General features: G+C 59.5%; 98 protein-coding genes, 1 tRNA gene, 3 rRNA genes and 1 pseudogene (2 of these 103 only partly in view). 83 read left to right on the plus strand and 20 right to left on the minus strand.

Annotated elements, in window-relative coordinates:
- The 5 genes and pseudogenes from ACI512_RS03705 to ACI512_RS03725 form a co-directional block, all read left to right on the plus strand.
- A 23S ribosomal RNA gene (locus tag ACI512_RS03705) occupies nt 1-546 on the plus strand (it extends 2,346 nt beyond the left edge of the window).
- Nucleotides 547-703: 157 nt separating this feature from the next.
- Nucleotides 704-819: ribosomal RNA gene (gene rrf, locus ACI512_RS03710) — 5S ribosomal RNA — on the plus strand.
- Nucleotides 820-928: 109 nt separating this feature from the next.
- Nucleotides 929-1,044: ribosomal RNA gene (rrf, locus tag ACI512_RS03715) — 5S ribosomal RNA — on the plus strand.
- A gap of 465 nt (nt 1,045-1,509) precedes the next feature.
- A pseudogene (locus tag ACI512_RS03720) lies at nt 1,510-2,487 on the plus strand (cache domain-containing protein); the annotation flags it as partial.
- A gap of 117 nt (nt 2,488-2,604) precedes the next feature.
- Nucleotides 2,605-3,390, plus strand: a complete 786-nt coding sequence (locus ACI512_RS03725) for a methyl-accepting chemotaxis protein (RefSeq protein WP_370636097.1) — start codon at nt 2,605-2,607, stop codon at nt 3,388-3,390.
- A 39-nt stretch (nt 3,391-3,429) separates the two neighbouring features.
- Here ACI512_RS03725 and ACI512_RS03730 read toward each other — a convergent pair whose 3' ends face one another.
- The 5 genes from ACI512_RS03730 to ACI512_RS03750 all read right to left on the minus strand — a co-directional run bounded on the left by ACI512_RS03730 (nt 3,430) and on the right by ACI512_RS03750 (nt 10,048).
- Nucleotides 3,430-3,888 carry an SRPBCC family protein gene (locus tag ACI512_RS03730; RefSeq protein WP_102059865.1) on the minus strand — a complete coding sequence of 153 codons (459 nt, stop codon included), beginning with the start codon at nt 3,886-3,888 and terminating at the stop codon, nt 3,430-3,432.
- A 19-nt stretch (nt 3,889-3,907) separates the two neighbouring features.
- Complete coding sequence (locus tag ACI512_RS03735) at nt 3,908-7,279, minus strand: amino acid adenylation domain-containing protein (protein ID WP_405121614.1); 3,372 nt, start codon at nt 7,277-7,279, stop codon at nt 3,908-3,910.
- A complete protein-coding gene (locus ACI512_RS03740; protein ID WP_405121615.1) occupies nt 7,276-8,223 on the minus strand; it encodes a diiron oxygenase in 948 nt (315 codons plus the stop codon). The genes ACI512_RS03735 and ACI512_RS03740 overlap by 4 nt, the downstream gene beginning before the upstream one ends.
- Nucleotides 8,210-8,977, minus strand: coding sequence for a DUF3050 domain-containing protein (locus ACI512_RS03745; RefSeq protein ID WP_236379456.1), 768 nt, complete (start codon nt 8,975-8,977; stop codon nt 8,210-8,212). The genes ACI512_RS03740 and ACI512_RS03745 overlap by 14 nt, the downstream gene beginning before the upstream one ends.
- A gap of 372 nt (nt 8,978-9,349) precedes the next feature.
- Nucleotides 9,350-10,048 carry a GntR family transcriptional regulator gene (locus ACI512_RS03750; protein ID WP_012721561.1) on the minus strand — a complete coding sequence of 233 codons (699 nt, stop codon included), beginning with the start codon at nt 10,046-10,048 and terminating at the stop codon, nt 9,350-9,352.
- Nucleotides 10,049-10,359: 311 nt separating this feature from the next.
- Between ACI512_RS03750 and ACI512_RS03755 the strand changes: the two genes are divergently transcribed.
- The 9 genes from ACI512_RS03755 (at nt 10,360) to ACI512_RS03795 (ending at nt 19,981) form a co-directional block, all read left to right on the plus strand.
- Nucleotides 10,360-11,253, plus strand: a complete 894-nt coding sequence (locus ACI512_RS03755; RefSeq protein ID WP_236379458.1) for a TauD/TfdA family dioxygenase — start codon at nt 10,360-10,362, stop codon at nt 11,251-11,253.
- 14 nt (nt 11,254-11,267) lie between these two features.
- On the plus strand, nt 11,268-12,293 hold the full coding sequence (locus ACI512_RS03760) for an ABC transporter substrate-binding protein (protein WP_043204612.1): 1,026 nt from the start codon (nt 11,268-11,270) through the stop codon (nt 12,291-12,293).
- A 1-nt stretch (nt 12,294) separates the two neighbouring features.
- Entirely contained in the window at nt 12,295-13,146 is an 852-nt protein-coding gene (locus tag ACI512_RS03765; protein ID WP_236379460.1) for an ABC transporter ATP-binding protein, read from the plus strand.
- A gap of 11 nt (nt 13,147-13,157) precedes the next feature.
- Complete coding sequence (locus ACI512_RS03770; protein WP_012721565.1) at nt 13,158-14,006, plus strand: ABC transporter permease; 849 nt, start codon at nt 13,158-13,160, stop codon at nt 14,004-14,006.
- 99 nt (nt 14,007-14,105) lie between these two features.
- The gene (locus ACI512_RS03775; RefSeq protein WP_405121616.1) at nt 14,106-14,732 is read left to right on the plus strand and encodes a TonB family protein; all 627 of its coding nucleotides are present in this window, start codon (nt 14,106-14,108) and stop codon (nt 14,730-14,732) included.
- Nucleotides 14,733-14,784: 52 nt separating this feature from the next.
- Nucleotides 14,785-15,705, plus strand: coding sequence for a LysR family transcriptional regulator (locus ACI512_RS03780; RefSeq protein ID WP_012721567.1), 921 nt, complete (start codon nt 14,785-14,787; stop codon nt 15,703-15,705).
- Nucleotides 15,706-15,929: 224 nt separating this feature from the next.
- Nucleotides 15,930-17,465, plus strand: coding sequence for an MFS transporter (locus ACI512_RS03785; protein WP_236379466.1), 1,536 nt, complete (start codon nt 15,930-15,932; stop codon nt 17,463-17,465).
- A 15-nt stretch (nt 17,466-17,480) separates the two neighbouring features.
- On the plus strand, nt 17,481-18,539 hold the full coding sequence (locus ACI512_RS03790; RefSeq protein WP_250949183.1) for an HlyD family secretion protein: 1,059 nt from the start codon (nt 17,481-17,483) through the stop codon (nt 18,537-18,539).
- Nucleotides 18,536-19,981: an efflux transporter outer membrane subunit gene (locus ACI512_RS03795; RefSeq protein WP_405121617.1), complete on the plus strand. Its 1,446-nt coding sequence runs from the start codon at nt 18,536-18,538 to the stop codon at nt 19,979-19,981. Before ACI512_RS03790 ends, ACI512_RS03795 begins: the two co-directional genes overlap by 4 nt.
- Before the next feature lie 25 nt (nt 19,982-20,006).
- Here the strand turns inward: ACI512_RS03795 and ACI512_RS03800 are convergent, their stop codons facing one another.
- Complete coding sequence (locus ACI512_RS03800; RefSeq protein ID WP_236379468.1) at nt 20,007-20,711, minus strand: DUF3142 domain-containing protein; 705 nt, start codon at nt 20,709-20,711, stop codon at nt 20,007-20,009.
- On the minus strand, nt 20,708-22,876 hold the full coding sequence (locus tag ACI512_RS03805) for an outer membrane assembly lipoprotein YfiO (RefSeq protein WP_236379477.1): 2,169 nt from the start codon (nt 22,874-22,876) through the stop codon (nt 20,708-20,710). Before ACI512_RS03805 ends, ACI512_RS03800 begins: the two co-directional genes overlap by 4 nt.
- A gap of 179 nt (nt 22,877-23,055) precedes the next feature.
- On the opposite strand from ACI512_RS03805, the gene ACI512_RS03810 reads away from it, so the two are divergent.
- The 34 genes from ACI512_RS03810 (at nt 23,056) to ACI512_RS03975 (ending at nt 61,965) form a co-directional block, all read left to right on the plus strand.
- On the plus strand, nt 23,056-24,660 hold the full coding sequence (locus ACI512_RS03810) for a glycosyltransferase family 39 protein (RefSeq protein WP_236379479.1): 1,605 nt from the start codon (nt 23,056-23,058) through the stop codon (nt 24,658-24,660).
- 33 nt (nt 24,661-24,693) lie between these two features.
- Nucleotides 24,694-24,948, plus strand: a complete 255-nt coding sequence (locus tag ACI512_RS03815; protein WP_236379481.1) for a DUF2789 domain-containing protein — start codon at nt 24,694-24,696, stop codon at nt 24,946-24,948.
- Nucleotides 24,949-25,325: 377 nt separating this feature from the next.
- Nucleotides 25,326-25,736, plus strand: coding sequence for a MarR family winged helix-turn-helix transcriptional regulator (locus ACI512_RS03820; protein WP_043204616.1), 411 nt, complete (start codon nt 25,326-25,328; stop codon nt 25,734-25,736).
- Complete coding sequence (locus ACI512_RS03825; protein WP_046034556.1) at nt 25,733-27,811, plus strand: FUSC family protein; 2,079 nt, start codon at nt 25,733-25,735, stop codon at nt 27,809-27,811. Before ACI512_RS03820 ends, ACI512_RS03825 begins: the two co-directional genes overlap by 4 nt.
- Nucleotides 27,808-28,017, plus strand: a complete 210-nt coding sequence (locus ACI512_RS03830; RefSeq protein ID WP_012721577.1) for a DUF1656 domain-containing protein — start codon at nt 27,808-27,810, stop codon at nt 28,015-28,017. Before ACI512_RS03825 ends, ACI512_RS03830 begins: the two co-directional genes overlap by 4 nt.
- The gene (locus ACI512_RS03835) at nt 28,014-28,904 is read left to right on the plus strand and encodes an efflux RND transporter periplasmic adaptor subunit (protein WP_012721578.1); all 891 of its coding nucleotides are present in this window, start codon (nt 28,014-28,016) and stop codon (nt 28,902-28,904) included. The genes ACI512_RS03830 and ACI512_RS03835 overlap by 4 nt, the downstream gene beginning before the upstream one ends.
- Nucleotides 28,901-30,343 (plus strand): efflux transporter outer membrane subunit, encoded by a 1,443-nt coding sequence (locus ACI512_RS03840; protein ID WP_012721579.1) that lies wholly within the window; start codon nt 28,901-28,903, stop codon nt 30,341-30,343. Before ACI512_RS03835 ends, ACI512_RS03840 begins: the two co-directional genes overlap by 4 nt.
- Nucleotides 30,344-30,424: 81 nt before the next feature.
- On the plus strand, nt 30,425-31,057 hold the full coding sequence (locus ACI512_RS03845; RefSeq protein ID WP_064052477.1) for a hypothetical protein: 633 nt from the start codon (nt 30,425-30,427) through the stop codon (nt 31,055-31,057).
- Nucleotides 31,058-31,203: 146 nt separating this feature from the next.
- On the plus strand, nt 31,204-32,700 hold the full coding sequence (locus ACI512_RS03850) for a YdgA family protein (RefSeq protein WP_102059878.1): 1,497 nt from the start codon (nt 31,204-31,206) through the stop codon (nt 32,698-32,700).
- Nucleotides 32,701-33,000: 300 nt separating this feature from the next.
- Nucleotides 33,001-35,481 carry a poly-beta-1,6 N-acetyl-D-glucosamine export porin PgaA gene (gene pgaA / locus ACI512_RS03855; RefSeq protein WP_236379482.1) on the plus strand — a complete coding sequence of 827 codons (2,481 nt, stop codon included), beginning with the start codon at nt 33,001-33,003 and terminating at the stop codon, nt 35,479-35,481.
- 12 nt (nt 35,482-35,493) lie between these two features.
- Entirely contained in the window at nt 35,494-37,491 is a 1,998-nt protein-coding gene (gene pgaB / locus ACI512_RS03860; protein WP_236379483.1) for a poly-beta-1,6-N-acetyl-D-glucosamine N-deacetylase PgaB, read from the plus strand.
- Between the two features lie 2 nt (nt 37,492-37,493).
- A complete protein-coding gene (pgaC, locus tag ACI512_RS03865; protein WP_012721584.1) occupies nt 37,494-38,834 on the plus strand; it encodes a poly-beta-1,6-N-acetyl-D-glucosamine synthase in 1,341 nt (446 codons plus the stop codon).
- 2 nt (nt 38,835-38,836) lie between these two features.
- Nucleotides 38,837-39,319: a poly-beta-1,6-N-acetyl-D-glucosamine biosynthesis protein PgaD gene (gene pgaD, locus ACI512_RS03870; RefSeq protein ID WP_236379484.1), complete on the plus strand. Its 483-nt coding sequence runs from the start codon at nt 38,837-38,839 to the stop codon at nt 39,317-39,319.
- A 376-nt stretch (nt 39,320-39,695) separates the two neighbouring features.
- Nucleotides 39,696-41,420 (plus strand): ShlB/FhaC/HecB family hemolysin secretion/activation protein, encoded by a 1,725-nt coding sequence (locus ACI512_RS03875; protein ID WP_231808979.1) that lies wholly within the window; start codon nt 39,696-39,698, stop codon nt 41,418-41,420.
- Nucleotides 41,421-41,450: 30 nt separating this feature from the next.
- Nucleotides 41,451-50,027: a hemagglutinin repeat-containing protein gene (locus ACI512_RS03880; protein ID WP_405121618.1), complete on the plus strand. Its 8,577-nt coding sequence runs from the start codon at nt 41,451-41,453 to the stop codon at nt 50,025-50,027.
- Nucleotides 50,028-50,035: 8 nt separating this feature from the next.
- Entirely contained in the window at nt 50,036-50,494 is a 459-nt protein-coding gene (locus ACI512_RS03885; protein WP_064054208.1) for an SMI1/KNR4 family protein, read from the plus strand.
- 56 nt (nt 50,495-50,550) lie between these two features.
- Nucleotides 50,551-50,805, plus strand: a complete 255-nt coding sequence (locus tag ACI512_RS03890; RefSeq protein ID WP_231808977.1) for a hypothetical protein — start codon at nt 50,551-50,553, stop codon at nt 50,803-50,805.
- Between the two features lie 235 nt (nt 50,806-51,040).
- Nucleotides 51,041-51,730, plus strand: coding sequence for a transposase (locus tag ACI512_RS03895; protein ID WP_405121619.1), 690 nt, complete (start codon nt 51,041-51,043; stop codon nt 51,728-51,730).
- A 50-nt stretch (nt 51,731-51,780) separates the two neighbouring features.
- On the plus strand, nt 51,781-52,014 hold the full coding sequence (locus ACI512_RS03900; protein WP_405121620.1) for a hypothetical protein: 234 nt from the start codon (nt 51,781-51,783) through the stop codon (nt 52,012-52,014).
- Nucleotides 52,014-52,682 (plus strand): hypothetical protein, encoded by a 669-nt coding sequence (locus ACI512_RS03905; RefSeq protein WP_405121621.1) that lies wholly within the window; start codon nt 52,014-52,016, stop codon nt 52,680-52,682. Before ACI512_RS03900 ends, ACI512_RS03905 begins: the two co-directional genes overlap by 1 nt.
- Nucleotides 52,683-53,172: 490 nt before the next feature.
- Nucleotides 53,173-53,862 (plus strand): transposase, encoded by a 690-nt coding sequence (locus tag ACI512_RS03910; RefSeq protein ID WP_231810325.1) that lies wholly within the window; start codon nt 53,173-53,175, stop codon nt 53,860-53,862.
- A 136-nt stretch (nt 53,863-53,998) separates the two neighbouring features.
- Nucleotides 53,999-54,172: a hypothetical protein gene (locus ACI512_RS03915; protein ID WP_405121622.1), complete on the plus strand. Its 174-nt coding sequence runs from the start codon at nt 53,999-54,001 to the stop codon at nt 54,170-54,172.
- Nucleotides 54,169-54,429, plus strand: a complete 261-nt coding sequence (locus ACI512_RS03920; protein ID WP_405121623.1) for a hypothetical protein — start codon at nt 54,169-54,171, stop codon at nt 54,427-54,429. Before ACI512_RS03915 ends, ACI512_RS03920 begins: the two co-directional genes overlap by 4 nt.
- Nucleotides 54,430-54,929: 500 nt before the next feature.
- Nucleotides 54,930-55,604: a hypothetical protein gene (locus ACI512_RS03925; protein ID WP_329617147.1), complete on the plus strand. Its 675-nt coding sequence runs from the start codon at nt 54,930-54,932 to the stop codon at nt 55,602-55,604.
- A gap of 130 nt (nt 55,605-55,734) precedes the next feature.
- Complete coding sequence (locus ACI512_RS03930) at nt 55,735-56,205, plus strand: DUF4265 domain-containing protein (protein WP_231807929.1); 471 nt, start codon at nt 55,735-55,737, stop codon at nt 56,203-56,205.
- Between the two features lie 210 nt (nt 56,206-56,415).
- Nucleotides 56,416-57,066: a transposase gene (locus ACI512_RS03935; protein ID WP_405121625.1), complete on the plus strand. Its 651-nt coding sequence runs from the start codon at nt 56,416-56,418 to the stop codon at nt 57,064-57,066.
- Between the two features lie 129 nt (nt 57,067-57,195).
- Nucleotides 57,196-57,945 carry a hypothetical protein gene (locus tag ACI512_RS03940; protein ID WP_236381646.1) on the plus strand — a complete coding sequence of 250 codons (750 nt, stop codon included), beginning with the start codon at nt 57,196-57,198 and terminating at the stop codon, nt 57,943-57,945.
- Between the two features lie 2 nt (nt 57,946-57,947).
- Nucleotides 57,948-58,346, plus strand: coding sequence for a hypothetical protein (locus ACI512_RS03945; RefSeq protein ID WP_236381645.1), 399 nt, complete (start codon nt 57,948-57,950; stop codon nt 58,344-58,346).
- Between the two features lie 213 nt (nt 58,347-58,559).
- On the plus strand, nt 58,560-59,378 hold the full coding sequence (locus tag ACI512_RS03950; protein WP_236381644.1) for a hypothetical protein: 819 nt from the start codon (nt 58,560-58,562) through the stop codon (nt 59,376-59,378).
- A 101-nt stretch (nt 59,379-59,479) separates the two neighbouring features.
- Entirely contained in the window at nt 59,480-59,920 is a 441-nt protein-coding gene (locus ACI512_RS03955) for an SMI1/KNR4 family protein (protein WP_224265920.1), read from the plus strand.
- A 39-nt stretch (nt 59,921-59,959) separates the two neighbouring features.
- Complete coding sequence (gene lepB, locus ACI512_RS03960; protein ID WP_064054205.1) at nt 59,960-60,748, plus strand: signal peptidase I; 789 nt, start codon at nt 59,960-59,962, stop codon at nt 60,746-60,748.
- Nucleotides 60,745-61,161, plus strand: a complete 417-nt coding sequence (locus ACI512_RS03965; protein ID WP_236381642.1) for a hypothetical protein — start codon at nt 60,745-60,747, stop codon at nt 61,159-61,161. Before lepB ends, ACI512_RS03965 begins: the two co-directional genes overlap by 4 nt.
- Before the next feature lie 32 nt (nt 61,162-61,193).
- On the plus strand, nt 61,194-61,667 hold the full coding sequence (locus ACI512_RS03970) for an RDD family protein (protein ID WP_236381641.1): 474 nt from the start codon (nt 61,194-61,196) through the stop codon (nt 61,665-61,667).
- A 7-nt stretch (nt 61,668-61,674) separates the two neighbouring features.
- Nucleotides 61,675-61,965, plus strand: coding sequence for an RDD family protein (locus ACI512_RS03975; RefSeq protein ID WP_236381638.1), 291 nt, complete (start codon nt 61,675-61,677; stop codon nt 61,963-61,965).
- Nucleotides 61,966-62,210: 245 nt separating this feature from the next.
- On the opposite strand, the gene ACI512_RS03980 is transcribed toward ACI512_RS03975, so the two are convergent.
- Both ACI512_RS03980 and ACI512_RS03985 read right to left on the minus strand, forming a co-directional pair.
- Entirely contained in the window at nt 62,211-62,798 is a 588-nt protein-coding gene (locus tag ACI512_RS03980) for a hypothetical protein (RefSeq protein WP_236381636.1), read from the minus strand.
- Between the two features lie 16 nt (nt 62,799-62,814).
- Nucleotides 62,815-63,426, minus strand: coding sequence for a hypothetical protein (locus ACI512_RS03985; protein ID WP_231809088.1), 612 nt, complete (start codon nt 63,424-63,426; stop codon nt 62,815-62,817).
- A gap of 271 nt (nt 63,427-63,697) precedes the next feature.
- Between ACI512_RS03985 and ACI512_RS03990 the strand changes: the two genes are divergently transcribed.
- From ACI512_RS03990 to ACI512_RS04020, 7 genes are all read left to right on the plus strand, one after another.
- On the plus strand, nt 63,698-64,279 hold the full coding sequence (locus tag ACI512_RS03990; RefSeq protein ID WP_236381628.1) for a hypothetical protein: 582 nt from the start codon (nt 63,698-63,700) through the stop codon (nt 64,277-64,279).
- A gap of 40 nt (nt 64,280-64,319) precedes the next feature.
- Entirely contained in the window at nt 64,320-65,000 is a 681-nt protein-coding gene (locus tag ACI512_RS03995; protein WP_236381626.1) for a CsgG/HfaB family protein, read from the plus strand.
- 29 nt (nt 65,001-65,029) lie between these two features.
- Entirely contained in the window at nt 65,030-65,392 is a 363-nt protein-coding gene (locus tag ACI512_RS04000) for a DUF4810 domain-containing protein (RefSeq protein ID WP_012721603.1), read from the plus strand.
- Nucleotides 65,389-66,039, plus strand: coding sequence for a DUF799 domain-containing protein (locus ACI512_RS04005; RefSeq protein WP_012721604.1), 651 nt, complete (start codon nt 65,389-65,391; stop codon nt 66,037-66,039). The genes ACI512_RS04000 and ACI512_RS04005 overlap by 4 nt, the downstream gene beginning before the upstream one ends.
- Before the next feature lie 121 nt (nt 66,040-66,160).
- On the plus strand, nt 66,161-67,783 hold the full coding sequence (locus ACI512_RS04010; protein WP_236381624.1) for a VWA domain-containing protein: 1,623 nt from the start codon (nt 66,161-66,163) through the stop codon (nt 67,781-67,783).
- 138 nt (nt 67,784-67,921) lie between these two features.
- Complete coding sequence (locus tag ACI512_RS04015) at nt 67,922-68,494, plus strand: RNA polymerase sigma factor (protein ID WP_012721606.1); 573 nt, start codon at nt 67,922-67,924, stop codon at nt 68,492-68,494.
- Complete coding sequence (locus ACI512_RS04020) at nt 68,491-69,084, plus strand: hypothetical protein (protein ID WP_236381619.1); 594 nt, start codon at nt 68,491-68,493, stop codon at nt 69,082-69,084. The genes ACI512_RS04015 and ACI512_RS04020 overlap by 4 nt, the downstream gene beginning before the upstream one ends.
- 55 nt (nt 69,085-69,139) lie before the next feature.
- Here ACI512_RS04020 and ACI512_RS04025 read toward each other — a convergent pair.
- Nucleotides 69,140-69,216 (minus strand) — tRNA-Arg (locus tag ACI512_RS04025).
- A 370-nt stretch (nt 69,217-69,586) separates the two neighbouring features.
- Here ACI512_RS04025 and gabD point away from each other — a divergent pair.
- From gabD to ACI512_RS04040, 3 genes are all read left to right on the plus strand, one after another.
- Nucleotides 69,587-71,029 carry an NADP-dependent succinate-semialdehyde dehydrogenase gene (gabD, locus tag ACI512_RS04030; RefSeq protein WP_012721618.1) on the plus strand — a complete coding sequence of 481 codons (1,443 nt, stop codon included), beginning with the start codon at nt 69,587-69,589 and terminating at the stop codon, nt 71,027-71,029.
- 185 nt (nt 71,030-71,214) lie between these two features.
- Nucleotides 71,215-72,492, plus strand: a complete 1,278-nt coding sequence (gabT, locus tag ACI512_RS04035) for a 4-aminobutyrate--2-oxoglutarate transaminase (RefSeq protein ID WP_236381617.1) — start codon at nt 71,215-71,217, stop codon at nt 72,490-72,492.
- Nucleotides 72,493-72,631: 139 nt separating this feature from the next.
- Nucleotides 72,632-73,840: an HDOD domain-containing protein gene (locus ACI512_RS04040; protein WP_236381615.1), complete on the plus strand. Its 1,209-nt coding sequence runs from the start codon at nt 72,632-72,634 to the stop codon at nt 73,838-73,840.
- A gap of 58 nt (nt 73,841-73,898) precedes the next feature.
- On the opposite strand, the gene ACI512_RS04045 is transcribed toward ACI512_RS04040, so the two are convergent.
- The gene (locus ACI512_RS04045) at nt 73,899-74,900 is read right to left on the minus strand and encodes a diguanylate cyclase (RefSeq protein WP_405121626.1); all 1,002 of its coding nucleotides are present in this window, start codon (nt 74,898-74,900) and stop codon (nt 73,899-73,901) included.
- Between the two features lie 188 nt (nt 74,901-75,088).
- Nucleotides 75,089-76,273, minus strand: a complete 1,185-nt coding sequence (gene desA / locus ACI512_RS04050; RefSeq protein WP_012721622.1) for a delta-9 fatty acid desaturase DesA — start codon at nt 76,271-76,273, stop codon at nt 75,089-75,091.
- A 166-nt stretch (nt 76,274-76,439) separates the two neighbouring features.
- Here desA and dibA point away from each other — a divergent pair, with 166 nt between their 5' ends.
- The 6 genes from dibA (at nt 76,440) to ACI512_RS04080 (ending at nt 82,853) form a co-directional block, all read left to right on the plus strand.
- Nucleotides 76,440-78,353, plus strand: coding sequence for a phosphodiesterase DibA (gene dibA / locus ACI512_RS04055; RefSeq protein ID WP_405121627.1), 1,914 nt, complete (start codon nt 76,440-76,442; stop codon nt 78,351-78,353).
- A gap of 300 nt (nt 78,354-78,653) precedes the next feature.
- Complete coding sequence (oscA, locus tag ACI512_RS04060) at nt 78,654-78,836, plus strand: sulfur starvation response protein OscA (protein ID WP_003170956.1); 183 nt, start codon at nt 78,654-78,656, stop codon at nt 78,834-78,836.
- A gap of 74 nt (nt 78,837-78,910) precedes the next feature.
- Nucleotides 78,911-79,921 carry a sulfate ABC transporter substrate-binding protein gene (locus tag ACI512_RS04065; RefSeq protein ID WP_012721624.1) on the plus strand — a complete coding sequence of 337 codons (1,011 nt, stop codon included), beginning with the start codon at nt 78,911-78,913 and terminating at the stop codon, nt 79,919-79,921.
- 243 nt (nt 79,922-80,164) lie between these two features.
- Complete coding sequence (gene cysT, locus ACI512_RS04070; protein WP_012721625.1) at nt 80,165-80,983, plus strand: sulfate ABC transporter permease subunit CysT; 819 nt, start codon at nt 80,165-80,167, stop codon at nt 80,981-80,983.
- A gap of 13 nt (nt 80,984-80,996) precedes the next feature.
- Nucleotides 80,997-81,869, plus strand: a complete 873-nt coding sequence (cysW, locus tag ACI512_RS04075; protein WP_236381049.1) for a sulfate ABC transporter permease subunit CysW — start codon at nt 80,997-80,999, stop codon at nt 81,867-81,869.
- Between the two features lie 3 nt (nt 81,870-81,872).
- Nucleotides 81,873-82,853 carry a sulfate/molybdate ABC transporter ATP-binding protein gene (locus ACI512_RS04080; protein ID WP_046034569.1) on the plus strand — a complete coding sequence of 327 codons (981 nt, stop codon included), beginning with the start codon at nt 81,873-81,875 and terminating at the stop codon, nt 82,851-82,853.
- A gap of 62 nt (nt 82,854-82,915) precedes the next feature.
- Here the strand turns inward: ACI512_RS04080 and ACI512_RS04085 are convergent, their stop codons facing one another.
- Nucleotides 82,916-83,443, minus strand: coding sequence for a DUF962 domain-containing protein (locus tag ACI512_RS04085; RefSeq protein ID WP_236381051.1), 528 nt, complete (start codon nt 83,441-83,443; stop codon nt 82,916-82,918).
- Between the two features lie 83 nt (nt 83,444-83,526).
- On the opposite strand from ACI512_RS04085, the gene ACI512_RS04090 reads away from it, so the two are divergent.
- A complete protein-coding gene (locus tag ACI512_RS04090) occupies nt 83,527-84,213 on the plus strand; it encodes a Crp/Fnr family transcriptional regulator (RefSeq protein ID WP_064054179.1) in 687 nt (228 codons plus the stop codon).
- On the opposite strand, the gene uraH is transcribed toward ACI512_RS04090, so the two are convergent.
- Nucleotides 84,208-84,618 carry a hydroxyisourate hydrolase gene (gene uraH, locus ACI512_RS04095; RefSeq protein WP_012721630.1) on the minus strand — a complete coding sequence of 137 codons (411 nt, stop codon included), beginning with the start codon at nt 84,616-84,618 and terminating at the stop codon, nt 84,208-84,210. The two genes, ACI512_RS04090 and uraH, sit on opposite strands and share 6 nt — an antisense overlap.
- A gap of 26 nt (nt 84,619-84,644) precedes the next feature.
- A complete protein-coding gene (locus ACI512_RS04100; protein ID WP_236381052.1) occupies nt 84,645-85,118 on the minus strand; it encodes a heme-binding protein in 474 nt (157 codons plus the stop codon).
- A 100-nt stretch (nt 85,119-85,218) separates the two neighbouring features.
- On the opposite strand from ACI512_RS04100, the gene ACI512_RS04105 reads away from it, so the two are divergent.
- Complete coding sequence (locus tag ACI512_RS04105; RefSeq protein ID WP_043204631.1) at nt 85,219-85,584, plus strand: response regulator; 366 nt, start codon at nt 85,219-85,221, stop codon at nt 85,582-85,584.
- Nucleotides 85,585-85,710: 126 nt separating this feature from the next.
- Here ACI512_RS04105 and ACI512_RS04110 read toward each other — a convergent pair whose 3' ends face one another.
- Nucleotides 85,711-86,715: an AraC family transcriptional regulator gene (locus ACI512_RS04110; protein ID WP_012721632.1), complete on the minus strand. Its 1,005-nt coding sequence runs from the start codon at nt 86,713-86,715 to the stop codon at nt 85,711-85,713.
- A gap of 101 nt (nt 86,716-86,816) precedes the next feature.
- On the opposite strand from ACI512_RS04110, the gene ACI512_RS04115 reads away from it, so the two are divergent.
- On the plus strand, nt 86,817-87,911 hold the full coding sequence (locus ACI512_RS04115) for a fatty acid desaturase (RefSeq protein ID WP_236381053.1): 1,095 nt from the start codon (nt 86,817-86,819) through the stop codon (nt 87,909-87,911).
- On the opposite strand, the gene ACI512_RS04120 is transcribed toward ACI512_RS04115, so the two are convergent.
- Complete coding sequence (locus ACI512_RS04120) at nt 87,802-88,737, minus strand: LysR family transcriptional regulator (protein ID WP_236381054.1); 936 nt, start codon at nt 88,735-88,737, stop codon at nt 87,802-87,804. The genes ACI512_RS04115 and ACI512_RS04120 overlap by 110 nt on opposite strands.
- Nucleotides 88,738-89,937: 1,200 nt before the next feature.
- Between ACI512_RS04120 and ACI512_RS04125 the strand changes: the two genes are divergently transcribed.
- The gene (locus tag ACI512_RS04125) at nt 89,938-94,881 is read left to right on the plus strand and encodes an RHS repeat domain-containing protein (RefSeq protein WP_236381055.1); all 4,944 of its coding nucleotides are present in this window, start codon (nt 89,938-89,940) and stop codon (nt 94,879-94,881) included.
- 293 nt (nt 94,882-95,174) lie between these two features.
- On the opposite strand, the gene ACI512_RS04130 is transcribed toward ACI512_RS04125, so the two are convergent.
- Together ACI512_RS04130 and ACI512_RS04135 are read right to left on the minus strand one after the other, a co-directional pair.
- Nucleotides 95,175-96,362 carry a CynX/NimT family MFS transporter gene (locus ACI512_RS04130; protein ID WP_236381057.1) on the minus strand — a complete coding sequence of 396 codons (1,188 nt, stop codon included), beginning with the start codon at nt 96,360-96,362 and terminating at the stop codon, nt 95,175-95,177.
- Entirely contained in the window at nt 96,349-96,810 is a 462-nt protein-coding gene (locus ACI512_RS04135; RefSeq protein ID WP_231807792.1) for a nucleoside deaminase, read from the minus strand. The genes ACI512_RS04130 and ACI512_RS04135 overlap by 14 nt, the downstream gene beginning before the upstream one ends.
- A 106-nt stretch (nt 96,811-96,916) precedes the next feature.
- Between ACI512_RS04135 and ACI512_RS04140 the strand changes: the two genes are divergently transcribed.
- From ACI512_RS04140 to ACI512_RS04190, 11 genes are all read left to right on the plus strand, one after another.
- A complete protein-coding gene (locus tag ACI512_RS04140) occupies nt 96,917-97,768 on the plus strand; it encodes a LysR family transcriptional regulator (RefSeq protein ID WP_236381059.1) in 852 nt (283 codons plus the stop codon).
- A 240-nt stretch (nt 97,769-98,008) separates the two neighbouring features.
- Complete coding sequence (locus ACI512_RS04145; RefSeq protein WP_405121628.1) at nt 98,009-98,824, plus strand: energy transducer TonB; 816 nt, start codon at nt 98,009-98,011, stop codon at nt 98,822-98,824.
- Between the two features lie 54 nt (nt 98,825-98,878).
- Nucleotides 98,879-99,598 carry a MotA/TolQ/ExbB proton channel family protein gene (locus ACI512_RS04150; RefSeq protein WP_012721646.1) on the plus strand — a complete coding sequence of 240 codons (720 nt, stop codon included), beginning with the start codon at nt 98,879-98,881 and terminating at the stop codon, nt 99,596-99,598.
- Nucleotide 99,599: 1 nt separating this feature from the next.
- Entirely contained in the window at nt 99,600-100,001 is a 402-nt protein-coding gene (locus ACI512_RS04155) for a biopolymer transporter ExbD (RefSeq protein WP_010565408.1), read from the plus strand.
- Nucleotides 100,002-100,329: 328 nt separating this feature from the next.
- On the plus strand, nt 100,330-100,911 hold the full coding sequence (locus ACI512_RS04160; RefSeq protein WP_012721647.1) for an alpha/beta hydrolase: 582 nt from the start codon (nt 100,330-100,332) through the stop codon (nt 100,909-100,911).
- 49 nt (nt 100,912-100,960) lie between these two features.
- Nucleotides 100,961-101,881 carry a sigma 54-interacting transcriptional regulator gene (locus tag ACI512_RS04165; protein ID WP_405121629.1) on the plus strand — a complete coding sequence of 307 codons (921 nt, stop codon included), beginning with the start codon at nt 100,961-100,963 and terminating at the stop codon, nt 101,879-101,881.
- A gap of 149 nt (nt 101,882-102,030) precedes the next feature.
- Nucleotides 102,031-102,813: a MetQ/NlpA family ABC transporter substrate-binding protein gene (locus ACI512_RS04170; RefSeq protein ID WP_012721649.1), complete on the plus strand. Its 783-nt coding sequence runs from the start codon at nt 102,031-102,033 to the stop codon at nt 102,811-102,813.
- A 511-nt stretch (nt 102,814-103,324) separates the two neighbouring features.
- A complete protein-coding gene (locus ACI512_RS04175) occupies nt 103,325-103,990 on the plus strand; it encodes an amino acid ABC transporter permease (protein WP_003187615.1) in 666 nt (221 codons plus the stop codon).
- Nucleotides 103,971-104,630: an amino acid ABC transporter permease gene (locus ACI512_RS04180; protein ID WP_012721653.1), complete on the plus strand. Its 660-nt coding sequence runs from the start codon at nt 103,971-103,973 to the stop codon at nt 104,628-104,630. Before ACI512_RS04175 ends, ACI512_RS04180 begins: the two co-directional genes overlap by 20 nt.
- Nucleotides 104,627-105,403 carry an amino acid ABC transporter ATP-binding protein gene (locus tag ACI512_RS04185; RefSeq protein ID WP_405121630.1) on the plus strand — a complete coding sequence of 259 codons (777 nt, stop codon included), beginning with the start codon at nt 104,627-104,629 and terminating at the stop codon, nt 105,401-105,403. The genes ACI512_RS04180 and ACI512_RS04185 overlap by 4 nt, the downstream gene beginning before the upstream one ends.
- A complete protein-coding gene (locus ACI512_RS04190) occupies nt 105,400-106,254 on the plus strand; it encodes a transporter substrate-binding domain-containing protein (protein WP_064054167.1) in 855 nt (284 codons plus the stop codon). The genes ACI512_RS04185 and ACI512_RS04190 overlap by 4 nt, the downstream gene beginning before the upstream one ends.
- A gap of 99 nt (nt 106,255-106,353) precedes the next feature.
- On the opposite strand, the gene ACI512_RS04195 is transcribed toward ACI512_RS04190, so the two are convergent.
- The gene (locus ACI512_RS04195; protein ID WP_046034576.1) at nt 106,354-107,514 is read right to left on the minus strand and encodes an AAA family ATPase; all 1,161 of its coding nucleotides are present in this window, start codon (nt 107,512-107,514) and stop codon (nt 106,354-106,356) included.
- A 233-nt stretch (nt 107,515-107,747) separates the two neighbouring features.
- Here ACI512_RS04195 and ACI512_RS04200 point away from each other — a divergent pair, with 233 nt between their 5' ends.
- The 4 genes from ACI512_RS04200 to ACI512_RS04215 all read left to right on the plus strand — a co-directional run.
- Nucleotides 107,748-108,830, plus strand: a complete 1,083-nt coding sequence (locus ACI512_RS04200; RefSeq protein WP_064054165.1) for an efflux RND transporter periplasmic adaptor subunit — start codon at nt 107,748-107,750, stop codon at nt 108,828-108,830.
- A complete protein-coding gene (locus ACI512_RS04205; protein WP_064054164.1) occupies nt 108,827-109,897 on the plus strand; it encodes an efflux RND transporter periplasmic adaptor subunit in 1,071 nt (356 codons plus the stop codon). The genes ACI512_RS04200 and ACI512_RS04205 overlap by 4 nt, the downstream gene beginning before the upstream one ends.
- Nucleotides 109,894-112,959, plus strand: a complete 3,066-nt coding sequence (locus ACI512_RS04210; protein ID WP_236380379.1) for an efflux RND transporter permease subunit — start codon at nt 109,894-109,896, stop codon at nt 112,957-112,959. The genes ACI512_RS04205 and ACI512_RS04210 overlap by 4 nt, the downstream gene beginning before the upstream one ends.
- A 245-nt stretch (nt 112,960-113,204) precedes the next feature.
- Nucleotides 113,205-115,343, plus strand: partial view of a glycoside hydrolase gene (locus ACI512_RS04215; protein ID WP_236380380.1) — the 5' portion only. 39 nt of this gene lie beyond the right edge of the window; the window shows 2,139 of its 2,178 coding nt (coding positions 1-2,139); it begins with the start codon at nt 113,205-113,207; its stop codon lies beyond the right edge, outside the window.

The following is a 115,343-nucleotide window of genomic DNA, read 5'->3' on the forward strand; positions in this document are numbered from 1 at the left end:
CACGTCGAGCAGGTACGAAAGTAGGTCTTAGTGATCCGGTGGTTCTGTATGGAAGGGCCATCGCTCAACGGATAAAAGGTACTCCGGGGATAACAGGCTGATACCGCCCAAGAGTTCATATCGACGGCGGTGTTTGGCACCTCGATGTCGGCTCATCACATCCTGGGGCTGAAGCCGGTCCCAAGGGTATGGCTGTTCGCCATTTAAAGTGGTACGCGAGCTGGGTTTAGAACGTCGTGAGACAGTTCGGTCCCTATCTGCCGTGGACGTTTGAGATTTGAGAGGGGCTGCTCCTAGTACGAGAGGACCGGAGTGGACGAACCTCTGGTGTTCCGGTTGTCACGCCAGTGGCATTGCCGGGTAGCTATGTTCGGAATAGATAACCGCTGAAAGCATCTAAGCGGGAAACTAGCCTCAAGATGAGATCTCACTGGAACCTTGAGTTCCCTGAAGGGCCGTCGAAGACTACGACGTTGATAGGTTGGGTGTGTAAGCGCTGTGAGGCGTTGAGCTAACCAATACTAATTGCCCGTGAGGCTTGACCATATAACACCCAAGCAATTTGACTACTCTAACGAGCATCAGATTGCGGTGTGTGAAGACGAAATGAACCGAAAGTTCGACGCTCACAAAACACCGAAAGCTGTCACATACCCAATTTGCTGAAGCGAGGCCAGCTGGCCGCGACTCAGTACCCGAATTTCTTGACGACCATAGAGCATTGGAACCACCTGATCCCATCCCGAACTCAGTAGTGAAACGATGCATCGCCGATGGTAGTGTGGGGTTTCCCCATGTGAGAGTAGGTCATCGTCAAGATTAAATTCCAGAACCCCTGTTTGCTAATGCAAACAGGGGTTTTGTTTATGTAGAAGTCCATGAATTTAACCGGCACGTTGCTAACACGACGGACCGGTGCACAGAATTTCTTGACGACCATAGAGCATTGGAACCACCTGATCCCATCCCGAACTCAGCAGTGAAACGATGCATCGCCGATGGTAGTGTGGGGTTTCCCCATGTGAGAGTAGGTCATCGTCAAGATTGAATTCCGAAACCCCTGTCTGCTAGCGCAGACAGGGGTTTTGTCGTTTAAGAGAGGCGGCAGTTGATAGATCCTCGGTAAGCATGTTCGATTTATTCACGTCGTCAGTGATCGATTACCAGGCCATTGCATGACATGCAAAAACCTACGAGGCATCTTGATTCCAGAGCTCCTGCTCTGTTGCAGCAAGTTCACAAAGGCGCCTTGCGCGCACGTATCTGCGGCACGACCCTGGCGACTGAAAGGCTCCGCATCACCGATCCGTTATCGCCTACCACCGGTCGGTTTCCCTCGCGAAAACAGGATATACCTCACAATCCCCTAAGATTTGCCCTGCTTTGGCCGAAAGCCTGATGAGCCATGCGTGCACCGAAATAGAGCGGTCAGAGAGTCCGCCTATACCGTTACATGGAATGTTCCACTCGGCACGCTCACACCCCCATTTGGCAAAAGAAGTCGGTGAAATGAATCTTAAGTTCAGTCATAAAATTCTGTTGGCCGCGTCAGGCGTTGTGGTTCTAGCCTTCGCGTTATTCACGCTTTACAACGACTACCTGCAGCGCAGCACCATCAAGCAAAACCTGGATTCCTCCATCCAGCAATCCGGCGAGCTTACCGCCAGTAGTGTGCAGAACTGGCTCAGTGGGCGAATTCTAGTACTCGAAAGCCTGGCGCAAAATATTGCCCACCAGGGCACTGGCGCAGACCTTCCGGGCTTGGTCGATCAACCTGCTTTTACAGCAAATTTCCAGTTCACCTATGTCGGCCAAACCAACGGTGTGTTCACCCAGCGTCCAGATGCGAAGATGCCTGATGGCTACGACCCCCGTCAGCGTCCTTGGTACAAGCAAGCTGTAGCCACTGATAAAACCATGCTCACCCCGCCTTACATGGCCGCAGTGGGTGGGCAGATCGTGACCATCGCGATGCCGGTGAAAAAGAACGGTGAACTGCTGGGTGTCGTCGGTGGTGACCTGAGCCTGCAAACCCTGGTGAAGATCATCAACTCTGTGGATTTCGGCGGCATCGGCCATGCGTTTCTGGTCAGCGGCGATGGCCAGGTCATCGTCAGTCCTGACCAGGACCAGGTGATGAAGAACCTTAAGGACATCTATCCAGGCTCCCCTGTGCGTATCGAGAAGGTCAGTCAGGATGTCGTCCTCAATGGCCAGGATCGTATTTTGTCGTTCACCCCGATCAGCGGCCTGCCAGACGCGGATTGGTACATTGGTCTGTCGATCGATAAAGACAAGGCCTACGCACCGCTGGGTAAATTCCGTACATCAGCGTTGATTGCCATGTTGATTGCGGTGGTGGCGATCGCAGTGCTCTTGAGCCTGCTGATCCAAGTACTGCTGCGGCCTCTGACCACTATGGGCGTTGCCATGCAGGACATCGCTCAGGGTGAGGGCGACCTGACCCGTCGCCTGGACGTCACCAGCAAGGACGAGTTTGGCGAGGTAGGCAGTGCATTCAATCAATTCGTGGAGCGTATCCACGCCTCCATCTCCGAAGTGTCTTCAGCAACACGCCAGGTGCATGACTTGTCCCAGCGCGTAATGGCATCGTCCAACGCCTCGATCATCGGTTCCGACGAGCAGAGCGCGCGCACTAACAGCGTGGCTGCCGCGATCAACGAGCTGGGTGCAGCCACTCAGGAAATCGCGCGTAATGCTGCCGACGCCTCGCAGCACGCGAGCGGTGCCAGTGAACAGGCTGACGATGGGCGCAAAGTGGTGGAGCAAACCATTTTGGCGATGTCGGAACTGTCGCAAAAGATCAGCCTGTCCTGCACCCAGATTGAAACCCTGAATGCCAGCACCGACAACATCGGTCACATTCTTGATGTCATCAAAGGCATCTCCCAGCAGACCAACCTGCTTGCGCTCAACGCCGCGATCGAGGCTGCCCGTGCCGGGGAGGCTGGCCGCGGGTTTGCCGTGGTCGCTGATGAAGTGCGTAACCTGGCCCACCGTACGCAGGAGTCGGCTGAAGAAATCCACAAAATGATCACCTCGTTGCAAGTGGGTTCGCGTGAAGCGGTGAGCACGATGAACGCCAGCCAGACCTCCAGCGAAGAAAGTGTTCAGGTGGCCAACCAGGCGGGTGAGCGGCTGATCAGCGTGACGAAGAGGATCGTTGAAATCGATGGCATGAACCAATCGGTCGCTGCCGCCACCGAAGAGCAGACTGCAGTAGTGGAAACACTCAATGTCGACATCAATCAGATCAACCTGCTGAACCAGCAAGGCGTGACCAATCTCAACGAAACGTTGAAGGACTGCGACGCGTTGTCCCAGCAGGCCAGCCGCTTGAAACAGCTGGTCGACAGTTTCAAGATCTGACGGTGATTGAACAGGAGCGAGCCCTCTCGCTCCTGCTCCTCAACCCAGCATATGGCGCACATTTCCCAAAGCGTTGTCGGCGAATGTTTGTACAAACTGTTCAAACTCCGCCTGCGCCATTTCTGCCGGCTCGCCGATCAGCGTCCAGGTCGCCCTTGAACCGCTTGAGCCGAGTGCTTCCACGCGCATCGCCGCCCACAATCGAGCTACGCCCAGCGTGTTATAGATCGTTGTCCAGGTCATGCTCATGGCATCTTCGTCCCGGCTATTGAGTTGCTCCACGACGCGATGACCATCGTGGAAAAACTTGGTGCGCAAAGCGCCCACGCCTTCCCCCGTCATTTCGATGTGCGACAGGGCCGGAATAAAGGCATCAAAGCCTGCAAAGTGACCCACCACCCCCCACAGTCGCATGGCCTCGCAGTTGACCACGACAGAGGCCACCACCGGCATGCCAGTTGGGTTGTGAATCAATGTATCGGGTTGCAGCGGTTTCATGAGGTTGTCCTTAATCCGTTCAAAGAAAGCCGATAGCCTTGAGATAGTCGCAGCCCCTTTGCAGCAGCGATGCGCTCTTTTCGGGGTAGCGGGTGCCCATTGCTTCCACTGCCCGACGTGCGTTCTTGCAGTGGATCATTGAGGTGTCGCCAATGTCGTCACCCAGCCCATCCAGATAAAAACCCAGTACGCCAAACAGCGCGTTTTCGCGGCTTACCGTGCGCAGCTCCCTTTGCCAGTGCGCCACACTGACGCGCTCGAATTCGTAGCCCGCCCGGCTGAATGCATCCAAATATTGATCCCAGCTCAAAGGCTGTGGGTTATGCAGGTTGAAGACGTTTCGCCTCGCTTCAAAATGGCCGCAGTGGAACGCGAGAAACCGAGCAAAAAAGTCCACAGGCATCAGGTCGAAGTTCACTTCCAAACGGGGCACCAAGCCCAATTGCAGCGAGCCTTTTAGCATCAGCATCAGGCGATTTTTCTGCGGCTGACACACACCGCTCCGGCTGTTGAAACTGATGTTCCCCGGGCGGTGAATGTTTACCCAGGAACCTCGCTTGACCGCGCGCCCCAGCCAGCGCTCGGCGACCCATTTGGACAAGTTGTAGCCATTTTTGATGTAGATCGGCAGGGTCTGCGCGGCAGGGGTTTCGAGGACGTGGCCATGTGCGTCGGTGTCGCTGCAGGCCGACAAGGTCGATATGAAATTGAGCACTTTCTTGCAGTGGGTCTCACACAGGCGCAGGCACTCCAGCAGGGGGGCGACGTTGTCCTTTACCAACGAGGCGTAGTCCATCACGTGATTGACCCGCGCGGCGTTGTGCACAAGCACACCGTAGTCCCGTGCAAGGTGCTCATACGTATCGCAAGCCAAGCCCAGGCGTGGTTGGCTGATATCCGCGGCATAGACCTGCACCCGGCTCAAGTCCAAGTGTTCAAGACGGTGTTCGCGCAACGCCTGAGCGAATCGCGTGGTTGCGGCTTGTCCCGGCAGCTCCCGCACCAGGCACGCCACGTGGGTTGCACCATTGGCCAACAGCGCCTCGACGATATGCACACCGATAAAACTGTTTGCGCCTGTCACGATCACTTTGTTGCGATCACCGACGCGCTCTACAGGCAGTACCTGAACAACGTCTTCCCTCTGTGCATCCTGAAGCGCCTGGCCGGAAGCTGCTTCAGGCAGCGCCCCATCCTCGATCAGCAGCGCAAGCGTGCGAATCGTTGGTGCTTCAAAGAAGCGGTTCAACGGCAGGCTGCGGCCAAACTGCTCGCGGATACGCAGCAACAACATCGACAGCAACATGGAGTGGCCGCCGAGATTGAAGAAGCTGTCATCAATTGACAGCTCGCCCACTGGCAACCGCAACAACTCACGCCATAACGCCACCAGTTGCATGTGAAGGGCCGTTTGCGCAGCCTGCCCGGCGCTATTCAACGTGGGGTGGGCCGGCAACGCCAGCAAGGCCTGGCGGTCGACCTTGCCGTTACTGGAGCAAGGTAGGCTGGGTAGCTCGGCCCACAAGTCGGGCTGCAGGTAATCAGGCAGCCACTGCCGTGCATGCTGTTTCAAGCCGGCTAGCGTCGCGCCAGGCTCCGGTTGGGCGACGACACCACGAATCTTGCGTTCACTATCAATGACCACCGCCACCTGGCGATACAGTCGACTGTCGCGCAGGCACTGTTCGATTTCCTCAGGCGCGACCCGGATTCCGCGAATCTTCACCTGCGCATCGCGCCTGCCGCCCAGCTCGATACCCTCGGCAGTCCACTTCGCAAGGTCGCCACTGCGATAGGCTCGCAGGGACTTGCCACCCGGCAGGGCCAGCGTCATGAAAGGGTCGTCGGGCAACTGCGCTGCATTTAAATACCCCAGGCCTACCCCAGGGCCGACGATGTACAGCTCGCCCATCACCTGTTCGTCCACCGGTTGCAGGTTATCGTCGAGGATCAGCACTTGGCTGTTGGCGATGGGGCGGCCCAGGTTGCGATTACCATCCCCGGCTTGCAGGATGCGATGGGTGACCAGTACCGTCGCTTCGGTGGGACCGTAGAGGTTGTGCAGGTGGCATTGGCCTGCCAAACGTTCGATCACATAAGGCTCGCAGGCATCGCCGCCGGTTAACAGATGCGTCAGGCCCAGGGAGTTATCGAGCGGTAGGAGGCTGAGCAGCGCCGGCGGCAAGAACGCATGGGTGATGCGCTGTTGCCGAATCAGCTCGACCAATTGCTGCGGATCGCGCCGTTGCATCTCGCTGGGGATGATCAACTCCGCGCCGGCGATCAGGCTGGGGAAAATGTCCATCAGCGATGCATCGAAATTCACCGAGGCGAACTGCAGCACACGACTCTGTTCACTCAGCGCCATTTGGCTGGCAAACCAAGCGCTGAAATGGGCGAGATTGTCCTGGCCGAGCAGTACACCCTTGGGCCGTCCCGTGGTGCCCGAGGTGAAGAGCGACATGCAAGGTGCTTCAAGGTCGATGCAAGGAGGCCGCAATGGTCGTGCAGTGTCTGGCGCGCCGAGATTGCCGACGTCCAGCGAAACGAAGTGCTCACGCAATGGATGGCTGCCGTCATCCAGCAATACGCGGGCGCCTGCACTTTCCAGCATGGCCTGCTGGCGTTGTGATGGGTGGTCGGGCGCCAGCGGCAGGTACACCGCGCCGCAGCCGAGCACTGCGAGAATACTGGCGTACAACGCGATGGATTTTTCCAGGCAAACACCGACTACGGCGGGTGCCTCAATGCCCTCCAGTAGCCGTTCCAGCCGCTGCTGGATGGCGAGCACCTGAGTCTGCAGTTGCCGGTAAGTCGTCACATTGCCCGCAATGTTCAGGGCAGGTCGCTCGGCGAAGGTGAGAAGGCTGGCCTGCAATCGCTCGATCACCGGCACCTGGGCTGCCTGCCACACGGCCGGGTCCGCCGTGCGATTAAACCGATGCAGAAACGCCACCGCTTCCAGCCCCTGCATGCCTTGCTCAGGCCAGGCATTGGCGCAGGCCTCTGGGGGCAAATACTCAGGGTCACGTGCAAAACGACTGATGTGCAAGGCAACCCATTCCGCCAGCACCCGGGTTGCGTGCAAACGCAGTCGCTGGCCGTTTCCACTGGGCTCTTCGGCAAGGTCCAGCGCGGCAAGGAGGCGCCTGTTGCGGTCATAGCTGCGCAACTGCACGGCGGGCAGCCCGTATTCAGTCAGAGCGCCGATGCCCACGCGCAGGCTGATGCGGGAGGCTTCGGACAAGCGCCGTGGTACTGGCTGGCTCCCGTCTTCGATCACCCAGTCGGCGGCCTCATCACCAGACCGATGGCCGTACTGCTCCAGCACGTGCTTCACGCTTTCCAGGGCTTGGCTGACACCGACCCATCCAATGGTCAGGCATCTCATGCCGCTCTCCCGGCCAGGGGCAAATAGTCACTCAATGCCTGTGTCACGCTGGGTGTCTGCAGCAAGCCGCTACGCTGCAGAAAACCTGTGATGTTACCGATCAGTGGGTGTTGTCGGGTGATGGGGAAATCCAGCGCGTTTACTTCTCGCGTCAGCGCCTGACGGATGTCGGGGTCCACGTCCAGACGTTCGATCAGTTGCAGGTCGAAGGACTTCTGCAGGTCGTTGGTCAGGTAGTGGCTCAAGAATGTTGGCAGCACGTCGGCGATGCTGTCGCGATCCTCCGGGCTCGCCGCTTGCCAGTAGAGGCGTACCAGGCGTGTCCAGAATTGCGCATGACGCCCTTCGTCAGAGAGATGATCGGCCATCATGCCGCGGACCGACGACTTGACGCTGTGGTCCTTGGCGAAGGCGGCGACGTCATGGGTCACCGTGTTTTCGGCGATGGCCACGCCAATCAACTCAACCGCGTCACGCAGGTGTGCCGGGGCCTGCGCCTGTGCTGCCGGCAGGGCGCGACTGAGCTCGATTTGTGCCGGCAGTTCGAGCGGTTCTATACCGGTCATGGCCACGGTCTGTTGCAGGAAATCCAGCGCGACCAGGGCATGGTAATCCTCGTCCACCACGATGGTCATTGCGTCGTAGCGACAGGCGAGGGGGAAGGTGATGGCGAAGCGGTTCTTGGCAATGTGGCGGGCGGTCTTGTCGACGATCTCGGTTTCGAAAATCACTACGTCATTGATGAATTTATAGAAGCTTTGCACCAGCACAAAATCGCGCCATTGCGAGCAGTGCTCGAGAAACGTCGCGCCCACTACCAGTGGCTGGCGACACAATGGATAGATCAGATTGCCGTCGTTTTCCAGCACGCGGCGAGGACGTGTACGAATGGTTGCACGGCACTCCCAATCCTCAGCGATGGAGCGGTAGTCAGCGGTATTCATGGATGCCCCCTTGCAACGAGGCACGCACCGAGTCCCAGAAGGTGATGCGGTTTTCCACCGCGTTGAGTGCAGCGCCAGCAGCTTCTTCTTTGCGGCGCGCGTCGGCGCCAATCAGGCGTTGCAGTAACTGTTGCGCCGCTGGCTCATGGCCCTGGGTATCCAATTCGATGTGACGGTTCAGGTAGTAGCCCAGGATAGGCGCCTGTTGATTGATGATCCCGCTACCTTGCAACAGACGTTCGAACATGGCCGGGATTACACTCTCACGGCCGTGCAGGAACGCTGCGGCGACACAATGGGTCGGGGCATTTAACGCGATAAGCAACGTGTCCTCTACGAAGCGGGACACGCCCCGCGGTACATCGATCTGTTGCAAGGCTGCCTGGGCCTCGATGCCTCGGCGTTGCAGCGTAACAAAGGCATCGATGGCGGCGGTGCTGGCGCCCACTTCGACCATCGCTTCACGGTACAGCTCGAAGTGGCTGCTATAGCCTCGCTCAGGATGCTCGTCGGACTCCTCACCCAGCACGATCTCGTTGATCAATCGGGCGGCGTGTGGATCGGTCGGGGGAAGCCAGGGTAGCCGCGTGCACGTCAGGTCCTGTTGCAGGCGTTTGGTGAGGGTCATGAAGTCCCATACCGCAAACACATGGCTCTCCATGAAAAGTTGTAACTTACCCAGTGAAGTTATTTCATCAAATAACAGATGGTTGCATAACTGCTGTTTTTTTTGCTTAAGCAAAGTTTGATACATGGTTGATGCCTATAAGTTGTCGCGACTGCTCGTGAAGCAGTGATGGCTTTTGCAGCCGGAAGTAGACAAGTAGTGTTCAGTCAGGCCACGCGCAAGGCGCGCCATAGGCCTGGTTGGGTACGGACAGTTGAAAAGTTTAATGTTCAGCGGAAGATAATAAGCTGATTAAACGTTTGGGTGAGCTTATAAGTGCACTGGATGTTTTTTCGAGAAGTTACATGTGGTGTGTAAAGTGCGTTTTAAAGGTGGGAAGTTTCCTGGGTAGAAGCAGGTTTAGTTTAATCAAGTTGTTTTAATCACGTCATCTTGACGCGGCGCTCTCCTTGAGGGGGAGCCCCGCAACGCAGGGGGGTCGAGCGTTGCGGTGGAAACCTATCTATCGGCTTCTTCAAGGCCATTGAGATAGTTCGCGATGACTTCCATGCCGCGCGTCAGGTGATTGCGCAGTGCCAGGATGCTTTCGTCGAGCTTCTTCTGCGCCACCAGGTTCAGCAGTTCACGGTGATCTTCCTGGGATGTCTCGCCCAGCCCCATCGCTTCAAGGTTGAAGCGCAAAAAACGCTCCTCTTCATTCAAACCGTGTTCGACCAGCTTGAGCAGCCGCTGGTTAGGAGCCTTGCCATACAGGACCATGTGAAACAGTCGATTCAGGCGGCCAATCTCGGTGTAGTCTTTCTCCCGTTCCAAGGCATCGATGTAGGTATTCGCCTCGGCAATATCGGCGGCGGTCAGCAACGGGGTCGACAAGCGCAGCGCTTCCGACTCCAGAAGAATGCGCAAGGCATAGGTCTCAGCCGAGTTGTCCTCAATCAGCGGCGCAACCACTGCGCCCTTGTGCGTCACCACATGCAGCAATGACTGTGCCTCCAACTGGCGCAAGGCTTCGCGGACTGGCATGCGGCTGACCCCGAACAGGCTGGCCAGCTCTTGCTGGCGCATGGCGGTACCACACGGCAACCGCCCATCGAGAATGGCGTTACGCAAGGTTTCTTCAATTACGGAGCGGGCAAGGTGGGCGGGAATCGGCCCGCTGATCTTGATGCTGTTCAAGGGGTTCGGCTTCTGCGTCACGGCTACGCTATCCTCCTTATTAGAATGAGTGTGGCTAATTGGATCCAATGCACACTAGAGACTGCCTGCCGGGTTGTCAAACGGGCAAGGTTTTCGGCTTGTAAGCGGCTAAACACGCGGTTCTTGGCGCCCACACAGCGTTTCTACGACGTCTTACAGTTGAACGTTTCGCTTCGCTGATTTATGCCATCCCGGCCGCCGAAAGCGCCTTTTCGCCGGAACATTCCTGTCTATAGATATTCATTAACGGTATTTAAAATGCCGCTCTTATATCTATAAAGTCACTCTCCTGTCTGACCGGGAGTGAACTCATGTCCGCCGCCTCTACTGTTCCAACAGCGATCCCTACCCACCAAACCTTCGAGATTCGCCCACTTCCCGGCAGTATCGGTGCCGAGATCATTGGCCTGGACTTGACCCGTGCGATCAACGACAAAGATTTCGCGCGCATCCACCGCGCACATCTGGACCATCATGTCGTGGTCTTCCGTGACCAACGCATCACCCCCGAGCAACAGATCGCCTTCAGCCGTCGCTTTGGCGTGCTGCAGATCCATGTGCTCAAACAGTTCCTGTTGGCCAACCATCCGGAAATCCTGATCGTCTCCAACATCATCGAAAACGGCCAGTCCATCGGCCTGGGGGACGCGGGCAAATTCTGGCATTCGGACCTGTCCTATAAAGAACTGCCGAGCCTGGGCTCGATGCTGCACGCTCAGGAGCTGCCCTCTGAAGGCGGCGACACCTTGTTCGCCGATATGCACAAAGCCTGGGACCAATTGCCCGAGCACTTGCGCAACGCCGTCGAAGGTCGCAGTGCCGCCCACTCCTACACCGCGCGCTACAGCGAAACCAAATTCGAAGGCAACTGGCGCCCCACGTTGACCCCTGAGCAGCTTGCCCAGGTGGCGGAAGTGGTGCACCCCATCGTGCGCACTCACCCGGAAAACGGCCGCAAAGCGCTGTTTGTCAGTGAAGGTTTCACCACCCGCATCGTCGGCCTGCCGGAGGACGAAAGCCGCGACCTGCTGGCCCAACTCTATGCGCACAGCGTGTTGCCGCAAAACATCTACCGCCACCAGTGGCAGCCCCACGATCTGGTGTTCTGGGACAACCGTTCGCTGATCCACCTGGCCGCCGGTTGCCCGAGCCATCTGCGCCGCAAGCTGTTTCGTACCACCATCCAGGGCGACGCGCCTTTCTGACTCGGAGCATGACCATGTCCAGGAACATTCCATTTGCACGGCTGGCCGCGACCGTCGGCCTGGGTATCAGCCTGCTGGCTGGCAGCCTGGTCGCGCCAGCGGCCGCGCAGGCCGAAGGCGAGATTCGCATTGCTGAGCAGTTCGGCATCGTCTACCTGTTACTCAACGTGGTACGCGACCAGAACCTGATCGAGAAATACGGCAAGCAGGAAGGCATCGACATCAAGGTGGACTGGACTCAGCTGTCTGGCGGTGCGGCAGTCAACGACGCACTGCTCTCCGGTTCCATCGATATTGCCGGTGCCGGTGTCGGCCCGCTGCTGACCATCTGGGATCGCACTCACGGCAAGCAGAACGTCAAGGCCGTCGCTTCCCTGGGCAACTTCCCGTACTACCTGGTCAGCAACAACCCCAAGGTCAAGACCATCGCCGATTTCACCGAGAAAGATCGCATTGCCGTACCGGCGGTGGGCGTGTCGGTGCAGTCGCGCTTCCTGCAATACGCGGCGGCCAAGCAATGGGGTGACAAGGAATTCAACCGCCTCGACAAGTACACCGTTGCCGTCCCGCACCCGGATGCCACCGCCGCGCTGATCGCTGGCGGAACCGAGCTCACCGGGCACTTTTCCAACCCCCCGTTCCAGGACCAGGCCCTGGCCAACCCGAACGTGCACGTGGTGCTGAACACCTATGACCTGCTCGGCCCGAATTCGCCGACGGTGCTGTTCGCCACCGAGAAATTCCGCAACGACAACCCGAAAACCTACAAGGCGTTCGTCGAGGCATTGACCGAAGCCGCGCAGTTCGCCCAGAACGACAAAGGCGCTGCGGCCGACACTTACATCCGTGTCACCAACGCCAAGATCGACCGCGCCGAGTTGCTGAAAATCATCGACAACCCGCAGTTCGAATTCAGCGTCACGCCGAAAAACACCTACCCACTGGCGGAATTCCTCTACCGCGTTGGCGCCATCAAGAACAAGCCTGAATCGTGGAAGGACTATTTCTTCCAGGACGCCAAGCCCCTGCAAGGAAGTTGAGATGAACGCGCCCTTGCAAGGCCACGCGGCCAGCAACCTGCACACCACCACCCCGCTGCTGGCGGTGGATAACGTCAGCTTGGAATACCGCACCCCCGAGCGCGTGGTGCGGGCCACCCACCAGGTGAGTTTCGAGATCGATCCAGCCGATCGCTACGTGCTGCTCGGCCCTTCGGGCTGCGGTAAGTCCACCTTGCTCAAATCCATCGCCGGGTTTATCAAACCCTGCGAAGGCGAGATCCGCTTGCTGGGCCAGAAGGTCGAGCAACCAGGCCCGGACCGTATCGTGGTGTTCCAGGAATTCGACCAACTGCCGCCGTGGAAAACCGTCAAACAGAACGTGATGTTTCCGCTGCTGGCCTCGAAAACCCTGAAGCGCGCCGAAGCCGAAGAACGTGCATTGCACTACCTCGACAAAGTCGGCCTCACGGCCTTTGCCGATGCCTACCCACACACCCTTTCCGGCGGTATGAAAGCCCGCGTCGCCATCGCCCGTGCCCTTGCCATGCAGCCGAAAATCCTGTTGATGGACGAACCCTTCGCCGCCCTCGACGCGCTGACCCGGCGCAAGATGCAGCAAGAGTTGCTGCTGCTCTGGGAAGAAGTGCGTTTCACCCTGCTGTTCGTCACCCACTCCATTGAGGAAGCGCTGGTGGTGGGTAATCGCATCCTGTTGCTGTCGCCCCACCCGGGACGCGTGCGCGCGGAAATCCACAGCCATCAATACGACCTGCACAGCCTCGGCGGTGTGGACTTCCAGGCGTCGGCGCGGCGCATTCATCGCCTGCTGTTCGATGAAGCGCCCGAGGCCGAACGTGAGTTGGGTTTCGCCGATATCCGCATCGCTTACTGAAGGGACAACCCATGCGCCAGGAATACGAAATCACCCTCGAACCGTTGCTCAGTGTCCCCGTGGAACGCGAGCTGCCGCTGCGTCAACGTTTGTGGCAACAAGGCTGGCTGCGCAAGGGCCTGATCCTGATCGTGCTCGCTATCCTCTGGGAAGCCGTTGCGCGTTATCAGAACAACGACCTGCTGTTGCCGAGCTTCTTGCAGACCTTTCACGCACTGTACGACGGCCTGCTCAGCGGTGAATTGCTCAGCAAAGTCAGCATCTCGCTGGTGGTGCTGATCAAGGGTTACCTGATCGGCATCGTACTGGCGTTCGCCCTGACCACCTTGGCGGTATCGACCCAACTGGGCCGTGATCTGCTGAGCACCCTGACCTCGATGTTCAACCCGCTGCCGGCGATTGCCTTGCTGCCGCTGGCGCTGCTGTGGTTCGGCCTGGGGCAGAACAGCCTGATTTTCGTGCTGGTGCATTCGGTGTTGTGGGCGCTGGCGCTCAACACCTATTCTGGGTTCCTCGGCGTGTCCGAAACCCTGCGCATGGCTGGCCGCAATTACGGCCTCAAGGGCATGCGTTTTGTGCTGTTCATCCTCATCCCGGCGGCGCTGCCGTCGATCCTCGCGGGCCTCAAGATTGGCTGGGCCTTTGCCTGGCGCACATTGATCGCCGCCGAACTGGTGTTCGGTGCTACCAGCGGCAAGGGTGGCCTGGGGTGGTACATTTTCCAGAACCGCAACGAGCTGTACACCGACAAGGTGTTTGCCGGGCTGGCGGTGGTGATCCTGATCGGCCTGCTTGTGGAAAATCTGGTGTTTGACACGTTCGAGCGCCTGACCGTGAAGCGCTGGGGCATGCAGCGCTAAACAGGAATGATTGCTCTTTGTCCGCCGTGAACCCGATAATGCCGGCCAAATCTGACGTCGCCCTGGCGTCAGGTGTGCCCGGTAAAAGGATTTACGACGATGCGATTTTTTGTGTTGGCGGCGGCTTTGTGTTTGTCGACTTCGGTTCTGGCGGAATTCGTGCCTGAAGTGGTCACCATGCCCAAGCCGCTGTACCCCAGCCACCTGATAGCCACCCAGGGGCACGCACGCATCAGCCTGAACATTCATAACGATGGTACGGTCAGCGACGTCAAAGCGCTCAGCGCCACCAAGCCGGCGTTTGGTGAAGCCGCCGTGGCGGCGGCCACGCTATGGCGTTTCAAGCCCTGGACGGTAGAGGCTGATCGGCCCGCAGTGCTCCAGGCGCAAAACGATATGGTGTTCACACCCGAACCGGTGAGAAAGGAAACCACTCAACTGACCTTTACCCAGACCACCTACCAATCCTGCAGCGCGCTGACCGAAGAAGTCAGCCAGTTCCGTCGCGAACATCCCACGCGCCCCTTGATCGCAATGAAGAGCTTTGCCATTACCCGAGTCGCGGTGATGTTCCCGGCGCTGAGCGGTAAGAGCGACTACAACGAAGGCCTGACTCGCGCCGACGAACTGGAAAATGCACTGCCGGACATCGTGCGCAAATGCCAGGCCCATCCCAAAGCCGCCTTTGCGGACTACCTGCCCCGCAACCTGAAGCCTTACCTGTAAAGCCTGCTACGATTGCGCTCAATTCACGCCCCGTTGATCACGAGTGCTTGGCATGCAACTACCGGACATGAACCTGCTGGTCGCACTCGACGCGTTGCTCGACGAGGGCAGTGTGGTTGGCGCCGCGCGCCGCATGAACCTCAGCCCGGCGGCCATGAGCCGCACCCTGACGCGTATTCGCGAAGCGGTGGGCGACCCGATCCTGGTGCGCGCCGGTCGCGGCCTGGTGCCCACGCCTAAGGCGCTGCAGCTGCAAGGCCAGGTGCGCAACGTCGTCGAGCAGGCGGCGCTGCTGTTCCGCTCGGCGGACCAAGTGGATCTGAGCACCTTGCGCCGCCGCTTCAGCGTGCGCGCCAATGACTTCTTTATCGGCGTATACGGCGGGCGGCTGTTCGACACCATGGAGCGCCTGGCGCCCCTGTGCGAGCTGTGCTTCGTGCCCGAAGGCGACACCGATGACGAGGCCCTGCGCGAAGGGCGCCTGGATTTACGCGTGAGCAACACCATGCCGGCCAGCCCCGAGGTGAAGGTGCAGAACCTGTTCTCCACCACCTTCGTCGGCCTGGCGCGGGAAGACCACCCGTTGTTCGACGAAGAAATCACCGCCGCACGTTTCGCCAGTTATTCCCATATCAGCATCTCGCGGCGCGGCATCGCGCGGGGGCCGATCGATACCGCGCTGAATGCCCAGGGCCTGGAGCGCCGCGTGGCGATGATCGCCCCAGGCTTTCACGGTGCGATGTTCATGCTGCCCGACTCCGACCTGATCCTGCCGGTGCCTAAGGAGGCGCTGTTGAGTGCCAATCGCCTGAAGCTGCCACTGCGCGCGTTCGCCCTGCCTATCTCGCTGCCGACGCTGGTATTGGCCCAATCCTGGCACCCGCGATTCGACAAAGACCCCGCCCACAAATGGCTGCGCGAAACCCTGCGCGAGAGCTGCCACGCCACGTGGCTCGAAGCCCAGCCGGCCTGAAGTGAACTCGGTGAATGTGGGAGCTGGCTTGCCTGCGATTGCGGTCTGACTGTTCCAAATGGATCACTGACCCACCGCTATCGCCGGCAAGCCAGCTCCCACAGAGGTTGGTGTTTATCGTGATTGTTGCGTCTGGTGCAGTTACACACTGCCAACAAGTACCTTTTTGTCATGTTTGTGCCTGATTAAACTGCTCGGGTATCTATCATTCGAGCTACTTGTTCATGACGTCCCTCGCTGCACCCACCCTTGCGGCCGCAGCCAAGCCCACTGCCATGACCCCGCCCGTGTTCGGCCCGCGCATCATCATCGGGCTGGTCGGCGTGTTGCTGGCGGTGCTGGTCTCCGGTCTCAACGAGATGGTCACCAAAGTGGCCCTCGCCGATATTCGCGGGGCGCTGTACATCGGGTTTGACGAAGGCACCTGGCTGGTCGCGGCCTACACCGCCACCTCGGTATCAGCCATGGCCTTTGCACCCTGGTGTTCGGTGACTTTTTCCCTGCGCCGCTTCACCCTCTGGGCGATCGGAGTATTTACGGTGCTGGGGATCCTGTGCCCGTTCGCGCCGAACTACGAAAGCCTGCTGCTGCTACGCACCGTGCAAGGCCTGGCCGGTGGTGCGCTGCCGCCGATGCTGATGACCGTGGCGCTGCGCTTCCTGCCGGCCAACGTCAAGCTGTACGGCCTGGCCGGCTATGCCCTCACCGCCACCTTCGGCCCGAGCCTGGGCACGCCGCTGGCGGCGCTGTGGACCGAGTACGTCGGCTGGCAGTGGGCGTTCTGGCAGATCGTTGCGCCGTGTCTGCTGGCGATGGCCGCCGTGGCCTACGGGCTGCCGCAGGACTCGCTGCGCCTGGAGCGCTTCAAGCAGTTCAACTGGCGCGGCCTGCTGCTGGGCTTCCCGGCGATCTGCATGCTGGTGATTGGCATCCTGCAAGGCAATCGCCTGGACTGGTTCGAGTCGGGCCTGATCACCTTCCTGCTGTCGGGTGGCAGCGTGTTGTTGGTGCTGTTCATGGTGAACGAGTGGTCGCACCCGATGCCGTTTTTCAAATTGCAGATGCTCGGGCTGCGCAACCTGTCGTTCGCCCTGATTGTGTTGGCGGGCGTGCTGATGGTGCTGACCTCGGTGATCATCATCCCGTCGAGTTTTCTCGCCCAGGTCCAGGGGTACCGTCCGCTGCAAACCGCGCCGGTGATGCTGTTGATGGCGATCCCGCAATTGATCGCGCTGCCGCTGGTGGCGGCGCTGTGCAACCTGCGCTGGGTCGATTGCCGCTGGGTGCTCGGGATCGGCCTGGGGATGCTGGTGCTGTGCTGCGTGGGCAGTGCGCACCTGACCTCGGCCTGGATTCGCGATGACTTCTACGGCCTGTACCTGCTGCAAATTTTCGGACAACCGATGGCCGTGTTGCCGCTGCTGATGCTCTCCACCGGCAGCATCCAGCCAACGGACGGCCCGTTCGCCTCGGCCTGGTTCAACACCATCAAAGGCCTGGCCGCCGTGATTGCCACCGGCGTGCTCGACACTTTGACCACCCAGCGCCTGCACTTCCACTCGACCCTGCTGGTGGACCGCCTGGGCAACTCACCCCTGGCCGACGGCGACGCGCCGGGCTTGGCGCACCGTCTGCACGAGCAGGCCGTGGTGCTGACCTCTTCGGATCTCTATTACGTCATGGCCGCAGTCGCGGCGGCGTTGATCCTGCTGATTTTCTGGATGCCCACGCGGATTTTCCCGCCTCGTGCACCGACTTGATTGAAAGGACTGCTCATGAAACGCAAAGACAAAATTGCCGTCTCCGTTATCGCGGTATTCGCCGTCGGCGTGCTGGTGTACCTGGTCGCGCCGGGCGTGCTCGGCAGCAAGCGCCAGACCACCTACGACGCCTTCGTCGCCGCTGACTTCACCCTGGTGGCGCCGCGCGTGGCGGGCTTCATCAAAGAGGTGCTGGTGGAGGACAACCAGCGCGTCAAGGCCGGGCAACTGTTGGCGCTGATCGACGACCGCGATTTCCGCGCCGCCGCCCAGGCTGCCGACGCTGATACGTTGGTCGCCCAGGCCCAACTGAAAAATGCCACCGCCACCCTCGAGCGCCAAAGCTCGGTGATCGCCCAGGCCCAGGCCACCGTCGCAGCGGACCGCGCCGAAGTGGCTTTTGCCGAACACGAACTCAATCGCTACAACCACCTCGCCGGTGTCGGCGCCGGCACCGTGCAGAACGCCCAGCAAGCCAAGACCCGCATCGACCAGGCCACCGCGCGCCTGGCGAACGCGACGGCGGTGCTGGCGGCCGAACGCAAGCAAGTGGAGATCCTCACCGCCCAGCGCGATGCCGCCGAAGGTGGGCTCAAGCGTGCCCAGGCCGCGCTGGAATTGGCCAGTTATCAACTGTCCTACACGCGCATCGTCGCGCCGGTGGATGGCATGGTCGGCGAACGTGCGGTGCGCGTTGGCGCGTATGTGACGCCGGGCAGCAAGATCCTCGCGGTGGTGCCGCTGGAAGAGGCGTACGTGGTGGCCAACTTCCAGGAAACCCAGCTTTCCCATATGCACGCCGGCCAGGCCGTGCAGGTGCGCGTCGACAGCCTCGACGGTGAGTTGCTCAACGGCCATCTGGAAAGCCTCGCGCCTGCGACGGGCGTGACGTTCGCCTCGATCAAACCCGACAACGCCACCGGCAACTTCACCAAGGTCGTGCAGCGGATTCCGGTGAAGATCGTCCTCGAACCCAACCAGGCACTCACCGAACGCCTGCGGGTCGGCATGTCGGTGGAAGCCAGCGTCGACACCCAGCCCGTTGCGCAGCAGCGTGAGGTGGCCCAGCAATGAAGCGAATTGCCTGGCTCACCTTGAGCCTTATCAGCCTGAGTGCCTGCACGGTCGGCCCGGACTTCCACAAGCCCCAGAGCCTGCCAGTGTCGCAATGGAACGAGCCCCAGGGTCGTCAGGCGACCAGCCGTGCCGTCAGCGATCCCTTGCAGGAGCGCTGGTGGGATGTGTTTCACGACGCGCAACTCTCGGCCCTCACCCGTCGCGCGCTCACCGATAACCTTGACCTGAAACTGGCCAGCAGTCGCCTGCAACAAAGCCGTGCCGTACGCCAGGTGACCACAGCCGATCGTTATCCCAACCTCAGCGCCAACGCTGATTACCTGCGCCAACGCAACAGCGGCAAAGGCCTAAGCGACCCGTCCGGCAATAACGGTCGTTCGGCGTTCAACCAGTGGGACATGGGCTTTTCTGCCTCTTGGGAGTTGGACTTCTGGGGCCGTGTGAAACGCGAAACCGAAGCCGCTGACGCCACCCTGCAAGTCGCCGAAGACGACCGCCGCGCTGTGCTGTTGTCGGTACTCGCCGAGACCGCCCAGGACTACATCCAGCTGCGCGGCGTACAGAACACCCGCGCCGTCACCAAGCAGAACCTCGACGTCGCCCGTCACAGCCTCAAGCTGTCACAGTTGCGCCTGGCCGACGGCGTGGCGACCGACCTGGACGTCGCCGAAGCCGCCGCCCAGGTCGCGGCCATCGAAGCGCGTCTGCCGGATCTGCAACAGCGTCAGGACCAACTGATCAATGCCCTCAGCCTGTTGATGGGCGAGCCGCCGCAGGCCCTTCACGCGCAGTTGTCCAAGGACGCCGCCGTGCCGCAAACCCAGCGCCAGGTTGCGATTGGCCTGCCGTCGGAACTGGCCGAGCGCCGCCCGGACATCAGCCAGGCCGAAGCCCGTCTGCACGCCGCCACCGCCAGCATCGGCGTTGCCAAAGGCGACTTCTACCCGCGCATCACCTTGTCCGGCAGCCTCGGCTCCCAGGCCATGCAACTCTCGGATCTCGGTTCCTGGGGCTCCCGCGCTTTTGCCTTCGGGCCGCAGTTCAGCTTGCCGCTGTTCAACGGCGGGCGCCTGCAAGGTATGGTGAACCTGCGCGAAGCCCAACAACAGGAAGCGGCGCTCGCGTACCAGCAAACCGTGCTGCGGGCCTGGCATGAGATCGACGACCAGTTGACCCGCTACAACGCCAGCCAACTGCGCCGCGACAGCCTCGCCGAAGCCGTGCGGCAGAACCAGATTGCCCTGAGCACCGCGCAGCAGCAGTACGTGGAAGGCGTGGTGGATTTCGTCAACGTGCTCACTGTGCAGAGCGCGCTGCTGGCGACGCAGGAGCAGTGGGTGGAAAGCTCGACCGGCGTGTCCCTGGCCATGGTTGGCCTGTACAAAGCGTTGGGCGGCGGCTGGGAATCGGTGTATCCGCTGCAAACCGCTGGGCGCTGAACGGCAAAGCTACAGATTGAACGCATCAAGGGTTTTGCAAAAACACCACGTAGCCTCGAAACCATTCGCTGTCCTTCAGATACCCCGGCGCTTGCCACTCTCCGCGCTGAATCAAGCCAATCTTGAACGGCAGCCCCAGCCGATCCATGCGTGGCAAGTACGCCGCGTAATCCGGGATGCTGTGGCGGCCTTGGTACGTCTGCACCACCACTTCATCCACCACGCCCTTGAGCTGGGCGATGGCCGCCGGGTCGGCGTTGCTGCTCCAGTCCATCAAGCCGGTGATGCTCAGGCGCAACTCGGCAGGCAAACGCTGGCGCAGGTCGCGCAGGAACTCGGCGTATTCGTGCAGGTATTGGGTACGCGCATCGAAGTCGATCTGTATACCGACCACCGGGTTGCCCGCATCGCGCCAGCGTTGCACTTGCCCGAGCAGTTGTGTGTAGACCGGTTCCGGCCAGCGCAGGGTGTGGGCGCGGTAGACGATCCAGATGTCGCCCTGGGTGAGGCGTGGCACGCTGATGCCTTGGGCGATCATCTGCACGCCACGGCCCGGCGCGCGGCGGGTGGCGTTGATCTGGCCCTGGAGGATATACAGGGTCTTGGCCTGCTTGAGCACCGGTTGAGGGGTGACGCCACTCCACAGCCAGAAGGCGTCATAGTCACGGGCGTCAACAGCGCCGAAGGCCGGGTTTGCCAGTAACAGCAAGCCTAGCCACAGGTGCTTCACCAGTAGTACTGCAGGGACTTGCCCCACTGGGTGTCGGCGAAGCCGGTTTTCAACTGACGGAACCACGCCTTGCGCACGGCCGGCTCCACATCAACGCCGCCGCAACTGTTGTAGCCCGACGGCCCATAGCAGTTGATGGCGCGAAACAGCGCATAGGCGCGATCATTCTTAGGCGCCTTGGCGTTGCCGATCACCTGTTTGTAGCCGTCCAGGCGCGAGAAGGTTTCTCCCTTGAAGTCCGACGCAGTGCTGCCCAGGCTGCCGGCGGCGCGTGCCTGTTCCAGTGGCATGCCGTCCAGGCCGTTGCGCAGGATGAACTCACCCAGACAGTTCAGGCCCTGTGGGTTTTTAGCATCGCCCTGCAAGGTTGCGGCGGTTTGCGCAATGCTCGGGCAGGCGTAGCCGGATTCGGCTTTGTCGCCATTCCACTGAAACAGCTTCAAGGTCTGGCCGGCGCTGTAGACGTAGCCCAGGCTGGTGCCCAGTTTGTCTTCCGAAGGCTGGGCGGGCAGTTGCTTGAGGTCCTCGGCAAAGGTCGCGAACTGGCCGCGCAGCAGGTCTTTGTAGAGCAGCACGAATTGTGCGGTCTGGCGTTCCAGCGGGTCGCTGGCCTGGGCGATCTGCTGGCGCAGCAACTCAGGACCTGCAACGTTGCGCAGCAGGATGTAGCGCACCGGCTTGGCGCTGATCGGCGAGTCGGCGGCGAATACCTTGGCCAACTGGCCGCTGCGCTCGTAGTTCATGGCCAGTGCCAATTCCAACTGGTCGCGTTGCAGCGGCAGTTTCGCCAGCGGCAGCAGTTGCAGCCAGAGCGCTTCGGCACCTTTCCAGTCTTGCTTGGCTTCCAGGGCGAGGGCGCGCAGGGTTTGCTGGCTGAAGGCGAAGTAATTCAGGCTCGACGGTACGGTTTGGGGCAATAGCTTCAAGGCGGCGTCCGGTTGATGCTCGCTGTACAGCGCATTGACCGCCAGCAGGTAGTCATGCAGTTCCGGCGCATTGGCGAATGCGGCTTTTTGCTTCTCCAGGTCGGCGCGGGAGAGGGCCGGCTGGTTGCCGCCGCGCATCACCATCAGGTCACTGACAAACTGGATCATCGGTGTGGTGACGGTCTCGCTGTTGACCATCAACAGCTTGAGGTCAGCTTCCTCCACCAATTCATCCACCGACACATTGCGCTGCGCGTCAGTGGCCTGGGTCATCGCCCAGGCGTAGGCCTCGGCGAGTTTGGTGTTGTCACCCGCCAACCAATAGACCCGGCGCAACAGGCCTCGGGCGGAAGCGACGTAGTCGCCCTGTGGATAAGTTTTCAGGTAGTTGAGGAAACCTTCCTCAGCCTCGCTCAGGGCTGACTTATCCACATGATCGAGGCGCGGCATGCCGTATTCGTCGAAGGCTTCGGCCTGGGCCTGGTTCAGTGAGGTACGCGCGGTCATGTACAGCGCGGTTTCCGTCAGCCACGGCACGTTGCTGCTGCTGGCGGCGGCAAACCCCCGTTCGGCGTCACTGAAGCGACCACTGTAGAAGTCGGCCGCGGCTTGCAGGTAAGTGCGCAACAGTTGGCCTTCGCTGGACTGGATCTGCTGGGCGTCCACCACCTGGCCCTCCCACGAACAGGCCGTCAGCAGCTGCAAGCGCGCCTTTACCAACAGCTCGCGTTCGGCCGCCGGCATGTCGGCCTTGATCACCTGGCGGATAAACGCGGTGGCGCTGTCATCGTCGTTGCTGCGGCAGCGGCTGCCTTCGCCATTGAGGAATGCTTCGCCAGCGGTTTTGTACTCGTCGCGCTTGATGCCCAAGGGCTGCAGCAGTGTGTCGAGTTCGGCGGTACGTGAGTCGTCCGGGGCGTTGTCGGGTTCTTCGTTTGTGCTGGGAATCGGCGCCAGGCGATAGACCGGGAAGGGCACCGGGCCAAAGCCCTGGGACAGGTCATCTTCGCTCAAGGCGTTGGGCGCTAACGGCGCTGCCTTTTTGTCGGCCAGCAACAGGCGCAGATTGACGCGGCTGTCGTTGCCCGGGCTGAGGAAGGGCAGGTTGCTGCACGCGTCGAGGCTGTCACGTGCCACCCGCCAGTCGGGGTAGCACGAGTCGTCGGAGCTGGCCTGGGCGTGTTGGGAAAGGCCTGCGAGCAGTGCCAGTGCCAGGGGTGACAGAAAACCGATGCGCATGACGTGTCCTTGATCCTGAGTCCGTGGAGGGGGGCAATAATAGCGTGTTCCTACGGTTGCTTCGGAGACGCCCTGCACAATTTGCTGATTTGTCCGATTCCAGCAGCCAGCCTGGATCTTTTGTCCTAGAGTGGCGGTGTTTACGCGTGGGCAATCAAGGCAGTGGTAGGGGAATCGAGGTGCGTCGGTCTGTGGTAGAACAAAACGAAAAGGTCGGGACGTTACCCGTACTCAACCGCCTGACGTGGGAAGGCGCCGGTTGGATCAGCCGACTCTGGTGGGTGCCGATCCTGGCGCTGGCTATGATTCTGCGTTTTTACAACCTGACGGCGGCGGCGATCTGGGGCGACGAAGGCTCGAGCCTGCTGCTCAGCGAATACGCCTTGGCCGACCTGTGGTTCCACGCGGCGCACGACGTGCATCCGCCGCTGTATTTTTTCCTGCTGCGCGGCTGGATCGAGCTGTTCGGCGACAGTATCTGGTCGATACGCGGCATGAGCGCCATTCCCGGTGTGGTGGTCGTGGGCCTGGGCGTCTGGCTGACCCGGCAACTGTCCACGCGCCGGGCGGCGGTACTGGCGGGGATCCTGCTGGCGCTGTTGCCGACAGCGGTGCGTTACAGCCAGGAAGTGCGCATGTATTCGCTGCTGGGGGTGTGGTTGCTGGGCGCCACGCTGGCGCTGGTGTACTGGGTGCGCCAACCCGAGCGCACGCGCTATCTGGCGGCCTATGTCATATTGATGAGTGCCGGTTTCTACACCCATTACTTCACTGCGTTGTGCGTGCTGGTGCATTGGGCTTACCTGGGCGTGCTGGGTGGCACGGCGCCGCGAGGCCAACGCCTGATCACGCGCCCGGCCTGGTGGGTGGCGAACACAACGATTGTGCTGGTGTACCTGCCGTGGCTGCCGAACCTGCTGGACCTGGTACAGCACGTCGACCAGCTCAAGGTGGGGGGCGACATCGGCTGGGAAGAACCGGTCAACCTGTTCTCCCTGCCCTCGATGATCTGGCAATTCGTGCTGCAGGATGAAGGCGTTGGCTTCTGGGCACCGCTGTTCTGGCTGTTTCCGCTGTTGCTGGTGGCTGTCGTCGTCATCACGGCCTGGCGTGATCGCGAGCGTCATCGACCGGCCCGCCTGCTGGCGCTGTTTTTCTTGCTGCCGTTGTTACTGGTCTACGGCGTGTCGTTTATTTCCCCGGTGTTTATCGAACGCTACCTGACGGTGTATGCCCTGGGCTTGCCGATCCTTTGGGCGATGGCCATCGACCGCCTGCCATCACGATTTGCACTGCTGGGGGCGGCGTTGTTCGTCCTGTTTGTCGGCGTGGAACTGGTGGGGCTGAAGAACAATTTCACCGTGGATGAGCACGACCAGTTCAACGTGCCGGTGGAGTTCGTCAACCGCAATTACCAGGAAGACGACCGCATCGTCCTCAGCGACATGATGTGGTACCTCAGCTACGTGTATTACGACCAGACCGACGCTCAATTGCAGCTCTACACCCCGCCCAAACCGGACGGCACGCCCACGCGGCCGAATGCCTACGGCTTCGGCACCCTGGTGGACCAGGACGGTGGACGCATCTACCTCGACCGCCTGTCGGCACTGCCCGCCGAAACCCGCCGCGTGTGGCTGATAAGCAGCAACGAAGCCCCGGACGACTTCGCCCCGCTGCCCCAAGGCTGGCGCGAACTCAGTCGCCAGGATGGCGGCGGCGCGAGGGCGCGGTTGTTCGTGTTGTGCAACGTGCCGTCGGCGCAACCCGAGGGCTGCCGCTAGACTGGGTTAACGCTTTTCTAACAGGAGTCCGTCATGGAATCGCCCGTGCATAGCTTGCCGTCACTGTTCAAACAGCTGGGTCTGCCGGATGACCCGGTGAGTATCGAGCAGTTTGTCACGACTCATTCGCCCCTCAAGCCGGAGCTGAAACTGTCGGATGCGTTCTTCTGGACGCACAGCCAGCAGGCGTTTTTGCGCGAGGAAATTCTGGAGGATGCAGATTGGGCAGAAGTGGTGGATGAGTTGAATTTGATGTTGCGGGGTGGGCGAGGGGTGCAAAAAACTTAGCAGAAAGGGCAAAAGTTGAAAAAATCCGGTCTTTTACCGCGTTAGTAAACTTTTCCTGAGGTCCGGGCTTGGTGGCCAGGCCGAACAACAATCCTGAAGCCAGCACTGATCTAAATGTGGGAGGGGGCTTGCTCCCGATAGCGGTCAATCAGTCAACCTTGTATTGACTGAAACTGCGAAATCGGGAGCAAGCCCCCTCCCACATTCGGTATGCGGTAAATCCTACCCCGACGCTAAAACCAGCTTTACTGACTCTCACCACCCATCCGCAAAATTGTTTCAAAACTTGACGCATTTGGATCCATCCACCATATTGATAGTTAGCAAACTAACTGTATGCGAACTATCCAGTGCCTCAATCCCTCGAACAACTCCAGATGAACCTCAGCAGCAGCATGGTGGTGGGCGCCCGTAACTGGCGCAAAATCTGCCAGACCACGCTGGTGAGCTATGGCATCTCCGAAGCTTGCGCCGTGCCGCTGTTGATGATCGGCCGTCTGGGCGACGGGGTGCACCAAGTCAAAGTGGCCCAGGCGTCGGGGATGGAAAGCCCGTCGCTGGTGCGCCTGCTCGACCGGCTGTGTTCCGACGGCTACGTGTGCCGTACCGAAGACGTTCACGACCGTCGCGCCAAGTCCCTGAGCCTCACCGAGCGCGGTCGTGAACTGGTGCATGCGGTGGAAGTGCAACTGGTGCGCCTGCGCAAGGACGTGCTGGCGGATATCGCCCCCAGCGATCTGGAAGCCGCGCTGCGTGTGCTGCGTGCTTTCGAGGCGGCGTCGCTTTGAACGGATTTTTTACCGGTTTCCCGCCCGCCCGTGATTGGTTCTACGGGGTCCGTACCTTCGCGGCCTCGATGATTGCCCTGTACATCGCCATGCTCATGCAAATGCCGCGTCCGTATTGGGCGATGGCCACGGTGTATATCGTGTCCAGCCCGTTTGTCGGCCCTACCAGTTCCAAAGCGCTCTACCGTGCGATCGGCACGTTCATGGGGGCGGCGGCGGCGGTGATCTTTGTGCCGATGTTCGTGCAGTCGCCCTACCTGCTGGTGGTGGTGATTGCCCTGTGGACGGGCACCTTGCTGTTCCTCTCCATGCACCTGCGCACCGCCAACAATTACGCCCTGATGCTGGCCGGCTACACCTTGCCGCTGATCGCCTTGCCGGTGGTGGATAACCCCCTGGCGGTCTGGGACGTGGCCGAAGCGCGCACTGAAGAAATCTTCCTCGGCATCGCCGTCGCAGCGGTGGTGGGCGCAATGTTCTGGCCGCGCCGGTTGATGCCGGTGTTCGATGGCTCGGTAGCCAAATGGTTTGCCGACGCGCAGGTCTACAGCCAGCGCTTCCTCACGCGCAACGTCGAGCCTGAGGAAATCAGCACACTGCGCGGCGGTATGGTCGCCACTTTCAACACCCTTGAATTGATGATCGGCCAATTGCCGCACGAAGGCGCTCGGCCACAGACGGTACGCAATACCAAGGAATTGCGCGGGCGCATGATTCACCTGCTGCCGGTGATCGATGCCCTGGATGATGCGGTGTACGCCATCGAACACCGCGCACCGGAGTTTGTCGATCAGCTCGCGCCGTTGCTGGAAGCCGCCAACGCCTGGCTGGAAAGGACTACCGACACCGCGCCTCTTGAGCGCTGGCGCGTGCTGCGCGACCAGGTCGACGCCGCCCAACCCCAAGGCGAAGCGCTGGACGACCGTCACACGCTGCTGTTTTCCAACGCGCTGTACCGCCTGGGAGAATGGATCGACTTGTGGCAAGACTGCCGCAGCCTGCAAGCCGCCATCCAGTGCGAGAGCCAGGACACTTGGCGCGCCGTCTACCGCCACTGGCGCCTGGGCCGGCTCACGCCGTTCCTCGACCGTGGCCTGATGTTCTATTCGGCGTTTTCCACCGTCACCGCGATCATCGTCGCCTCGGTGCTGTGGATCCTGCTCGGTTGGACCGACGGCGGCAGCGCAGTGATCCTGGCCGCCGTCGCCTGCAGCTTTTTCGCAACGATGGACGACCCGGCGCCGCAGATTTACCGGTTCTTTTTCTGGACCGCCATGTCGGTGTTGTTCGCCAGCCTGTACCTGTTCCTGGTGCTGCCCAACCTGCATGACTTCCCGATGCTGGTGCTGGCGTTTGCCGTGCCGTTTATCTGCATCGGCACGCTCACGGTGCAGCCGCGCTTTTACCTGGGCATGCTGCTGACGCTGGTGAATACCTCGTCGTTCATCAGCATCCAGGGTGCCTACGACGCGGACTTTCTCAACTTCGCCAACGTCAACTTGGCGGGGCCGGTGGGCCTGCTGTTCGCCTTTGTGTGGACGTTGATCGCGCGGCCCTTCGGCGCTGAATTGGCGGCCAAGCGCCTGACCCGTTTCAGCTGGCGCGACATCGTCAGCCTCACCGAGCCGGCGACCCTCGCCGAACACCGGCACATGGCCGTGCAAATGCTCGACCGCCTGATGCAGCACCTGCCGCGCCTGGCCCTGATCAACCAGGACACCGGCACCGCCCTGCGCGATTTGCGTGTGGCGCTGAACCTGCTCGACCTGCTGGCCTACTCGCCGCGCATCCTCGGCGTGCCACGGGTGCTGCTCAACCAAGTGGTGGAAGGCGTGGGGGGTTACTTCAAGGCCTGCCTCAAGGCGGGTGAACGCTTGCCCGCGCCCAGCGGTCTGCTGATGACCCTGGACCGCACGCGCCGCGCCCTCAACGGCCAGGGCCTGCAAGACGAACACGACACGCGCCTGCACCTGCTGCACGCGCTGGCCGGGCTGCGCCTGTCGCTGCTGCCGGGCGTGGAATTTATTGGCGGCACCGAGATGGAAGCGCCGCTGCCTGATGGAGCGCCTTTATGATCGGTGATCTGGATATCAGCGGGGTGTTCCTGCCCACGCTGCTGGTGCTGATGGGCATTACGTATGTGTTGTTCCTGGTGGTGCACGGGTTATTGACCCGCGTCCACTTCTATCGCCTGGTCTGGCACCGGGCATTGTTCAATGTGGGGCTCTACGCGCTGTTGCTGGGCGCGGTGGACTCACTCAGTCGATACCTGATGACATGAAAAAACCTTTTTTGACCATCGGCCGTGTAGTCCTCACGCTGTTGATCGTGACGTTTGCGGTCGTTGTGGTGTGGCGCATGGTCATGTACTACATGTTTGCCCCCTGGACCCGTGACGGCCACATCCGGGCCGACATCGTGCAGATCGCCCCGGACGTCTCCGGGCTGATCCAGCGCGTGGACGTGCGCGATAACCAGTTGGTGACCAAGGGCCAGGTGCTGTTTGCTGTCGACCAGGACCGCTTCAAGCTGGCCCTGCGCCAAGCCCAGGCCGCCGTGGCCGACCGCCAGGAAACCCTGGCCCAGGCCCAGCGCGAGTACAAGCGTAACCGTGGCCTTGGCAACCTGGTGCCCAGCGAGCAGCTGGAAGAAAGCCAGTCGCGTGTCGCCCGCGCCCAGTCAGCCTTGGCCGAGGCCCAGGTGACGGTGGATTCCGCCCAGCTCAACCTCGACCGCTCGGTGATCCGCAGCCCGGTGGACGGCTACGTCAACGACCGTGCGCCGCGCGCGCAGGAGTTCGTCACCGCCGGGCGCCCGGTGCTGTCGGTGGTGGACAGCAATTCCTTTCATATCGACGGTTATTTCGAAGAGACCAAGCTCGACGGCATCCATGTCGGCATGAGCGTGGACATCCGTGTGATCGGCGACAACGCCCGTCTGCGCGGCCATGTGCAGAGCATCGTCGCCGGTATCGAAGACCGCGACCGCAGCAGCGGCTCCAACCTGTTGCCGAACGTCAACCCGGCGTTCAGTTGGGTGCGCCTGGCCCAGCGGATTCCGGTGCGCATTGCCTTTGACGATGTGCCGGCGGACTTCCGCATGATCGCCGGGCGCACGGCGACGGTGTCGATCATCGGCGATAAGGTCGACAACGGAGCCAAGCCATGAAGCAGCTGCTGGCAACCGCTGCACTGGGGGTGTTGCTGTCGGCCTGCCAAGTCGTGGGGCCGGATTACACGCTGCCGGAAAAGTCCGCCATCAACCGTGGCGACCTGCAAGGGCAGCTCGCGGGCGAGGGCCACAACGTGGTCTCGGCGCCGGTGCCGGCCGACTGGTGGAAACTCTACAAGGACCCGCGCCTGGATGAGCTGGTGCGCCAGGCCATGGCCTCCAACACCGACCTGCGCGTGGCGGCCGCCAACTTGCAGCGCGCGCGCTATCAAACCCAGCAAGCCGAATCTGCCGGAGGCTGGAGCGTCGGCGCCAAGGCCGAAGCCCAGCGCCTGCAAGAGTCCGGTGAGGCCTTTTTGCTGTCGGAAAAAGTACCGGTGGGCAATATCGGCAGCGTGGGCATCACCACCTCTTACCAGTTCGATTTGTTCGGCACCCTGCAGCGCGGAATCGAAAGCGCTCAGGCCAGTGCGGACGCCGCGCAAGCCGCCGCCGATATCGCACGCATCACCCTGGTGGCGGACGTAGTGCGCTCCTACACCCAGGTCTGTGCGGCCAATGAAGAGCTGGCGATTGCCAACGAGTCCCTCGACCTGCAGGCCCAGAGCACTAAGCTGACCCAGCGCCTGCGTGACGCCGGGCGCGGTGATGAAACCCAGGTGACGCGCTCGCAGACTCAATACAAATCCTTGCGCGCCGACATGCCGCGCTACCAGGCGCTGCGCCAGGCCGGCTTGTTCCGCCTGTCGATGCTGCTCGCCAAGCCGCTGGACCAACTGCCGGCGGGCACCGGCACTTGCGCCGAATTACCGCACATCGCCCAATTGTTGCCGGTGGGCGACGGCGCGACGCTGCTCAAGCGCCGTCCCGACGTGCGTCAGGCCGAACGGCAACTGGCCGCTGCCACCGCGCGTATTGGCGTGGCCACGGGGGCGCTTTACCCGGATATCAGTATCGGTGCCACCGTGGGCACCGTCGGTCTGCTCGATAACCTCGGCACACCGGCCACCAATCGCTGGGGCTTTGGCCCGATGATCAGTTGGACAGTGCCGACCAACGGCGCCCGCGCCCGCATCCACGAAGCCGAAGCCGCCACCCAGGGCGCCCTGGCGCACTTTGACGGCGTGGTGCTCAACGCCATCCGCGAAACCCAGACCGGCCTTGCGCAATACACCGCGCAGCTGCAACGCCGCGACGCCTTGGCTGAAGCGGGCGAGTCGGCCAAGGAAGCGGCGGGGCAGACCCATCGCTTTTTCCAGGCGGGTCGCGCGTCTTTCCTGGCCGACCTGCAAGCCACCCGCACCTACACCGATGTGCGCGCGCAACTGGCGGCGGCCAACACCCAGGTCGCCATGAGCCAGATCGATCTGTTCCTGGCCCTGGGCGGTGGCTGGGAAAGCGGACGAACGCAAGCGTCACAGCCCGGCAAACCCTGAGCGAATAGCTATGCTTTGACAGGCGGATCGCCGTGACGATTCGCCTGACACTGCTCGCGTTTGCTCATGGGGATTCCAATTATGAAAAACCCTTATGCTCCCGCTTTCTGGTGCGTGTGTTTCGCACTGGTATTGTTATCGGCGACTTACTTCTACGGCGTCATGCTGGCGCATCAACTCGACAAGGCGATGGTATTTCTCGACAGCGCCTGCCTGGTGATCGGCACCCTGTCCATCGGCGTCGTGGCCTGGGCCTCCTACCAAAATCAACGGGTGAAGAAAAAACTCCTCGAACAAGGCAAGACCCGCGTAGCCATCTGGGATACCAAGGTTGCGCTGCGTCGGGTCGAAACCGTGTTCGACCGCTATTTCTGGGGCAGCTATTGGCAGCCGGGGCGCACGTTCCAGGAAGTCATGGGCGACCTCACCGGCACGCCCCTGGAAAAAAGCCTCGAAGTCCTGAAAAAACAATGTGTGGCGCTTGATCAGCAGGTTGCTGACGGCAGGCACTGGCTGAATAACGCGCGGGAATTGTCCGACGTGGCCACCCAGATGGCCCGCGAGCGCTACCAGCTCGACTTCTGCGACCCCAAGACCGACACCCCCGGTAATGCCGTGATACACCGCGAGTTTGAGGTGTTGGTGTACACCTGGACGGCGCGCTTGAAGAGTTTCGACCACCAACTGGATGAAATTGAGCTGGAGTACTCCTGAACTCCTGTTGAACTGATCCCTCTGAAAGGCTGGGCCGTTTGTGGCCGCCAGTGCTAATCTTCCCCCGTTTTCGGCGGGCTTGAGCCAATCCCCTTGGGGTTCAAGGAAGACAGCCCACTTCTCACAGGATTTGATCAGGTCACTTCATGAATAAGCCAGCAGTCGTTCTTTTGGGTTTTGTTGTCGCCGTTGGCGTCGTCAGTGCGGGCGGTGCCTGGTACACCGGTAAGCAACTGGAGCCGGTGTTGCAAACGGCGGTTCAGGACGCCAACAAGGAACTGCAACGTTCCATGGCCGGCATCGACGGCACCGTTGCCCTGGAGCTGGTGTCCCTGGACCGTGGCCTGTTCAGCAGTACCGCGCATTACCGCCTCAAAGGCCAGGGCTCGTTCTTCGGCGAGCAGAACCCGAACCCCGAGCTGCTGATTGTCGACCATATCGAACACGGCCCGCTGCCATTCTCGCGCCTGGTGTCGCTGAAATGGCTGCCGGTCATGGCCACCAGTCACTACGAACTGGAAAAGAACGCCACCACCGAGAAATGGTTCGCCGCCGCCAAAGACCTGTCGCCGCTCAAAGGCGTGGCCAATATCGGCTACAGCCGTTCGGTGAACGGCAATCTCGAACTGCTGCCGCTGGAGTTCAAGGACGCGACGGGCTCGGTCAACTTCTCCGGCCTGAACCTGGATTTTGACAGCACCGCCGAAGGCAAGAAGGTCAAGGTTGACGGCTACATGAACAGCCTCAAGCTGGCCGTGATCGACGCCAATGGCGCGCCATTCGACGCTGAACTCGCTGGCCTGACCGTGGCCAGCAACCTGGAGAAATCCACTTTCGGCTTCTACACCGGGCAGAACACCGTAGAACTGAGCGACGCCAAGCTCACCTTCGGCCCGCAGAAAGCCGTGCTGACCCTCAAGGGCTTCGAGCAAAAAGACGCCAGTGAAGTCAAAGACAACACCATGTCCGGCCGTGTGGACTACAAGATCGACGAGATCGGCTACCAGGGCAAACCGGTCGGTTCCGCCGCCATGGCCCTGAGCTTGAAGAACATCGATGTCCCGTCGGGCCTGGTGCTGACCAAGCTGTACCAGGACAAGATGCAGCCGGTGCAAGCCGCTGCCGCCGCCGGCCAACCGGTGCCGGAGCTGCAACTGACCGAAGCCGAGCAAGCGCTGGCCCAAGCCAACGTCAACCAGTTGCTGGCCGCCAAGCCGCACCTGGCGCTGGAAAACCTGTCGCTGAAAACCACCCACGGTGAAAGCAAGTTCAACCTGGTGCTGGACCTGGCCAAGCCGACCACCCTGGAGCTGCCGCCGGTTGAACTGGGCAAGCAAATGGTCTCGCTGCTGGACGCCAACCTGACCCTGTCCAAGCCGATGATCGCTGACGTTGCCGCGCTGCAAGCACAGGTCGGCGGTGTGACCGACCCTAAAGCCATCGAGCAGCAATCCCAGATGGCCAGCGAAATGGTCAGCGGCATGGCCGTCGGCACGCAGCTGGCGACCCTGGTGGGCAGCGACGTGGTCTCCAAGCTGCATTACGCCAACAATGAAGTGACCTTCAATGGCCAGAAGATGACCGTTGAGCAATTCATTGGCTTCGTGATGTCCAAAGTCGGTGCGGTTGGCGGCGCGCAGTAAAGATTTCGCCATCGCCCAGAAATAAATAATGGGGGAGCGGGATTGCCCGCGATACGGGTCAAACTGTCGGCGCTCCCGCCGGCGTATGACCCGTTATCGCAGGCAAGTCCGCTCCCCCATTCGTATTTCAGATTTGTCGCGCAATTCTGAACAATTGTGCCGATTTGTGCATTTCGATACAGGCGTCGGGGATAGTTCATACAGGAAAGCTAGGTCGGGTCACGAGACGCCGACGCCCTGATGCAAATCGCTCAGGACCACCTATCGTTACAGCTTTCCGTGTGTAAGGAAGCTCACGATATGCTGCGAAACATTCCACTCAGTGCCTCAGGCCGGTTACGGCTGCTCATCGGGGTAACCTTGTGCAGCCAGTTGCTGATGCCCACCTTTGCCATGGCCGACCCGGCCTATGACGCCCTGATCATCCAGGCGCGCAACGGCAACTTCACCCCCGCCCTGACTCAATTGCGCCAATTGCCTGCCGAGCGCCAGACGCCAGGCCAGATCAGCGATCACCTGGTGATCGCCGGTTGGGCCGGCCAGGATGCCGAAGTGCTGAAGGTGTACGAGGCGCAGGGTCAGAACCGCAACTTGACTGCCCAGGCGCTGGCGACGGTTGCGCGTACCTATCGCAACCAGAAGCAGTGGGCGCAGGCCGAGGCGGTCTATCGCAAGGCGCTGCTGCGTGAACCGAATAATGTCGACCTGCAATTGGGCCTGGCCCTTACCCAGGCTGACGTTGGTAAGGCCAGCGAAGCGGTGCAGCGCACCCGCGCCTTGGTGGCCGCCAAGCCCGATGACCCCAACCGGCGCATGGCGCTGGGCTACGCGCTGACTCGCGCGGGCTTGCAGTTCGATGCGCTGCATGAATTCGACCAGGCGTTTATCCGCGCCGGCGACAAACCGGAAGTGGCCCGCGAATACATCGTCGCCCTGCAAAAGGCGCGTTTACCAGAGCCTGCATTGCGCCTGTCGGCCCAGCGTCCGGGGCTTGTTGACCCCGTCACTCAGCGTCGCCTGGAAGGTGACCTGGCGGCCGAGCGCGTGCGCATGGCCGAGTTCGCCACGCGCTCCGAGAAAGAACGCTATGTCATCGCTGATCGTGCCTTGCAGGGCTACGACCAACTCCTCGCCCGCTGGACCCCGGACGCCACGGCCCATGACGACGTGCTGACCTGGCGCATCGACCGCCTGGGCGCGCTCAAGGCACGGGCCCGCACCGCTGACGTGATTCGCGAGTACGAAACCCTCAAGGCTGAGGGTGTGCAATTGCCCACCTACGCTGTGCGTTGGGTAGCGGCATCCTATCTCGACCAACGCCAGCCGGAAAAAGCCGAACCGTTGTACCGCCAGGCGCTGAGCGCCCCCGACGCCGAGCCCGATGATCGGGTCGAAGACACCACGGCGTTGTTCTACGCCTTGCAGGAAAGCGATAAAGCCGACGACGCCCGCGAAGTCGCCAACAACCTCGCCAAGAACCAAAACCCTCGGGTCGAACTCAAGGGCTTGCCTGTCGGCAACCCCAGCGATGCGTGGATGGACGCGCAACAACTGTCAGCCCAGGCCGGCGTTTTCGGCGGTGACCTGCCAGGCAGCGAGGCCGGCCTGGAAGCGCTGGTGGCAAAAGCCCCGGGCAATGTCGGCTTGCGCCTGGCCCAGGCCGACATGTACCGCGCCCGTGATTGGCCACGGCGCGCCGAAGGCCTTCTCAAGGAAACCGAAGCCCAGGCCCCGCGCGACATTGGCCTGGAAGTGAGCCAGGCCTACACCGCCATGGACTTGCAGGAGTGGCGCCAACTCGATGTGCTGACCGATGACGTGGTCGCGCGCAACCCGGACAACCGCCAGGTGCAGCGCCTCAGTCGCCTGCGCGATGTGCATGACATGGCCGAGCTACGGGTCGAGGCCTACACCGGTAAAAGCTTCGGCGGTGGCAACGACGGCGATGCGGGTGCCGTTTCGGGCAGCCGTGACTGGGGTATCGAAAGCCGCCTCTACACGCCGCCCATCGACGAAGACTGGCGCCTGTTCGCCGGTGCCGGCTATGCCCGCGCCGATTTCGAAGAGGGCACCGGCCAGCATCGTTGGCAGGTGGTCGGCGTAGAGCGGCGCACCCGCGACATGACCATTGAAGCCGAGGTGTCCAACCACTCCTACGGTGATGGCTCAAAACAAGGCGCTGCCGTGTCGATTGCCCGCGACATCAACGACAACTGGCAATACGGCGGCAGCCTTGGCTACCTCCTGTCCACCACCCCGCTGCGGGCGTTGAATGACGGCGTGACGGCCAACGGCGGCAGCGGTTTCATCCGCTGGCGTGCCAATGAAAGCCGCGAATGGAAACTGACCCTCAGCCCGTCCCATTTCAGCGATGGCAACGACCGTTTCGAAGCCTTGCTCAGCGGCCGTGAAGGCCTCTACAGCTCGTCGAAAGTGCAAGTGGACCTGGGCCTGGAAGTCGGCGCCAGCCGCAACAGCAAGGAAGACACGGTGTACTTCAACCCGAAGTCGGACTTCACCGTGTTGCCTGTCCTCAACATCAACCATGTGCTCTATCACCGCTACGAGACCCAGTGGAGTCAGCAGTTCCAGGTCGGTGCGGGTACGTATAGCCAGCGGGATTATTCCACCGGTGGCATCGGTCTGGTGGGCTACGGCCAACGCTTTCGCTGGAACGATGTCCTGGAAGCCGGCGCCAACCTGAGCCTGATCAGCCGACCTTATGACGGTGATCGCGAACGCGATCTGCGTCTGCTCGTCGACCTCACTTACCGTTTCTAGAAGAGCCTGACCATGACCGTCCTCAGCCGTTGCCTGTTGATCCTGGGCGTAATGCTGGCCAGTGCCTGCGCCCAGCAACCCGCACCCTTTACTCCACCCGCCGAGCGGCCGACCCCGACCAATGAAGCGCCGTGGCCGAAAAACCATTTCCTGGGCATTGCCTACCACGACGTCGAGGATCGCGACCCCGATCAGGCGGTGGTGGCGGTGCGTACCGAACGTTTGATCGAACAGCTGGCCTGGCTGCGCGAGAACGGCTACCAGGCGGTCAGCGTCGACCAGATCCTGGCAGCCCGCAACGGTGGGCGGCCGCTGCCACCCAAAGCCATCATGCTCAGCTTCGATGACGGTTATTCCAGCTTCTACACACGGGTGATGCCGATCCTGCGCGCCTATCACTGGCCGGCGTTGTTGGCGCCGGTGGGCTACTGGATCGATACGCCGATGGACAAACCGGTGGACTTTGCCGGCCAACCACGGCCGCGTGGAGAGTTCCTTACCTGGCAGCAGATCCGCGAAGTGTCCCAGTCGGGCCTGGTGGAAATTGCGGCGCACACCGATGCCAGCCACACCGGCATCCTCGCCAACCCCCAGGGCAACCTGGAGCCGGCGGCGACCTCGCTGCGCTTTGATCCGGCCACGGGCCGTTATGAAAGCCAAGCGCAGTTCGATGCGCGCATGCGGGCCGATGTGGCGGCGATCTCCAACAAGATCCAAAAAGTCACGGGCAAGAAACCACGGGTGTGGGTATGGCCCTACGGTGCAGCCAAGGGCACTTCGCTGGCGATCGTTGGCGAGCAGGGCTATCAAATGGCCCTGACCCTGGAAGACGGCCTCGACAGCTCCAGTGACCTGATGAACAGCCCGCGCTTCCTGGTCGCCTCTGACCCGGACGGCGAGCACTTCGCCAACAGCATCGTCGCGGCGCAAGCCAAGGCACCGCTGCGCGTGCTGCATGTGGACCTGGACAACGTCTACGACCCGGACCCGGCCCAGCAAGCCCGCAACCTCGACCAACTGGTGCAGAGGGTCGTGGACATGGGCGCGGGCACCGTGTTCCTGCAAGCCTTCGCCGACCCCAAGGGTGACGGCCTGGTGCATGAGCTGTACTTCCCCAACCGCCACTTGCCGGTACGTGCCGACTTGTTCAACCGCGTTTCCTGGCAATTGCACACCCGTGCCCATGCCGCGGTGTATGCCTGGATGCCGGTGCTCAGTTTCGCCCTCGACCCCAAGCTGCCGCGCGTGACGCGCTGGGACCCGAAAACCGGCCAGGTCGGCCTCGACCCCGACCAATACAAACGCCTGTCGCCGTTTGACCCGCAGGTGCGCAAGATCATTGGTGAGATCTATGAAGACCTGGCGCGCAACAACGCCATCGACGGTGTGCTGTACCACGACGATGCGGTGCTCAACGACTTCGAAGACGCCAGCCCGGCCGCGCTTAAGGCGTATGCCGCCAACGGCCTGCCGAATACGATCGAGGCCCTGCGTGCCGACCCGGCCGTGATGCAACGCTGGACGCGCTTCAAGAGCCGCTACCTGATCGACTTCACCAACGAGCTGACCGCCAAGGTCCGCGCCATCGGTGGGCCGCAGGTGCAGACCGCGCGCAATATCTTCGCCGAGCCGATGCTCAATCCCGGCAGCGAAGCTTGGTTCGCGCAGAACCTTGATGACTTCCTCCAGACCTACGACTGGACCGCGCCCATGGCCATGCCGTTGATGGAAGGCCAAGAGTACAAGACCTCCAACGCCTGGCTGGAGAAGCTGGTGGCGACGGTCAAGGCGCGTCCTGGCGCGATGGAGCGCACGGTATTCGAACTGCAAGCCAAAGACTGGCGCACCAAGGCCGCGCCGGATATTGACGCTAAGCAGATGGCTGAATGGATGGGTGTACTCAAGCGCCAGGGTGTCACGAGTTTCGGTTACTACCCGGACAACTTCCTGGAAAACTCCCCGGACCTGAAGACTGTGCGTCCGGCCCTTTCCAACCAATGGAACCCTTGACCATGTTCGACAGACTCCTGGCTTTATTCGTGCTGGCATTGGTATTGGGCGTGCCCCTGGGCCTGATCTTCCTGGTCACCGGGCAGTTCCTGATGGACTTTGTGTTTTTCTACCCGCTGTTCATGTCGGCGTTGTGGATCGCAGGCGGGGTTTACTTCTGGCTGCACTGGGAGCGCCACTGGCCCTGGGAAGAAGACACACCGGCACCCACGCTGGCCGGCAACCCGCTGATCTCGATCATCATCCCTTGCTACAACGAAGGGGATAACGCCGCCGACACCATCCATGCGGCGCTGGGCCAGTTGTACCCGAACATCGAAGTGATCGCGGTGAACGACGGCTCCAAGGACAACACCGCCGCCGTGCTCGACGCACTGGCACTGGAGCACCCGCGCTTGCGCGTGTTGCACCTGGCGCAGAACCAGGGCAAGGCGGTGGCCTTGCGCATGGGGGCCGTGGCCGCACGCAGCGAATACCTGGTGTGCATCGACGGCGATGCGTTGCTGGATAAAAACGCGGCGGCCTACCTGGTTGCGCCGATGCTCGATAACCCGCGCCTGGGCGCCGTGACCGGCAACCCACGGATCCGCACACGCTCGACCTTGATCGGCCGGGTGCAAGTGGGTGAGTTCTCTTCGATCATCGGCTTGATCAAGCGGACACAACGGGTGTTTGGCCGGATCTTCACGGTGTCGGGTGTGGTGGTAGCGTTCCGTAAAAAGGCGCTCGACCGTATCGACTACTGGAGCACCGACATGATCACCGAGGACATCGATGTCAGTTGGAAGCTGCAGCTTGATCACTGGAGCATCTTCTACGAGCCGCGCGCCCTGTGCTGGATCCTGATGCCCGAAACCGTCGGCGGCCTTTGGAAACAGCGCCTGCGTTGGGCCCAGGGCGGTGCCGAAGTGCTGTTCAAGAATATCCGTGGCATCTGGCAATGGCGTCACCGCTACCTGTGGCCGCTGCTGTTCGAATACTGCCTGTCCACCGGTTGGGCGTTCACGTTCCTGCTGTCGGTGATTTTCTGGGGGGTGGGCAAGTTCATTCCGCTGCCCCAGGCCATTGCCGTGGACTCCCTGATGCCGCCGGCGTTTACCGGGCTGGTACTGGCGATGGTGTGCCTGTTGCAGTTTGCCGTGAGCATCCTGATCGACCGCCGCTACGAGAAAGACCTGTGGAAAACCCTGTTCTGGACCGTGTGGTACCCGATGGTGTTCTGGCTGGTCAGTTTGTTCACCACCCTGGTCAGCTTTCCCAAGGTGCTGTTCAACCAGCACCAGAAGCGTGCGCGCTGGGTCAGCCCCGATCGCGGCATCAAACCCACTGAAGAGGAGGCGTGATCATGAAACTGGTCAGAACCCGCCAACGTACCGTGATGTGGATCATCGATGTGCTGTTGACCCTGATGGCCTGGGCCGGATTGATCTGGCTGCTGGCCCGCGGGATCGGCTCGATGCTCGACAGCCACGGTGGGCCACGGATTGAAGCGCCGATCTTTGCAGCGCTCAATACCCTGCAGATCTACCTGTGGATCGCGCTGTTCAACGCTGTGATCCTGGTCTGCTGGGCCCGCTACCAGCAACGCAAGGGGCGCAAGTTCGCCCAGCGTCGCGCGGAGGCCAAGGCCCTCACCGACAAGAACCTGAGCGAGAGCTTCAGCCTTGCTGAAGGGGACCTTGAGCAGTTGCGTCGACCTGGGGTGTTGGTGATCCATAACGACGAGGACGGCGGTGTCGCGCAAGTGACATCCCATGTCTCCCGCGATGTGGAAAAGCCGGGGCTGACACTGGTGCCTGGTAAGGACCAGTCCAAAGACGCCGGTTGAGTATTGTGACGGGCGGGCTTTGTGTCTGCCACACGCCCGCTCGTCACAGGCATAAGCTTTAAGCCCATAAATGGGATCTAAATCACAAAAAGGCCGCGAACTTTTCTGCTGTTTTCGGTACTAACTTATCTCGGCAAGAACTTGATGGCTAATTAATAGCAATCTGTTAGTTCTCCGACGAATCGCGATCAATAGTGCTGCCGCTTGTCGGATTAATACTTCCAGTTACAAGCCGTTCGCCTATTTGATTATTTTTACTTGTTATTAATCAATGAGTTGCGTGATTAACTTGCGCGAATATCCAACTAGCTCTGTTCTTTGAGTTGGCGGAAGTTCGATGTTAGTTTGCCGCCCTTTGATTTTCGACGGATCGAACATGTCTTCGTTACTGCCACGGACTCGGTTTCTGCTGTGCACTTTACTGCTCGCTTATTTGAGCCTGAACAGCGCCACGGCCGCCCCTACGCCCGGGGATCAGGACCTGATCCGCGACCGGCAGAACCGCTTGCTCGAAGAGCAGCGCCGGCGCCTCGAAGAGCTCCAGGACCTGCCGGGCAAGGGCACCCAGTCCCAGACCCCGGCCGCGCCTGCCGACACCCGTTGCTTCCCTATCAAAGACATCCAACTGAAGGGTGCCGACAGCCTGTCGGCGTCGGATCGCGTGCGCCTGCTCAAGCCCTATGTCGGCCAATGCCTGGGTGTCTCGCAGCTCAATGAGCTGCTTAAGGTCATCACTGATTTCTACATCGCCAAAGGCCGTGTCACCAGCCGCGCATACCTGCCGCAGCAGGACCTTTCCAGCGGCCACCTGCAGGTGCTGGTGGTGGAAGGCAAGCTCGAAGGCGTGAAAGGCGGCCCAGGCAGCACCGTCACCGACCGCGAACTGGCGATGGCCTTTCCCGGCAAGGTGGGTGAGCCGCTCAACCTGCGCGAAGTCGAACAACTGGTCGACCAACTCAGCCGCTTGCCGTCCAAGCAGGCGCAGATGGAGCTGACGCCCGGCAGCCAAGTGGGCGGCAGCGAAGTGGTGGTCAAGAACACCCCGCAGAAGCCCTGGCGCGCCAGCCTGTCGCGTAACAACGATGGTCAGAAAAGCACCGGCGAACAGCAATGGGGTGCTGGTCTTGAGTGGGACAGCCCCCTCGGCCTGGCCGATCAACTGATACTGCGCGGCGGCCACGACGCCATGAGTGACCACCAGAAAACCTCGAAAAACAGCATGCTCTACTACAACGTGCCATGGGGCTGGTGGAACTTCAGTTACACCTACAGCGAAAGCGACTACCGCACCCTCGGCGATGCTGATGGCTTCAAGTTCAAGCAGTCCGGCGACAGCCAGAATCATCAGCTGCGCGCCGAGCGTGTGATCCATCGTGACGATGTGAGCAAGACCTCGGTGAACGTCGGCCTCGCCCATATACGCACCAACAACTACTTGCTCGACACTCGCCTGGGCCCCAGCAGCAACCGCCTCAGTGAGTTCCAGGTCGGCATCAACCACGGGCGGCGCATCGGCAGCGCCTTCGTCAACCTCGACCTGGGTATGCAGAACGGCATCGGCGCCTTCGACGCGCAAAGCAACGACCAGGAACGCGATCGCGAGGGCAACCTCACGCCCACGCCGAACTACCGCAAATACACCGCCACGCTCAGCTACCTGCAGCCCTTCACGCTGTGGGGTGAGTCGTTCAGTTTTTCCAGCCTGGCCACCGGGCAGCGCAGTGAAGACGTGCTGTTCAGCCCCCAGCGTATCAGCCTGGGCGGGTCGGCCTCGGTACGCGGCTACAAGGACCAGCAACTCACCGGTGACAGTGGTGGCTACTGGCGCAACGACATTCGCTGGGCCCGCCCGGTGACGTGGGACTGGATGCGCCCGGCGTTCCTGGAATACGGCGCCAGTGTCGGCTACGACCAGGGTGTGATCCGCAATGACCGCTACAACGAAACGCTCCATGGGCGAGTTTCGAGCAACTCCTTGGAGCTGTTCGCCCGCGGCAAAAACGTCAGCGCCAGCGTGACATTTGCCCACTCCTTGGAACGCCCTGCGGTGATGAGCGAGCGCGAAGCGCCGATCTATTTCCGCATGGATTTTTACCTGTAATTCAACGCCCGCTGCCTTGAGATCTTGAATATGGACATTCGCCCTGCTTCTGCCCTGAAAAGCCTAACCCAGCGCGGCCTCGCACTGATTTTGGCGAATGCGCTGTTCTGGCAGCCGCTGTTGGCCCAGGCCGACGGCATTGTCGTCAGCGGCCCTGGCACCACGGTCGGCCAGGCAGGCAATGGCGTGCCGGTGGTGAACATCGCCACGCCGAACGGCAGCGGCCTGTCGCACAACCAATTCAAGGACTACAACGTCGGCCCCAACGGCGTGATCCTTAACAACGCCAGCGGGCCGGTGCAAAGCACGCAACTGGGCGGGATCATCGTCGGCAACCCGAACCTCAGGGGCGGCGCAGCGAATGTCATCCTCAACGAAGTCAAAGGCGGCAGCCCCAGCCAATTGCGCGGCTACACCGAAGTGGCGGGCCAGTCGGCCAAGGTCATCGTCGCCAACCCCTACGGCATCAGCTGCAATGGCTGCGGCTTCATCAACACCCCCAACGTCACCCTGACCACCGGCAAACCGATGATCGATCAGGCCGGGCAGCTGAAAAGCTACCAGGTCGATGGCGGCGCCGTGACCATCGACGGCCAGGGCTTGAATGCAAGCAACGTGGACCGCTTCGAAATCATCACCCGTTCGGCCAAGATCAACGCGAAGATCAACGCCCGCCAACTGACCGTGATCGCCGGCCGCAACGACGTCGATGCACAAAGCCTGAAGACCACCGCGCGCGCCGACGACGGCAGCGCCAAGCCCGAACTGGCCATCGACTCGTCGGCCCTGGGTGGCATGTATGCCGGTGCGATCAAACTGGTGGGCACCGAAGCCGGTGTGGGCGTGAAGCTCGACGGCACACTGGCCGCCAGTGGTGGCGATATTCAGCTCGACGCCAACGGCCACCTGAGCATGGCCCAGGCCGCCGCGAGCGGTGCGGTGGACATCAAGGCCGCGAGCCTGGAGACCAAGGGCGCGGTGTACGCGGGCACCACCCTCAAGGCACAGACCAAGGGCGCACTGAAAAACAGCAAGACCCTGGCCGCCCGCGACAGCATTGCCCTGGCCAGCAACGGTCAGTTGACCAACAGCGGCATCATCGAAGCCGGCGTCAACCCCGACAACACCCGCAATGCCGGTGGCGACGTCACCCTCGACAGCCAGCACCTCACCAACACCGGCACGGTGATCGCCAATCGCAACCTCACCGCCACCGCGCAAAGCCTGGATAACCAGGGCGCTACCTTGAGCGCCAAGCAGGCGCTGAACGTCACCGCCGCCAGCGTCGACAACCGCAACAAAGGTCGCCTGCTCAGCGACGGCGCACAGACCCTTAACGTCAGCGGCCTGCTGGACAACAGCCAGGGCGGCATCATCGACAGCACCGGTGCGTTCACCCTCAACGGCAATACCCTGGAAAACAGCGCCGGTAGCTTGACCGCTGGTGGGGCGATCACCCTCGATTTGATCGGCGACCTGATCAACCGCAACGGCAAGCTGGCCAGCGCCGGGCCGCTGCTGATCCAGCGCGCCGCGCACATCGATAACCAGGGCGGCAAGCTCGCCAGCCGGGGCTTGCTGACGGTATTCGCCAATAGCATCGACAACCGTAACACCGGCACCCTGGCTGCCAACGATGGCCTGGCCCTGACCACCAGCGGCCTGTTGCAAAACAGCGGCAACGGCCTGATCCACAGTGAAAACGCTGGCGTGACCATCACCGCCGGTACGCTCGACAACGACGGTGGCCGCATCGCCGCCAAAGCGGGTGATGCGCAGATCGATGCTACGGATTTCAACAACGGCAGCGGCGCGTTGTTTGCTCGGGATCGCGTGCACCTGACCGGTATGAATGTGGATAACGGCGGCGAGATCGCCGGCAACCGGATCGACGTCAGCCTGAAGGGCGCACTGACCAACCGTGGCCTGATCGAAAGCGCCACGGCCCTTGATGTCGAGACCGCCAGCCTCAACAACAGCGGGCAAATGCGCGCCTTGGGCACCAGCGGCAAGACCCGCTACGCCATCGGTGGCCTGCTCAACAACAGCGGTAGCCTGGAAACCGCCAACGACCAATTGAGCCTCGCCGCGACCCGCTTCCAGAACACCGGCGGCAAGGTGCTGCACGTGGGCACCGGCGCGCTCGACCTCAGTGGCATCAGCCTCGATGACGTGGGTGGCAGCCTGGTCACCAACGGCGACCTGACCTTCGACAAAGTCAATTGGACCAACAGCACCGCGATCCAGGCCGGGCGCCTGACCGTCAACGTGGATAACCTGCAACAGACCGCCACCGGCACACTGCTCGGCACCCGCGCCCTGGTCGGCAGCGGCAAGGACTGGACCGTGGGCGGCAGCGTCGCCAGCCAGGGCAGCCTGGATCTTTCGGTGGACAACCTGCTCAACGACCACGGCCTGATCTTCAGTGGCGGCGACCTGAACCTCAAGGTCGACCGCCTGAAAAACCTCGGCGCCACGCTCTACGCCATGGGTAACCTGCGCGTCGACCGCGACGGCCAGGGCGGCTTGGCCACCAGCATCATCAACAGCTCGGGCACCATCGAGAGCGAGCGCAACCTGGTCCTGGCCGCCAGCACGATCCAGAACATCCGAACTGTGCTCACCACCGAGTCCGGCATCTACAGCGCCTCCATCACTCCCACGGCCTGTATCTTCCGCGTAACCGGTGGCGACTGCGAAGGCGGCAAGCAAAACCGGCCGTTCCAGATTACCCAGCGTGATCACTTCATCGTCAGTGATGCCACGGCAGCGTCCAGCATCACCTCGGGCGGCAACATGCTGCTCACCGGCGGCGAGCTGCTCAACAGCAGCAGTAGCATCGGCGCCGGTGGCAACCTCACGGCTGTCGTCAACCAACTCACCAATGTCGGTGTAGTGACCCACGACACTCAGTACGATCGCATCTTCACCTCCGCCCGTGAGCGCAAGCCCGGTGCCTGGTACCGCGAAGCCGCTGCGTTCACCCAGCGCTATTCGGCCGGCCAGGACATGGGCGGCGTCGAAGCGGGCCTGGCCTCGTTCATCGGTAAGATGGAGAGCGAGCAGATCGCCCTGCGCAAGACCACCCAGTTAAGCGCGCCAGACCAAAGTTACGCCGCTGTGATCCAAGCCGGCGGCAGCGTGGATGTGAAGGCCCAGGCCGGCATCGACAACAGCGTCGTGCGAGGTGGCTACACCTACGTCGGCAGCGGCGCCAACACCCATGCGCCGGGCTACTCGACCCTGGTCAGCCTCAACCCGCAACTGCCACCGGACGTGGCCCAGCAACAGGTCAACCCGCTGGGCCTGCCCGGCTTCGACCTGCCCAGCGGCCAGAACGGCCTGTTCCACCTCAACGACAGCGATGGCGCCAAAGGCCTGCCCACCAGCCAGTTCGCGGCCAGCCCGCATAAATACCTGATCGAAACCAACCCGCTGTTCACGGATATGCGTCAGTTCCTGGGCTCGGACTACATGCTGACCAAGCTCGGCTATGACCCCGACACCGCGCAAAAGCGCCTGGGTGATGGTTTCTACGAACAGCGCCTGATCCAGCAAGCCGTACTCGCCCGCACCGGCCAGCGCTTCATCGACGGCCAGACCAGCGACGCCGACCTGTTCAAGCACCTGATGGACAACGCCATCAGCAGCAAAAGCGCCCTGAATTTGTCCGTAGGCGTGAGCCTCACCGCCGAACAAGTCGCCGCCCTGACCCACGATATCGTGTGGCTGGAAAACGCCACCGTCGCCGGCCAGCAAGTGCTGGTGCCGGTGCTGTACCTGGCCCAGGCGAACAACCGCCTGGCACCCAATGGGGCGCTGATTTCCGGCAGCGACGTCAACTTGATCACCGGCAGCAACCTCAATAACGCCGGCACCCTGCGTGCCACCGGCAACCTGCTGGCGAACGTCGGCGGCAACCTCACCAACAGTGGGTTGATGGAAGCCGGTGGTCGCCTCGACCTGCTCAGCGGCAACAACCTGACCAACCGCGCAGGCGGTGTGATCAGCGCGGGCAACGTCAACCTCGCCGCTGGCGCCGACCTGCTCAACGAACGCAGCGTCACCACCCACGAAAGCGCCAGCAGTTACCGCACCGAACGCAGCGACTTCGTCGACAGCGCCGCGCGCATCGAATCGGCCAACGATTTGGTCATGCAGGCGGACGGCAACGTCAACAACATCGGTGGCGTGCTCAAGAGCGGTGCCGACACCACGGTCAAGGCCGTGGGCGACGTGAACATCACCGCCTCGAAAACCCTCGACAGCGGCGCCATCGGCAACCGCTCCAGCTTCACCACCATCGCCCAACAGGGCTCCGTGGTCGACGCTGGCCGCGACCTGCATGTGATTGGCGGGCGCGATATCAGCGCCGTGGCCAGCCAGGTCGAGGCCAAGCGCGACGTCAACCTGATTGCCACCCGCGACCTCAACGCCGTTGCGGCGGCCAACGAGCAGCACTCCACGGGCAACACGAAAAAGGTCAAGAGCATCGAAGACCACGTGCAGCAAGTGTCCAGCGTGATCAAGGCCGGCGGCGACGCCAACCTGAGCGCCGGGCAGAACCTGCAACTGGTGGCCAGCCAGGTCAATGCCGGCAACGAGGCGTACCTGGTCTCCGGCAAAAACCTCGAGCTCAAAGCCGCCGAAAACCAGGACTACAGCTTCTACAGCAAGACCAAGAAAACCTCCCAGGGCAAAAAATTCCGCCTGGATGAAACCGATGTGGTGAACAACGTCGGCAGCCTCGTCAGCGCCGGCAAAAACAGCACCGTCGTGGCGGGTGAAAACCTGCTGCTGGCCGGCAGTGCCGTCACCGCTGAAAAAGGCGCCACGCAACTGGCGGCCGGCCAGGACGTGAGCATCCTCGCCGCTACTAACTCAGACAGCGCCCGTCACGAACGCAAGGAAAGCAAAAGCAGCTGGGGCGGGCTCAAGTCGAGCAAGGTCCAGGACAAAGTCGACGAAAAACGCACCACCGCCATGGGCAGCATGGTCTCCGGCGAAACCGTCACCGTCGCCGCCAAGCGCGACGCCACGGTCACCGGTTCCAACCTGGTCAGCACCGGCGACCTCGCCGTCCAGGCCGGCCGCGACCTGACCATCGACGCGGCGCAAAACACCTTCGCCCGCACCGACATGCACAAGGAAAAAAATCGCGACCTCACCGGCGTGCTGACCGGCAACAAGCTCGGTCTGGATGACATGACCGGCAACCAGAAGCTGTACATCAACAGCTCGAAGCACAACGGCACAGCCAATGAAATGACCTTGACCGGCAGCACTATTGGCTCGAGTGCGGGCAATGTGTCGTTGACCGCTGGGCGTGAGTTGAAGGTGGTGGCCAGTGATCTGGTGAGCACCAAGAACATGGAGTTGAGTGGGGCGAATGTCACCGTTACCTCGGGGATGGAGACGGCCAGTCAGACCAGTAAGGACAGTTCCAAGAGCTTGGCGGTTGGGCGGGTGATCGCGGGCTCGGTGGTGGACACCGCCACCAGCATGCGCGATGCCGTCAAAGCGGCCCGTAGTGCTGATGACCCACGACTCAAGGCAGTCAAAATCGCCCAGGCAGCCCTCGCCGCCTACAACCTGAACGGCCAGGCTTCGGACGCCAATGCGCAAAGCTCCGGCTTCAAAAACAAAACCGGCGGCACGCCCGGCAACGGTTCGCTGATCAAAATCGGCACCGAACTGGCCAATAACCGCAGCAAAAACAGCAGCGAATTCAACAGCGTCACCGCCAAGCAGAGCACGCTCAACGCAGGGCAAGACTTGTCGATCGTTGCCAAGGGCGCAGCGGCGGGTACTCAGGGTGATATCCAGATCACCGGCAGCAGCTTGAAAGCCGCCAACACCTTGTTGTTAGCCAAAAACGATGTGTTGATGCAAAGCGCACAAAACACCACCGACCGCAAAAACGAAGGGTCGAAAAATAAAACCGCTATTGGCGCCAGCTTCAATATTGGCGAGCAAAACGGCTTCACCCTCGACCTCGGAGCGCAGGGTGCCAAGAACAATGGCAACGGTAACTCCGTCACTCAGGTCAATAGCACCCTCGATACGGGCAGCCTGTTGTTACAAAGCGGTGGCGATACCACCCTCAAAGGCGCCCAGGTTCGTGCGGACCGTATCAAGGCAGATATTGGCGGCAACCTTAATATCATCTCCCTACAGGACACCGAGTCGTCGCGCAGCAAACAAAGCAGCGCAGGCTTCGGCGCCAGTATCTGCGTCCCGCCGTTCTGCTACGGCTCTACCGTAGCGGGCTCGGCGAACCTTGCCGCCGCCAATATGAACAGCGACTACAAGGGCGTGACCGACCAGAGCGGTTTGTATGCGGGCACGGGCGGCTACGACATCAATGTCGGCAAGAACACCACCCTGCAAGGCGCGGTGATTGCCAGTGAAGCGTCAGCTGATAAGAACCGGCTTAGCACTGACCGCCTGATCGTCAGCGACATCAAGAATGTCAGCGAAATCAAAAGTCAGTCTGCCGGTATTTCGGCGTCTTCCAGCAGCACCAGCGGTGCCTCGATGGGCGGCAGCATCCCGATAGCGCTCAAGGAAAAAGACCATAGCTACACCCGTAGCGCGGTCAGCGAAGGCACGATTGTGGTTCGCAGTGCTGAAGGCGCCAATGACCTGGTGGGGCTGAACCGTGACACCGCCAATGCCAATCAGAAACTTGACCGGCCTGATGAAAAGGCCATGCAAGAGCGTATTGACCTGATCCAAAGCTCGGCGCAGTTGGCCAGTGGGGTGATCAGTGCGGTGGGCAAAGCCAAGGCGGATGAGGCGAAAGCACTGGCCGATAAAGCCAAAACCCAAACCGAAACCGGTTCGCCGGATGCCGCTGGAACGGTGCTCGCAGCGAATGCCGCTTATGCGGAAGCCAAGCGCTGGCAGGTTGGTGGCGACAAGAAGTTAATGGCAGACATTGCGACCGGGTTGATTGCGGCAGGGCTGGGTGGTGCACCTGTGGGAACGACGGTGGGTATTGTCGCTAACACGGCCTCCAGCGATATCTTCAATAAAATTGGTGATTACTCCCACTCACGTGCGACTGATCCGAAGGCAGATGCGGCCACTCGGGCAGCTTGGGCTGAAGGCGGTGCGGCGCGTGTGATGTTGCACGCGCTGGCAGGCGCGGCTATGGGGTTGTCCAGTGGCAGTGTGCAGAGCGGAGCGTTGGGTGCGGGAGCTTCTGCGGCCTTGATGCCTAGCATTGCGGATGCACTGGGTAAAAATGGTATCAGGGGATCGGAACAGGAGACGTTGGCTGCGTTGGTCGCCCTCGGTGTGGGCGCCTCTGTGGGCGGTAGCGGCACCGCTGCGGGTGCGGTAGTTGCTGGGAGTACGGCAACAGCCGTCGAGCAATACAACCGTCAAGCGCACCCTACGGAAGCGCGTTTAATACAAAAAGAAGCCGATAAGTTAGCGGCGGAAGCGGGAATTTCCCCTGCTGAAGCAGAAAGGCGCATGGCCGCAGCGCTGGCGTCCTATACCGATAAAACGTGGAAAGCTACGATCGAAAAAGCTGGTGAGAGTCAGTTTGACCCCCTCACTCTGAAACACTTGGGTGAAGCGCTGGCTCCCTTGGCGTCTATCTACGAGAACAGCGCGATGTATCCCGAGGGGACCCGTCGCACTTACAGCGCCGACGAAACTGTTAACTTGCTGAAAAATTTCAGTTCGACACACGCCAGTGAGTACAGAGACGGCAACGTTAACATCAGCTATTTGGGTGACCCCGATACCTATAAGAGCGCCGGGCTGGTGGATTACTACAAAGCCAACCTCGATTATCGAGACAAGGTGCCCTCTGCTGGTGGCGCTCAAGGCAGCGGAGCAGGCCTGGGGCGGAGCGTTTTGGAGATGGCTCAGGGTATGAGCTCACTGTTCAAGATTGCCTTTGGCGGTAATTCATTGGAGGAGGCGAACAAACTGATCGATCCCTTCGTCGAGCCGTCTTCCGACATGGTGGGTGAATGGATAACTCGCAACGGCGGCCAGGGTTTGGTGTTTGGCCTGCAAGGTAATACCTACGAGCAATATGCAAAGAACACCAAGCTCGGCGCCGATTTACTACTGATGGGCATGCCGGGTAGCGCGAGCCAGGCCGGTAAAGTGGAGCAAGTCGCAAAGGTCGCGGAAGCGGCGAAAGCAGAAGGTAAACTGGCGCAGCAACTCCACGATCTAGAGTCGGTACTACCTCCAGAAAAGCCGACAGGTTACAGCGTAGCGTTTGAAACTGCCTTGAACCCGGCCGATTTCGGTCGCAGCCGAGACGTGCATTTCAATAGGTCCAATGCTGCGTTGGACAACGCGTTGAGCATGGACTCTGCGTTTGCGCAAATGATGGAGACACTGATCCCGAATATTAAATCGTCGGTTTCAAAAGTCGGAGGGCGGCAAACACCTTCTGGCTGGACATGGGAGCATGCGTCGTCGTCGACTGCTTTCAATCAGGAAGGAATCATGCGATTAGTACCGACCGCCCAACACACACCTGGTTCTCCTTGGTGGCGCGTACTGCATCCCGATGCGGGGGCTGCGGGTGGATATTCTGAATGGGCAATTCCAAGAGGCGCCCCAAAAAATTAGGTGGAAGAATGAATATTGCTGAGTTGAACATCAATGTCGGGGGACGCCCCAGCGTGGGTTTCAGTGGTGATGACTCAAGCGTGCGCGCCCTTGAGGCTCGGCTGGGCCGTAGGCTTCCAGAAACCTACCTTCAATTCATTCGAAGTGCCAACGGTGGGCATCCTGAAGCCGGAAGTTTCTTTTTGAACGCATCACCAGATGCTAGCGTCAGCGTTGATTGGTTTTATTCACTAGGAGACGCAGGTATCGACAGCCTGGATAAGGCTCTTGATGACTGGGCTCAAGTGTTGGGGCCATTCATGTTGCCCATTGGGCGCGACGGAGGTGGCAGCCAGTTTTATATTTCGCTGGATTCGCCATCCGGTTCTGTTTGGTATTATTCACATGAAGGCTCAGAACGCACCCAACTTGCCGATAGCTTCGATAAGTTTCTGCAGCAGTTGCAAGTTCACCCGGATTTTATTTGAGAGCCGTTATGAATCGATATGAGGGGAAGCCTTTTCTCCGGCTACTGGAATGCTACGTGCTTTCGGCTATTGATGAGCTGACAGACGAGCAGTGTGCGGCGTTAAGTGCGCTGGAGCCCAAGTTGCACGAGCTGTACGGGGTGCAAGGCAGTTGGAGTGATGTCGTCGCGTCTCAGATGGATTTTCCGGAATCCCTGGTGGAGAAAATAAAAGAAGTGTGGCGCGTGAATTCGGAAAAATTTGCGCGAGCTGGTGTAAAAATAAACGCAGAAGATTTTGCTAGAGACTTTGTGGATACCAATTTTCCTTGATGATGATAAAAGGGACAGATTTGAATGGCACTTACTTAGCAGCTAACTAGCTAGTGTGACTGAAAAAAAGAAAAAACAGAAAACGGAAAGATAGGGGTCAGACCACGGTTTTGCGCTTTTTAGAGTTCAGCAGAATTGCTCTTTTAAAATATGATTTATTTTTTGTAATTATTCGATTTTTTTGGCCTAGTGATGGGCGGCTAAGCTGTAAGCTCTTATTCATTTAGGGGTTTATATGGCTCGCCGTCCTAGGGTTACACTGCCGGATATCCCGCTGCACATTATTCAGCGGGGAAACAACCGGTCTGCGTGTTTTTATTCAGACGAAGACTATATTTTTTACGTTGATAAATTAGACCTGCTTGCTGAATTGTATGGCTGTAAAATTCACGCAGTGTGCTTGATGACAAATCACGTTCACTTGTTGTTAACTCCCACCTGCTTCGCAGGGGCTGGTCTACTTATGAAAGGGCTGGGGCAGCGCTACGTTCAACACATCAATCGAACCTATCAACGAACGGGCACGTTGTGGGAGGGACGTTTCCGCTCCTGTCTGGTTCAAAAAGACAACTATGTTTTAGCTTGCTATCGATATATCGAAATGAATCCGGTTAGAGCGGGCATGGTTGCTCATCCGGGCGACTATCGCTGGACCAGTTACAGGGCAAATGCACAGGGTGAGGCATCAAGCTTTTTAAGCCCACATGCGGTCTATAGAGAGTTAGGTAGCAGCACCATGCAACGAGCCAAATCCTACCGGTCTTTATTCAAGGATCGGCTTTCACCTGAGTTGATAGAGCAAATTCGATTTTCTACAAACGGTAATTACGTTTTGGGCGATCAGAAGTTTGCGGCCGAGATTGAGCAGGCATTAGGTAAACGAGTTTCGCAGGGTGTGTCAGGGCGCCCAAAAAGTGTGAGCTAAAAGAATAGAAGAATAGTGGTCTGACCCCTATTTCCCACGGTAACAATTTCGTGAAGTTTGATGGCGTTGAGGATGTCGATGGTATTACCCTAATTGACCGAAAAACAGCACTGACATCGTTTGATAAGCAGATTCAAAGTGTTCAGCGAGTATCGAATGCGTTGAAACAAAACCCTGGTATCAAAGCCGTTTTTGAATTTCCAAGTCAAAAAGCGGCTGATAGAGCAACTAATATTTTGATTGAGCAAAATATCAGAAACATTACTGTGAGGGTTGCACCCTGATGACTACGCATAAGCTTGAATTTCGTCACAGGCCAAAATTTTCAGAGCCTATTGAAAAGCGGCACCAAAATTTTCTGGAAAAGTTGTCCGGCTTAGGCAAACCCTGGGACTTGGACGGTGCTGTAGAAGTTCCCGATATTGAAGGCGAGCTTGTTGTTGCTGTTTCTTTAGATAAGTTTCTTCCAAAGGGAATAAAAGGCCGAATTGCATATGCTCTTAGAAGTGAGAAATATCTAGAAGATGATGCTCAATTTGATGACTCTCTATTCGTTGAGTTTTCGAATGCTAAAGTTGATTATTCCGACTTGTTGAAAAGGATTTTCCCTGCGTACGTACATGCTTTTGGTGCCTATAGAGCTGCGCTGCATGATTGGTCGGTTACTAGACGCGACTGGCCGGAAGTAGTAGCTGCATGCGATGCTACAAAAAAAGATGTTAACGGGAGAGATGGTGTTTTTCGTATAAATGCGGTTAATTATTTTGATGAGGCATTGTGCATTCGCGCATTTGGGAAAAGTCCTCAACAGATTATTAGCTGTCTCAAGGGGCACGTTGAGGAGGCGTCGGAACTGGCCGGAGGTGTGCTGATTGTTGTTAGCTATACACCGCTGTCCACCAGTGAGATAACTACTGCTGGAGAGCGATTAAAAAAACTTTTGGTTGGGTGATGCGAGGGGCTAGGTGCAAAAGGGGCTGTAATTCCAAAAGGTTTTTCAAGCGCAGATGACTTTTCACGTTTTAGCACAGATACACGAGATGGTTTGGCACGCGCTGGCTATGGGAATGTAGAGCCAATTCTTCAAGGAAGTGCCGTAACAGGTAAGAGTTTTAAAACCGGGCAAGAATTTGACGTTGGCAGGGTAAGTGACTTTGATATTGCGCTGGCAAGCCCAGACCTTTTGCAGCGAGCTCAATCTTTAGGAATAGGTTTGAGGAGCGGTGGAAGTCGTACAGGTCCATTGAGTGCGAGAGACTTGCAAACTCTTGGCCTAAAGGATTTGTCGAGGAGAAAAATAGGGGTCAGACCACGGTTTTGCGCTTTTTAGAGTTCAGCAAAATTGCTCTTTTAAAATATGATTTATTTTTTGTAATTATTCGATTTTGTTGGCCTGGTGATGGGCGGCTAAGCTGTTAGCTCTTATTCATTTGGGGGTTTATATGGCTCGCCGTCCTAGAGTTATACTGCCGGATATCCCGTTGCACATTATTCAGCGGGGAAACAACCGGTCTGCGTGTTTTTATTCAGACGAAGACTATATTTTTTACGTTGATAAATTAGACATGCTTGCTGAATTGTATGGCTGTGAAATTCACGCAATGTGCTTGATGACAAATCACGTTCACTTGTTGTTGACTCCCACCTGCTTCGCAGGTGCTGGTCTACTTATGAAAGGGCTGGGGCAGCGCTACGTTCAATACATCAATCGAACCTATCAACGAACGGGCACGTTGTGGGAAGGACGTTTCCGCTCCTGTCTGGTTCAAAAAGACAACTATGTTTTAGCTTGCTATCGATATATCGAAATGAATCCGGTTAGAGCGGGCATGGTTGCTCATCCGGGCGACTATCGCTGGACCAGCTACAGGGCAAATGCACAGGGCGAGCCATCAAGCTTTTTAAGCCCACATGCGGTCTATAGAGAGTTAGGTAGCAGCACCGTGCAACGAGCCGAATCCTACCGGTCTTTATTCAAGGATCGGCTTTCACCTGAGTTGATAGAGCAAATTCGATTTTCTACAAACGGTAATTACGTTTTGGGCGATCAGAAGTTTGCGGCCGAGATTGAGCAGGCATTAGGTAAACGAGTCTCGCAGGGGGTGTCAGGACGCCCAAGAAGTGTGAGCTAAAAGAATAGAAGAATAGTGGTCTGACCCCTATTTCCAGCTCTATTTCCAGCTTGGTACAGCTAAGACACCCGGTGGTAAGCAAATCAACTATCATGCTGCGGATCGTATGGTAAATCCGCCTAAAGGCAGAGAACCGATGACCATTCTGGAAGTGGAGGATTTTATTGATGCCGCAGATAAAATTAGAAAAATAAAAATAGATGATCGTGGTACCTCAGTTACGCTCATGAGCTCTAAATATCCTAAAGCTCAAATTGCTGTGGATGGGGATCGTATTATTACGGTTGTTAATCCGGTAAAGAAAAAATGACGATAAATAATTTGATTGAGCATCTTGATAGATTTGTGAGCGGTTCTAATATTTCGGTTCAATGGGCAAAAGACGCGGAAACCCTTCTGGATGAAATTGAAGAAAATGAAGGCTTTGGTAAATTTGAAAATCTGTTTGATGAGCTGCAGGAAAAGCTTTCGCTTTATCGGCCTGGTAGCGGAGAGCATCTTATAGATGAGTTTGAAATGAAACTGTTCTGTATAAGGGTTGTTTCAGCACTTTTAGAAGGGAGGTAGGCAATAGGGTTAGTCCGATATTGTCCTCCTGTGAAATAGGGGAATATAGGAGGCAGACCACGATTAGTGCCCTAATGTATATTGGTGGTCTGACCCCTATTTTTCCAAGGTGTAACAGTCAAAGTCGGTGTTCCCGCCCCCAGTAAAACAGGTGTAGCAGAATTTAAGGTGGAACCATGGACCAAGAAGTAATTCAGTGCGAGCGCTCGGGCGTAAACCCGAAATGGCCCTCCTTCAAAAGTGTGCTGGGGCGCATAGCCAAGGGGCCACACGTCTCAGATGAATACGAGTTGAATGGCATCCGTGAATATGTTGAGCGCGGCGATGCATTTGCGAAGCCATCAATGCCTGTACCGAATAGTGACAACGTTACGCGTAGTAGCTCCGAATGGATGGCCGTCACACGAGCCCACAAGGTATTGGCAACCGCACCAGATAACCCGCAATGGCTTCTGGAATTGGCCCATTGGCTGCGCTATTACCAAGTAGGAATTTGGCAGTTGTTCTTCTGGGCGGGTCAGTTCGACATTATTGCCAAAGCGGCAGGCAATGATCGACGCCGCCAAAACTACAGCATCCAAACCGCCACCAATATGATGGCCGCCATGGCGATCCTAGGATGGAAGGATGCCGTCATCCATCAGGGCTATCTCACCCATGCGGCTCTCAACCGTGGGCATCAATTAGTGATTGAGTACGAAGAGCAACACCGCCGCGCCCAAGCCTTTATGCTGCGTGTGTTTGCCGATTGGGTGGGCGATGTCTCGCATCAATGGCCTGCTTATGCTTACGACGAACCCATCTACGAAGCCTTGTTTGCCAAGTGGCGCACTCCCAGCCCCGACGACCTGATGCCCTGTCTGTTGGCCGCGTGTGACCGCCACACTTGGCAAACCGGCAAAGAGAGCCTGAAGAATTCCTACGACTTCAATCAGGACTGGCACTTGGAGCGCGTGCCGGTGGAAATTCTCTATATCCTGCGCCTGCGCCAGTGGGAAGGCTTAGCCAATCCGCAGAAGATTGATCATCCGCTGCTGGCCGCGCCCTTTGACCAATTGCCGCCCGAGCAACCAGTGCCTGAGTTGGACGAGTTGATGCAAGGTGTGCTCAAGCGCGCAAGGGAAGATTGGCCACAGTACGATGAAGTGCTGTCTTTGCCAGCATTGAAGGGTTGAACAGGTGCAAAAGGGAAATAGAAAGGAAATAGGGGTCAGACCACGATTAGTGCACCAATGTATATTGGTGGTCTGACCCCTATTTCCCTTGACCCCTATTTCCCTGGGTAAAAATGAGTAGAGAATATATATGAAGTATCAGCCCGGAGAATATGAAGCTGTTCATCAAGCGCCTGTTTGGCGTGATCGTGCCAATTTCATATTTGTCGCTCACCTTGGGACCAAGGATGGAAATAACGAGTGGGAGCAATTATGGGGTCAAAAAACAGCCGCCCACAGATTCATCCTTTGCTGTATTCCATTTTTTGCTCAAGACATCGCTTTAGGCGACGAAGTGGAAACGGATGTTGACTTTGTAGTCCAGCGAGTTATTCAGCATGCTGGGCAAACCACTTTTAGAGTGTGGTTTAGTGCCCACGATAAGACTACACGCGAAGCATTGATGCTAGAGATTGAGACAATGGACCCATTAATGGAATGGTCTTCAGAAAACCTACTTGCACTTAGCCTTTCTGATGGAGTCGAAGCGCAGCGTATGGCTAATTATTTACAGGCGCGTGAGGAGCAAGGCTTGCTTAAATACGAAACTGGGCGGCGTTGAAATTAAAAAATAGTAAAAATAGAAAAATAGGGGTCAGACCACGGTTTTGCGCGTTTTAGAGTTCAGCGGAATTGCTCTTTTAAAATATGATTTATTTTTTGTAATTATTCGATTTTGTTGGCCTGGTGATGGGCGGCTAAGCTGTAAGCTCTTATTCATTTGGGGGTTTATATGGCTCGCCGTCCTAGAGTTATACTGCCGGATGTCCCGTTGCACATTATTCAGCGGGGAAACAACCGGTCTGCGTGTTTTTATTCAGACGAAGACTATATTTTTTACGTTGATAAGTTAGACCTGCTTGCTGAATTGTATGGCTGTAAAATTCACGCAATGTGCTTGATGACAAATCACGTTCACTTGTTGTTGACTCCCACCTGCTTCGCAGGGGCTGGTCTACTTATGAAAGGGCTGGGGCAGCGTTACGTTCAATACATCAATCGAAACTATCAACGAACGGGCACGTTGTGGGAAGGACGTTTCCGCTCCTGTCTGGTTCAAAAAGACAACTATGTTTTAGCTTGCCATCGATATATCGAAATGAATCCGGTTAGAGCGGGCATGGTTGCTCATCCGGGCGACTATCGCTGGACCAGCTACAGGGCAAATGCACAGGGCGAGCCATCAAACTTTTTAAGCCCACATGCGGTCTATAGAGAGTTAGGTAGCAGCACCGTGCAACGAGCCGAATCCTACCGGTCTTTATTCAAGGATCGGCTTTCACCTGAGTTGATAGAGCAAATTCGATTTTCTACAAACGGTAATTACGTTTTGGGCGATCAAAAGTTTGCGGCCGAGATTGAGCAGGCATTAGGTAAACGAGTTTCGCAGGGGGTGTCAGGACGCCCAAGAAGTGTGAGCTAAAAGAATAGAAGAATAGTGGTCTGACCCCTATTTCCTTAGGGATTGGGTGAGGGGGCAGCGAATACGGCTCGTGGGGTCTGGGCGCTTGGCACGGGCCTTGTTACCGACTTCCCCGGTGTCAGCTCGCGAATGGCCAATGGGTTAGTCGCTTTAGTATCTGGGCGTGGACCAGAGGCTGATATCCACGACGAAGCGCAGGGTTTCCTGTATCTGCTCCAAGGCGATGAAGTCGCCAGGGCCAGGTTGGCGGCAAAGAGTTCTGCTGAGTTTGCGTTGGCGATGATTCCTGCGGGCAGAGCAGGTGCGGTAGGCAACCTAGGAGGGCTAGCCAAGGGGGCTGAGGGCGCAGCAGAACTGGGAGCAGCTACAAAGGCTTCAGCTAAGTCCGGTGAGCTGAGTGTGGGCAAAAATTGGGCTGGCACAGTTGATAGAGAAGCCGGGCTGGCCGGGAGCCCTCTTACGGTTGTTCCAGGAAGATTTGATAATGAAATTGACTGGGCACTTAAATCAAATGTGATGGGAGAGGTATTAGAGGGGCAAGTTGGAAGGGCATTGAGCGAAAAAGGGATGCTTTTGGATTATCAAAGCAAATTCAGGTCTGGTTTTGTTGATGGGAAGCCTGTTGGCATTGGCGAGATTGATGCTGAAACACCTCGCTTTATCATTGAAATTGCCAGCAGTCCGAAGCCTGGAAAAATCGAACAGTTACAGAAGTTACAAAATAACACTATGCTCAACCCTGATCGTAAGGAGGTCATACTTTTTGCTCCGAACGTGGTTAAGCCGCAGCAGATCAAAGCTTACGAAAAGATAGGGGTTAAAGTAATTAATAGTGTCGACGAACTGTTCGAGTATGGTGCCAAAAAAGGAGGGTTGTAATCGTGAGCGATTCAGCTTCAATTATATCGGATGTGGCAATTGATGAAGATGCGTTTGCTGATTTTATCCACTCTATAGGCGGAGTCGTTAGTATCGGAAAACGTAATCGTGGAATATTGAATTGGGATGACGCCACTTTGTATATTTCATTACTCAACTCCGAAAAATTCATGAATTTTTATGATTCGCAAGATATGCTCGATTGGGAAAATTTGTTGGGTGCCCCTCCTAAGACAATTATCGAAATGCAGTTGGGTCATTCGAAAGGCTCGATGGAGATGTATTTATGGTTGGCGTACGAGTTTGGCAAGAAATGGAATTGTGTTGTAGATGACGTTAATGCGGTGACGATTAACTACTCCGAAGTCTGTGACAGGTACACAAGGTCGAGTATGAAATAGGAGAAAATAGGGGTCAGACCACGATTACTGCTGAAACGTATATTGGTGGTCTGTGACCCTCGCCATCAGGTACCCGTACCTTCGCGCGAGGCTTATCAACTGATCCATGAGCTGCGAATTCGACCTCCAATTTCTTCTTTGGTCCTATTTCGTCATTACACAGAATGAAGGTCCCCGAGTGGTCGACGCCTCTGGCGCCAAAACGGTGAAGGCATGAACGTTAAAACAGCATTAGAAGCGCTGGGGTTACCCGACGCGGTGGTGGCATGCGCCGATGGAAGCATCGACACGCCCATTTGCACACTGCAAGCTCCTGCCGAGTGGTATGTGTTTCCACCTGCATTGATCCCGATATGGAGTGACGGGTCTTGGCCTACTTATATCGGGTACTGGAAGCACTGGTTTGTTGATCGTGAACCCACCTTCATAAAAATGTACGTTGGCAGCGACCTAATGACCGTAGAGATCGCCCGCACGCCTGCGCAACTGATGGGCGTGCTCGCGATGATGTCGATGAGTCTTGAGGAGGGGGTAACGCCCGAACTTGAGCGGTTCGCCAGGGCTGTGGGCCTTGATTGCCTGGACGCATTGGATGCGCAGTCGTTGAAAAGTGGTGATGACCCCAAAGGCCTCGCCAACGTCGAAACGTTCAAGACGTTGACGCCACTGGAGAGTATTTCTGACGGCGCAACCCCTTACACCGGAAGCTTTCCGAATCCGTCAGACCCAACCACTGATTGGTGGAAAAGTAGCTGCTATTTTGAGGTTGTCGATAAGCACATGCCGGTGCCGAAAGGCGTGGAACTGCCCGCTTGGTTTGATCCTGAGCGCGAGAAAAAGCCGTTGTTCGAGGATTTTATGCAGGCGGGACGCCTTGACTGCGCATGGCTGACCTTGAACTCCACTGGCTGGTCAATTGCCGATGCGCGGCAGGCACTGGTTGCGTTGCAGGAGCGCGCCGACGATAAGGCGTTTGACGCGGTTGTCGCCTACTGGTTGTCCATTGCGGATTTGGATGCTGGGGGTTATTAAAAAGGAAATCGGGTTCAGATCGCGGTTAAATTAATGGTGGTCTGACCCCTATTTCTCTCTGCGCAGGGCAATTAGGGTTATGCGTGGTATCGATGGAGTACATGTTGAATATTCGCGAACTTATAAAACACATCACCTCTGCTGAGCAGTACGAAGGGGATTATGGAAGCTGCATAAGTGACCGGGATTTAATACTGAGTGGCGTCGAATTTTCGCACCGCGACAGTGTGCCGGATGACTATCTTGAGTTTCTTGAGCAGTTCGGCTTCGGTGACTTGGACAGCGCGCTTTACATCGAGGACGGCCCAGTGAAGTACGCCGCCATCGCCAAATGCGAGGTCGATGCCTACCGTCATATGTATGTGTTTGCCAGCAGTGGGAGCGGTGTGCTTTATGCATTCGACGCAGAGAACGATTGGTCAATCGTAGAAATTGATCCTGAACTGGATGGGGCAACAGTTTTGTTCGAGGACTTTTCGAGCTTCATGTTGAGCCAGTTAGAGGCGGTCAAGGGTTACGTGGATTGGCGCGCCGCACAGTAATAGGCGCAACGCGCGCACTTGCATTATTAAGGATGATCAATGAAACCTGTAAAACTATCCCTGCAAGCTTTCCTGATGTCCTGCCTGGTGGCCGGTTGGGGGCTTGTCTACGTGGGCCGTATCAAGTGGGCCATTTCGGTTGCTGCGCTGTTGTACGGCGGTGTGGTGCTGCTCGGCGTGTTCGGTCTGAGCGCCTCGCCCATCGGGCTGTACGTGTTGTTCGGCTGGATTATCGCGGTCAAGCTCAGCTCGGCGATCGTATCGGCAGTGTTGGCCCGTCGTTACACGGGCCCGGCGGGCGTGCCGCGCAAACGGTTCCACGCGCTATACGTCGGCGTGTTGATCGTGATCACGTTCATTCTGTTGGAGGTCCTGCGGGGGCCGCTGATGGGGTTCAAGAACTACTACATTCCGACCGGTTCGATGGCGCCGACGGTGTCCGTGGGCGACTACATTGTGGCCGACCTCAAGGCCGGTGCGCCGAAGGTCGGCGATATCGTGGTGTACCGTTGGAACGGCACTGAGGCGATCAAGCGCGTGGCGGGTGTCGGGGGCGATACGTTGGCCATCGTCAACGGCGAACTGATCCGCAACGGTGAAAACCTCGGCCTGTTTCATGCGCCGGCAGACCGTGTGAATGGGCCGGCGTCGATGGAGTTGGCTCCGCTCAAGGTCGAGCCAGGGCACGTCTACCTGCTGGGTGACAACCGCAATAACAGCAATGACAGCCGCTTTATGGGACAGGTGGCCGTTGAAGAGGTGGTCGGTAAGGTCACAGGCATCTGGTTTTCCGAAGAGCGGGCACGCATCGGTATGACGTTCCCGTGAATGCTCAAACGCGCTTGGCGCGCTTTTTCAGCATTGGGTGTCGGGTTGCCCAGTGGCTGTGCCTGTTGGTGATGTTCGCCAGCGCCACGGTATCCATGCTGGCCTGGGCCTACCTCTATCCTGGTTCGACTCCGTTGGGCGTGGCAGTCGCAGGCTTCCTGTGGTGCGGCATTGGGCTGTTGTTCGCGTTCGTGTTTGAGCGATCGCGCACAACCGCAGCAACGCTTCGATTCATGCTGACTCGGATGGCCGCGATGCTGGTGCTCGCGGCCACGGCGGCCTACTTGCTCGGCCTGCTGTGGGTTGAGCCTGGGCGCAATTCCCTAGACGCTCTGTTGGAAAGGGCGTCCTGTGAAAAGTACGGCAGCACGATTGAAAAAGGCTGGGAGCGCAATTGCACCCACCCGGAATAGACGCAATCACGTTGAAGTTGGAGTAACCCTGTATGGACGCCAATAGCCCCCCTAAGCGCCCCACAATCCTGGCCAGCATCGGCCGTCGCCTGGCCGCACGCATCATTGACTGCGCCATCGCGGTGCTGATCTTTTTCATCGTCAAATATAGTGCAGAGGCGTTGTCTGCCTATGTCCCTGCGGCGACGCCCAAGGCCGGTTTCCTCTGCGCGTTTTTTGCGGGCTTTGCCTACTTCCTGCTGGCCGATGCGCTCCCCTACGGCCAGAGCCTGGGCAAGCGCCTGCTGAGCATTGCCACGGTTGACCGCAAGACCCTCAAGGGTTGCAGCGTTTCCCAGTCGTTTACGCGTAACTCCGGTGCGCTGGTGGTCATCGATTGGGTGTGGATCTTTATGGAATCCAGGACGCGCTTGGGCGACATGTTCGCCAAGACCATCGTGATCCAGACCGGTAATCTGACGAGCGTTCGCAGCCTGGCGGATATTTACGACAAAGGCAGGGGATAAGCACGTTATGAACGATTCAGTATCGGCGGCAGAAACCTGGGACCTTGCCAGCCCGTTCAGGCGGCTGCTCGGCTATGTCATCGATATGGCCGTGGTGTTTTTCCTGCTGTTTTTGATCCGCAACCTGGACTACGCGTATCTGTCTTTGCGCTCGGTGGTGGGCCCGCTGTTTTTTGATGGCATCCGCTATGTGCTGATGTTTTTAGCCTTCGGGTACTTTCTGTTTTGCGATGCCTTGCCCAAAGGCCAGAGCCTGGGTAAGCGGGTGTGCCGGACGGCGGTGGTGGGTTACCCCTAACCAACGAACTGCACGCTGTTTCAATCGTTTTTGCGTAATGTTCCGAAGCTGTTGTTCAGTATGCTGAACGGCCTTTTTGTGCTGTTCGGGTTGCGCCGTCGATTGGGCGATATGTTGGCCAAGACGATTGTGATCAACACGTGAGCAGGGCGGTCTGGCTGTAACTAATGTGGGCGGCGTTGAACCGCCGCTCCCACATTTTTGATTGACGTGCGTCAGATGGATAACCGTCGACGTACAGGCCTTTACAGTAACTTGCGCTGCACCGCCTCATCCAGCGTACTGCGCGTCAACGCCTCGACCACTTCCCGTGTGTCGGTCTGGAAAGGCAGGCCTACGATCAGCACCAGATGCACCCATGTGCGCACCGACTCACTCTTTTTGACCCGGCCCAACTCCTTGCCGTCCTTGTCTTTGAACACCGTTTCGAGGGTAAAAATGTTCTTCGCAGTGGTGGGGATGATGCAGAACGTGAAGCCGGTAATGAACGCTGACACCGGGCTGTATTCTTCATCGTTGTGCAGGGTGGCATCCACATAGAGGTCCGAGTCAACCTTGTCGGTGCTTACTCGCGAAAAGCGGTTGGACTGTTGGAAGGTGTCGGCCACAGCCTTTTCCCACAGCACCACCGGGGCACCCACTGCCGCGTTGCCTGGGCCACCGTTGACGTGGTTTTGCGCCGTGGTGCGCACGTACGCCGTCGGTTTTTGAGCCGGTGCGTTAGCGGTCGGCGGCCAGGTTTGCACTGCCGGCAGCTCGTGCTGCGAGTAAGAAACGCAACCGGTCAGCAGGACCGCCGCGAGGACCAGGCAGTGTTTAATCAATCCTTTCATGTATTGCTCCTTAAATTTACGGTTTCGCCAGTTTGGCGGTAGCGGTGTCGAGCAATTGCGCGACCAGTTTGGTCAGCTGCTGGCCGCCCATCGAGGGCGCCCAATACTGGCCGCTGTAAAGCCCGACGTTGTGTTCGAACTTGATCGACTCTTTCGCCGAAGCCAGTTCCTGGCCGTTGCGGTCGACGATGACCAGGTCGCCCGCTACGTCAAAGCTGTCCACGTAGATCGGGCCGTTGACCCAGATCCAGATCGTCAGCGTCAGCAGCGCGCCCGGCACATACGCAGGGTGTGGCGCGCGATGGCCTTTGAGGGAGGTCATGTTGAATTTGAGCGTGACGTCGTGCTCACCGAGGCGTACCGGATACTCGGTGACCTGGTTGAAATAACCCGCCGTGCGCACGTATTGGTTGATCTGGGCCGTCAGCGAGCGGCTGATGGCCGTCTTGTTGGCCTCGTTGACGTCGGCGGCATTCACCGTCACATCGGCGACTTGCGCACTGCGCGAGCTACTGCTGGAGGCCGGATGGAGCGGGGCGCCGATGGGGCCAGTGACGGTGTACGACACACAGCCGGTCATGGATAACGCGGCGACGAGCGCCGCCGCCCGGAAGAGGATTTTCAACACGCAATATCCCTATAAATGAACGAACCAAGCCACTGTCTCGTCCTTCACGGGCATAACTTGAGAATGCATTTTTTATTTGATTGGTGCAGGCTAATAGCCATCATTGTTTTTGTTTTGCTGGCAATGCCTTAGGGCATTTCGCCGCGGACTTGGGCGTAAGCGCCAGTAAAACGGCGCAGTTCGGGCGTCAAAACAACTTGAGAACGCCTTTCAACTCCGTAAAATGCCGCGATTGTTTAAAGCACGATACTTTTCAGGGACGAACTCAGACATGCGTGTGTTTGCCGTACTTATCGCGGCCTGCCTACTGGCGGGCTGTGCCTCCAAGCCGGATTACTACATCTCGCCGGCGCCGGTCACAATTGCGAAGACTGCTACTTACTGGCTCGACAACTTCGATGTTGAGGTGGAGGGGCAGAACGATCGCTTCATGTCGGACGATAAAGTCCGCGAACAATTGGGCATTGACCTGATTAACCGCCTGCTTAAAGCCAAGCGATACGCCACCAGCAAGGCTTCCGCCGATTACCTGCTCGATGTGAAAGTCGTCTACAAACGGCTCATCCAGGATACGCACGGCGCGCTCGTCAGCACGATCATCGAAGACAACAAGTACTTGGTCTCGGTTGATTTCAGCTATGAGGTCAAGGTCAAGAAAGGCGATACCGAAGTCCTGCATTTTGCGCAAACGCGCGAACGCCTCATGCCGAGTATGGGGCCGGGACAATGGCAACACTGGAAGACCGTTGGCGGTATTTTGACCCGTAGCGGCAACTCAAATGTCGAGGGGTTTTATACCGGTAATTTGAGCAGCTTCATCGCCACCGATCTCCGTAACATTCCATCCCGTTAGTTTCATCCGCTTTAATCGATTTATCACCCAGGAGTACCCTGTGAACACACTGTCCAAAATCCTGCTGTCCGGCCTCACCGCCGCAGCGCTGCTGACCGTGGCCGGTTGCGCCACGGAGAGCAACCGCGCCATGCCGGTGGAACAAGTCGCCAGTGCCCACGTCGCCTATTCCGGCGTGCGCGTGCCAATCGCCGTGGGCAAGTTCGATAACCGCTCCAGCTACATGCGCGGCATCTTCTCCGACGGCGTTGACCGCCTCGGTGGCCAGGCCAAGACCATCTTGATCACCCACTTGCAGCAGACCAACCGCTTCAGCGTGCTGGACCGCGACAACATGGGCGAAATCTCCCAGGAAGCCGCGATCAAAGGCACCGTGCAGAAGCTCAAAGGCGCTGACTATGTGGTGACCGGCGATGTGACCGAGTTCGGCCGCAAAGAGACCGGTGACCGCCAGCTGTTCGGCATCCTTGGCCGTGGCAAGACCCAGGTGGCCTACGCCAAAATCGCGCTGAATATCGTCAACATCAGCACCTCCGAAGTGGTGTATTCCACCCAGGGCGCCGGTGAGTACGCGCTGTCCAACCGTGAAGTGGTCGGTTTCGGCGGCACCGCCAGCTATGACTCCACCCTCAATGGCAAGGTCCTCGACCTGGCCATGCGTGAAGCCATCAACCGCCTCGTCGACGGCATCAACGCCGGCGCCTGGAACCCGCGCAACTGATCAGCAACACCTCAAGGAGCAGTACACGGATGAGCAAGGCAGTTAAGTTGGCGCTGATGCTGACAGCAGTCGCAACGGTCGCCGGGTGCCAGACGGCGCCCCAACCCCTGTATCAATGGGAAAGCTACCAGCCGCAGGTTTACGAGTACTTCAAGGGCGAGCCCAAGGAAGCGCAGGTCGAGGCGCTGGAGCGGGATCTGCAGAAGATCAACGCCAGCGGCCGCAAGGCCCCGCCGGGCTACCACGCGCACCTGGGCATGCTCTACCTGAGCATGGGCAAGGATGACCAGATGGTGCAGGAGTTCCGCACCGAGAAGGCACTGTTCCCTGAGTCCGCCGCCTACATGGATTTTCTGCTGAAAAACGCCAAGACCGGAGTCGCCACTAAATGAGCCTGTTGAAACTCACTGGCGCCTTGCTGGCCCTGGCCCTGCTCGGCGGTTGCGCAGCCCCCAAGACCATTGACTACACGGCATACAAACAGGCGCGACCGAAGTCGATCCTGGTACTGCCGCCGATCAATGAGTCGCCGGAAGTGCAGGCCTCCTACAGCATGGTCTCGCAAGTGACCTACCCGCTGGCGGAAGCCGGCTACTACGTGTTGCCGATTGCCCTGGTGGACGAAACCTTCCGCCAGAACGGCCTGACCACTGCCAACGATATCCAGGCGGTGCCACCGGCCAAGCTGCATGACATCTTTGGCGCGGATTCGGCGTTGTACATCACCGTTACCAATTACGGCACCAAGTACATGCTGATCTCCAGCGACACCTCCGTGACGGCCTCGGCCAAACTGGTCGACCTGCGCACCGGCACCACCCTGTGGACCGGCTCGGCGCATGCGTCCAGCGAGGAAGGCAACAACAACGGCGGTGGCCTCGTCGGCATGCTGATCACCGCGGCGGTCAAGCAAGTGATCAACAGCTCCACCGATGCGGCGCACCCGATCGCCGGTATCACCAGTGCGCGCCTGCTGTCGCCGGGGCAGCGTGCGGGGATCCTGTACGGCCCGCGTAATCCTAAGTACGGCACGGACTGATATCCGGATTCTGAGAGCACCACAGTTGGACTGTGGTGTTATTTGAATCAGGGTTAACCCGAACATCCCGCACCGTGCGTCTGACCTTGTGAACGGATCATTCATTCACGAGGTTCAGCCCATGTCCCACCCTCTGTTTTTCCTGCGTCCTGCCGCCCAAGGCTTTGCCGTCACCATGGTGGTGGCGTTGGCCGGTTGTGGGCTGTCCTCATCCCCTGAGTTGGCCAAACCGGCTGAGCCCGTCGCCGAATTGCAAAGCGCGCCGGTCCAGGGCGCCTTGGTCAAACGCATGGCAATGCCCGCCCCAATGCGCATGCAGGAATCAGCGGCGATGGACTACCGCAGCGAACCCCGCGAGCAATACGCCAACCTGCCGGACAACCCGGTGCATCGCGTGGCCGAAACGCCGGTTTCAACCTTCAGTGTTGATGTCGACACGGGCAGCTACGCGAACGTCAGACGCTTCCTCAACCAAGGTAGCCTGCCGCCCGAAGGCGCTGTGCGACTCGAGGAAATGGTCAACTATTTCCCCTACCACTACGCGTTGCCCACCGACGGCTCGCCCTTTGGCGTGACCACCGAAGTGGCCGCCACACCGTGGAACCCGCGCACCCAACTGCTGCGCATCGGCATCAAGGCGTCCGACCGCCCCGTGGCGGAGTTGGCGCCGGCCAACCTGGTGTTCCTGGTGGACGTGTCCGGCTCCATGGACCGTCGCGAAGGCTTGCCGCTGGTGAAAAGCACGCTGAAATTGCTGGTGGATCAGTTGCGTGAGCAGGACCGTGTTTCGCTGGTGGTCTATGCCGGTGAGTCCCGGGTAGTGCTCAAACCGACTTCCGGTCGAGACAAGGTGAAGATCCGCAACGCCATTGACCAACTCACCGCAGGCGGCTCCACGGCGGGCGCCTCCGGCATCGAACTGGCCTACCAGATGGCCCGCGAAGGCTTTATCGACAACGGCATCAACCGCATCCTGCTGGCGACCGACGGTGACTTCAACGTGGGCATCAGTGATTTCGACAGCCTCAAACAGATGGCGGTAGAGCAGCGCAAAAGCGGCGTGTCCCTCACCACCCTGGGTTTCGGTGTGGATAACTACAACGAACACCTGATGGAACAACTGGCCGACGCCGGCGACGGCAATTACGCCTACATCGACAACCTGCGCGAAGCGCGCAAAGTGCTGGTGGACCAACTCAGCTCGACCCTGGCGGTGGTGGCGCGCGATGTGAAGTTGCAGGTGGAATTCAACCCGGCGCAGGTCAGTGAATATCGCCTGCTGGGCTATGAAAACCGCGCCTTGAAACGTGAGGATTTCAATAACGACAAAGTCGACGCCGGTGAAATTGGCGCAGGGCATACGGTCACTGCGTTGTATGAAATTGTGCCCAAAGGCGAGAAGGGCTGGCTGGAGCCTTTGCGCTACGCTGCCGCGCCTGCGGCTGAGGATAAATCGGGTGAGCTGGCGATGCTGCGCGTGCGCTACAAGTCGGCGGCGGGGGGTGACAGTCAGTTGATCGAGCGCCCCATCCGCAATAAATCCACCCAAACGAGCGACGACCTGCGCTTCGCGGCGGCAGTGGCAGCCTTTGCACAACAGCTCAAGGGCGATGGCCGCTACACTGGCAGTATGAGCCTGCAGGACACTGCCGCACTGGCCCGCTCGGCCCGAGGCAATGACCCGTTCGGCCTGCGTAATGAGTTCGTGCAACTGGTGGAATTGGCCCAAAGCCTCAAACACTGATCTTGAATGCAACACTGGTCGAAATGTGGGAGGGGGCTTGCCCCCGATGGCAGTGGGACAGTCAACACATCTGTTACTGATACACCGCTATCGGGGGCAAGCCCCCTCCCACATTTACAAAAGGAGTTCGCCCATTACATGGCCGTTCCAGACGATCCACCCAGCGACGAAGCGCTGCTGGCCCGCTACCGAACCGGCGACAGCGCCGCGTTCGAAGCCTTGTACGCGCGCCATCGCCAGGGCCTGTACCGATTCCTCGTGTCCCTGAGCAACAAGGCCGAACTGGCCGAGGAAATCTACCAGGAAACCTGGCTCAGCCTGATCCGCAGCGCCACCCAGCCACAAGGCCGGGCGAGCTTTCGCACATGGCTGTTCCAGATCGCCCGCAACCGCCTGATCGACCACTGGCGCAAGCACGGCATCCACAACCCCCTGCACGACAGCTACGACGAGCAACTGCACGCCCAGGCCGACGACAGCGCCGGCCCCGAGCAGCAACTGAGCCTGAGCCGCGACCAGGCGCGCCTCGACGCCGCGCTGCAAGACCTGCCCGAAGACCAGCGCGAAGTTTTCCTGCTGCGCCTGCACGGCGACCTCGAAGTGCCGCAAATCGCCGCCCTCACTGGCGCCCCGCTGGAAACCGTCAAAAGCCGCCTGCGTTACGCCCAGCAGAAACTGCGTCGCCTGCTGGCCGAGGAGATACCCGCATGACCGACTCCCGACACACCCCGGACCCCGACGACGTGCTGCTCCAGCACATGCGTCAACACAGCACCGGCGAGCCGCCCGCGTCTCTCGACGCCTTCATCCTCGCCACCGCCCGCCGCGAAGCCCCGGCGCCGCAGCCGAGTCTGTGGCAACGCTGGCTGCAAGCCTGCCAACGGCCACGCTGGCAGATGGCGTTCGCCACCGTCGCAGGCTTAGCGCTGATGATCGGCGTGGTCCTACGCGAGCCCGTGCCGCACCCCGACATCTCCACGGCGACCTTCTCCGCCCTTCATGAGGAAGCCGCGCGTCCTGCACCACCCCCGATGTCCGCCCCTGCGCCCGTGGCCCGACTGGCCGTCGCCCCCAAGGCCGAGAGCGCGCAAGTCATGGGCTCGATGGCGGATGAGTCGCCCGCCAAGCTCAGCAAACGTGCGCCGGTGGCGGTGCCAGGGTTGGAGGAGGGGTTGCGGGAGATTGTGAGGCTGCGTGAGGCTGGGGAAAGTAGAGCGGCGGATGAGAAGCTGTTGGCGTTGCACGAGCGCTTTCCTGAGGAAGACTTGCCGGCGCGGTTGGAGGCATTGCAGAAACATTGAATGTCGCCCACAAAAAAGCCCCAGGCCTTTTGACCTGGGGCTTTCTCGTCATATCTGGTGCACCCGGCGGGATTCGAACCCACGACCCCTGCCTTCGGAGGGCAGTACTCTATCCAGCTGAGCTACGGATGCTTGTGCGGGCGACATCATACCCATGTCGACCTTGGGCGTCCATGCTGGTCTTTGGGCCTTCAAGCGTAGGAATCTGCCGCATAAGGCCCTAAGTCGGGAGGCGCCGATCATTGCAGTGAAACCTGGCAGGAATACGCTGATCAGAAAAACCGGATAAATGTGCCGTTTTCGTTCTTTTTTTCGAACAGACTATTGCCCTGTACCCCCATTGATCCTAGGATTCGTTTGAGATTTCAAACGCTCTGTCTCCCGTGCGCTCTTTCACTTCTTCCGCGCGCAGAGGCTGATTTCCCTGACGGCAGCCCACAAGGCGCCTTTCAACAACTCTAATTCGCTCCGCGTGCGCGCGGTGCTGTTAAGGAAAGCCGACATGCAGCTCAAAGATTCCCAGTTGTTCCGCCAGCAAGCCTTTATCGATGGCGCTTGGGTCGATGCGGACAATGGTCAGACCATCAAGGTCAACAACCCTGCCACCGGTGAGATTCTCGGCACCGTGCCGAAGATGGGGGCCGCTGAAACCCGCCGTGCCATCGAAGCTGCCGATAAGGCCCTGCCGGCCTGGCGGGCACTGACCGCCAAGGAGCGCGCCAATAAGCTGCGCCGTTGGTTTGAGCTGCTGATCGAAAACCAGGAAGACCTCGGTCGGCTGATGACTCTTGAGCAAGGCAAGCCGCTGGCCGAAGCCAAGGGCGAGATCGTCTATGCCGCGTCCTTCATCGAGTGGTTCGCCGAAGAAGCCAAGCGCATCTACGGTGACGTGATTCCTGGCCACCAGCCGGACAAGCGCTTGATCGTGATCAAGCAGCCGATCGGTGTGACCGCTGCGATCACCCCGTGGAACTTCCCGGCCGCGATGATCACCCGTAAAGCCGGCCCGGCCTTGGCCGCCGGGTGCACCATGGTGATCAAGCCAGCTTCTCAAACCCCGTTCTCAGCCCTGGCCCTGGTTGAGCTGGCACACCGTGCTGGCATCCCGAAAGGCGTGCTGAGTGTGGTGACCGGCAGCGCCGGCGACATCGGTGGCGAGCTGACCAGCAACCCGATCGTGCGCAAATTGTCCTTCACCGGCTCGACCGAAATCGGTCGCCAGCTCATGGCCGAATGCGCCAAGGACATCAAGAAAGTCTCCCTGGAACTGGGCGGCAACGCGCCGTTCATCGTGTTCGACGACGCCGATCTGGATAAGGCCGTCGAAGGCGCGATCATCTCCAAGTACCGTAATAACGGCCAGACCTGCGTCTGTGCCAACCGCCTGTACATCCAGGATTCGGTGTACGACGCGTTTGCGGAAAAACTCAAAGTGGCGGTTGCCAAGCTGAAGATCGGCAACGGTCTGGAAGAAGGCACCACCACGGGCCCGCTGATCGACGAAAAAGCTGTGGCCAAGGTCCAGGAACACATCGCCGATGCCCTGAGCAAAGGCGCCAAGCTGTTGGCCGGTGGCAAGGTGATGGAAGGCAACTTCTTCGAGCCGACTATCCTGGTCGACGTGCCGAAAAACGCCGCCGTCGCGAAGGAAGAAACCTTCGGCCCACTGGCGCCGCTGTTCCGTTTCAAAGATGAAGCTGAAGTGATCGCGATGTCCAACGACACCGAGTTCGGCCTGGCTTCCTACTTCTATGCCCGCGACCTGGGCCGTGTGTTCCGTGTGGCTGAGGCCCTGGAATACGGCATGGTCGGCGTCAACACCGGGTTGATCTCCAACGAAGTCGCGCCGTTCGGCGGCATCAAGGCCTCGGGCCTGGGCCGTGAAGGTTCCAAGTACGGGATCGAGGATTACCTGGAAATCAAATACCTCTGCCTGGGTATCTAAACCGCCCGGCAAGGCATTGCCGTAAACGCAGAGGGCACGAGAGCGCTGACCCTTTGCGTGTTTCACACCGTTATTCGTAGTGGCCGGGAAAGCTGTGGCAGTCGATCATCGCATGCTGCCGTAGTTGCCTCCCCGCCACGTATTCCTTGGACCACGCCACCCGATGAGTGGCGAATGAGGACTTTATGAGCAAGACCAACGCATCCCTGATGAAACGCCGCGAAGCCGCTGTACCCCGCGGTGTTGGCCAGATTCACCCGATCTTCGCTGAATCCGCGAAGAACGCCACCGTGACCGACGTTGAAGGTCGTGAGTTCATCGACTTCGCCGGCGGTATCGCCGTGCTGAACACCGGCCACGTGCACCCGAAAATCATTGCCGCCGTGACCGAGCAACTGAACAAGCTGACCCACACCTGCTTCCAGGTACTGGCCTATGAGCCTTATGTGGAATTGTGCGAAAAAATCAACGCCAAGGTCCCAGGTGATTTCGCCAAGAAAACCCTGCTGGTCACCACCGGTTCCGAAGCCGTCGAAAACGCCGTGAAAATCGCCCGTGCCGCCACTGGCCGTGCCGGCGTGATCGCCTTCACCGGCGCCTACCACGGCCGCACCATGATGACACTGGGCCTTACCGGCAAAGTCGTGCCGTACTCGGCTGGCATGGGCCTGATGCCGGGTGGCGTATTCCGCGCGCTGTTCCCGAACGAATTGCACGGTGTCAGCGACGATGACGCCATCGCCAGCATCGAACGCATCTTCAAAAACGATGCCGAGCCGCGTGATATCGCTGCCATCATCATCGAGCCGGTACAGGGCGAAGGCGGCTTCTACGTCGCGCCAAAATCCTTCATGAAGCGCCTGCGCGAGCTGTGCGACAAGCACGGCATCCTGCTGATCGCCGACGAAGTGCAAACCGGTGCCGGCCGTACCGGTACGTTCTTCGCCATGGAACAGATGGGCGTTGCCGCCGACCTGACCACCTTCGCCAAATCCATCGCCGGCGGCTTCCCGCTGGCCGGTGTGTGCGGCAAAGCCGAATACATGGACGCCATTGCACCCGGCGGCCTCGGCGGTACCTATGCCGGTAGCCCGATCGCCTGCGCCGCTGCGCTGGCGGTGATGGAAGTATTCGAAGAAGAGCACCTGCTGGACCGCTGCAAAGCTGTCGGTGAGCGCCTGGTGACTGGCCTTAAAGCTATCCAGGCTAAATACCCGGTGATCGGCGAAGTACGTGCGTTGGGCGCGATGATCGCGGTCGAACTGTTTGAAGATGGCGACAGCCACAAGCCGAACGCCGCTGCCGTTGCCTCCGTGGTGGCCAAGGCGCGTGGCAAGGGTCTGATCCTGCTGTCCTGCGGCACCTACGGCAACGTGTTGCGCGTACTGGTCCCGCTGACTTCGCCGGACGAGCAGTTGGACAAGGGCCTGGCGATCATCGAAGAATGCTTCTCCGAGCTGTAAGCGGAGGCTGAGCTGATCGACACAAAAAACCCGCTTCGGCGGGTTTTTTTGTGCCGATCACTGCACATTCAGGCCTTGTTCATTGTACGTAGGCGCCTGCATTGTCTAAGGTTCCAGCATTGCCGATGGAGCGTGCAGGATGATTGCTGTTGATTTACCCGCTGTACCGCGCGTACTGATTGCCGAAGCAGACCCCTGGTCGCGGGACCTGCTCAAGCAAGTGCTGTTGAATGTGCGCTGCGATGCGCGGCTGGATGTGTGTGCCGACGGGCAACAAGCGGCCACGCTGTTGCGCGAAAAGCCCTACGACCTGATCCTGGCGGATTGGGAGCTGCCGGGCATCGATGGGCTGAGTCTGTTGCGCAACGTGCGCCAGAAACGCCGCTCACCCGCGCTGCCGTTCATTCTGCTGAGCAGTCGCAACGACAGCGCCAGCGTCCGCGAAGCCTTGCCTTTGGCGCCCACGGCGTATTTGACCAAACCCCTGAACATGGAAGGCCTCACGCAGCGTCTGCAAGACCTGCTGCTCAATGAAGGCGAAACGGTGTACTGCGAGATTCCGCCACTGGCGCCCGGCATGACTTTGCCGATATTCCTCGAGCGTCGCCGCGAGGCGTCCGATGGTGCGCCGTTGCGGGTCGACGTGAGAGCCGCGGTGCAACGCAGCCTCGGGCCGGATGGCCTGGACCTTAAGCACCTCGAAGACCGGGTGCGCATGGACCCACAAATTACCGCCGTGCTGATCGCCGCCGCCAACAGCGCCGGCCATCACGGCACGCCCGTGCAAACCCTGCCCGCAGCCCTGCACACGCTGGCGTCCGGGCACAGCATGAACCTGATCCTCGGCCTGGCGCTCAAGCACAATGTGGTGTTGGGCGATCCGGCCCTGGTCGCCTATGCCGAGCGTCACTGGCAGTTGTCCCAGGACACCGCCGACTATGCCCGGCGTCTGGCACACCTGTTGGCGCTGGACCATGAGCGCTGCTACAGCGCCGGTATCCTCCATCGGCTGGGTGACTTAGCGCTGTTGCGCTGCCTGGAAGACTGGCGCCAGGGCGGTGGTGCATTGGATGACGAAGCGATTGGCGAGTCGCTCCACACGTTTGGCGCTGCCTACGGTTCGGCACTGCGCGCACGTTGGCGTTTGCCGCTTGAGCTGCGTCAGTTGATCGCGGCGATTTATTCGTTGGAGGGTGGGGTCTATGCCCGGGATGCGCTGGTGATGAACCTGGCGGCGCAGATGGCGCGTTTGACCGAGCACGAAGGGCTGGAAGCGCTGGCTGCGGGCAAGACAGCGCGACTGCTCAAGGTGGGCTTGCCGGAGCTGACCCGAGTACGCAAATCCTAAAAGGCGCTGCGGTCGAAATGTGGGAGGGGGACCCCTCCCATATTTGATCAGTCGACCACTAGCCGGCGATGACGCGGTTTTTGCCGAGGCGCTTGGCCTCGTACATGGCAGCATCGGCGCGGGCGAACAGACTGTCCAGGGTCGAGTCTGCCTCGCTGAGGTTGGCCAGGCCCTGGCTGATGGTCACGCTGAAGGCTTGGCCTTCATAGCTGAAACTCAGCGCCTGAATCTCTTTGCCCAGTCGTTCAGCGACCTGCAGCGCCATCTCCGGTGCGCAGCCGGGGAGGACAGCGGCGAACTCTTCGCCCCCAATGCGCCCGAACAGGTCGCCACGGCGCAGTACCCCGCGACCGCTCTCGGCGATACGCCGCAACACCTGATCGCCTTCCAGGTGACCGTAGGTGTCGTTGATGTCCTTGAAGTCATCGATGTCCAGTAGAAGGAAGGCCAGCGGCGCACCTTGGGCGCAGGCGGTGTCGAAGGCCTGGTTGGCACATTCGAAGAAGTGTCGGCGGTTGCTGCTCTGGGTCAGCACGTCGGTGGTGGCGAGACGGTGCAGTTCCAGCTCAAGTTGTTTCTTTTCGGTGATGTCTTCGGCCATGCCGACCACGATCACCGGTTCGCCGGGCTCAACCTGCTGATTGATATAACACTTGTCGCTCAGCCAGCGGATCTGCCCGTTGGCCGTGATGATGCGGTACTCCCGGTCTTCAACCGCGCCCTGTTCCAGCACGCGGGCCAAGCTGTGTTCGGCGTAGTCGAGGTCCTCGGGGTGAATGCTGTTGCGCCACTCCCGATGGTCGGCCAGCAGCAGGCTGGCTGAGCGACCGAACACCCGCTCGTAAGCCGGGCTCACGTACAGCACGCGACGGGTTCCCCAATCGATGGCCCACAGCACGGCATTCACGCTGACCAGCATCGAGCTCAGCAGCTGCTCACGCTCGCTCAATCGCTCGACTTCACCCTGGGCATGCACCAACGCCAGCAGGGTCGCCGCCGCAGCTGGGCGGGAATGCTCAGCTGTGGGCGCGTCGACTAAGGAGGACTTTTCGTGAACCATCGGCACAACTCTCTCTGGGCGCGCCGCAAACTGGAGCAGCGGTCACTACAAGGGGCCACCATGATGGCGAAGTGTTCATTGAGAGAGGCGAATTGCAGTGAAGTTCCGTCAATAGGATCGATTGACGGTGTCCGAGAAATGGCGCCAAAAAGCTGATGGGCGGGAGGGAAGGCCCTCCCGCCTTGTTGTCATATGGATGCAGGGCGCAGCGAATAGGTCTTCAATTGGTGGGCAAAATCCCGCAGGGACTGGATGCCGCTGGCTTCGGCCTCGTGTACCCATTCCTTGATGGCGGCGAGCATATCGTGGCCATTGGAGCTGGTCTTGAGCCAGATCTGTTGCAGCGCCAGGCGCTTTTCATAGATCACTTTAAGGGCCTGGCTATGCTCCAGCATGCTCTGGATGCGCAGGTGGTGGCGGTCGTCCAGCAAGCTGGTTTCCCGCGACAATAGGCGCTTGGCGCGGTGGAATTGGTGACGAACGGAGTGATCGACCTTTTCCAGTTCCTGCTTGACCAGCGGTCCGATTACCAACTTGCGGTACTGGGCCATGATCTGGAAGCGGTTGTTGAGGATCGCCATGGCGGTGTCCATGTCCAGGTGGCCTTTGCCTTCCACGCGGTGGGCGATGGGCGCAACGCGCTGCACCTTGGCCAGGCGCAGGAAGCTGAACACCTTGATCCACGCCCAACCCAGGTCGAACTCCCATTTCTTCACGGACAGCTTGGCGGAGTTGGGGTAGGTGTGGTGGTTGTTATGCAGCTCTTCGCCCCCGACGATGATGCCCCACGGCACCAGGTTGGTCGCCGCATCACGGCATTCGAAGTTGCGATAGCCCACGGCATGGCCCAGGCCATTGATCACACCGGCGGCCCAGAACGGGATCCACATCATCTGGATCGCCCAGATCGTGATGCCGATGGTGCCGAACAACAGCAGGTCGATCACGCCCATGATCGCCACGCCGAGTAGCGGGTAGGGGGTGTAGAGCTTGCGTTCGATCCAGTCATCCGGGCAGTTCTTGCCGTAGATACGCAGGGTCTCCGGGTTTTCGGCCTCGGCGCGGTACAGCTCGGCACCTGTGCGCAGCACGGTGGACAGGCCCTTGATGACCGGGCTGTGCGGGTCGTCGACGGTTTCGCACTTGGCGTGGTGCTTGCGGTGGATGGCCGTCCACTCGCGGGTGTTCTGCGCCGTGGTCAGCCACAGCCAGAAGCGGAAGAAGTGTTTCAGGCCTGCATTGAGCTCCAGGGAGCGATGGGCTGAATAGCGGTGCAGATAGACCGTGACCGCAATGATGGTCACGTGGGTCATCAACAGAGTGACTGCCACCAATTGCCAGGCTGACAAGTCAAGAAAACCGTTGTACCACATAGGCTGTATGGCCCTCAGATAAAGAAAAAAACAGCTCACGCATTATCACTAAGCCTACAGAGAAAACCAGCCGCCCTTTCAGATAGGAGTGACTGGATGTTTCTTATTCTATAATCCGCAGCCTTTGTGGGGCGATTATGTTTTTTTGGTAAGGATTACTGACCATATGCTGTTTTCATACCGAGGTGCCCGGTGGGCGGGGCTGGTATATCTGCTGGTTTCGATGACGTGGATAAGCCTGACTGAGCGGTTATTGATCGAGTTTCTCGATAACCCGAGTGCGTTGAACCACTGGCTGCAGGTGCGTGGCTATGTGTGGGTGGCACTCAGTGCCTTGGTGATTTACTTGATCTGCGCCAGGTTTGCCCGTGCCAACCAGCAGCAGCAACCCCTGAAGGAAAACCGTGAGCGCCTGCGCCAGGCCGCGGCCGTGTTCGATTGCACCCGCGAAGGCGTGTTGGTCACTGACGCTCAAGGGCTGATCGTGCACGTCAATCGGGCCTTTATGGAAATCACCGGTTACAGCCATGAAGACGTCATGGGTCGCCAGCCCAGCCTGTTCAAGTCCGGTCGCCATTCGTCGAATTTCTACCAGCAGATGTTCCAGAGCCTGGAGCGCTGTGGCGAATGGAGCGGTGAAATCTGGAACCGACGCAAAAGCGGCGAGATTTATCCACAGTGGCAAACCATCCGTGTCATCCACGATGACCTGGGCCAGGTCACCCACTACGTGGCGGTGTTTTCCGATATCAGCGCGATCAAGGATTCCGAACACGAGTTGGCCCACCTCGCTCACCATGATCCGCTGACCGACCTGCCCAATCGCCTGCTGTTTACCGATCGCGCCCAGCAGGCGCTGGCGTCGGCGCAAGTCCACAAGCGCGGCTGCGCCCTGCTGTTGCTCGATCTGGACCATTTCAAGATCATCAACGACAGCCTGGGCCATAACGTTGGCGACCAGTTGCTCAAGCTGGTGGGTGAACGGCTCAAGGCACTGTTCGGCCCCGGCGTGACCCTGGCGCGCCTGGGTGGGGATGAGTTCGCCGTGCTGGCGGAAAGTTGTCCACAGGTGGCGCAAGCGGCCAGCTTGGCGCAACGCATGCTGGAGGCGATGAAACAACCGTTCCTCTTCGACGGCCATCAGCTGTTTATCAGCGCCAGTATTGGCATCAGCTTGTTCCCCAATGACGCGTTGAGCGCTGAACAACTGCTGCGCAACGCCGATTCCGCGCTGTTCAAGGCCAAAAGCACCGGCCGTGAGGGCTATGCGCTGTACACCGAAGAACTCACCGCCCACGCGCAAAACCGCGTGGAAATCGCCAGCGAGCTGCGCCGTGCCCTTGAGCAGAAAGAGCTGCGCGTCTACTACCAGCCGGTACACGACCTCAATGGTAGCCGCCTGATTGGCGTCGAAGCGCTGGTGCGCTGGCAGCACCCGGCGCGTGGCCTGTTGCCGCCTGGGGAATTTATCCCGATTGCCGAGCGCACCGGGCTGATTGCCGATATCGATGCCTGGGTGATGGACCAGGCTTGCCGGCAGATGTGCGATTGGTTGGCGCAGGGGGCGCCGTTGAGTTTTATCGCGATCAACGTGTCCAGCCGCCTGTTTGCCCGGCGCGAGCTGTATGAACAGGTTGCCCAAGTGCTGCACGACACCGGCCTGGACCCGGCTTTCCTCGAGCTGGAAGTCACCGAAAGCGCCGTGATGGACGACCCTGAAGTGGCCTTGGAGCAACTGCACCGCTTGCGCGAGCTGGGCTTGCGCCTGGCCATCGATGATTTTGGTACCGGTTATTCGTCGCTGTTGCGCCTCAAGCGCCTGCCGGTGCAGAAGCTCAAGATCGACCAGGGCTTCGTCGCCGGCTTGCCGTGGGATGAGGATGACGCGGCGATCGTGCGCGTGGTGATCGCCCTGGCGAAAAGCATGGGCATGCAGGTGCATGCCGAGGGGATCGAGCAGGAGGAACAGGCGCGCTTCCTGCTCGACCAGCAGTGCGACATGGGGCAGGGGTATTGGTTTGGGAAACCGATGCCGGCGCAGGAAATCGATTGGTCACGGGCCCCCGTAATCAGGCCTTGAAATGCAGTCAAAATGTGGGAGGGGGCTTGCCCCGATAGCGGTGTATCAGGTTAGAAATTCTTGACTGACCTACCGCCATCGGGGGCAAGCCCCCTCCCACATTTGAATCTGCTCAAGACTTTATTTTTGCGTTCTGGCACAGAACCCGCGCGCAACCCCGCGTTCCATCAGAAAATTCTTTCTGGTTATATAAACATTCTTAAATAGTATTTTTAAGAATATCCGCGCTTATCTACTATCGCCCTCACGCCGCAAGCAGTGCCGCCACTGCGAGGCACTATTCATTTCAGGAGCGAGACCATGAGCGCATCTCTACGTAGCGTCGACGGCCAGGACGAAGCAGCCATTTTGCGTGAGATCCAGAGCGCCCTGCGCGATCTGCGGTTTGGCGCGGTGGAAATCACGGTGCACAACGCCCAAGTGGTTCAGATTGAACGCAAAGAAAAATTCCGTTTGCAGAATCCGGGTAACAAACCGAGCTAAGCAAGAACGGCGATTCGCATGCTAGACCCGCAACTATAAGAAAAAGCCAACACCCCCGAATTTCAGGAGCTTCTATGTCGTCGATTCGCCGTTATGCCCTGGCCGCCCTGGCCAGCGCCGTGTTTGCAGGTTCCGCGGTTGCCAAGGACTACGAGTTGCTCAACGTCTCGTACGACCCTACCCGTGAGCTGTACCAGGACTACAACGCTGAGTTCACCAGCTTCTGGAAACAGTCTCACCCGGGCGACAACGTCAAGATCCAGCAATCCCACGGCGGTTCGGGCAAACAAGGCCGTGCCGTGATCGACGGCCTGCGCGCCGACGTGGTCACCCTGGCCCTGGCCGGTGACATCGACGAAATCGCCAAGCTGGGCAAGACCCTGCCGGAAAACTGGCAGACCCGCCTGCCGGATGCGAGCACCCCGTACACCTCGACCATCGTGTTCCTGGTGCGCAAGGGCAACCCTAAAGGCATCAAGGATTGGGGCGACCTGATCAAGAAAGACGTGTCGGTGATTACCCCGAACCCGAAAACCTCCGGCGGCGCCCGCTGGAACTTCCTCGCCGCCTGGGCTTATGGCCTGAAAACCGGTGGCAGCGAAGCCAAGGCCCAGGAATACGTGAAAGAGCTGTTCAAGCATGTTCCTGTGCTGGACACCGGTGCTCGCGGTTCGACCATCACCTTCGTCAACAACGGTCAGGGTGACGTGTTGCTGGCTTGGGAGAACGAAGCGTTCCTGGCCCTGAAAGAGGACGGCGGCGCCGACAAGTTCGATATCGTCGTGCCTTCCCTGTCGATCCTCGCCGAGCCTCCGGTGGCCGTGGTCGACAAGAACGCCGAGAAAAAAGGCAACACCGAGATCGCCACCGAATACCTGAAACACCTGTACAGCCCGGCTGGCCAGGAGATTGCGGCGAAGAACTTCTACCGCCCACGCGATGCAAAAGTGGCCGCCAAATACGCCCAGCAGTTCCCGAAACTGGACCTGGTGACTATCGACAAAGACTTCGGCGGCTGGAAAACTGCCCAACCGAAATTCTTTAACGACGGTGGCGTGTTCGACCAGATCTACACCGCGCAGTAAACCAAAGTACCTGTAGGAGCCCACTTTCTGTGGAGAGGCCCTTACTGTGGCGAGGGAGCTTGCTCCCGCTGGACTGCGAAGCAGCCCCAAAATCAGACAACCGAGTTGCACCAGGTGCAACGCGGATACCGGTTTGGGAGCGCTTCGCGCTCCAGCGGGAGCAAGCTCCCTTGCCACAGTAAGTTACCTCTACATTTACGGCGCGCTCCTACAGTGGTTTCTACCCTTTAACCAAGGACTCTTATGTCGCGTCGTATCTCCCCCGTCATACCCGGCTTCGGGCTGACGCTGGGCTACACCGTGGTGTACCTCAGCCTGATCGTACTCATCCCCCTCGCGGCGATGTTTGTACACGCCGCTCAACTCACCTGGGATCAGTTCTGGAACATCATCTCCGCACCGCGCGTGCTGGCGGCGTTGCAACTGAGCTTCAGCACGGCGCTGTACGCCGCGTTGATCAACGGCGTGATCGGCACACTGCTGGCCTGGGTGCTGGTGCGCTACACCTTCCCCGGTCGCAAGATCATCGATGCGATGATCGACCTGCCCTTCGCCCTGCCCACCGCCGTCGCCGGTATCGCCCTGACGGCGCTGTACACGCCTAACGGCCTGGTCGGCCAGTTCGCCGCGGACCTGGGCTTCAAGATCGCCTACACGCCGCTGGGCATCACCCTGGCGCTGACCTTCGTCACCCTGCCGTTCGTGGTGCGCACGGTGCAGCCGGTGTTGGCCGATATTCCCCGTGAAGTCGAAGAAGCCGCCGCCTGCCTGGGTGCCAAGCCGTTGCAGGTGTTCCGCTACATCCTGGTGCCTGCGTTGCTGCCGGCCTGGTTGACCGGTTTCGCCCTGGCGTTTGCCCGTGGCGTCGGTGAGTACGGTTCGGTGATCTTCATCGCCGGCAACATGCCGATGAAAACCGAGATCCTGCCGTTGCTGATCATGGTCAAGCTCGACCAATACGACTACCGCGGTGCCACCTCCATCGGCGTGCTGATGCTGGTGGTTTCCTTTGTCCTGCTGCTGCTGATCAACTTGTTGCAGCGGCGCATCGAACGTCCATAAGGAGGCGCGGAACATGTCCCAATCGTCTATTTCCGCCGCGTCCTCGGCCAACGCCGCCCGCCGTGGCAGTGCTGCGTCCCGACGCATCCTGATCGGCCTTGGCTGGCTGGTGTTCGCACTGTTCCTGCTGTTGCCGCTGTTAATCGTGGTGACCCAAGGCCTGAAAAACGGCCTCGGTGCGTTCTTCACCGCGATCCTTGAGCCGGACGCGCTGTCAGCACTGAAACTCACGGTGATCGCCGTGGTGATTTCGGTGCCGCTCAACCTGGTGTTCGGCGTCAGCGCCGCGTGGTGCGTGAGCAAGTACTCGTTCCGTGGCAAGAGCATCCTAGTGACGCTGATCGACCTGCCGTTCTCGGTGTCGCCGGTCATCGCCGGTTTGGTCTACGTGCTGATGTTCGGCGCCCAGGGCTTCTTTGGCCCTTGGCTGCAGGACCACGACATCCAGATCGTGTTCGCCTTGCCTGGCATCGTACTGGCGACCATCTTCGTGACCGTGCCCTTCGTGGCCCGTGAACTGATCCCGCTGATGCAGGAGCAGGGCACCCAGGAAGAAGAGGCCGCGCGCCTGCTCGGTGCCAATGGCTGGCAGATGTTCTGGCATGTCACCGTGCCGAACATCAAATGGGGCCTCATCTACGGCGTGGTGCTGTGTACCGCACGGGCGATGGGTGAGTTCGGCGCGGTGTCGGTGGTGTCCGGCCACATTCGCGGCGTGACCAACACCCTGCCGCTGCACGTCGAGATTCTCTACAACGAATACAACCACGTTGCCGCGTTTGCGGTGGCGAGTCTGCTGCTGATCCTGGCGCTCTTCATCCTGCTGCTCAAGCAGTGGAGCGAGAACCGTATTAACCGCCTGCGCGCCGGTGCGGCTGAGGAATAAGTCATGTCGATCGAAGTCCGTAATGTCAGCAAGAACTTCAACGCCTTCAAGGCCCTGAACAGCATCAATCTGGACATCCAGAGTGGCGAGCTGGTGGCCTTGCTCGGCCCGTCCGGCTGCGGCAAGACCACCTTGCTGCGCATCATCGCCGGTTTGGAAACCCCGGATGACGGCAGCATCGTGTTCCACGGTGAAGACGTGTCCGGCCACGACGTGCGTGATCGCAACGTCGGCTTCGTGTTCCAGCACTATGCGTTGTTCCGCCACATGACGGTGTTCGACAACGTGGCGTTCGGCCTGCGCATGAAACCGAAAAACCAGCGCCCGAATGAAAGCCAGATCGCGGTCAAAGTGCATGAGCTGCTGAACATGGTGCAACTGGACTGGCTGTCCGATCGCTACCCGGAGCAACTCTCCGGTGGCCAGCGCCAGCGTATCGCCCTGGCCCGTGCCCTGGCGGTGGAACCGAAAGTGTTGCTGCTGGACGAGCCCTTCGGCGCCCTCGACGCCAAGGTGCGTAAAGAACTGCGCCGCTGGCTGGCGCGCCTGCACGAAGACATCAACCTGACCTCGGTGTTCGTGACCCACGACCAGGAAGAGGCCATGGAAGTCGCCGACCGCATCGTGGTGATGAACAAGGGCGTGATCGAGCAGATCGGTTCACCGGGTGACGTCTACGAAAACCCGGCCAGCGATTTCGTCTATCACTTCCTGGGTGATTCGAACCGCCTGCACCTGGGTGAAGACCAGCACGTGCTGTTCCGTCCACACGAAGTGTCGCTGTCGCGTCATGAGCTGGAGGATCACCACGCCGCTGAAGTGCGGGATATTCGCCCGCTCGGCGCGACGACCCGTGTGACGTTGAAGGTGGAAGGCCAGAGCGAGCTGATCGAAGCTGAAGTGGTGAAGGACCACGACAGCCTGACCGGTTTGGCCCGTGGCGAGACCCTGTTCTTCAAGCCCAAGGTCTGGCAAAAAGCTTAAAAGCCCACCCAATATTCCATAGGGGAATGGGATCTGAATGTGGGAGGGGGCTCGCTCCCACATCAGACCTCGCTAGGCTTTAGATCACGACGAATTACCGGCCCCGACCGCTCTTCAATCTGCTGCTTGAGCCCCTGGCGCAACCCCAGCAGAAACGCCAACTCTGCCACCACAAACAACGGCCCCACAATCAGTCCCGACACGTCATCCACAAACGCGGGCTTGCGGCCTTCGTAATAGTGGCCGACAAACTGGATCACCCAGCCCACCACAAACATCCCCACGCCGCTGCTGAGCCACACCAGCGTGCTTTGCGCCGCCAGCACATGCCCGGCCCACACCGACAGGCCCATCAGCACCGTCATAAGCACACCCAGAGCCAGCTCCAGGCGCAGGTAAAACCACGCCGACAACAGCGCGACAATCACGGCGGGGGAAATCCACAGGCTGCCCACGGCCCACTCGGGGCGCGACAGCAGCACGGCAACCGCCACCACAATCAACGGGATGCCGATAAAGTGGCTGGCGATATTGCGCGGGTCGCGATGGTAGGCGGCGTATTGACTGAGATGGTCGACGAGGCTTTTCATTGTTATTCCTCCTGTAGGATGTTTGATCATGCCCTGTCAGCCTGTGGCGAACTGTCAGCTGGGCGACAATCTTCGGAGTTCACATGGACGCAGACAAATGGCACGCCCGGTTGGGCTGTGGCCACTGGTTCCGTCATCTGCCTTCAGATTTGCAGCGTAGCTTGCTGGCAGCGGCCCGGCCACGCTCGCTGACAGCAGGACAGTTGCTGTTCAAGCGCGGTGATCCCCCGTGCGGTGTGTATGCCGTGCTGGAAGGTGGGGTGCGTATCAGTGCAGTGAATGCCCAGGGCAAGGAAGCGGTATTGAGCCTGGTTGAGACGCCTTACTGGTTCGGCGAAATCTGCCTGTTCGATGGCCTGCCGCGTACCCATGATGCCCTTGCCATGGGGCCATGCACATTACTGCAGGTGCCGCAGGCGGCAATGCTCGGCATCCTGGAGCGGCATCCGTCGTATTGGCGCGATGTAGCCCTGCTGATGAGCCACAAACTGCGCCTGTCATTGATCAATATCGAGCAGATGAGCCTGATGCCCGCGTCGGCGCGGCTGGCCCATCGGCTGCTGATGATCGCTGAAGGCTACGGGGAGATAGAACAGGCCCGCCGCGTGTTGCACTTGCCTCAGGAGGATCTTGCGGCAATGCTGGGCCTGTCGCGCCAGACCATTAACAGTCTGCTCAAGACGCTGGAGCAACAGGGCGTCATTGAGCTCAGTTACGGCGCGATTGAGATACTCGATTTCAATGGCCTGCGGCTGTCTGCGGGCCTATGAGCCGCGATACGTAGAGAACCCGTACGGGCTGAGCAGCAGCGGGATGTGGTAATGCTGGTCGGCCTGTTTGACTCGGAAAATGACCGGCACTTCTGGGAAAAAGGTCTCGCGGTTGGCCTTTTTGTAGTAGTCGCCCGTCTTGAACACCACACGGTACTCACCCGGCTTTATGCTGCGATTGGCGGGAAACAGTTCGCTGATGCGTCCCTGCTGGTTGGTGACGCCTTGGGACAGCGACTGCCATTGGTCGCCCACGTGCTCTTCCAGGGTGACGCTGACCCCGGCACTCGGCAGGCCATTTTCAAGGTTGAGCACATGCACGCTCAACGGATTGCCGTCGGCCAGTGCCAGGTTGCACAGGCCGCTCAGGCTGAGGGCGGCGAGGGTCATGTTTAGGGTTTTCATCGAGAAGTCCTTTTGACAGGGGAGATTCAAGGGGTGGTTTTTAAGCCCAGTTGCTCGGCGGCTTGCAGGGCACAGGCTTCGTCCTGTGCCGCGCCGCCGGCACCTGCGATGCCCAGCGCGCCGACCAGTTCCGCCTCGGCAAACAGCGGCACGCCGCCGCCGAGCAACAGCAACTCGGGCAAGCTGTTAAGGTTGGCCGCTTCGGGATTGTTGCGAGCGCGCTCGGCAAACACGCGGGTCGAGGTCTTTGTCGATAGCGCGGTGTATGCCTTGCGTTGGCTGGCGAGGCTGTTGTGCGGGCCGACGCTATCGGCTCGCAGGGCCACCAGCAGGTTGCCGCCGCTGTCCAGCACGGTCAGTGCGGCGGTGCAGTGCGTCAGGCTGGCATCGGCCAATTGGCGCGCAGTGCGCAAATCAAGGTCGGCATGACGCGGCAAGAGGGGCGCAGCCTGAGCGGCCGTGCAGGCGGCGAGGCTCAGGAACAAGGCAGTGCGATACATGGTGAAGGCTCCTTAAAACAGGCCATCACGTTAGCCAGCGGGCAGGGTCAGAAGCCGCACAATTTGATGACAATTTTGTAATCAAACTACGAGGTAACGCATGCAGGTGTTGTTAGTGGAAGATCAGCCCCAACTGGCGCAGCGCATGGCTCAAGGTCTGAGCGAGGCTGGCTTCACGGTAGAAGTCGCGGCGAATGGCATGGCGGCATTGCGCTTTGTTGAAAGTACCGAATACGACCTGGTGATCCTGGATGTGATGTTGCCGGGTCTGAATGCCTGGAAGCTGCAACAGGCCATTCGGCAGAAGGGGCAGACGCCGCTGCTGTTCCTGACCACGCCGGGCGGGATTGAAGATCGCCTGCGCGGGCTGGAATTGCATGAGGATGACTATTTGCTCAAGCCGTTTGAGGCCAAGGCGCTGGTGGCGCGGGTGAAGAAAGTGTTGCGGCGTGATCGCGGGCGCTGATTGGTCAGGTATTTTTGCTGCCTGAGCCATCGCCATCGCGGACAAGCCCCCTCCCACAGGGGAATGCATTTCAAATGTGGAAGGGGGCTGCTCCCGGTGAGGCCATCACCATCACCCCAAACCTACCTACCGCAACCCATCCCGAAACTGCCCCGGCGTCATCCCCGTCCAACGCTTGAACGCGCGGTTGAAGCTGCTGGTATCGGCAAACCCGAGTAAATGACTGATCTCGGCCAATGAGCAGTTCGGGTCGCGCAGGTGCAGCAATGCCAGGTTCTCCCGGCATTCATTGAGCAACGTATCAAACCGGCAGCCCTCATCCGCCAAGTGCCGCTGCAAGCTGCGCAGGCTCAGGTGCAAGGCCTGGGCGATGCGTTCGGCACTCGGCTCGCCATCCGGCAATTGCGCCTCGATGGCCGCGCGTACCTTGCGTTCCCAGGTCAACGGTTGCAGTTGGGCGAGGGTGCGCTTGAGCACGGTCTCATTATGTTCGGCCAGTTCCGGGTTGGCATCGTCCAGGTGGCTGTCGAAGTCATGGGCGGCGAATTCCAACGCGTCTTCCTCGGCACCAAAAAACACCGGTGCGCGAAATACCGTGTGCCAGGGGCTGGGGTCGGCAGGTTCAGGGCGCCGCAAGTGAACGGCCAAGGGGGCGTAGTCGCGGCCCAGGCGGTTACGGCAGGTGCGCACATAGATCGCCGCGAAGGCATCGATGGCTTCCAGCGCCGGTGCCGGGCTGCCCGGGGGCTGCAGCAGGCGAAAGCGATAACGCTCGCCTTCGCGACTGAGCTCCAGCGTCAGCGCATCGCTGACCACCTGGTGATACCGCACGATGCGCTCGAACACCTCGCGCAGGCTGCCGCTGGCCACCAACGCATAGCCCAAGGCATGAAAGGTCGTGGGGCTGACAAACCGCGACACTCGCAAACCAATCGCCGGATCCCCGCTGGCCTGCACCGCCAGTTCCCACAAGCGCGTGGTGGCCGACAGCGGGTAGCGTGCATTGGGATCGTCCATCTGTTGTGGGTCGAGCCCGGCTTGCACGCACAGCGCGGCACTGTCGAGGCCCAGGGCGTCGAGCTGCTTGCGCAGGGCGCGGGTCCAGCTGGCGAGGGAAGTCGGTTCGGTCATGGCGATTGGCGCTTGCGGTCAACAGGTTGGCGTGTGGGGCTAGCGTCCTGCAAGAAGCTCTGGTGCAGGATGTAACCCTCAATGAATAAGAGGATGGGAGCATGGACGGTACTTCTGCAAGTCCCCAGCAGATGAACGCGCAACAGCGTTCGGCGCATATCCGTGAAGTGGTGCTGGCCGAGGGCGTGCGACTGCGTCGCCGGCACCCGTGGTTGCAGCATCAGGACGCCCTGGGCGCGGGCATCCTGGCCTTTGCCTTGCTGGGCATGATGGGCTCGGCGGCGCTCTATATCAGCGGTCATATGGCCTGGTGGGCCTGCCTGCTGCTCAATGCGTTCCTGGCGTCACTGACCCACGAGCTGGAACACGACCTGATCCACAGCATGTACTTTCGCAAGCAGCGCCTGCCCCATAACCTGATGATGGGCCTGGTGTGGTTGGCGCGGCCGAGCACCATCAACCCGTGGGTGCGCCGGCACCTGCACCTCAACCATCACAAAGTCTCCGGTACCGAAACCGATATGGAAGAGCGCGCCATCACCAACGGCGAGCCGTGGGGTTTTGCGCGCTTGCTGATGGTCGGCGATAACGTCATGTCGGCGTTTATCCGCATCCTGAGGGCCAAAACCTGGAAGCACAAACGAGCGATCATCAAGCGCTCGCTGCTGGTGTACGCACCGCTGGCGCTGCTTCATTGGGGCGCGTGGTACATCTTCCTCGGCTTCCATGCTGCCAATGGTATTGCGGGTCTGATGGACACGCCGATTGAATGGTCGGCCGCTACCGTGCAGATGATGCACGTGATCGATATCGCCGCCGTGGTGATCATCGGGCCCAACGTGCTGCGCACCTTTTGCCTGCACTTCGTCAGCTCCAACATGCACTACTACGGCGATGTGGAACTGGGCAACGTGATCCAGCAGACCCAAGTGTTGAACCCCTGGTGGATGTGGCCGTTGCAGGCGTTCTGCTTCAACTTCGGCAGCACCCATGGCATCCACCATTTTGTGGTGAAGGAGCCGTTTTACATCCGCCAGATGACTGCCAAGGTGGCGCACACAGTGATGGCCGAGATGGGCGTGCGCTTCAATGATTTCGGGACGTTCGCGCGGGCCAATCGGCTGGGTTTTCCACCGCCTGCAGGGTTTCGATCAGCGCCTTCGCCGCAGGCGACAAACGCACCCCAGCGCGGCTGATTATCCCACTGCGGTTGTGCAGGCTGTCCAGATTGTGCGGCAGGTTGCGCCAGTGCAGCACGTGCAACTCGCCGCTGGCGAACGCGTCGACAAACGCCTCTTCAGCGCCCAGGCCGATGGCGTCGGAGTGCCGCACGATGCTGGCCAGCGCGGCAAACTGCTCCAGCTCGATCGCGGGCGCAAAGTCGACGCGCCCGCTGAGGTTGGCCAGCAGCTTGCGAATGCCCGGCGCGATCAGCGGCGTGGCCAGCGGGTAGCTGAACAGGTCGTTGGTGGACAGGCTGTCCTTGGCCAGCAGCGGGTGCCCGTCGCGGCAGAAAAACACCGTGCGTCTTGGGCTCAAGGCCTGGGTCTGGAAGCTCGGGTCGGCCTCGAAGTGACGCACATCGGCGATAAAGAACTCGATCTCTTCACGGCTTAGGCTACGCCCGAGTTTTTCCCAGTTATCCACCTGCAAAACGCTGCGCACCTTGGGGTAGGTGGAGATAAAGCGCGCCATGGCCTGGGGCACCAGGTTCACCGCCGCCACGGCATCGCTGCCGAAGCGCACCTCACCGGCGTCGAGTTTGGTCATGCGCGTAACTTCATGGCTCAGCAAGGCCGCGCCTTGCACCAGGCTCAAGGCATGTTGCAGCACCACCTGGCCTTCGGGGGTGGGGCGCAAGTCTTTATTCGCGCGGTCGACCAGCACACAGCCGAATTCCTGTTCGAGGCCCTGGATGCTGCGGCTGAATGCCGGTTGGGTGATGCCCATGGCGTCCGCAGCGCGCACGAAACTGCGGTGCTCGTTGAGGGCGATGAAGTAGCGCAGTTGGCGAAGGTCCATGTGCTTTCCCGGCATTTTGAAATAGGTCGAAGGCATTTTCGACTTAGGGAGCTGAGGTTTTAAATGTAGGCTCTTATTCCGTCAACTATGTATTTATTTTCTTGTTAGATTAAAAGTGCATATCAAGGGCGTCGCCCGCGAACGTCCCCGTGTTTGGATTGGGGCATCAAGGCTCATCGAACAAAGGGCAGGCTTATGTTTTCGCTGTTTGGGTGGGTGGTCGGAAAGTCCATTCACCAAATGGTTTATATGCGCAAAACGCACAAGGCGGTTGCAGGCGCTGAGTGTTCTAAAATTACATTAATAGAATAATAGAATTGTTGGCTATTTCCAATCGTGCTCTTGACCTGTTATTTCTGACAGTAGATGTTTGTTTTGATAGTGCTATTTTCTATCTCGTGGGCCAGTGCCTCCATTTGAATTAAAGCCAAAAAGGACCTCGAACATGAAAGGTATATCTGTATTAGTCTGCGCGATGATGGTGTCGGCAAGTGTATTGGCATTTGAAGGGTCTCCTAGCCAGAATAATCCTCCCGGTGTTATCCAAACAGAGTCCGGGACGGGGGCCAATGTGTATTATTTGGGGCGGTGATTATATCAGTCCGCTAACTATTAGTGCTGGCAACTCGTCTTTCACTAAAGACACGGTAGTGTTTATTTCAAATAAGGGGGATGCGCCTACGACCGTAAATGCGACTAATACCAACTTGGATGCGCCATTCCAACTTCTTGGAAAGTCCAGTGTATTATTCGTGTGGGATGAAAAGAAAACGACTTGGGTGAAACGCAGCAGCGGCTCATTTGACGCTCCTCTACCCGATGGCGCTCGTCCAAGTGGGCAGCAGGATGTCGCTCCTGCAAGCGAACAATGAGTAAAGTAGTTTGACGATTGATTGACTTATATGGCGGCCCAAGGTACAGCAGCACATCTGTTTTTTGGAAGGCGGCATTTTTCTCGAAAGATCTTTAGCTATTTGAAATGGCTTTATTGACAGTGGCCAACCGATAAACCGAATACTCCTTTTCGTGTAATAGATGCTCTTCTTGCCCCATGGGTGAGTGGGTGTGCTTTAGCCATCGTGTGGTTCTGCCGATGCACACGTTATGCACGTTATTAATATAACGACGATCTAAATTATTTCGGATGCGGCTTTATTGCAATCATAGCTAACAGCCGACACAAATAACCAGAGGTGAGTCATGGAACATAACATCATGGGGCTCGACCCTTGCGATTGGCAGAACCATACGATTTTTAATGCCACCACTCAAAAGCGCAACACGGTTGACCTGCGAACAGGTTTGTTTGAAGTTTATGTGCCGTTACTTTCGGTGACCGGTAACGCGGGTGCCGGGCCGGTGGTGGACATGAGCCTTTTTTACACCCCGGTAGTCAACAATGCCGCGGGCCTGGGAGACGGCTGGTCCTTCGCCTTTACCCATTATCATGAAAAAAACCAGCAGTTGACGTTGCACTCGGGCGAAGTACTGCGTGTGGAAAAGAACAAGGACCTAGAACAGCCAGCCGTCATTGTGAAGTGGAATCAGGGAAATCTGACGGTGCTACGCCGGGATGGCAGGATCGAAGTTCTGAAACAGCTGGACGATAGTCAAATCTATATGCCAGAAACGCTGACCACCGATGGCTACAACTTTCTTACACTGGAGTGGACTGCGACCGCTCATGAAATAAACGGCATCACTCACCATCAAATTAAATTGACACAAATCAAGGATGCTTTACGTGCCCTGCTCAAAATGGAATATGCGCCGGCATCAGTCAGCATAGTCTTCTGGCCTGACGATACCGCTGAAACACTGAGCTTCGAGCTCGCCCTTGATAATTATGCGCTCAAGTCAGTAAAAGCTGCGGATGGCACAACATGTACCTTCGGCTATCAGGATCATGACGCCTGCGGTTGGCTGTTGGACGAGATCATCAGCTTTGAAGGTCTTAAAGAAAAAGTCACCTATGCCGACAACGGGCTGGATTTTTATGGTGACCCCAAATTGTCAGCACTTCCCAGTGTTCTCAGCCATACGCTGACACCGCGCGGAAGTATAACGGATGTTAACACCTGTTACTCTTTTGAACTTGTTAATAAAAAGGATTACGTAACCTCGGTTTGGTTGGGGGGCTCGAAAGCCTCTGCGGAGACGGATGACTCAATTCGGAAGGCTACTTATTTTTACGATAGGGGCCATGAGTTGTTTTTAGAGTCCGCGTCGCAAAGCGGGGCTAAGATCATGAAGTATTATAAGAGGGACGGATTAGAGCGTTCAACGATAATTTCGCATCTTGATAATAAGGGGGTCAGTGAAAAAGAAGTGTTGAGTATATTTGGCAAGGACATGGAGATTTATTCGAATGCTCAGTGCGGCGAAACTACAGAGTGGTGTCACTCAGGTCCGCTTTACGAAGGTATGAGTAGAGCGCGCACCTTTTATGGGCTTTTGCTGGGAGCAAATGCTGGAAAGTTGGGTTTAGGCGATGGAGGGACCATTGATCACGATATTGCATGGTACGCGATGCATCCAGACGACTCTTACCGCGTTTATGAGAAGCCTGTGTCTGATGGCTCGGGTTTTCCCTCAAAATATATTGAAGCTGAAGCGGTTCGAAAGGGTGTTAATAAAAGTAGTTTTTGGGACGATACATCCGCTCCAGAGCATGAGCTAAATTGGTTTATACGACAGACTAAGACAGTAAAGGATTGTACTGCTTTCAGGTATTATATTTACCATCCGATCCCGGGTCTGACTGATAAAAAGATCTCGAATGTTTTACAAATGATTAATGCTGCCCAAGACATTACGAAGGCCGCTTTTGTCGGACAGCAGATCGAGTACCACCAAACTGATGACTTTCGCAAAGGGCGCCAGCAGAAAGTCACCCTGGATTCCGCGGAAGGTAATGGTAAATTGTTAGGGATCGGCGAGCCCGCACGGACCTTTGACTATACTCTTGAGAAAACCGAACTCACCACCACAACCACACAAGCCGACGCATTGGGTAATAAGCGGGCCTCTTCAGAGACTCACAGCATCCTGAGTGGTCGCCTGATTCGTCAGGTCGATGAAGACGGCAATCAAGCCGACTATGGCTACGACGCCTACGGTCGATTGTCTACCCACACCACCTGCGCACAAAGCCCGACCTACAAACAGGTGACCACCTATTCCTATCCGTCCGCCGGGCGATTGGAAATAACAGAGCCCAATGGTTTGAAACATGCCCGCGAATATGATGGTCAGGGCAATCTGGTCAAGGAGTATCTGCAAACACCTGAAACACCTGAATGGCGTCTGGTTCTGGACGTCAGCTATGACAAGCTGGGCCGCGAGTTGCGCACTACTCGTTATGATTACCTGAGCGACGGCACCCAAGTCAGCGAGTGGTACGAGTTGAAGTACGACGCCTGGAATGAGGAATGCGGCCGTCTGTACAGCGATGGTCTAGAAACAGTCAACGCTTACGACCCTGTGGCCAGGACGCGGACCGAACGGGCCGGAGGTGCGGCTGACAAGCATGGCAAGGTCACGAGCTACAACGAGGATGAAACCGTTGCCAAGGTAGAGTGGACAGATGCCGGCGGCACGGTTTACCAAACCCAGACGGCCAGCTATACCCCTGCCAGGCAGGTCGAGCAACTGCAGACCACCACAGAGTTCGGGATTATCACTATCAAGTATGTCTACGACGGCCTCGGACGTTTGTTGAGTGAGCAACACACGGAAAAAGGTAAGGCGGAAGATGCTGTGGCGCTCACTTATACCTATAGCTACCAGTACCCCCGGCACTGGCTGATCAGTGAGGCTCAGCAGATCGACATTGAGTTTAATGGGGTAAAAAGGACATTGGGCAAACGCACCTTCGACAGTTGGGGCCGGGTGAGTTCGCTTTCCCGAGGCCGCTCTACCGAAACCTTTACTTACGTTGGCGCAAGTAAGGTTGCTAGCTCGAAAACAACCGCCGAGGGCACAACGCTGAACTATGAATACATCAAGGAACTGGGCAATCGTTTGAGTAAAGTTTCTGCGGCCGGTGACGAGAAGCACTTTACCTACGCCTATGGAGCGCAACTCACCTCAACGGCAGGTGAGGGTGAAAGGCTGTTGACCTACCATCACGATCTCAACAGTCGCCTAAGCAAGCAACGAGCGCAAACGCAGGGCGCAGCATCGCAGGGTAAAGAAGCCCAAAGCACCTATTCATTCGGCGGGCGCTTGCTCAGTGAGGTGGATGTACAGGGAAGTGAGATCAAGTATGCCTATAACAGTCTTGGGCAACGGCACACCACAGAAAGCGGCGACCTGAAGACCACGCATGCCTACAATTCTTTTGGCCTTTTGCAGGAGGAAGTCATTACGCAGGGCGGGGAAAGTCTAACGGTGAAATACAACTACGACCCCCAGCAACGTGAAACCAGTCGCAACTTCAAGCTTGGTGACAAGGTCGACCTGACACTGCATCGCACCTACAACTTCAACAACAGCTTAAAATCGATCCAGTTGAAAGAAGGTGACGAAGTCCTGGGCTCGCGTGATCTGACCTACACGGAAGGCGGGCGGCTCGCCTCTTGCGTCTCCACCGGGGTATGGCGGCCGGAAAATCCGAAGAACAAAAGCATCGACAGTCAGACGTTCACCTATGATGCGCTGGGTAATATCAGTCAGTGTGTCACCCAATTTGGGACAGAAAGTTGCACCAGCACCTACACCTACGATGGCGAAAGTGGCTGTCGCCTTGAAGCAGTTGCGCATGACCATTCGGACTATCCCCGTGCTTTGAACCCAACCTATGACGGTGCTGGGCGCGTGACCCGAGACCAGAAAGGCAAAACCTATGGCTATGACTGGCTGGGACGGATGACGCAGGCGGGGTCGAGGCATTATACCTACGACCCCATGGACCGCGTCATGACTTGCGGCCAAGGGGAGGAGCAACGTCAGATCATCTATGACGGGCTTCAGGTGCGCGGCGAGTATTACCCGGATGGAACGGACGCCAACCGACATCTGTGCCCCGGTAGTGCGGCGTGTACCGTGCAACGCGTCAAGCGTTCAGGGGTAAACAGGACCCTGTTTGAACTGCGCGACGCCGAGGGCACAGTATTGGTGAGCTACGACGTGCAGGCAGAGACGATAAAGCATCACGCCTATACCGCCTATGGCGAACATGCTTCGGACGAAAAAGACTCGCTACTGGGCTTCAACGGCGAGTACCGCGATGCTGACAACGATCAATACCCATTGGGTCAGGGGTATCGCTGGTATGATCCGGACAGTCGACGCTTCAATAGTCAGGATAGCCTCAGCCCCTTCGATGTGGGCGGCCGGAATGTCTATGGGTACTGCGACGGCGACCCTGCCAATGTGCAGGATCCCAGCGGCCACGTCGGTTCTGGCGCAGCCAGCAGTGGATTACGTCAAATTTGGGGCGGCCGCACGCCCAGACCACTTGGGTTGGGCAAGTACGGGCCGCTGATGATTGCGATACTTTTTTCGGGCATTGGTGTATTGACCGCCGTGATGACGGGAGGGACCTCATTATTATTGGCGGCAGCTCTGATTGCATTGGCTATTGCCGCGGCTGCCACCGCCATAACTTCAGTGGTCATTGCCGACTCCCATCCTAAGTTGGCAGCCGTTCTGGGTTGGGTGTCACTAGGGTTGACGGTTGTTGGTGGGGTAGGGACATTGCTCAAGAAAATCGGGCAACTTGCTGTTCATCTGGCCCGCTCTGGCATGGCTGTGGCCAGGGACCTTTTCTATAAAACTGCGGCTCGCATGGTGCCGACCCTGAGGCAGTTCAGGTTGTTCAATGGTTACGCCAAATTATATGCGCAGCCTGCTCAGCTCATTAAAAGCGGCATAAATGGACTGGATAAAACTGTCAGAAATCTGGTCGACGATGCACTCCATCCGATCAAGAACTTCCCCTTTGATGGCAAGTCCTTGATAAGGGCGGGAGGAGCTCTTCAGCTCTTTGATGTCGGTGATGCGAATACGGTCATTTGTTGCGTCACTGGCGTGCTGGCGAATGCAGAGGTATTTGAGTCCGACCGGGATAAATTCGTTAACTCAAACACCAATAACTTAACATGGCTGCCTTGGGGGCAATTCAATATTGGGCGCCGTTGATTTAGACGCTTAAGGCGTCGGCGTGTGGTTCGTCGACAAACTGTGGGGCGCTCGCCGAGGGCGAGCGTTCCCACAGTGCTGAGTTTGCGTAGGGTGAGGCAAAAAACGTCTTGCCCCATTGGCACAAGGACCCTGTTGATCTGAGTGCCGTCAGGTTTAAATCTTCAAGTATCCGATTAGAAGCAAAAGATGCCAGCCAGCTGGGTTGGCATTTCTCGCCAACCCGTGTGGTGGCGGACAGCACCGTGATCGATGCGCGCTCCATTGGCCAGGGGCTGCAGAATGATCGTCTCCTAGGTAGGACGGGGTACTACGACTTCTAACCGGGTTCGATAGGTGGCCGGGCTGAACACCCGCGTCACCACCAGCATCGCGACCGCCGTCACCGTCAGCACCCCCCAGGCGCTGACAAAACTACCGGTGAGTTCACGCAGCCAGCCGGTCAGCCACGGCGAAATCGCATTGATCAAAAAGCCCACGCCCTGCACGAACGCCGCCAGTTGCCCGGCCTGGCGCGGGTCGCGGTGGTGATCGAGGGTCAGCAGCAGGCTCAGCGCAAAACACGCGCCCAGACCGAAGCCGCACAACGCGACCCACAGATGGGGCAACTGCAACGGCGCGATCAACAGGCCGAGATAGCCGATGGTCTGGGCCAGCAGGCTGATCCACAGCAGCGGGCGACGGTCGACCCCGCGTTGCGCCAACACCGGCATCAGCAACGCGGCGATCACCTGGAAGATTGTCATGAACGCCAGCAACGAACCACTGGGCAACACACCCCAACCCAGTTGCTGATAGTAGGCGGGCAGCCACGCCACCAGGCTCATGTAGCCGCAATTCACCAAGCCGAAATACAGCGCCAGCAGCCACGCGCGACGATTGCGCAGGCCCTGAAAGGCAGGTGCTACCTGTGGGTTTTTCGCTGCGCCCAGTGGCAACCAGGCCCACAGCAGTAGCGCGGCCAATGCCGGCAACAGCCAAACCCCAAGCCCGGCCTGCCAGTGCTGGAAATGACTGGCCACCACCGGACTGAGCAGCGCCGCGAGGCCGCCGCCGGCCATCAACGATGCCGAATACACGCCCATCGCCACCGGCACGCGCTGATGGAATTCACGCTTGATCATCGCCGGCACCAACGCCTGGATCAGCGCCACACCGGCACCGCCAAGCAATGCGGTCACCAGCAACGTCGAACCCTGGCCCATCAGCCAACGGGCCAGGCACGCCAGCAGGATCATCACCAGGCCCAGGGCGATGCCGCGGCGTTCACCCAATCGCGCTTCGACGCGTACGCCTACCAGCGCCACCAAGCCCATGCACACTACTGGCAGGCTGGTGAGCAGGGCGCTGCTCTGGAAACTCAGGCCGGTGGCCTGGCGAATCTCGCCGAGCAACGGGCTGATGGAGCTGAGGATCGGGCGCAGGTTCAGGCCCAGGACCACCAGCAGGCCCCAGCCGGCGAGGGATTTATTCAGGGGCATGCAGGCTGTTCCATTCGCGATACAGGGCGGTCATGGCCGCATCGGGCAGGTGCTGGATCGGCATGCGTTGTTCGTCCAAGGGCAAGCCCACTTGTTGCCCGATCGCCGCCGTCGACAACCCGAAGGGCTCGGCCATGGCATTGCTGGCGGCAAACACCACGCGCTCTACCCCGCACAGGTACAGGGCGCTCAGGCACATCGGGCAGGGCTGGCCGCTGGCATAGATCACGCAGCCGTCCAGGCGCGCGCCGAGCTGTCGGCTGGCAGCACGGATCGCCAGCAGCTCGGCGTGAGCGGTGGGATCCTGGGTCAGGTGGATTTCATTCACGGCTTCAGTCAGCACTTCGCCGTTGTGCGTCAGTACCGCGCCAAACGGCCGGCCCCCTTGGGCGACATTGGTCTGGGCCAGTCGGATGGCGCGTTGCAGGTGCTGTTGATCGTCGGTCATTGGGATCCCTCTGGGCAGGACGGAGGGTGAAGTATGGGCAGCCGCCGAGGTATTCTGAAATTAAATATAACCATGCCAACCAGTGGCAAATGGAATGGTGAGCGCCATGTTTGATCCCGTGTTGTTGCGCAGCTTTGTTGCCGTGGTCGATTGCGGCAATTTCACCCGCGCCGCTGAGCGCCTGCACCTGACGCAGTCCACCGTCAGCCAGCAGATTCGTCGCCTGGAAGAAGCGCTGGCGTGCCAGTTGCTGGACCGCAACCAGCGCCGTGTGGTGGCCACCGCCGAGGGCGAACGCCTGTTGGCCTATGCACGGCGCATCCTGGCGCTGCATGAAGAAGCCGCCGATGTATTGATCAACCAGCAAAGCGACGGTGTGCTGCGCCTCGGTGTGCCGGAAGACTTCGCCGCCGAGCGCCTGATGCCGCTGCTTTCGTCGTTTGTACAGGCCTATCCCCGCGTGCGCCTGGAAGTCACCAGCGGCCTTGGCCCCGAGTTGCAGCGCCAGTACCGCAGCGGCGAGTTCGACGTATTGCTGGTCAAGCAGATGGGCGACAGCGATGACTGCCTGGCCTCATGGCCGGAGCCGCTGTGCTGGGTCGACAGCCGCAGCACGCCGTCCCTGAGGCGTGACCCCTTGCCGTTGGTGGCCTTTCCGGTGGGCGGCCTGTACCGCAACGAAATGCTGCAACACCTGGAAGTGAGCGGCTGGCGCTGGCGCATTGGCTACTCCAGCGCCAGCCTGGCCAGCGTGTGTTCGGCGGTGGCGGCGGGGTTGGGTATCAGTTTGTTGCCCCGTCGAGTCGTGCAGGCCGGGCATGTCGTGCTGGGGCCGGACAGCGGTTTGCCCAGGGTCCAAGGTGTGCGATTGGCGTTGTATGGCCGCACTGGCCTGGGTACGGCAGGGCAGAGCCTGCAACGCCAATTGCTCGATTTGTGTGCAAACAGCCCCGCCTGATCCATGCCTTTACTGAATATTTTTTATGCCTGAAAGGCATCTAAAGACAGCGCCTCGGCGCCAGGCCTTGCAGGGCGTGGCTTTGCCATTTCAGCCTGTTTCATTTATTCAATTTTGATCTATGTATAACTTTAAAGATTACTTTAAGAGATAAGCGTCTGGCACCGATGATTCAGCCCTCGACGGCCTTCCACGCAGGCCCGTCGGTTGTTTGGTTTCGAAACCGTAGGGAGTGAATTAATGGGCAATGTCCAGACCGCCGCCAGTGCACACGAGGCGCAATGGCGCCAGGCACCGAGTGGCGAGTTGGTCGACCTTGGCCGGCCGCACCGTGCGCCGTTGGGGCAGTTGCGGACGCAGAAAACCCCAAAGCGCTTCTCCAGCCGCCGCGAAGGGATCCTGCTCGGTCTGTTGGTACTGGCCCTGCACGGTGCGGTGATTTATTGGGTAAGCCAGAAACCCACTCCAGTGCTGCCGATTGTGCCGCCGGAAATTCCGCCGATGACCATCGAATTTTCCCAACCGGCGCCGCCCGTGGTGGAACCGCCGCCGCCTGTGCCGCCGCCCCCTCCGCCCCCCGTGGTCGAGCCACCGCCGCCGGTGGTGGATGAGTTGGCCGCCAAGCCGGCGCCGCCCAAACCGATTCCGAAACCCAAGCCCAAGCCGGTTCCCAAGCCTGAGCCCAAGCCCGCACCGAAACCGGTCGAGCAGGCGCCCACGCCACCGAAACCGGCGCCACCGGCCCCCGCGCCCGCTCCGCCTGCGCCAGCCCCGGTGACACCGGCTTCGGCCAACGCCGCGTACTTGAAGAACCCGGCGCCGGAGTACCCGTCACTGGCCCAGCGTCGCGGTTGGGAAGGCACGGTGTTGTTACGGGTGCATGTATTGGCCAGCGGCAAGCCGGGTGAGATCCAGATCCAGAAAAGCAGCGGTCGCCAGCAACTCGATGACGCCGCACTGACCGCCGTGAAGCGTTGGAGCTTCGTGCCGGCCAAGCAGGGCGATGTGGCCCAGGACGGCTGGGTCAGCGTACCGATCGATTTCAAGATTCACTAACTATTGCGCTGCGGTGTGTTGCACACACCGCGACCTGTACAGAGGGGAAACATCATGGCATTAGCATCTCCACTTGAATCCATCGAAAGCGCGGTGATCTGGCTGCTGGTGGTTTTTTCGGTCGCCACCTGGGGCCTGGCCCTGCTCAAGGGCGTGCAGTTCGGTCGCCTCAAGGCCCAGGATCGCAGGTTCCATAAACAGTTCTGGGCGGCGTCGAGTCTCGACTCGGCCGCCGAACTGGCCGAAACCCAGCCAGGCGCTGCTGCCCGTGTCGCCCAGGCCGGTTATGCCGCGATTCAGGTGGGTGAAACCCCGCACGCCGCTGACCTCAGCCAGGCGATCAATCATCAGGACCGTCTCGAACGTGCCCTGCGCCAGCAGATCGTGCGGGAGCGGCGTTCCCTGGAGACCGGCCTGGCCGTGGTCGCCAGTATCGGTAGCACCTCGCCGTTTATCGGCCTGTTCGGCACCGTGTGGGGGATCATGGAGGCGCTCAAGGGCATCAGCGCCGCCGGTTCCGCCAGCCTCGAAACCGTGGCCGGTCCGATCGGTGCAGCACTGGTTGCGACGGGCGTGGGTATCGCTGTCGCGGTGCCGGCGGTGCTGGTCTACAACTATTTCCTGCGTCGCCTGAAACTGACGGCTGCCGACCTGGATGACTTTGCCCACGACTTCTACAGCCTGGCGCAGAAGAATTCGTTCCGCGTGCTGCTGCATCCTGCCTTGACCAAGCATGCGCCCGGCAACCCGCAGAAAGTGAAGGAGGCGTCCTGAGATGGCCTTTTCCACGCAAGACAGTGATGAGGTGCTGAGCGAGATCAACGTCACGCCGCTGGTGGACGTGATGCTGGTACTGCTGGTGGTGTTTATCGTCACCGCGCCGCTGTTGACCAACGCGATCCCGATCAACCTGCCCAAGACCGAGGCCGTGGCCCCGGTGGAGCAGAAAGACCCGCTGGTGGTGAGCATCGACGGCGCCGGCAAACTGTTTATCAACAAGGACGAAATCCAGCCGGACCTGCTGGAATTCAACCTGCAGGCGGCGAAGGCCAAGGACCCCGATGTGCGGGTGCAACTGCAGGCTGACGATGGTGTGAACTACGGCGAAGTGGCGCGAGCCATGGCGTCTATCGAGCGCGCGGGGATTACCAAGCTGTCGGTGATTACCGCACGTTAGTTGCAACGCTTCCACCAATAGCCTCGACAATTTTTTGGCCGTTTCCTTGGCAGGGTGCGGCCTTTTTTTTGCCTGGGATTTACTCAACGCCCCGAGTCCCTATGTGGAACCTGGTCAATGTGGGAGGGGGCTTGCTCCCGATAGCAGTGGGTCAGTTGATACAGGTGGCGGCTGATACACCGCCATCGGGAGCAAGCCCCCTCCCACAGTTTGATCTTCATCGGCTTTGATATTTTGGTTATTAATAAATAGCTTCTTATTCCTTAACGAATATAACCCTCGTCCCTATACTGTTCAGCAACGTTAAACGCTGCAGGAGGGCACACCCATGCACAGCGAGTCGATTCGTTACCTGATCGTGCCGGGCTGGCAAGGATCGCCAGAAGATCATTGGCAAAGTCATTGGCAGAACAGCCTGCCCAACAGCGCCCGTGTGGAACAGGCCGACTGGCTGACGCCACGGCGCGAAGACTGGGTCGCCGCGCTGGCCGAGGCCATTGCGGCCGACAGCACGCCAGTGATCCTGATCGCCCATAGCCTGGGCTGCATCACAGTGGCGCATTGGGCGGCCACCGCGCCAGTGCAGTTCCTGCGCCAGGTGCGTGGTGCCTTGCTGGTGGCTCCGGCCGATGTCGAACGCCCGGCGTGCTCGCCTGCCCTGCGCAACTTTGCGCCGATTCCGACCGACTTGCTGCCGTTTCCCACCCAGGTGGTCAGCTCCGATAACGACAGCGCCGTCAGCGCTCCTCGTGCCGTGGAACTGGCGCGTAACTGGGGTGCTGAAGCCGGCATTCTGTCCGGTGCCGGCCATATCAATGTGAAGTCCGGCCACCAGCGTTGGGAGCAGGGTTTTGCCTACCTTTATCGCCTGCAAAGCCGCCTTGAGCATCACGCCCGGCGCACTGCCTGACTATCTTTAAACGCCCCGTCCCTGAGTGGATTTGGGGCGGGAGCCTGCCATGAGCCTGCATGAAACCTACGGTCAGCCACTGCTGACCTTCCCCGACGCGGAAAAAAGCCCGCTGAGCATTCGCGCCAAAGCGTTGGTCTTTGTTGATCCACGCTCGCGGCAACTGCGCGAAGACTTGGAAAGCCTCGCGCCGCGCGCCTTACCGGTGCTGATTCGCGGCGAGACCGGCAGCGGTAAAGAGCTGCTGGCGCGGCACATCCACCGTGGCAGCGACCGCACCGGGCTGTTTGTCTCGGTCAATTGCGGCGCCATCAGCCCGACCTATGCCGATGCCGAGTTGTTCGGTTATGCGGCCGGTGCCCACAGTGGCGCGGCCAGCAGCCGGGCGGGGTGGTTCGGTTCGGCGAATGGCGGCACCTTGTACTTGGATGAGATCGGCGACTTGCCGCTACCGATCCAGGTAAAACTGCTGGCCGCGCTGGAAAACCATGAAGTCACCCGCGTCGGCGCCCATCAGCCCAGCCCGGTGGATGTGCGCCTGGTGGCGGCCACCAGCATCGACTTGGCCCAGGCCGTGGCCGCCGGCAAGTTCCATGAGCGCTTGTTCCATTACCTGAGCGAAGGCCAACTGGACTTGCCCGCCTTGCGCGAGCGTGTCGGTGACATCCTGTCCCTGGCCGAGTATTTCCTGGGCATCTACAGCCAGCGCCTGGACCTGCCGGTGCCGCTGATCAGCGACGCCGCCCAGCGCGTGCTGGAGCACCACACCTGGCCGGGCAATACCCGTGAGCTGGAAAACGTTATTCACTTTGCATTACTGGTCAGCAGCGGCGATGAGATTTTGCCCGAGCATCTGAATTTGCCTGTGGGGGGCACGCCGTTGGAGCAGGTACAGCGAATTTTCAACACGGCCAGCCCCGCCGAGCGGGAAACCTTGCGTAGCTTTCTACGTGAACAAACCGCTACATGAGCAAAATGGAATATCAACGTGAATAAAAGATATTGTTCGGGAATAAAAAATCTAGGTATTGTCCCTCCCACGCCGCGATAGCACTTCGCTGGCACACCACATAAAAAACGGCCGTCAGAGACGACCCGGAATTTCGATAAGGACACTGCATGAAAAAGGTTCTGTTGTTTACCGCACTGGCGGCTGCCCTGACTGCTGGCTTCGCCCAGGCTAACGAGAAACTGGTGGTGGCCGCGACCCCAGTGCCGCACGCCGAGATCCTCGAATTGGTCAAGCCAACCCTCGCCAAAGAAGGCGTGGACTTGGAAATCAAAGTCTTCACCGACTACGTACAACCTAACGTGCAGGTGGCTGAGAAGCGCCTGGATGCCAACTACTTCCAGACCCTGCCGTACCTGGAAAACTTCAACAAGGGCAAGGGCACCAACCTGGTCACCGTGGTTGGCGTGCACGTTGAACCCTTCGGCGGTTACTCGAAAAAGATCAAGAACATCTCCGAGCTGAAAGATGGCGCCACCGTGGCCATTCCTAACGAAGGCTCCAACAGCGGCCGCGCCCTGTTGCTGCTGCAGAAAGCCGGTGTGATCACCCTGAAAGATCCGACCAACGCCCTGGCCACGCCAAAAGACATCGCCAGCAACCCCAAGAACCTGAAGTTCAAAGAGCTGGAATCGGCCCTGCTGCCACGCGTGCTGGATCAGGTTGACCTGGACTTGATCAACACCAACTACGCCCTGGAAGCTGGCCTCAACCCAGCCAAGGACGCGCTGATCATCGAAAGCGCTGACTCGCCATACGTGAACTTCCTGGTGGCTCGCCCGGACAACAAGGACAGCGACGCTATCCAGAAACTGTCCAAGGCCCTGACCAGCCCGGAAGTGAAGGCTTTCATCGAGAAGAAGTACAACGGTGCAGTCGTGCCAGCGTTCTGATGTAACTAAAAACCCCCTTCAAGGTTTCAACGCCGGCGGCTTATCTAGCGTCGGCGTTTTTTATGCCTGAAATTTGGAATGCAATCCAAATGTGGGAGGGGGCTAGCCCCCGATTGCAGTGTGTCAGCCAATCAATCTGTAACTGAAACACCGCCATCGGGGGCAAGCCCCCTCCCACATTTGATCTTCATCTCACAGTGGATACTTCGGTGTTTTACAGGGCTCTGCTATTGATCGCCCGGCGCAATGCCACCAGCCACTTCACCAGTTCCTTTGGATCGATTGGTGTTGTTGTGTTCATTATTCAATCCCTCGAAATACAGACCCCCCAACCATAGCCGTCACCTGCCAAACCCGCGAATCCGACGGTTATCTTTTTGGGTGATATGAATATGCTATTTAGGTATTTAAATTTTACTTTTTATACCTTTAAAGTTCGCGCTACCCGGCGTTACCCACGCTGGATCGGACGGCGCTCGCCGCATTACCCCTGCGGCGTCATGGACTAGAAATGACCTTCGATTTCGCTTTTATCCTCAGCACCTTGCCGGCGTTTCTAAAGGCCGTGGGGGTGACGCTGCAAGTGGGCTTGATCGCCATTGCCACCTCCTTGCTGGTGGCGCTGATCAACGCGGCGCTGCTGGTGTTTCGCACGCCGTACCTGTCGCGGCTGGTGGCGCTGTATGTGGAGCTGGCGCGCAACACGCCGCTGCTGATCCAACTGTTTTTCGTGTACTTCGCGCTACCGGCCCTGGGCTTCAATATTTCCGGGTTCTGGGCGGCAATCATCACCATGACGTTCCTTGGCGGCGCCTACCTCACCGAAGTGCTGCGCGCCGGTGTGGAAGCGGTGCCGCTGGCGCAGATCGAGTCGGGCAAGTCCATCGGCCTGTCCGACTGGCAGCTGCTGCGCCACGTGATCCTGCCCCAGGCCGGCATTCTCAGCTTGCCGGCGCTGTTCGCCAATTTCATCTTCCTGCTCAAGGAGACCACCGTGGTCTCTGCTGTGGCGGTGCCGGAGATTCTCTACACCACCAAAAGCTACATCGCCCTTTACTACAAGACTTACGAAATGCTTGCCGTGCTGACGCTGATTTGCGTGCTGCTGTTCCTGCCACTGTCGCTGCTGCTCAGCCGCCTGGAAAGGAGGCTCCAGCATGGCCAGTTCGGGTCTTGAGTTGTTGTGGGTGTCGTTGCCGCAACTGGGCAAGGGCGCTGCGCAGACCCTGTCGATTTCGTTTTTGAGCATCGCCTTCAGTACTGTCGGCGGCGTGTTGTATGGCGTGCTGCGCACCTTGAACAACCGGCTGATCAACGCTGTGCTACGGGTGTACCTGGAGTTGTTCCGCGCGATTCCGGTGCTGGTGTGGCTGTACCTGCTGTTTTTCGGCCTGCCGATTTTCTTTGGCCTGAGCATCCCGAGTTTCTGGTGCGCCGTGCTGGTGTTGTCGTTGTGGGGCGCCAGCGAGGTTGGCGAAGTGGTGCGTGGCGCGTTGCATTCGCTGCCCCGTGGCCAGCGTGAAGCGGGGTTGTCGATTGGGCTGTCCGATCCGCAACTGTACGGCTACGTGCTGCTGCCCCAGGCCCTCAAACGCATGACGCCACCGACCATCAACGTCTACACGCGCATCATCAAGACCAGCTCCCTGGCGGTGCTGATCGGCGTGGTGGACGTGATTAAGGTCGGTCAGCAAATCATCGAGCGCACCTATGAGTCCGTGTTGATCTACGGCGTGCTGTTCCTGTTTTTCTTCTTTATCTGCTACCCGTTGTCGGCCGCCTCCAAGGTGCTGGAACGGCGCTGGGCCCAAACATGAGTGCGTTGATCGAGTTCCAGGGTTTCAACAAGTTTTTCGGCGACCAGCAGGTGCTCAAGGGCATCGACCTGAGCGTGCAAAGCGGCGAAGTGGTGGTGATCCTCGGCCCCAGCGGCTGCGGCAAAAGCACTTTGCTGCGTTGCCTCAATGGCCTGGAAGTCGCACACAGCGGCAGCCTGCGTTTCGCCGGCAAAGAGCTGTTGAACAACAGCACCGACTGGCGCCAGGTGCGCCAGGACGTGGGCATGGTGTTCCAGAGCTACCATTTGTTCCCGCACATGAGCGTGCTCGATAACATCTTGCTTGGCCCCTTGAAAGTACAAAAACGTGACCCCCGCGAAGCCCGTGAACAGGCAGAAAAACTGCTCGATCGCGTAGGCCTGGCCGATAAGCGCGACGCCTTCCCGCGTCAGCTGTCCGGCGGCCAGCAGCAACGCATCGCCATCGTCCGCTCGTTGTGCATGAACCCCCAGGTCATGCTGTTTGACGAAGTCACCGCCGCCCTCGACCCGGAGATGGTCAAGGAAGTGCTGGAAGTGATCCAGGGCCTGGCCCGCGATGGCATGACCCTGTTGATCGTCACCCACGAAATGGCCTTCGCCCGCGCCGTCGCCGACCGCGTGGTGTTCATGGAGGCCGGTCGCATCCTTGAACAAAACACCCCCGAAGCATTCTTTACGAACCCGCAAACCGCACGCGCGCAGCAGTTCCTGGAGAAGTTCTCCTTTGTTTCAACACTGCCCAAAAAGACCCAGGAACTGGAGCTGATATGAAAAAGTTACTGCTGCCACTGTTGGCCGTCGCCCTGCTGGCCGGCTGCGATAAGAAGGCTGAAGAGCCCACCAAACCCACGGCTGCCGCCGTGAGCTACATCGACAAGATCAAGGCGCGGGACAAGCTGATTGTCGGCGTCTTCACCGATAAGCCACCGTTCGGCTTCGTCAACGAAGCAGGCCGCTATGTCGGCTTCGATACCGACATCGGCCGCCGATTCGCCAAGGACCTGCTGGGCGATGAAAACAAGGTTGAGTTTGTCGCCGTCGAGCCGGCCAGCCGTATTCCGTTCCTGCAAAGCGACAAGGTCGACTTGATCCTCGCCAACATGACGGTGACGCCGGAGCGCAAGGAAGCGGTGGACTTTACCAACCCCAACTTGAAAGTTGCGGTACAGGCCCTGGTGCCTCAGGACAGCTCGGTGAAAAGCCTGGATGACCTGGCCACCCGCACCACCATCGTGACCACCGGCACCACGGCTGATATCTGGCTGACCAAGAACCACCCGGACTGGAAACTGCTCAAGTTTGAGAAGAACTCCGAGTCGTTGCAGGCGCTGTCGGCTGGACGGGGTGATGCCTACGCTCAGGACAATCTGGTGCTGTTCAGCTGGGCCAAGCAGAACCCGGGCTACCGCGTGTTGGAAGAAAAACTCGGTGATGAAGCGCCGATTGCGCCAGCGGTGAAAAAGGGCAACGTCGAACTGCGTGACTGGGTGAATGCCGAGTTGGCGAAGTTGGGTGAGGAAAAGTTTTTGCTCAAGCTGTACGACCAATATGTGCGTAAAGAGCTGAGCGATGACACCCAGCCTGAGAGTGTGATTGTTGAAGGCGGGAAGTGGCAGGGTTGATACCGCTATTCGGGGCAAGCCCCCTCCCACATTATTGATCTGTGAATACATTCAAGTGTGGGAGGGGGCTTGCCCCCGATGAGGCCTTCCAGTCACCCCCTATTCCGGCCAATGCCAAGCCGGCGCATCCAAAATCCCCTGGCCCACGATCCGGGTTTCTCCCATCACCTTCTCCAACACAATCGAATTACACGCCTGGTCCTGCTGCAACGCCGCAATCAACCGGCTGGCGTGTGACACCACCCACACCTGGCACTGCTGGGAGGCTTGGATGATCAAGCGCGCCAACGCGGGTAGCAGGTCCGGATGCAGGCTGGTCTCCGGTTCGTTCAGCACCATCATGGTGGGTGGCCGAGGCGTGAGCAGCGCTGCGATCAGCAGCAGGTAACGCAAGGTGCCGTCGGACAATTCCGCCGCTGACAGTGGCCGCAGCAAGCCCTCCTGATAGAACTCAATCGCGAAGCGCCCGCCCTGTAACGGTTCAATGTTCAGGCGTGCGCCGGGGAATGCGTCGCTGACTGCCCGCTGCAGCGCCTCGGGGTCGCCGATCTCGCGAATGGTCTGCAACGCCGCCGCCAGGTCGCGGCCGTCGTGGTGCAGCACCGGCGTGCGGGTGCCCAGTTGTGGCTGGCGTACCGGCGCATCGACATCGCTGCGAAAGTGATCGTAAAAGCGCCAGCCACGAATGCTTTCGCGCAGCAGCAGCACTTCCGGCGAGCCGCGCAGGCTGCCGACCTGGTCGAACAGGCTGTGGTAGTTGGGCGTGTGCTGGGCCAGTACATCCCAGTTGCGACCGTCACGGGCACGCACCATCGGCCCTGAGCGCTGCACCAGCAGGCTGGCCGGGCGGTAGATCTGGCCCGCCCAGATGCATTCCTTCTTCACCTCAGGGTCCAGGGAGAAAAACGACCGGCTCGGCTCGGGCAGCCCCAGTGAGATGGCGTAGCTGAAATCCTCCCCGGCAAACCCCAGGCGCAAGCGCTTCACGCCCTGGTGCACCACGGCCTCGACCGGCACCTCACCGTTGCGCATACGCCGGCTGATGGTTTCCGGGCCGGCCCAGAAGGTGGAGTCCAGCCCGCCCTCGCGGGCCAGTGCATTGATCACCCCGCCTTGGGCGGTTTCCGCCAGCAGGCGCAGGGCGCGGTACAAGTTGGACTTGCCGCTGCCGTTGGGGCCGGTGACCAGGTTCAGCCGGTCCAGGGGCACCACCAGTTTGTTGATCGAGCGGTAATTGGCCACCGCGAGGGTCTTGAGCATCGGTTACCTACCTGTAGTGAGCGGGCTTGCCCCGCGCTGGGGTGCGTAGCAGTCCCAAAGGAATCACCCCATTCTATCGGAAAGAACTTCTGCACCTGGCGGGGGACCGCTTCGCAGTCCAGCGCGGGGCAAGCCCGCTCACTACAGACAGAAAGCTTCCACCTGTGGAACCCTGAACTAAGCTCACAGTCGCATAAACACTGGCAAGTCGGCATCACGCAAAAGGAGCCTGCATGGGCGGTCGTATTTCCACCTGTATTGTTGGTCTTGGCCTACTGGCGCTGTTGAGCGGCTGTGGCGAGGAAAAGGCTGAACCCAAGGCGCACTCACGGGTGTTTGTGCAGACTGTGCAGCCGGCGGATTTTGCCGCGGCCGTCACCTTGACGGGGGATATCCAGGCCCGGGTGCAAACCGATCTGTCCTTTCGCGTGGGCGGCAAGATCATCCAGCGCACGGTGGATGTGGGCGACCGTGTGACCGCCAAGCAGGTGCTGGCCAAGCTCGACCCCAAGGACCTGCAGACCAACGTCGATTCCGCCCAGGCCCAGGTCGTGGCCGAGCAGGCACGGGTCAAGCAGACCGCCGCCGCCTTCGTGCGCCAGGAAAAACTCCTGCCCAAGGGCTACACCAGCCGCAGCGAATACGATTCCGCCCAGGCCGCGTTGCGCAGCAGCCAAAGCGCACTGGCCGCCGCCCAGGCCCAATTGGCTAACGCACGGGAGCAACTCGGCTATACCTCGCTGGTGGCCGAAGCGCCGGGCGTGATTACCGCGCGCCAGGCCGAAGTCGGCCAGGTGGTGCAGGCCACCGTGCCGATTTTCAGCCTGGCGCGCGATGGCGAGCGCGATGCTGTGTTCAACGTGTATGAATCCCTGCTGGTGGAGCCACCGCCGGATGCGCCGATCACCGTGAGCCTGCTGGATAACCCAAGCATCAAGGTCCAGGGCAAAGTACGCGAAGTCACGCCTGCCGTGGCCGCCAACACCGGCACTGTGCAGGTGAAAATCGCCCTGCAAGCATTACCCAAAGGCATGGAATTGGGCTCGGTGGTGAGCGCGACCGCAAATGGCCCGGCCAAGGCGAGTATCGAATTGCCGTGGGCCGCGCTGACGAAAGACCTCAGCGAGCCCGCCGTTTGGCTGATTGATGGCGACGGCAAGGCGCAACTGCACAAGGTCACCGTGGCGCGTTATCTCACCGGCAAGGTGATCATTGGCGACGGCCTCAAGGGCGGCGAAAAAGTCGTGGTGGCCGGCGGGCAATTGCTGCACCCCGGCATGCTGGTCGAGATCGCCCAGCAAGGAGCCCAACCATGAAGCGCCTGACGCTCATACTCGCCGCCAGCCTGTTACTGGTGGCCTGCTCCAAAGAAGAGCCGCCGCCCGAGCCGGTGCGTCCGGTGTTATCCATGGAAGTGACGTCTGAGGACCAGGAAAACCTTGGCCGCTTCGCCGGCACCATCCAGGCCCGCTACGAAAGTAACCTGGGCTTTCGCGTGCCCGGCCGGATTGCCCGGCGTGCCGTGGACGTGGGCGCCGAGGTGGAGAAGGGCGCCTTGCTCGCCGTCCTCGACCCTACCGACCAACAGAACCAATTGCGTTCGGCCCAGGGCGACCTGGCCCGCGTGCAGGCGCAATACATCAACGCCCAGGCTAACGCCCGCCGTCAGCAGGAACTGTTCAACCGTGGCGTCGGCGCCCAGGCTCAGTTGGATATCGCCCAGACCGACCTGAAGACCACCCAGGCTTCCCTCGACCAGGCCCAGGCTGCGGTCAATCAAGCCAAGGACCAACTCAACTACGCCGAACTGCGCACCGATCACGCCGGCATCGTCACCGCCTGGAATGCCGAGGCCGGCCAGGTGGTCAGCGCCGGCCAGCAAGTGGTGACCCTGGCCCGACCGGACATCAAGGAAGCGGTGATCGACCTGCCGGCCGGCCTCGCCGAGCGTCTGCCGCCAGACGTGGTGTTCCTGGTCGCCGGGCAGCTCGACCCCAGCGTGCAGACCACTGCCATCGTGCGCGAGATCGAACCCCAGGCCCAAAGCGCCACGCGCACCCGCCGAGCACGCCTGACCCTGGCCGAAACACCGCCTGCGTTCCGCCTGGGCACGGCGATCAGCGTGACCTTGAGCACCGCCATCGCCCCGCGTATCGAACTGCCCCTTAGCGCCTTGCAGGAAGTCGATGGCAAGACCCGTATCTGGCTGCTCGATACCCAGAACCAGACCGTGCAACCGCGCGACATCACCGTGATCAGCCGTGACGCCGACAGCGCAGTGCTCAGTGGTGGCGTCAAACCCGGCGAGCGTATCGTCACCGCGGGCGTGAACAGCCTGAAACCCGGGCAAAAAGTCAAAATCGACGAGGACAGCCCGCGATGAAAGGAAGCTTCAACTTATCCGACTGGGCCCTCAAGCATCAGTCCTTCGTCTGGTACCTGATGTTCGTCGCGCTGCTGATGGGCGTGTTCTCCTACATGAACCTGGGCCGCGAGGAAGACCCTTCGTTCACCATCAAGACCATGGTGATCCAGACCCGTTGGCCGGGCGCGACCCAGGAGGAGACGCTCAAGCAGGTCACCGACCGCATCGAGAAAAAACTCGAAGAGCTGGACTCTCTCGACTACGTGAAAAGCTACACGCGGCCGGGTGAGTCCACGGTCTTCGTGTTCCTCAAGGACACCACCAGCGCCAAGGCCATCCCTGAGGTCTGGTACCAAGTGCGCAAGAAGATCGACGATATTCGCGGCACCTTCCCCCAAGGTCTGCAAGGGCCGTCGTTCAACGACGAGTTCGGTGATGTGTTTGGCTCGGTGTACGCCTTTACCGGCGACGGCCTGTCGATGCGCCAGCTTCGCGACTACGTGGAGCAGGTGCGCGCCGAGATCCGTTCGGTGCCGGGCCTGGGCAAGGTCGAGATGATCGGCCAGCAGGACGAAGTGATTTACCTGAATTTCTCCACGCGCAAACTGGCCGCCCTGGGCATTGATCAACGCCAAGTGGTGCAGAGCCTGCAATCGCAGAATGCGGTGACCCCCGCCGGGGTGATCGAGGCCGGGCCGGAACGGATTTCGGTGCGCACGTCGGGGCAGTTCGCCTCGGAGAAAGACCTGGCCAACGTCAACCTGCGGCTCAATGACCGTTTCTATCGGCTGGCGGACATTGCCGAGATCAGCCGTGGCTATGTGGACCCGGCGCGGCCGATGTTCCGTTTCAACGGCAAGCCGGCGATTGGCTTGGCGATTGCCATGCAGAAGGGCGGCAATATCCAGTCGTTCGGCAAGGCCCTGCATGAACGCATGGACGAATTGACCGCCGACCTGCCCGTGGGCGTCGGCGTGCACAAAGTGTCCGACCAGGCGGAGGTGGTGGAAGAGGCCGTCGGCGGCTTTACCAGCGCGCTGTTTGAAGCGGTGATCATCGTGCTGGTGGTGAGCTTTATCAGCCTCGGCATGCGCGCCGGGCTGGTGGTGGCGTGCTCGATTCCATTGGTGCTGGCGCTGGTGTTTGTGTTCATGGAATACAGCGGCATCACCATGCAGCGCGTGTCGTTGGGCGCGTTGATTATCGCCCTCGGCCTGTTGGTGGACGACGCGATGATCACCGTCGAGATGATGATCACGCGTCTGGAAAAAGGCGAAACCAAGGAGCAGGCGGCGACCTACGCCTACACGTCCACGGCGTTCCCGATGCTCACCGGTACGCTGGTGACCGTGGCAGGCTTTGTGCCGATCGGCCTCAACGCCAGCTCGGCGGGCGAGTACACCTTCACCCTGTTCGCAGTGATTGCCGTGGCCATGCTGGTGTCGTGGGTGGTGGCGGTGCTGTTTGCGCCGGTGATCGGGGTGCATATCCTCAGCGCCAACGTCAAACCCCACAGCGCTGAGCCCGGGCGTATTGGCCGTGCCTTCAATGGCGGCATGCTCTGGGCCATGCGTAACCGTTGGTGGGCGATCGGCATCACCGTGGCGCTGTTTGTGGCCTCGGTGTTCTCCATGCAGTTCGTGCAGAACCAGTTTTTTCCGTCGTCGGACCGTCCGGAAATCCTCGTCGACCTGAACCTGCCGCAAAACGCCTCGATCAACGAGACGCGCAAGGCCGTCGACCGCCTTGAAGCAATCATCAAGGACGACCCGGACATTGCGCGCTGGAGCACCTACATCGGCCAGGGGGCGATCCGTTTCTACCTGCCCCTCGACCAGCAACTGGAAAACCCCTACTACGCGCAGTTGGTGATCGTGAGCAAGGGTCTGGAAGAGCGTGGTGAGTTGATCGCGCGCCTGCAAAAGCGCCTGCGCGATGACTTCGTGGGGATTGGTAGCTACGTGCAGCCGCTGGAAATGGGGCCGCCGGTGGGTAGGCCGATTCAGTATCGCGTGTCGGGCAAAGACACCGACCAGGTGCGTAAACACGCCATCGAACTGGCGACCTTACTGGACCAGAACACCCATCTGGGCGAGATCATCTACGACTGGAACGAGCCCGGCAAAGTGCTGCGCATCGACATCGCCCAGGACAAGGCGCGGCAACTGGGGCTGTCGTCGGAAGACGTGGCGCAGTTGATGAACAGCGTGGTCAGCGGTGCCTCGGTGACCCAGGTACACGATGATATCTACCTGATCAACGTCGTCGGCCGTGCCGAAGATGCCGAACGCGGCACGCCGGAAACCTTGCAGAACCTGCAGATCGTCACGCCCAACGGCACCTCGATCCCGCTGCTGGCCTTCGCCACCGTGCGCTATGAACTGGAGCAGCCGCTGGTGTGGCGTCGCGACCGCAAGCCGACCATTACCATCAAGGCCTCGGTGCGCGACGAGATGCAGCCGACGGACCTGGTCAAGCAACTTAAGCCTGAGATCGACAAATTCAGCGCCGGCCTGCCGGTGGGCTACAAGGTTGCCACCGGCGGCACCGTGGAAGAAAGCGGCAAGGCCCAGGGCCCGATTGCCAGCGTGGTGCCGCTGATGCTGTTCCTGATGGCGACCTTCCTGATGATCCAGCTGCACAGCGTGCAGAAGATGTTCCTGGTGGCGAGTGTCGCGCCGCTGGGGCTGATCGGCGTGGTGCTGGCGTTGATACCCACCGGTACGCCCATGGGCTTCGTGGCGATCCTCGGGATTTTGGCGCTGATCGGCATCATCATCCGTAACTCGGTGATCCTGGTGACGCAGATTCATGAATACGAAGTGGCCGGCTATACGCCGTGGGACGCGGTGGTGGAAGCCACCGAGCACCGGCGCCGGCCGATCCTGCTGACGGCGGCTGCGGCAAGTCTGGGCATGATCCCTATCGCCCGCGAAGTGTTCTGGGGGCCGATGGCGTACGCGATGATTGGCGGAATTATCATTGCGACCTTGTTGACGCTGTTGTTCCTGCCCGCGCTGTATGTGGCCTGGTACAAAATCCGCGAACCCAAGCAGGACCCTCAGGAAAAATCCGTTTAAAAATGTGGAGGCGTGCTGTGGTGAGTAAGCTTGCTTGCGCTGGGGTGCGAAGCGCCCCTAAAAAACCCGGAGACTGCTACGCAGTCAACGGGAGCAAGCTCCCTCGCCACGGCAAGGCCGTTCCCACATTTTGATCCTCATTGACCTTTTGCTCCGTGGGAAACGTCTGGAGGTGATACGCGTTGCCCCCGCCAGCCATTGAGTGGTCTACCCTCCCGACTTTCATTTCGTTCGGGTCCAATCCCATGCGCTACCTGCGTTCTGTTTTGTTGCTCTGCGGTGTATTCCTCTCGCCGCTGACGTTCGCCACCGTTCTGGAAAACACCTTGTGGCGGGTCGAACTCGACCCGGCCACCCTTGCTATCCGCGTTACGCCTAACGGCCAGCCGACGATACAGGCCTCCAGCGGCGTCGCGGCCCATGCCGTCAGCCAGCTTGAGCAGCGCGATCAGCAAGCGAGCTGGCAATGGGATGACGGCGCCTTTCGGGTGAGCGCCAGCCTCGAGCAGCGTGACCTGGCGCTATCCATCACGGCACGGGAAGCGGGTGAGCTGCCGATCCTCTTGCAACCGGCGAATGCCCTGGGCAGGGGGCTGATGTGGCCGTTGGCCGAGGGGCATTACGTGCCCACCGGGAATGCCGTGTGGAAGGCTTTCCTGCTGGAGCAAGGTGACTTCAACACGACCCAGGATCTCAGCCTGCCGCTGTGGGGTGTCGATCACGACGGGTTCACCCTCAGCTGGTTACTGACCAATCCCTACAACAACCGCCTGCGCTGGCAAGAAAACCAGGCCCTGTCAGTGGCCCATGAATTCACCACGCTCAACCCCAGCACCCCCATGACCCTGCTGTTGCACCTGGGTGAGGCCGATCCGTTGGCTGGCGCCAAGCGCTACCGGCAATGGCTGGTGGAGGAGGGCCGGTATGAGCCACTGGCTGACAAACTGCGCCAGACGCCCGAGGCCGAGAAGCTGCTGGGCGCCAGTCATGTCTACCTGTGGGGCAACGACTTGCTGGCCCCCGAGGATGTGCGCGATTGGCCGCTGTTGCTCAAGCGCTTGCGCGGGCATGCGCTCCAAGGCTTATTGGACAAGGAATCCGCCAAGGTCCTCGCGCAGGATTCCCCTTTGAATCGCTATGAGCAGACGGTAGTGCTCCGGGGCCTGAACGCGGCGATCAACAAAAAGGCTCGGCAGCGTTGGCAGGTAGAGGAACCCGACATGACCCCGCTCGCCGCCCGCTATGGCGAGCTGCGTAGCGAGCTGGCCGTGGACTTTGCCGGGGCGCTGAGTGATACGCCCGCACACTGGGGCAGCCAGGTGATCCAGGCATTGCGCAGCTCAGGCCTGCCGCGTTTGCTGCTGACCTTGGGCGAAGGCTGGGAAGGCGGTCTCTGGCACCCCGAGGCGATCCGGGCCGGGGTCGACGCGGGCTTCCTGATGGCCCCCTATGACTCCTATGAAACCGCGTTGTCGGCCACGGAAAATCCGGATTGGACCACCGCGCACCTGGGCGGCAGGGCGTACCGCGAGTGCGCGATTGTGCTGAAGGACGGCAAGCTGAAAACCGGTTTCCAGCAGTCCGGCCACTACACCGATCCGCGCTGCGTGCGGCCTCTGCTGGAGGCACGTGTACAGGCTGTCCAGGCAAAGGCCGGTTTCAACGCCTGGTTTCTCGATGCTTACGCCACCAGCATGGTCTTCGACAGCTACCGTGACGGGGCCACAATGACCCAGGCGCAGAACGCCGAAGGCAACATTGACGCTTCGCGCTGGCTCAATACCGTACTCAAGTTGCCCGCCGGCTCCGAAGACGGCAACGCTATCACCGCCCAAGGCATCCTGTTCGCCCATGGCATGCAGACGCCGGTGATTGGCTGGGGGGATCGGGAGATGACCCAAGACAAGCAATCGGCCTATTACGTGGGTAACTGGTATCCGCCGGAGCAGCCGGCCGTGTTCTTCAAGCCCGTGCCGTTAAAAGAGCCGTTTCGTACGGTGTATTTCGAGCCGACCATGCGCCTGCCGCTGTACCAGGCGGTGTTCCACGGCTCGGTGATCACTACCCATCACTGGCTGTTCGACAGCTTGAAGCTGAGCAATGTGCGGGCTGAAAACGAGCTGACGCAGCTGCTCTATAACGTGCCGCCGCTGTACCACTTGAGTGCTTCGACGGTTAAGCGGCGGCTGCCGGCGATACAGCGCCAGGACCGGTTTTTCCGGCCGTTGCACCAGCGGTTGGCGACCCAGGCGATGACGGGTTTTCGTTGGTTGACGGCGGATAGGCAGGTGCAGGAAACCACCTTTGCCGATGGGACGCGGTTGGTGGCTAATTTTTCTGGCGAGGAAAGAGAGGGCTATGCCGGGCGCAGCGTGACTGCACAT

The sequence above is a fragment of the Pseudomonas petroselini genome (genome assembly GCF_045037875.1).
Taxonomy (GTDB): domain Bacteria; phylum Pseudomonadota; class Gammaproteobacteria; order Pseudomonadales; family Pseudomonadaceae; genus Aquipseudomonas; species Aquipseudomonas petroselini.

What these genes read in the sequence shown, in the direction of transcription:
- ACI512_RS03725 (WP_370636097.1), top strand. Translation starts at nt 2,605, where the DNA reads ATGGCATCGTCCAACGCCTCGATCATCGGTTCCGACGAGCAGAGCGCG.
- ACI512_RS03730 (WP_102059865.1), bottom strand. Translation starts at nt 3,888, where the DNA reads ATGAAACCGCTGCAACCCGATACATTGATTCACAACCCAACTGGCATG.
- ACI512_RS03735 (WP_405121614.1), bottom strand. Translation starts at nt 7,279, where the DNA reads ATGAGATGCCTGACCATTGGATGGGTCGGTGTCAGCCAAGCCCTGGAA.
- ACI512_RS03740 (WP_405121615.1), bottom strand. Translation starts at nt 8,223, where the DNA reads ATGAATACCGCTGACTACCGCTCCATCGCTGAGGATTGGGAGTGCCGT.
- ACI512_RS03745 (WP_236379456.1), bottom strand. Translation starts at nt 8,977, where the DNA reads ATGTATCAAACTTTGCTTAAGCAAAAAAAACAGCAGTTATGCAACCAT.
- ACI512_RS03755 (WP_236379458.1), top strand. Translation starts at nt 10,360, where the DNA reads ATGTCCGCCGCCTCTACTGTTCCAACAGCGATCCCTACCCACCAAACC.
- ACI512_RS03760 (WP_043204612.1), top strand. Translation starts at nt 11,268, where the DNA reads ATGTCCAGGAACATTCCATTTGCACGGCTGGCCGCGACCGTCGGCCTG.
- ACI512_RS03765 (WP_236379460.1), top strand. Translation starts at nt 12,295, where the DNA reads ATGAACGCGCCCTTGCAAGGCCACGCGGCCAGCAACCTGCACACCACC.
- ACI512_RS03770 (WP_012721565.1), top strand. Translation starts at nt 13,158, where the DNA reads ATGCGCCAGGAATACGAAATCACCCTCGAACCGTTGCTCAGTGTCCCC.
- ACI512_RS03775 (WP_405121616.1), top strand. Translation starts at nt 14,106, where the DNA reads ATGCGATTTTTTGTGTTGGCGGCGGCTTTGTGTTTGTCGACTTCGGTT.
- ACI512_RS03780 (WP_012721567.1), top strand. Translation starts at nt 14,785, where the DNA reads ATGCAACTACCGGACATGAACCTGCTGGTCGCACTCGACGCGTTGCTC.
- ACI512_RS03785 (WP_236379466.1), top strand. Translation starts at nt 15,930, where the DNA reads ATGACGTCCCTCGCTGCACCCACCCTTGCGGCCGCAGCCAAGCCCACT.
- ACI512_RS03790 (WP_250949183.1), top strand. Translation starts at nt 17,481, where the DNA reads ATGAAACGCAAAGACAAAATTGCCGTCTCCGTTATCGCGGTATTCGCC.
- ACI512_RS03795 (WP_405121617.1), top strand. Translation starts at nt 18,536, where the DNA reads ATGAAGCGAATTGCCTGGCTCACCTTGAGCCTTATCAGCCTGAGTGCC.
- ACI512_RS03805 (WP_236379477.1), bottom strand. Translation starts at nt 22,876, where the DNA reads ATGCGCATCGGTTTTCTGTCACCCCTGGCACTGGCACTGCTCGCAGGC.
- ACI512_RS03815 (WP_236379481.1), top strand. Translation starts at nt 24,694, where the DNA reads ATGGAATCGCCCGTGCATAGCTTGCCGTCACTGTTCAAACAGCTGGGT.
- ACI512_RS03820 (WP_043204616.1), top strand. Translation starts at nt 25,326, where the DNA reads ATGAACCTCAGCAGCAGCATGGTGGTGGGCGCCCGTAACTGGCGCAAA.
- ACI512_RS03830 (WP_012721577.1), top strand. Translation starts at nt 27,808, where the DNA reads ATGATCGGTGATCTGGATATCAGCGGGGTGTTCCTGCCCACGCTGCTG.
- ACI512_RS03835 (WP_012721578.1), top strand. Translation starts at nt 28,014, where the DNA reads ATGAAAAAACCTTTTTTGACCATCGGCCGTGTAGTCCTCACGCTGTTG.
- ACI512_RS03840 (WP_012721579.1), top strand. Translation starts at nt 28,901, where the DNA reads ATGAAGCAGCTGCTGGCAACCGCTGCACTGGGGGTGTTGCTGTCGGCC.
- ACI512_RS03845 (WP_064052477.1), top strand. Translation starts at nt 30,425, where the DNA reads ATGAAAAACCCTTATGCTCCCGCTTTCTGGTGCGTGTGTTTCGCACTG.
- ACI512_RS03850 (WP_102059878.1), top strand. Translation starts at nt 31,204, where the DNA reads ATGAATAAGCCAGCAGTCGTTCTTTTGGGTTTTGTTGTCGCCGTTGGC.
- pgaA (WP_236379482.1), top strand. Translation starts at nt 33,001, where the DNA reads ATGCTGCGAAACATTCCACTCAGTGCCTCAGGCCGGTTACGGCTGCTC.
- pgaB (WP_236379483.1), top strand. Translation starts at nt 35,494, where the DNA reads ATGACCGTCCTCAGCCGTTGCCTGTTGATCCTGGGCGTAATGCTGGCC.
- pgaC (WP_012721584.1), top strand. Translation starts at nt 37,494, where the DNA reads ATGTTCGACAGACTCCTGGCTTTATTCGTGCTGGCATTGGTATTGGGC.
- pgaD (WP_236379484.1), top strand. Translation starts at nt 38,837, where the DNA reads ATGAAACTGGTCAGAACCCGCCAACGTACCGTGATGTGGATCATCGAT.
- ACI512_RS03875 (WP_231808979.1), top strand. Translation starts at nt 39,696, where the DNA reads ATGTCTTCGTTACTGCCACGGACTCGGTTTCTGCTGTGCACTTTACTG.
- ACI512_RS03880 (WP_405121618.1), top strand. Translation starts at nt 41,451, where the DNA reads ATGGACATTCGCCCTGCTTCTGCCCTGAAAAGCCTAACCCAGCGCGGC.
- ACI512_RS03885 (WP_064054208.1), top strand. Translation starts at nt 50,036, where the DNA reads ATGAATATTGCTGAGTTGAACATCAATGTCGGGGGACGCCCCAGCGTG.
- ACI512_RS03895 (WP_405121619.1), top strand. Translation starts at nt 51,041, where the DNA reads ATGGCTCGCCGTCCTAGGGTTACACTGCCGGATATCCCGCTGCACATT.
- ACI512_RS03905 (WP_405121621.1), top strand. Translation starts at nt 52,014, where the DNA reads ATGACTACGCATAAGCTTGAATTTCGTCACAGGCCAAAATTTTCAGAG.
- ACI512_RS03910 (WP_231810325.1), top strand. Translation starts at nt 53,173, where the DNA reads ATGGCTCGCCGTCCTAGAGTTATACTGCCGGATATCCCGTTGCACATT.
- ACI512_RS03915 (WP_405121622.1), top strand. Translation starts at nt 53,999, where the DNA reads ATGACCATTCTGGAAGTGGAGGATTTTATTGATGCCGCAGATAAAATT.
- ACI512_RS03920 (WP_405121623.1), top strand. Translation starts at nt 54,169, where the DNA reads ATGACGATAAATAATTTGATTGAGCATCTTGATAGATTTGTGAGCGGT.
- ACI512_RS03930 (WP_231807929.1), top strand. Translation starts at nt 55,735, where the DNA reads ATGAAGTATCAGCCCGGAGAATATGAAGCTGTTCATCAAGCGCCTGTT.
- ACI512_RS03940 (WP_236381646.1), top strand. Translation starts at nt 57,196, where the DNA reads ATGGCCAATGGGTTAGTCGCTTTAGTATCTGGGCGTGGACCAGAGGCT.
- ACI512_RS03950 (WP_236381644.1), top strand. Translation starts at nt 58,560, where the DNA reads ATGAACGTTAAAACAGCATTAGAAGCGCTGGGGTTACCCGACGCGGTG.
- ACI512_RS03955 (WP_224265920.1), top strand. Translation starts at nt 59,480, where the DNA reads ATGTTGAATATTCGCGAACTTATAAAACACATCACCTCTGCTGAGCAG.
- lepB (WP_064054205.1), top strand. Translation starts at nt 59,960, where the DNA reads ATGAAACCTGTAAAACTATCCCTGCAAGCTTTCCTGATGTCCTGCCTG.
- ACI512_RS03970 (WP_236381641.1), top strand. Translation starts at nt 61,194, where the DNA reads ATGGACGCCAATAGCCCCCCTAAGCGCCCCACAATCCTGGCCAGCATC.
- ACI512_RS03975 (WP_236381638.1), top strand. Translation starts at nt 61,675, where the DNA reads ATGAACGATTCAGTATCGGCGGCAGAAACCTGGGACCTTGCCAGCCCG.
- ACI512_RS03980 (WP_236381636.1), bottom strand. Translation starts at nt 62,798, where the DNA reads ATGAAAGGATTGATTAAACACTGCCTGGTCCTCGCGGCGGTCCTGCTG.
- ACI512_RS03990 (WP_236381628.1), top strand. Translation starts at nt 63,698, where the DNA reads ATGCGTGTGTTTGCCGTACTTATCGCGGCCTGCCTACTGGCGGGCTGT.
- ACI512_RS04000 (WP_012721603.1), top strand. Translation starts at nt 65,030, where the DNA reads ATGAGCAAGGCAGTTAAGTTGGCGCTGATGCTGACAGCAGTCGCAACG.
- ACI512_RS04005 (WP_012721604.1), top strand. Translation starts at nt 65,389, where the DNA reads ATGAGCCTGTTGAAACTCACTGGCGCCTTGCTGGCCCTGGCCCTGCTC.
- ACI512_RS04010 (WP_236381624.1), top strand. Translation starts at nt 66,161, where the DNA reads ATGTCCCACCCTCTGTTTTTCCTGCGTCCTGCCGCCCAAGGCTTTGCC.
- ACI512_RS04015 (WP_012721606.1), top strand. Translation starts at nt 67,922, where the DNA reads ATGGCCGTTCCAGACGATCCACCCAGCGACGAAGCGCTGCTGGCCCGC.
- ACI512_RS04020 (WP_236381619.1), top strand. Translation starts at nt 68,491, where the DNA reads ATGACCGACTCCCGACACACCCCGGACCCCGACGACGTGCTGCTCCAG.
- gabD (WP_012721618.1), top strand. Translation starts at nt 69,587, where the DNA reads ATGCAGCTCAAAGATTCCCAGTTGTTCCGCCAGCAAGCCTTTATCGAT.
- gabT (WP_236381617.1), top strand. Translation starts at nt 71,215, where the DNA reads ATGAGCAAGACCAACGCATCCCTGATGAAACGCCGCGAAGCCGCTGTA.
- ACI512_RS04040 (WP_236381615.1), top strand. Translation starts at nt 72,632, where the DNA reads ATGATTGCTGTTGATTTACCCGCTGTACCGCGCGTACTGATTGCCGAA.
- ACI512_RS04045 (WP_405121626.1), bottom strand. Translation starts at nt 74,900, where the DNA reads ATGGTTCACGAAAAGTCCTCCTTAGTCGACGCGCCCACAGCTGAGCAT.
- desA (WP_012721622.1), bottom strand. Translation starts at nt 76,273, where the DNA reads ATGTGGTACAACGGTTTTCTTGACTTGTCAGCCTGGCAATTGGTGGCA.
- dibA (WP_405121627.1), top strand. Translation starts at nt 76,440, where the DNA reads ATGCTGTTTTCATACCGAGGTGCCCGGTGGGCGGGGCTGGTATATCTG.
- oscA (WP_003170956.1), top strand. Translation starts at nt 78,654, where the DNA reads ATGAGCGCATCTCTACGTAGCGTCGACGGCCAGGACGAAGCAGCCATT.
- ACI512_RS04065 (WP_012721624.1), top strand. Translation starts at nt 78,911, where the DNA reads ATGTCGTCGATTCGCCGTTATGCCCTGGCCGCCCTGGCCAGCGCCGTG.
- cysT (WP_012721625.1), top strand. Translation starts at nt 80,165, where the DNA reads ATGTCGCGTCGTATCTCCCCCGTCATACCCGGCTTCGGGCTGACGCTG.
- cysW (WP_236381049.1), top strand. Translation starts at nt 80,997, where the DNA reads ATGTCCCAATCGTCTATTTCCGCCGCGTCCTCGGCCAACGCCGCCCGC.
- ACI512_RS04080 (WP_046034569.1), top strand. Translation starts at nt 81,873, where the DNA reads ATGTCGATCGAAGTCCGTAATGTCAGCAAGAACTTCAACGCCTTCAAG.
- ACI512_RS04085 (WP_236381051.1), bottom strand. Translation starts at nt 83,443, where the DNA reads ATGAAAAGCCTCGTCGACCATCTCAGTCAATACGCCGCCTACCATCGC.
- ACI512_RS04090 (WP_064054179.1), top strand. Translation starts at nt 83,527, where the DNA reads ATGGACGCAGACAAATGGCACGCCCGGTTGGGCTGTGGCCACTGGTTC.
- uraH (WP_012721630.1), bottom strand. Translation starts at nt 84,618, where the DNA reads ATGAAAACCCTAAACATGACCCTCGCCGCCCTCAGCCTGAGCGGCCTG.
- ACI512_RS04100 (WP_236381052.1), bottom strand. Translation starts at nt 85,118, where the DNA reads ATGTATCGCACTGCCTTGTTCCTGAGCCTCGCCGCCTGCACGGCCGCT.
- ACI512_RS04105 (WP_043204631.1), top strand. Translation starts at nt 85,219, where the DNA reads ATGCAGGTGTTGTTAGTGGAAGATCAGCCCCAACTGGCGCAGCGCATG.
- ACI512_RS04110 (WP_012721632.1), bottom strand. Translation starts at nt 86,715, where the DNA reads ATGACCGAACCGACTTCCCTCGCCAGCTGGACCCGCGCCCTGCGCAAG.
- ACI512_RS04115 (WP_236381053.1), top strand. Translation starts at nt 86,817, where the DNA reads ATGGACGGTACTTCTGCAAGTCCCCAGCAGATGAACGCGCAACAGCGT.
- ACI512_RS04120 (WP_236381054.1), bottom strand. Translation starts at nt 88,737, where the DNA reads ATGGACCTTCGCCAACTGCGCTACTTCATCGCCCTCAACGAGCACCGC.
- ACI512_RS04125 (WP_236381055.1), top strand. Translation starts at nt 89,938, where the DNA reads ATGGAACATAACATCATGGGGCTCGACCCTTGCGATTGGCAGAACCAT.
- ACI512_RS04130 (WP_236381057.1), bottom strand. Translation starts at nt 96,362, where the DNA reads ATGCCCCTGAATAAATCCCTCGCCGGCTGGGGCCTGCTGGTGGTCCTG.
- ACI512_RS04135 (WP_231807792.1), bottom strand. Translation starts at nt 96,810, where the DNA reads ATGACCGACGATCAACAGCACCTGCAACGCGCCATCCGACTGGCCCAG.
- ACI512_RS04140 (WP_236381059.1), top strand. Translation starts at nt 96,917, where the DNA reads ATGTTTGATCCCGTGTTGTTGCGCAGCTTTGTTGCCGTGGTCGATTGC.
- ACI512_RS04145 (WP_405121628.1), top strand. Translation starts at nt 98,009, where the DNA reads ATGGGCAATGTCCAGACCGCCGCCAGTGCACACGAGGCGCAATGGCGC.
- ACI512_RS04150 (WP_012721646.1), top strand. Translation starts at nt 98,879, where the DNA reads ATGGCATTAGCATCTCCACTTGAATCCATCGAAAGCGCGGTGATCTGG.
- ACI512_RS04155 (WP_010565408.1), top strand. Translation starts at nt 99,600, where the DNA reads ATGGCCTTTTCCACGCAAGACAGTGATGAGGTGCTGAGCGAGATCAAC.
- ACI512_RS04160 (WP_012721647.1), top strand. Translation starts at nt 100,330, where the DNA reads ATGCACAGCGAGTCGATTCGTTACCTGATCGTGCCGGGCTGGCAAGGA.
- ACI512_RS04165 (WP_405121629.1), top strand. Translation starts at nt 100,961, where the DNA reads ATGAGCCTGCATGAAACCTACGGTCAGCCACTGCTGACCTTCCCCGAC.
- ACI512_RS04170 (WP_012721649.1), top strand. Translation starts at nt 102,031, where the DNA reads ATGAAAAAGGTTCTGTTGTTTACCGCACTGGCGGCTGCCCTGACTGCT.
- ACI512_RS04175 (WP_003187615.1), top strand. Translation starts at nt 103,325, where the DNA reads ATGACCTTCGATTTCGCTTTTATCCTCAGCACCTTGCCGGCGTTTCTA.
- ACI512_RS04180 (WP_012721653.1), top strand. Translation starts at nt 103,971, where the DNA reads ATGGCCAGTTCGGGTCTTGAGTTGTTGTGGGTGTCGTTGCCGCAACTG.
- ACI512_RS04185 (WP_405121630.1), top strand. Translation starts at nt 104,627, where the DNA reads ATGAGTGCGTTGATCGAGTTCCAGGGTTTCAACAAGTTTTTCGGCGAC.
- ACI512_RS04190 (WP_064054167.1), top strand. Translation starts at nt 105,400, where the DNA reads ATGAAAAAGTTACTGCTGCCACTGTTGGCCGTCGCCCTGCTGGCCGGC.
- ACI512_RS04195 (WP_046034576.1), bottom strand. Translation starts at nt 107,514, where the DNA reads ATGCTCAAGACCCTCGCGGTGGCCAATTACCGCTCGATCAACAAACTG.
- ACI512_RS04200 (WP_064054165.1), top strand. Translation starts at nt 107,748, where the DNA reads ATGGGCGGTCGTATTTCCACCTGTATTGTTGGTCTTGGCCTACTGGCG.
- ACI512_RS04205 (WP_064054164.1), top strand. Translation starts at nt 108,827, where the DNA reads ATGAAGCGCCTGACGCTCATACTCGCCGCCAGCCTGTTACTGGTGGCC.
- ACI512_RS04210 (WP_236380379.1), top strand. Translation starts at nt 109,894, where the DNA reads ATGAAAGGAAGCTTCAACTTATCCGACTGGGCCCTCAAGCATCAGTCC.